This window comes from Mesorhizobium sp. M4B.F.Ca.ET.058.02.1.1 (genome assembly GCF_003952505.1).
GTDB lineage: Bacteria > Pseudomonadota > Alphaproteobacteria > Rhizobiales > Rhizobiaceae > Mesorhizobium.
Map to the genome: position 1 here is coordinate 4853121 of NZ_CP034450.1, position 115343 is coordinate 4968463.

Below are 115343 nucleotides of genomic sequence, written 5' to 3' on the forward strand. Positions count from 1 at the left end.
GCAGCGGGATCGAGGTCGCCTTGCGGTCGAGCCTGACACGAACCACCGTCCCGTCGAGGATCAGGCGCACGATCGGGCTCGTCGGCCAGCGAGCGACCCTTCCAGGCGTCCCAGTCCGTCTTCACCTTGCGCCAGGTGCGGCTGACGACGTCCTTGCCGATCGCGCCGCCGAACAAGGCGGCAAGCGCACGACGGACGCGTCGCGTGTTCGTGCCCGCCAGGTAGCTCGACGCGATCAGTGCGTCGGCGGCCTTCGTGCGCCGCTGATAGGCGCGCAGAGCCTTGCTCCTCCATTCCACCGTCTTGTCCTCGTCGACATCGAGGCGCGCCCGCGGAACCGTGATCTCAGTGGTGCCGAAGATCCCCGTCAGCGTGCGCGTCCGGCTGCCGTGGCGGTGGCCGGCGACACCGGTGGTCTCATCACTGGCGCGCCGCCGGCTGCCGGCCATAACGGGGACGGGCAAGCACCGCTTCCAACTCGGTCTCGAGCATCGTCTCGATGAAGCCGCGCACCCGCTCGCGCAGGCCAGCTTCGATCGGATCAAACCAGTTGTCGAAAAGATAGCTCGTCGCCTCATCCCCCGGATGAACGGCTTCGGCTTTCATGGTAGTCCTTGTCATGGCGTAGTCTCCTGTCCGGCACCGCAAGGCCGGATGATTCGAGGTTGACACCCCGGAGACTACGCCAACTCACAATTCCAACCACTCCCGCGACGGCACCTTGGCAGTCATCTGCTCGGCAACCAAATCGAGCGGGACTTCGCTCTTGCGGGACTTCTCGAAGAGGAGGCGGGTTCCGCGAACCCAAGTCATCACGACCACACGCCGGCGACAAGGATTGAGACCCAGCCGCCGTCGAGCACTTTCATGATATTCGCCGAGAAGAAGCCGACATCGACCACCCGAAGACGAGCGCAAGGCCGAGCGCCGGGAGGAGCGTCCACCTCCAGATACGCCTCATCACGACGTGGAGCAGGATTGTCGTCACAACCATTTCGCCCGTGACCGATATGCCATAGGCTGACGGGAGGGCGCTGGACTCACCAAAGCCGATGACCGCAACATGACCGACCATGCGAGCAGCAGGTTGACGCGCGGCAGGTATATCTGCCCGAATTGCATTTCGGATGTATGCCGGATTTCGAAGCGCGGAAGCATGTTGAGTTGGACGGCCTGTCGCACAAGTGAATAAGCGCCGGAATCACGACCTGGCTGGCGATCACAGTTGCCGCCGTAGCCATCACCACCATCGGCACCAACGTCCAGCCGTGGTCATCTCGAAGAATGGATGTCAGATCGTCCCGCCTCGGGAAAGAACGAACGCGCCCTGCCCGAAATAGCTAAGCAGCAGGCACGGAAATGCGATCGCCAGCCAAGCCAGCACAATCGGCCGGCGGCCAAAATGACCGAGATCAGTGTAGAGCGCTTCAGCCCCGGTTACGGAAAGGCTCCGCGGGCGGCATACTGCCTTGCCGAAGGGGCCATAAATGCTGCGCATCTACACGGGCCAGAACGGCCATCTGACAGCAATTGACGGCTTGCCGGAGGCCGAAGCTCTCGGTGCTCTCTGGCTCGACCTCCTCAACCCGACTGTTGAGGAAGTGAAGCTTGTTAAGGCGCATCTGGCCATTGATATCCCGACGCGCGACGAGATGGCGGAAATCGAGTTGTCGGACCGTCTTTATCATGAAGACGGCGCCGAGTTCATGACGATCACCGCGGTCGCGAATATCGAGGGCGAGGACCCTGTCAAAGCGCCGGTTACCTTCGTTATCAAGGGCCAGACGCTCGTCACTGTCCGCCACGCCGAACCGAAGCCGTTCTTGATCTATGCGGCGAAAGCACAGCGTACTAGCGGCCCTCCCTGCACGTCCGGCGAATTGGTGATGCTGGGTCTGATCGAAGCGATCATCGACCGCGCGGCCGACACGCTTGAGCGCATCGGCGACGAGATTGATGCACTCTCACGCGAAATTTTTCGCAACACGTCTCCGAGCGCCTCGAAGAAAACACGCAACCTTCAATCCCTTGTCGAGCGAATCGGCCGGAAGGGTGAGCTGCTGACGAAAATTCAGGAGAGTCTCGTGAGCATCGCGCGGCTCGTCTCCTACCATAGCGCGAGTGACTCGACCAGCTGGGCAGTCGCGTCGTCCGGTCGCAAGTTGCAGAAGGAAATCCGGCAACGTATCAAGCTCGTCCAGCGCGATGCCACGTTCCTCAGCGACCATGCGACCTTCCTGTCCAACAAGATCAACTTCCTGCTGGACGCGACGCTGGGTCTCATCAATCTGGAGCAGAACCAGATCATCAAGATTTTCTCGGTCGCTGCCGTCGTGTTTTTGCCGCCGACGCTGGTTGCCTCGATCTACGGCATGAACTTCGATGCCATGCCCGAGCTAAAATGGCTTCTGGGCTATCCTTTTGCGCTGGGTCTGATGGTGCTCTCCGCCGTGGTTCCGTATCTCTTTTTCAAGCGGCGCGGTTGGCTGTGAAAGGAAATAGGCTGGTTCGGGGCGCTTACTGAAAGTCCCACGTCCCGGAGCGGTCGCGCAGCTCAGCGAATTCGACATCTTGACTATCGCACGACACGTTGGCCTCGAGGTTGAGCAGCTCAAGCGGGACATGGAAGACCGCGCCATCGAAAACGTCCTCGAGCGCAATTGCGCGCTCGCCAAGGAGCTGTACATCAACGTCACGCCGGCGTTGGTTCTCGGCGGCGAAGTGATTTCAGGTGTGCTCAAGATTCACACGCTGGAACGCTTCATCGCCAAAGAGCGGGAAGAAGCTAAGCGTCGTGCCGGATCACCAACTTCGGCATTTTGACAGCGTGGCGGCCGGTGCGATCCCGTTCTCTGGCCACGAGTGCCGCCTCTCGCGTCGGGCCAAATCTCTTATATGGCCCGGCAACGCGGTAGTGGGCGGACCAAGCCGTTCTATGCAGCGCACCAGACAAAGGGCAATGACCAAAGCCGTCCCGGACATCGCATCGGAGTTCAACGTCTTTGCACCAATGCCCAGCAATGGTCGCCGCGACAAACAACGCCTGCGAACGGGCGCTGTGAGCCGCCATCGTTCAACGAAAGATCACCAACGGATGTCCCGAGGAGGCCCCATGAATCGCTGCACATCAGCATTTGCAATTCTTGCTTTCGGCACGTTCTGCACATCGTCGACCATCGCCATGGCGGCGCATTCGACCACCTATTCAGCGCCCGACAAGAGCGTCGTGTTTCTTGGTGGCGTTGGCTACACCTGGCTAAAGGGCAACGAGCTTTTCTACGACGAAGTGGGCAATCGTATCAGCAAATTGATCTGGGAAACCGGCGCGCCGGTTCTGACCACCGGGCTAAAGGCCGAGGTCTGGAAGAACTGGACCATCTCAGCCAACGGCGTATTGCCGGACAGGATTGGTCGGATCAGTCAATCCACCCCGACACCCGCCTTGACCGCTACATCAACCTTGACATGGCAGCAGGCCCAGACTTCGTGATCAACGATGCCACGGTTATCAACCTTCATGGTGGCTTCAAATACACCAACATGAAGTGGAAGGCCTATGGCGGTTCGTACATATAGAGTGGGGACGGCTTCGGCTTTCGCGAGGATCGCGGCAAGTTCCCGGACGGCGAACCGGTCATCGATTACGAACAGCGCTATTTCGGCCTGTTCCTTGGCGCGAAAGCGACCACGACGCTCGGGAACTTGACGCTCTCGGGTCTGCTCCGCAGCGGCTTCACCGTTGATGCAAGCGCTGTTGACCATCACTGGCTGCGCGAGGAGGGGCGCGGCCTGCGATTTGAGGACGACTTCTTCACGGTGCCGTTCATCTCGGCCGGCGCCAAGATCGATTATCAGATGACCGACCGCGCCAGCGTCTTCCTGGCCGGCAATGTCGACAAATATTTTCGCAACAAAGGCTAGAAAACGGCCTACAGCATCGCGACCGGCGAACAAGGAGCCCACAAGGATAGCGCTGGCATGGACTTCTATGCCTTGACCCTGTCGGCCGGCTTCAAGCTGACGTTTTAAGCGCAGTCGTTTCTGACGCTGAGCACGTAAGACCATGCGTGCATTAAGGACGCACAATGCCTCTGCGCGCAATCCATTCAATCGCGGCTATCCAAGCGGCGCCGACGTTGGCCAGGATCTCAGGATTGTCCGGGCGGTCCGCCAGGCCTGGTATGGCCGGCGTGGAGGTGTTGTCCGCCGGTCATCCCGTCGATTTTAAGGTCCCGACGGCCGTCTGGCACCGGTGCGCGAGCCGCCAGAAAAGCGTGGCCTTCCGCGCGATCCCGAAGCCACAAACCGTGAGAACCCGTGCGACACCGCCGCATCACGTCGTGTCGTGCATCGATGCCAAGCGGCTCGGCGTTGAGCTCGCCGCACGCCAGAATAAACTTGGCGCTCCTCAAGATTGCAGAGTCAGGCTAGTGGGTTGCGTCCCGCGGCGTCGTCTCCCAGCGTCAACCGGATCGTCTCGGCAATCTCCTCATCGGGCGCGCCGGGACGCGGTTCATCGTAAAGGCTATCGAGCCGCTGTTCGGCAAAGCGCCGACGCAATGTGCCCACTGTGTTGGGCGTTGCACCAAGGCGTAAGGCAATTTCCTTGTTCTACATCCTCTCGCTGGCCAGCAGCACTATCCGCGCCCGTCGCGGCAGGCCTTGCGCCGTGCCTCGACGCCGGACCAGACTTTCCAGTTCACTCCGCTCTGCTGCGGAGCCAGCGCCTTGAGCAGCGGCCAACCTGGACTCGTCCCGTCCTCGAAAAGCAAATTGTTACGCAGATGCTTGTCCACCCTGACCCGAGCCATCCTCCTGCACGCTTTCGCCGTTGCGCGCGACGAAGACCGCAACGCTTCATCGCGCTTGGCGTAGTGGCACCAGGGACCGCCCATCGAATGACTCATGCGAGGCATCTCAAGGCTGTCCGCGGTCCAGCGCCAGATCTCCGCCTCGCCCGAGGCGCGCAGAGCTGGCCGGTTGTGCAGGAGCCGTAGGCAATATTCGCCGTCCTTGTTCGGATGGGTAACGCTTGCGTCTCCCGTCGCATTCTACCTCGCTTTCCGAACGTAGCCGTGATGCGAACTCTTGCTGCATATAAAGTCGAATCAGGGGGATTTGGATCATACGATACGGAGGCTTGACTTTGGCAGTCGCTCTGCGACGTTACCTATATAGGTCGAAATGAGGTGATATGGCTCATGGATAGGTCACGGAGACCCGAATGACGGCAACGCATAAACGCACCTATTCGCGCTACGCAATGGAAGCGCTTGGCCTTTTCGGTAAGACCATCCGGCTGGGCCGGATGCAGCACCGGTTAACCGCACAGGAGTTAGCCGAGAGAATCGGTGTTTCACGCAGCACCCTGCAGCGCATCGAGAAGGGCGATCCCAAAGTTGAAATCGGACTGATGTTCGAAGCTGCTGCCATTGTCGGTGTGAAGCTGTTCGATGCGGACGGCAAGGGCATCACAGCCCTCACAGGCCGCATGGACGATCGCATCGCGCTGCTGCCGAAGCACGTCTACAAGGCCGGCAAGCAGATCGTCGATGAGTTCTAAGGTCCCCAAGTACGACGAAGCCTATGTCTGGGTCTGGCTGCCGGGCGAGACCGCGCCGGTTGTCGCCGGGCGGCTATATGCCCATGACGGACTCGTCAGCTTCAACTATGGCAGGAGCTTTCGTGAACTGGGCAGCGCGATCCCGCTTTATCTCCCGGAACTGCCCCTGAAGGCAGGCGAATTGCCTTTGCTTCCTGGCCTAACCATGCCGGGATGCATCCGCGATGCTGCCCCCGATGCCTGGGGACGACGGGTTATCCTAAACCGCAAATTCGGTGTGAAGGGCGATGAAATCGCGCGGCTCGATATTTCAGAACTGACGTTCCTGCTGGAATCAGGCTCGGACCGCATCGGCGCGCTCGATTTTCAGTTTTCGCCCACGAATTACGAGCCGCGCGCACTGGCCAATGCCACTCTCGAAGAGCTTGTCCAATCGGCGGAGCGGGTAGAGAAAGGTATTCCGCTCACCTCCGAATTAGATCAGGCGCTGCATCACGGCAGCTCGATCGGCGGCGCAAGGCCAAAGGCGCTGATCGAGGACGACGCCATCAAGCATGTCGCGAAATTTTCCTCGTCTGCCGACCTTTACAGCGTCGTCAAAGGAGAATTCATAGCCATGCGGCTTGCCGCCTTGTGCGGCATCAGAGCGGCATCCGTCTCGCTCGTTCGCGCCGCAGGCAAGGACGTGTTGCTCGTCGAGCGATTCGACCGGATCAAGGTCACGGGCGGCTGGCAACGCAAATCCATGGTCTCAGCGCTGACGATGCTCGCGCTCGATGAGATGATGGCGCGTTACGCCAGCTACCAGGATTTGGCGGAGATCATTCGCCACCGATTCACCGCGCCGTCGGAAACTCTGCGCGAGTTGTTCGGCCGCATTGTCTTCAACATACTTTGCGGCAACACCGACGATCATGCCCGCAACCATGCGGCATTCTGGGACGGGGCTAAGCTCACCCTCACGCCTGCTTACGATATTTGTCCGCAGGCCCGCAGTGGCCAGGAGGCCAGCCAGGCCATGCTCATCAGCGGCAATAACCGCATGAGCCGGATCGCGTCGTGCCTTGAAGCCGCGCATCACTTCCTGCTCAGCGCGCCGGAAGCTCTTGCGATTGTTGAAGGCCAGCTCCGATGCATTGCGGAGAATTGGCCGCGTGTCAGCGAGGAAGCTGCGCTATCCGGCACAGATCGCAATCTGTTCTGGGGCCGACAGTTCCTCAATCCCTACGCTTTTACGGCGCTGGAAGGGAGCGCCGACGTTCTCCGCGCTCTGGCTGACGAACTACGCAACAGTGTTCACGCCTGATCCGGCGCTGGATTTCGGACAAGCTCGGCAAGCGCAAGACGCCCACAATATGGACAATCCTTGCCGTGCCAGCACGAAGTCATGAACAGACGGCTCTTCGACAGCGACAACGTGCACTGCGGAGAGATGTGGAGCTGACAACGCAAGAGCCCACAGACGCGCGACTTCCCACGATACAACTCCACATAACTGAGCGTCTACAAGCGCTGCAGCCAGCGTAACATCCCGCCATCATAGCGATGATTGTCTGATCTTTTGCCGATGACATCACGTCGGGAAAGACTTGTTCGAGCGCTTGCCGCTTCATATCGATACCGGCCCGGGCGTAGCGCACGTTACGTTCAGCCCCGAGTGGCTAGCCATTGACTGATGGTGGCGATGTCAACACCCGCCTTGACAAGGTGGATGGCCGTCGTGTGCCGCAAAGAGCGGTGATGGATGCTTTTTCCGCCAGGGTGGTTCCTTCCCCCGCAGCCATATCAAAATGTTTGCGCAGCAAGTATCGAACACCGAACCGGGTCAGCGGTGTGCCGCGGTCGTTGAGAAAGCCCCTTTGCTCGGCGGGACAGGGCGATACCAGACGAAGGTCAAAATTCGAAGTTTCAGGATTTCCTGAACTCGTGCATCCGTATTGAACATCAGCGAGAACAGCGCGTAATCCCGCTGTCCAGAGGCGTGCGGCGGTCAATACGCGCCAGGACGCTCTTGATTTTCCGGGCCCTTCGAGATATTCGACAGGTGCCACCCGCGCGCCCTCTTGAAGGGAAGTGTCACCACCAGTTGCAGCGTATCCATATATTCGGGGTCCTCCGAGATCAGGGACCGCGCAAAGGTATGCATCGCCGCCAGCCTTGCATTGCGGGTCGCAACTGCCACGCTCGACCTCAAGTGACGTGAGAAAACTGCCGATCCTGTCGGTATTGATGTCGGAGACCGCTTCTTTCAAGAATATCTTCCCGCTCTCCGCGGCATGAGCCCGTGGCATGCTTCGGCCCAATGCGGTGGATTGATGTTTCTTCATGCCACAACCTCGCTGACGAGACCGCCGAAAGCCCCTTCAAAGCGGTCGGTGGCGATCTCTCTCAGCTTTGGAAGGTAGTGCATTGATTTTTCGTGGATGAGGACCCTGTTTAAGGGGTGATTTTCGTCCAAACGGGACCCCTTAACGATGGGGTCATCAAGATGCCTCCGGTTTGATCGGAGGCGTTTGTGTTTTGGATGTTGGTTTTGGAGACGATTGCAAAGATACGTCGGCTGTCGCTGGTCCAGGGGAAGTCGATCAAAGCGATCTGCCGTGAGCTGAAGATCTCGCGCAAGGTGGTGCGCAAGGTCCTGCGTTCTGAGGAGACGGAGTTCCGCTACGAGCGCAAGCACCAGCCCTATCCCCGCATGGGAGCTTGGCGTGAGACGCTGGACCGGCTGCTGTCGGCGAATGCGGCCAAGCCGCAGCGGGAGCGGCTGACGCTGATCCGTATTTTCGAGGAGCTTCGCGGCCTCGGCTATGACGGCAGCTACAGTTCGGGGTGGCGGCATGCTCAGAGCTGGGCGGCGGAACGCGGCAGCGCCGTGGCCGAGGCCTACATTCCGCTGAGTTTTGCACCTGGCGAGGCCTACCAGTTCGACTGGAGTCACGAGATCGTCCTGCTCGACGGCATGACGGTGACAGTGAAGGTCGCGCACATGCGGCTCTGCCACAGCCGCATGTTCTTCGTGAGGGCCTATCCGCGCGAGACGCAGGAGATGGTGTTCGACGCGCATGACCGGGCGTTCGCCTTCTTCCGTGGCGCCTGCACGCGCGGCATCTACGACAACATGAAGACGGCGGTGGACGCGATCTTCATCGGCAGGGATCGCCGCTACAACCGCCGCTTTGCGCAGATGTGCGGGGCATTACCTTGTCGAGCCGGAGGCCTGCACACCGGCGGCGGGCTGGGAGAAGGGGCAAGTCGAGAACCAGGTCGGGCTGGTGCGCGAGCGCTTCTTCACACCGAGGCTGCGCTTCAAGACGTTGGAGGATCTCAACGGCTGGCTGGCCGACAAATGCGTTGCCCAATGCCAAGGCGCGTCGGCATCCCGAACAGGGTGAGCGCACGATCTGGGACGTATTCGAAGAAGAACGCGCCAGCTTCATTCCCTATGCCGGTCGCTTCGACGGCTACCATTGCATTCCCGCGTCGGTGTCGAAGACCTGCACGCTGCGCTTCGACAACAACAAATACTCGGTGCTGTCGAGCGCCGTCGGTCGGCCGGTCGAGATCCATGCTTATGCCGACCGCATCGTCATCCGCCAGGATGGCGCGGTCGTCGGCGAGCACGCACGCTCTTTCGGCCGCAACGAGGTCGTCTACGATCCCTTGGCACTACGTGCCGGTGCTGGCCCGCAAACCGAACGGCCTGCGCAACGGCGCGCCTTTCCGGGAATGGGTTCTGCCATCAGCCATGGAGAAGGTGCGCCGCAAGCTAGGGGCGGCCGATGACGGCGACCGGCAGATGGTGTCGATCCTCACCTGCGTTCTGACCGACGGATTGAGCGCGGTCGAGAGCGCCTGCCAGGAAGCGCTCGAGCATGGCGTCTGTTCGGCGGCGGTGATCCTCAACATCCTGGCCCGCAGCCGCGATCCGGCGGCGGGCACGATCCTTTCCATTCCCCAGGCCCTGACGCTGGCTCACGAGCCGGTCGCCGACTGCGCCCGCTATGACAGTCTCAGGAGGACAAACAGCCATGGAACGCACCGAGGTACTGGAACTGATGGGAGCGCTGAAGCTCTACGGAATGCGCAGCGCCTATGACGAGATCATGGGCGTCGCCATCAAGCGACAGCACGAGCCGCCCAGGATTGTCGGTGATCTCTTGCAGGCCGAGATATCGGAGAAGCAGGCCCGCTCCATCAAATACCAGTTCGCCGTCGCCAAGTTGCCGCTGGCCAAGGACATCGACGACTTCGACTTCGCCGACACGCCGGTCACCGAACCCCTGATGCGCGATCTCGCCCCGGCGGCGCCTTCGTCGCCGATCAGCGCAACATCGTCCTGGTCGGCCGCCTTCACGGGTCACCCAACTCGCGCGGAAGGTCGACCGCATTGCGACGGGCGCGTGTCGACTTCCCAACCATGTCAGACAGGAGACACAACGCTATCGGAGCGATCGCATTGTCCGAAACGATTTTCCCAGTTGGCACGACGGTTGCGGTCCTATGCAAACTAGACCTGAGAGCCGCACCGCATGAATGTAGCCTCCCAACCTCTCGCGCCTGTGGCGCACCACGAAGCCGGGCACGCGGTGGCCGCCATCGTTTTGATGCGTCAGGTGTTCGACGACGACCGTGAATTCCCTGCTTTCTCAAGTGTTAGTATTTACCCCGACCCCGGTGACGGAGATTACCTTGGTGTTGTCATGAGCAAGTGTTTTTATTCAGCGCAAGGATTCACCTCGAAGCGAAAGCCGATTTTCCAGGACGATTTTGATCGATATTTCGAACGCGATGGTGCGATCCGGCAGATAGTTGCGTATCTGGCAGGTCCTTTTGCAGAATCCGCATTCAAAGGCTATCTGGACCCGTTCGATATGGCGATGAATGCGTCCGACGAGAATGAGGGGAGCGGCGACTACGCGAATGCCGAGCGAATCTATCGTGAGTTGCGGTTCCTGATGCCGCGCCGCCCCGATTGGGGGCGGATCGAAGATCGCACGGCCCGGCTAGTACTCGATCACTGGTCGGCCATCGAAGCATTGGCCGCACATTTGCTGGTCAAGCATGATCTCCAATTCGATGAGGCGCTGACGATTGTTGCGCCGCATCTTCCGCCCATGCCAGCAGCTACGCCGCCAGAGCGTCCATTTCCGCAGCCTGCTTGATCAGCCATTCGATGTGATTTGACCACATCTGCAACGCCTCGCGCTTTTGCTTGACGTAGGTATAGAGATTGTAGATTTCGCTTATGTCTGTCAGGGACGCTGCCTTGTGATTCAGTATGTGCTCGATGACGTGTGGCAATACCTGCCGCCTGCCGAGATTTGTCGCGAGCGTCCTGCGCAGATCGTGAAGGGTCCAGTTCTCCAAAGCCGTTGCCCCTCGCAGGGAAAAGAAACGTGTCATTGGTCTTCGGTACCGACTGGGGGACCGACACCGCCAGTGTGGACAGCGGAATAAGCGTAGGCTCTTCGTTCTTCGTGCGGTCCGCCGATAGGTCCCATGTTCCGGCTTCAAGGTTGAGTTCAGACCAACGCATCGCGGCAACTTCCGTACGCCTCTGTCCGGTCAGCATGAGCAGCTTGACGATGGAGCCGAACGAATAGCCGATATCGCCCGGTTCGGGCTCACAGCCCGTCCATATAGCCGCCAGTTCGGCATCGTTCACCACTCGCTTGCGCTTGACGATCAGGGCCGGATTTTCCAATCCCTCGCGGGGAAACCGCGACGAGCCGTTGCGGCGGTTTGCGACACCGGATAGCCGCCAGTTCGGCATCGTTCATCACTCGCTTGCGCTTGACGATCGGGGCCGGATTTTCCAATTCCTCGCGGGGAAACCGCGATGAGCCGTTGCGGCGGTTTGCGACACCAGTTGAAAATGCCCGCATATACCAGAAGGCCGTGTTAGCCGCTTGCGGGTGACCCCCGGCGACGATCTTCTTGGTGATGTTAGCAATGTCGGTGTCGGTCACATGGGGGATAGAGCGACTCCCGAGGGCAGGCACAAGATACCGGTTCAGGCTGGCCTCGACCAGTTCCCAGAAATCCCATTCTGCCTTGCCGGTCTTTGCAAAGCCCGCTCCCTTGCATTCGCGCCGATCGGCCGACCCCGTTCGAGGAAGGGCGTGATCTGGTCGGCGGCATGCAGAATCCGGGTGGCGCGGCTGGTCCGGTCGGACGCGGTCTGATCGAGGAAGCCAGCCGGAATGCCGGCGGCTCGTGCGGGAAGGGCGTTCATGAGAAGGTCCTGTCGGGCAAGCTGTTTGGGGGCACGATCACCATAGTTGATCAGGCTCCCGAGTGGGGCATTCTCGTAAATGTCGCTTGCGGACGTATGTTTGCTCTTTGTCCAGAAACAGAAAAGGCCCGATGGGACGGCCGGGCCCAGGGCGGTGTTTTGAGGGTCGTTACTCGGCGGCCTGGAGGTGATCGCCGTCGCCGTCCTCGGTATCGTCAGCGCTGATCTGCGCCTGATTGGCAAGGAAGGCTGGCAGTTCCGATGGAGCTATGCTGGAATTTGGGTGACGAGGCTGATCAAGCGGCGCTCTGCGGCTTCGTTTCGATGACCTCGATTCCGTCCAGGAACCTGGCACCTGCGATGAGTTTCGGCAACTGATTTTGTCCTTTCAATCGTCGCCACGTCCTGGCCGCGGCCATGACCAGCTTGAAGACCATCAGCTGGGCGGTTTTCGAGGATAGCGAGCCCTTGGTACGCACCGTGCGGTGGCGAACGGTCGCAAAGACGCTTTCGATGGGATTGGACCTTCGCAGATGATCCCAGTGTTCGGCGGGGAAATCGTAAAACGCCAGGAACGCATTCTGATCCTTCGTCAGGCAGTCGACCGCCTTAGCATACGCCTCGGCTTCCATCTCGATCGCCTGCGCAAGCAATTTGCGCGCGCCGCTGCGAAGTACATCCGTCAGGTATCACCGATTTCGTCGGGCTGACGAAGGCGAACAATGTTGATAGTCTCGTTCATGGCGTATCGCTCTCCTTGAGAGGTACTGGCAGGCTTCATCACCCGCCTCGATACGCCGCTCTCCTCAAACCGTCATCACCCAGTTTCCGCCATAGCTCCCCCCTGATTGGTCCGCTTCACCTGTGCAACTGCACAGGCTGCCATAGCGGGGAGATTGGCCTCCAATGGCGAAAACTTGCCGCAGGAGACCCTCCGATGACCGTGCCTATGGCGCCGCCGCTACGAAAACTTGCCGACAGGCAGCTCCATCCACTGCCGCGCTTCTGCGCCTTCAAGGGACGTCTGGATGGGACGCAGGAGCCGATGACGGTGACGGAATCAATTCCCTCGGCGTGCTCAGGTCGCGCTGGCCGTCACTGTGCGGGTTCAACGGTCTGGTGGCAATTTGCGCACATCTTCTGTCGCCGACAGTGGCGATGGCTGACGCTTCAACAAAAAGGTGCCTTCGACGTCTGCTGCCTTCGCCGGTGCTTTGCGAAGTGGCATAATGTTTCTACGCACGCAGGCGCGGGCAGGGGGTGTCAGTCATGAATCTCCTGACTGGCGCGGATCAGGCCGATTGGCGGGATGAAAGATCATACGACTACACCGCTGGCCTGACGCTGCGGGAGTGGGCTTGGGAGTTCTTACGCCGCAACCCGGCGTTCCAGCGCGATCTGACCGCTGCGCGCCAGCATTGCAAGACTTGGTCTCTCCGACCCTTTCTCGATATGGTCGCGTCGGCCGGCGACCTGTCACGCTGGGGTGTTCTGTTTCGCGGAGTCTTGTGGCCGCGCTTCGGTCGTATTCTGGTGTCCGCTCTGGTGCGTCCATGTGCTGCCGCTCATTGCGGAACGGTTGCCTGCCTCGTCGCCGACACCGCCGTTCGAACTCTCGGCATTGCCCTGTCGTGCAACCGTCCTGCAGGCGCCCGACAAGAGCCAGCATGTTCTTCTTCGCAATGCGGACCACGCGCTGCAGCTCGCCGTCTCGGGCGCGAATATCCTCCACCCTGTTTGCCTGCATACGCAAGCCATCTGGCCCGCGGTGCTTTTAAAGCATCGACTGAGGGGACTGGAGTGCCTCAATGCTCTCAGTCTAGGGCAACATTTGCCCCCCGCTTGTTTGCGCCGGAAAAGCGCGGCGTCCGTTTGTCCTTCGTTCTTCGTGCGCTCGACGGTTCGCTCGCCGGAGCACCACATCGCGAGCTCGCCGAAGTTCTCATCGGTCAACGGCGCGTCCATGCCGACTGGGCGGATCCTCGCGATCATCTGCGCGACCGCATCCGTCGGGCCGTCTCGCGTGGCCGCGCGCTCATGAATGGTGGCTACAGAGATTTCCTAGTTTGAAATGCGACAGTCCGCGCTGTGCGTCAGTGGATGAACGTTCGCTCGCAGCTGACCCGTCACCAACAGTTCGCCCGCCGACAGATCTGCATGGCGCCTTGCGGGTACGCTCTGGTCAGGCGTCGGCCGACGCCACAATGACATCGGTGAAGTTGCCAAGGCGGTGGTTCATTAGGGCCGGCCTCGACCTGAACCCACATCAGTGGTCGGAAAGCGGCGTGCACCGCAATGTCGCCATAGCAGCCAAGATCCTTTGAGTCCGGACCTGCAGTCCTGTTGGACCGGCGGGTGCAACAATATGGAGGGATTTGAGACCTCACACTGTCCCCTGGACCGACAGCTCGGTCAGACATCGCACTCACCGCTTGATTATGGAAATGGTGTGCCTGTAGTACAGCGGGTAGCGCTTGCTGCGCACTGTCCTAAGAATAGCAATCATGACCCGTCTGGGGGTCTGCAACACGACGATCCAACCGCTTGGGCATTGTCGCATATCCCACAATGTAGAGTGCGCAACAGGGCAAAAGCTGATCCATCGGCGGTTTATCAATGCTTTTTGGCTTGGCACGGCACATGCAACGCAATCGGCAAAAGGCGCACGAACTGAGTGGCCCCATCGGCCCTAGGAGCGCTGACTTATGCCCTCCCAAGGCATGTCCGGCCCGGCAGCGAGCTCAGTCTCCTGCCGGGCATCCGTGTTTCAGGTCAACGGCGTTAGGAACTTCAAATTAGGTGGCGGCATTGACCGCAGGCCGCCCCCGGTGGGCGGCCGGTGGGCGGAGAGACAGTGCAGCAGGTTTCAAATCCCGCCCATGCAGAGATATTTCATTTCCAGATAGTCCTCGAGGCCATGGCGGGAACCCTCCCGCCCGATGCCGGATTGCTTCATGCCGCCAAACGGTGCCGCCTCCGAGGACATGCGTCCCGTGTTTATGCCAACCATGCCATATTCCAGAGCCTCTGCCACACGCCAGACCCGCTTCATGTTGGAGGCATAGAAGTATGCGGCGAGGCCGTAAATCGTGTCATTGGCCTCGCGCACGACCTGATCCGCATCGTTGAAGCGAATGATCGGCGCCAGCGGCCCGAATGTCTCCTCTTGCGCGACTGCCATGACGCTGGAAATCTCGGTGAGGACCGTGGGTTTGAAAAACGTGCCATTCTTGCCGATACGTTGGCCCCCGCATCGTATTGTGCCGCCTTTCGCAATGGCATCTGCGATGTGAGACTCTATCTTGGCCAGAGCATGCCTGTCGATGAGCGGTCCGATGTCCACTCCGGCATCGAATCCGTCGCCAACCGACAAGTGCCGGACTTTCTCCACGAATTTCTTGACGAACTCATCGTGAACGCTCGATTGGACGTAAATACGGTTCGCCGAAACGCAGGTCTGGCCGGCATTGCGAAACTTCGCCTGGATCGCACCGTCAACAGCAGCGTCGATGTCGGCATCATCGAAGATGATGAAAGGTGCGTTGCCGCCGAGCTCAAGGCTAACCTTCTTGATCTGGTCAGAGCACTGACGCATCAGCAGCCGCCCGACCTCGGTCGAACCGGTGAAGCTGATCTTGCGGATCTTGGAATTGGTGCAGAGTTCACGGCCGACGCGATCACCTTCGGACGCATAGATCAGGTTGACCACGCCATCGGGAAAGCCGGCCTGATGGGCAAGGGCGAACATTGCGCCAGCCACGAGCGGCGTCTGTTCAGCGGGCTTGAGCACGATCGTGCAGCCCGCAGCCAAGGCCGGCGAGATTTTGCGCGCCACCATGGAGGCCGGGAAATTCCATGGCGTGATCGTGCCAACAACGCCGATGGGCTGCTTGATCACTAGCATTCGGCGGTCTGTCGAGGGTGCCGAGATCGTCTCGCCATAGACGCGATTGGCCTCCTCGGCATACCATTGCAGATACGCCGCCGCATGCGATACCTCTGACATGGCTTCGGCAAGCGGCTTGCCCATTTCCGCAGTCAGAATCGCGGCGAGATCGCCTGCATGGTCGATGATCAGCTGATGCCATCGCCAAAGAACGTCGCTACGCTCTCGGGCAGTCAACGCGGCCCATCCCGACTGCGCAACATAGGCCTTGTCTACCGCAGCACGTGTCTCCTCCACGCCCATATCGGGAAGCTCTGCCAAAACTTCGCCGGTCGACGGATTGACGACCTCGAACGTCTTATTGCCAACCGGTCTGCCGAGTGCCGGCAGGCGGTCGATGGCTCCAAACAGGTGCGGGGATTTCAGACGGCGGATCATCGGCAGGCACAGGGGCAATACCGGATTCCTCCTCAACGCAGCGAACATCCAGGTCGACAGGCCGTCGGTGTGTATTCTGCACCAGCGGGTTCGTCCTAGGGCCTCGGCAAAGCAGCTGGTAGACCAAACATACGACAACAGTTCCGTTAGTTTGAGTGCCCGCGGTTCATCAGTTGATGGATTGAGCAGCCGGATGTTTGCTTCATCCACCCGCTGCCTGCTGGTGGCGTGCGAGTGTATTCTGCAAAAGGCGGCATACATGCTGAGGAGCGCCGTTTCGGCGAGAGGCCCGCCTGGACCGCCAATGCCGCGCAAGGCCCGCGAAACGACTCCGCGGGTCTGCATGATCTGCTTGGCCCACCGGCCTCCATATTCGCTCTTCCCACGAGAAGCCCCAAGGAAGAAGGAAGGCGAGATGAGTTTCTTTACTCATCCTTGCCGCCCAGCGGCGGCCGACCACCAAAATGGCGGGCTCGGCCGAAAGCAGCTTCTTGGCCGCCGCCTTGACCTGTTTGAGCGTCACCCGACCGATGCTGCGGGCGCGACGCTGGTTGTAGTCGACGTCGGCCTTGTGAATCTGCAAATCCAGGAGCCGGTCTGCAATCGAGCTGGTCGAGCCCAGACGGTCAATGGCATAGGTGCCGATCAGGTGCTTCTTCGCCGCCTTGAGCTCGGCCCCGGTCGGTCCTTGCTGCGCCATCTGCTTTACCACATCTCGCACGATGCTCAGCGTTTGGGCGGCGCAGTCCGAGCGTGTCTCTGTCGTAACCAGAAGCTTGTCAAGGGTCAGTTCAGAGCTGACGTGATAGGCAAGGCCGCGTTTTTCGCGCACCTCCTCGAAAAGGCGGGAAGTCATGCCCGAGCCGCCGAGGATGTCATTCATCAGCACGGTGGCGAAGTGATCCGGCGCGCTACGCTTCACGCCAGGCCAGGCCAATCGCAGCGAAGTCTGCGGCAGGTCGCAGTTCTCCTCCACCAGTTGGCCGAGCTTCGGTACGACATCGGCGACGGGGGCGAGGGTTTGTTGCTCAGGCAAGTCACCAAACAGCTGGTCGAGCCTTTCCCTCAGCGTGTTTGCATCAATGTCACCGACCACGGCAATATGGAGCCCGTCGCGAGCGAAAATCGCCTTGTGGAAGGCGAGGAGGTCGGACGGCGTGATGCCGGCCAGGCTCTCTTTTGTGCCTTCTCCCGGCCTCGAAAAAGGATGCGTGCCATAGATCGCGCGCAGCCATTTGCGCTGAGCGATTGCGTCAGGGTCGCGCTCGCTGCCGACGATGTCGGAGACAATCTCGGCGCGGACGCGATCGATCGGCCCCTGGTCGAAGCGCGGCGCGTTGAGTGCGAGCCGAAGCAGGCCGAACGCGGCGTCCTGCTGTTTGGGAAGCATGCACACCGATCCGCAGATGTAGTGTCTTTGCGCCTCCAAACCCATCTCGGCGCCGGCATCGTCGAGCTTCATCTGGAAGGCATCGCTGTCGTAATTACCGGCGCCTTCGATGAACAGGCCGGCCATCAGATTGGCCATCCCCTCCTTCCCGACCGGGTCCTGCGTGATGCCGCCGTTGAAGGCAAAGCCGATGTTGACGATTTCCACTGTGTGGTCCTCCACCAGCCAGGCGATCATGCCCTTTTCGGACTTCACCTCCTGGATGTTCATCGCAGCATGGGGCTGAGCGCCGAGCGTCATCTCTTCATTCTCCGTCTTGGGCAAGAGATAGCCCGTGGTCGAACGGTCGAACGCGAGATAGCGGGCGGCAACTGCTTTGATTTGCGCGGCGGTAACCCTGCGGATGCGAGACGGCCGTTCCTCGACATCTTTCACGGTGCCGCCGGTGGCCAGCGTCGAGCCGTATATGCAGGCGAGGTCGTCCTGGTCGTCTTCGGCAAAGATCATATCGCGCACAAAGCGCTCCTTGGCCTTGCCCAGTTCCTCGCTGCTGACACCATCCTTGGCAATGCGAGCGACTTCGGCAGCGGCCGCCGCTTCGAGATCGGCCAGCTTGGCATCGCCGCGCGGCGCGCCATAGATGGCGAACCTGGTGTCGTCGAGCATGGTGCCCTGGAAATAGGCGCAGGCGCTGGAAGCGATACCTTGCTGGACAGCGAGCGCCTGGTAGAGCCGGCTGCGGTTACCGCCGCCGAGGATTTCGGACAGCAGGTCGAGCGCTTCGGCCTCGCCCGGCTTGGCGGTATGGTAAGACGGCACCACCCACTGCGTCGAAAAACTGGGCACGCTGACGCGGGCGTCGGAGAGCGTGACGGTGCGCCTGGTGTTCTGCTCGGGCTCAACCGGCCGGATGCGCGGCGGCAGGTCGGGCCCGCGCGCCACCTTGCCATAGGTCTTCTCGGCCAGCACCTTCACCGTCTCCGGCTCGACATCGCCGGCCACGATCAGCACGGAGTTGTTGGGCCAGTAGTATTTTTCATAGAAGGCGGTGGCGTCGACGCGGTTCAGCTGCTCGATCTCCTGCATCCAGCCGATGATCGGGATGCGATAGGGCTGGTTCTGCCACAGCGTCGCGTCGATCTCCTCATGGAGCACGTCCTGCGGGTTGGTGTCGGTGCTTGAGCGGCGCTCCTCGATGACCACGTCGCGCTCGGTCTTGACGACATCGTCGGTGAGGATGAGGTTTCGCATTCGGTCGGCCTCGAAGCTCATCATCAGCTCGAGCGCCGACGGCGCCACTGTCTGATAGAAGGCGGTGTAGTCGGAGGAGGTGAAGGCATTTTGCGAGCCGCCGATCTCGAACACTGCGCGGTCGAATTCGCCGGCCGCATGGTTGGTCGTCGCCTTGAACATCAGATGCTCGAAAAAAATGGGCAATGCCGGATTTGCCCGGCGGCTCGTCGGCGCTGCCGATCTTGTACCACACCATGTGGCTGACGATCGGCGCCCGGTGGTTGGGAATGACGACCACCTCCATGCCGTTGTCGAGCACGAAATCCGTCGCCTTGCCGTCCTCCCATGCGACGGGGACCGGAGCCGTCCTCGCGCCGCCCAACTCGGTCGCAACGGACGTCCTGCGAAGCCCGTGAGTGCGGGGCTTGCTTGGTAGTTCTGATAGGGAGAGTGGGATTATGGGCTGGGTTCCTGGCAAAGTGATTTGTTCCTCATTTTGAAGGCTCTATGTCTCCCGACGCCTATTGGGAGAAAGTGGATCGGCACGCGACGCCGAGCCAGATGAGCCGTCAGCGTGTTGCCGGGCCTGACGCGGGCCTCATCTTTGGATGCGTCCGGGGAACGTTCGGCAGTATTTTGGTGGGGCCATGGGAAGTCTGCTCGTTATCCATTGGGTGTTTGCGGATACCTGAGCATGCGCCGTGCCAAGTAAGAAAGCCCCGATTTGCAAGGTTTGATCCAACCTTGATACTTGCGATATCCGACATTGTCGGGCATCCGACAGAAAGCGCCTTTCGCCGGCGCGCCGGCTACGGCGCTCGCCTCCTCCGGCGTGACGACGATCCTTTGGCGGGCGCCGCGCACACCGATCTGCCCGCCTATCAGCACCGCGACATCGAAGGACAACGCGATCGTGACTGATGGGTCTTACGCAAACATGCAGCAGTGCCACCGCCATCAGGACTTCATCCGCCCCTCAAAGCCCCGAGCGCGAGGGGACGACGTGTAAGGCAACATGTCATCCTCGACAATGATGCCGCGCATAAAGAGGTAAGGTCCCTCGTCGTACCGGCGAGCCCCTTCGCTGGGTTCGCCGAGGGTCTGGTTTGCGAACGTCGACCGACAGCATCACGCATGGGCGGCCGGATCGATAGACAAGCATTGACCGTGCCACCAGCGCATTGAGGGCAGCGCAGAGTCCAATTGGCCTGTGCCAGCCGGTATGCTGGAGCTTCAAGTGTGGCCAGCCAAGCGGGCTGGGATATCCTGGACCGTCCAGATTGCAACGCACGACGCCTGGTCATCGCCCGAACGTTCATTGACGCTCAGCGAAGCTTGCGTCATCCGGACGATCTGGGAAAAGCTTGGCCGGGCCGGCGCCTTCCCAGGCGCACGGGACGCGCGACGACCCATGTGGACCTTGGATTTCACTCCGCACCCACGCTGCTTTGGCCTTGTCAGCAGCCTGGGCGGCATAGCTGAGTCCCGCCCTTGCTCAATCTGCCAAACCATCTCGCTCACAAGCGATCGGGTGGTTTGTGCCGTCTGAACGCGCATTGTCAACTTGCCGACAGTCTGGGGTTCCGAACCCGACAGTTGATTCAAACCGACAATGGCCCGCCTCAGAAGCAGGCAACCGCGCTTCGTAGCAGGCCGAAGCTAATCGAGGTTCGCGGGTCTCGGTTTGAGTGTGCAGTGTCGCTGCGCGCCTGATCTTTCGGTCTGATGACAAAAACATCGTCATTTTGGCCGACGATATCGGTCAGGAGCGGGTATTGCGGTCGAGCAGCGACCCAAGCACGTCCACAAGATGTGCCGAGTTTGCAGGGTTGGGTCATTGTTTCTGTCGACGTTTGAGCGACAGCGCACGACGAAACGTCTGGCATACGCCTCGTCTGGCACGCGCCTCGCATGTGTGGCAGGTGCTGCTGGAGATCAGGCGGTCGAGTGGGCCTTGCAATTTTCCGATTTTGCTGCGCCTAAAGTCTCGTGTACAAATCAGGCTGGCGTGAATGGCCTGCCTAAGTTGCGACTTGTTACAAAGGAATGGATATATGGCGACTGGAACGGTGAAGTGGTTCAACAGCACCAAGGGTTTTGGTTTTATTCAGCCCGACAACGGCGGTCAGGATGTCTTTGTCCACATTTCCGCTGTTGAACGAGCGGGCCTGTCGACCCTTAATGAGGGCCAGAAGATAAACTACGAGGTCGAACAGGATCGCCGCACCGGCAAGTCCTCTGCAGGCAGCCTCAGCAAGGCTGGCTAACGCGTGCGGCAAGGATGCGGCATACTCCGAACGCATTGACCGGCTCGAAACCCGGCCGGAGCATGCAACCAGGTAATGCCGCGGCAGCGATTGCTGGAGCCGTCGCGAATTCCTCTGGAATGAGGCTCTTGGACGGGAAAGGCGGGGCTCGTCCCCGCCTTTTGATTCCGCGCAGATTGGGCCTACGGCTGCCGCGCGTCCCGAACGACTGTTGATACGGATTTAGGCTGCGACCTTTTTGCGGGTCCGTTTCGCCGGCGCCGGCACCGGGGCTTCCGGCTCTTTCGGTTTGCGGCCGAGTCCGATGGTCTTGGCCAAGGCGGAGCGCGTAGCGGCGTAATTCGGCGCCACCATCGGATAATCCGACGGCAGACCCCATTTGGCGCGATATTCGTCCGGGGTCAGACCATAGTGCGTCGACAGATGGCGCTTTAGCGATTTGAATTTCTTGCCGTCTTCAAGGCTAATGATGTAGTCCGGTTCGATCGACTTTTTGATCGGGACAGCAGGTTTTTTCACAGGCACAGGCTCTTCTGCCGGTATTAGTCCGGCCGTGCCTTTTAGAGCCCCGTGCACTTGGGCGATCAGGGCAGGAAGCTCCCCCGCCGGGACGGGGTTGTTGGAGACGTAGGCTGATACAACCTCGGCAGTGAGCTCGATGAGGATGTCGGTGTTGTGGGCTTCTTCTGTCATAAACTTCTCCGGGCAGCTTGAAACACAGTCGGGCGAAGTGTCGCTACATAGTGGCGGTTGACGCTGAAAGCAAATGGATCGACGGGTGCGCTGCTCCCCACCATTGAAGTCTCGGGGAAGTATCCCGTCATCGTCCATCGGCCTAGAGGCAGCGTATTGCATTATGGGAGCGGTCGCGCCTGCCCCAAGTTAGAGGCAGGCATTCGCGCGTGAATTAATCAAATCCATCCTGAGCGTATCTCGCGTGGCAACCACGAAGGCGCTCTGGCAACGAAGCGAGGCGGATGGCCTTGCGGGTGGCCGAGAGATGTCATCCGGCTCTCCTGCCGACCTCTGCCGGCCAGATCTGGAGCAACAGCTTTGCGCAGATATGGCTCTCTTCAGAGGCCATCTATGATGGGAGCCGAGCGCGTCTCGAGCCGGGGAATAGGCTGCACATGCGCTGTGCCCACCTATTGCGATCGTGCTAACCTTGGCTGTTCGGACTTGCCGTTAAGGCAAGCGACAGATTGAAGTTATGCTGCACCATCTGATTCCCTGGCTCGGTTTCGAGAGCTCGCCGATACAGGGCCTGTGCCGCGTCATGCCGCCCCTCAATGTCCAAGATCACGCCCTTCGCATTCAATGCACGTACGTTTGCTGGGGCTGCAACCAAGACGCTGTCGAGCACCTCAACCGCTTCGTGCGGGCGCTTCTGGGCCACCAAGGCTTTTGTAAGCCGTATCGCCGCATCAACATTGTCCGGGTGCTGCTTCACCTCATCCCGCAAAGCCCGCTCTTGAACATCCTGACCAACTTCGCGCAAAATGCGTTCGCGCATAGCCGGATCGATTTGATCGGCGCTGAGCAACTCTGGGGAAGATGTCTCCTGCACGGAAAGAGCGGGCTTTTGCCAGCTGGCGCAACCGCCCAAAGGCAGAATGGCGAGTACGGCAAAAAGAAGTGAGCTCCGGCGCAGAAACATAGGCGATGGAGAAACTGTATTTCTAACAAATTTCATATTATCTCTCGGTTATCAGGGAGGCGGGTCGCGTTCAGTTAGGAAAGGTGGAACTACTCTAACAATCCGCTGTTCGATCCGTGCGGGAGTTTGACGGATCCTGCCGGGCGAATTGTAAAGTCGGAGGCGAGGTCTTGATAAGACAGCACGGCGAGATCGATCCCGTTTCGCGTCAGAAAGCCGCGGACGAAACGTCGGACATCCATTGACGTCAACAGAATAGGGCGGGTTTGACCCGGTTCTGTGTTCGAAAGGACCTGACGTATCTGTGATAGCATCGCTTCGCTTTGCCGATCCTCCAGTGCGAGATAGGGGCCTGCATCCGAATCTCGAACCGCGCCACGCATCACATCCTCGCTCTCGCGTTCGACGACCAGGGCGGACACGATGCCCTCGGTGTTGGCATAGCGGTGGCAGATCTGTCGCTTCAAACCAGAACGGACATATTCCGTCAGCAGGGCAACGTTTTGCTCACGCTCGCTCCATTCGGCCAATGCCTCCAACACGAGACGGGTGTGGCGGATTGGGATACCTTCCTCCAGGAGGCGGCGCAGAACATCGGCAATCCGAGGAATCGGCGTCGTGCGCAGCACCTCTTTCACAAGATCAGAATATTCCTGCTCCATTCGGCCCAGGAAATGTCGGGTCTCTTGGATGCCCACCAATCGCGGTGCGTAGCGGGTCAACGTTGCATGGACGCGCAAGGCGAGGAGTTCGCCGGGAGCCCAATGCTCCGTGCCGGCGCCCGTAAGGGCCTGTGCAGGGGTATGTTCGACCGGGAGTCTGTCCGTTTTCGGCTCACGCCTAAGGGGGATACCGCTCGAGTCGACGTGCGCTACATCGGCTCGGAGCGTCATCTGGCTTGGATCTATCGCGTCCTGTTCGACTGGCACGCCCTCGACATCTATCCGGAATTGCGATGTAGGCAGCTGCTCGTCAACCAAGACAGGGATGCGGGGAACGATAATGCCCAGATCGGCTGTGACCAGGAGCGAAACGCGCCCAATATGTTTTTGCAATTCGGCTTGATCGATCGCCTGCATAAGATTTGGCGCTAAAAAAAATGCGATCGGGAATTCCTTCGCAGGCGCGGCTTGCTTAGGCTCCGCTGCAGTTCCATCTTTTGCATCGGCAGTGCCGGCGCCCAGCACATCAGCCTTGACAATGCTTACCGCAGCGAACACTGCGGCCAGCATCAGAAAGACGGGGAGGGGAAACCCAGGAACGAACCCCATCACGACCAGGACGCCGGCCGCCAGCCGCAAGGCTCGAGTACTGGCCGTGAGCTGACTGACCATTTCGGTACCGAGGTTGATCCTCGCCGTCCCAGTCACACGGGTGACGATGGTCGCCGCAGTAATGGAGAGCAGAAGGGCCGGAATCTGCGATATCAATGCATCGCCTATCGTCAGCAGAGTATAGTGATGCAGCACCTCGCCGAAGGACATGCCCTTGGAGAGCAGACCGATCGAAATTCCACCCAGCATGTTGATGCAGATAACCACCAGCCCGGCGATGGAATCGCCCTTCACAAATTTCATCGCGCCGTCCATCGCGCCATATAGTTGGCTTTCCTTCTCCAATTCGGCGCGCCGCCGGCGGGATTCGTTGGCATCGATGTGGCCGTTGCGTAGCTCTGCGTCGACCGCCATTTGCTTGCCCGGCAGAGCATCCAGCGTGAAACGCGCCGCCACTTCTGCCACCCGTTCGGCACCCTTCGCGAGGACCATGAATTGCACCATGGTGACGACCAGAAATATGACGAAACCCACCACGATATTGCCTGAGATGACGAAATCGCCAAAGGTATGAATAATGCTGCCGGCCTCCCCCTCGGCCAGGATCAGTCGCGTCGTTGCGACCGTCAGCGCGAGACGGAATACAGTGGAAATCAAAATAACGCCGGGCAAAGAGGAAAAATCAAGTGGAGTACTGACATACAGGGCAACCATCATCAGCAGTATGGCCAACCCCATATTGAATCCTATCAGTGCGTCGACCACCACGACCGGGATAGGCATGACCATCATCGCGACAGCCAGAAGCAGCATCAACGCAACCATTAAATCCGGGCTGGCCGGCGCACGCTTGATGAAGTCACGCAGGACGTTGGCCATCGAGACACCTTTGCAATCGGTTGAGACTTACTCTGCTGTTACGCCCTGAAACGTAGCTTTCGAACTCCGAAGGCGCCTCGGCCTTGGCCAGCGCGTGACCCTGCATGAGAGCCACAAACAGGCGCGAAATGGCTGGGCAGCAAATGTTTCCAACGCAGCCAGCTTGTCAGCACCGAGCGCCACAGGATGTTTGGCTGGCCATAGAGTGCTGCTTGATGGGGCCTGCGAGCTTTCAATATGGGAGAGCAGCAATGCGGCCATTCCTGCTCAGCAGCACACGGCTGTCCTCAATACGATCGACTACCCATCCATCAGCTAAAATGGCCCCGACAAAATACTTCTCGCTGTCGATGACAAGATACGGTTGGGCCCCATGCCACACAGCTTCGACCGCGATTGCGGATGGCGCCTTCTCCTCTTTGATGAGCACTCCGTTCACCAGTGTTAGAGTACCCTTGGTGCGACGATCGAACGATTGCTGAAGCTTCTGCCAGCTGATGACCGATTCAGACGTGACGGTGCCCTCGGCGGTCACAACACCCTTTGCGGAGCCAATCTTGACGTCGAGAAGACCCGCTCGATCGACTTCCTCCTGCAGCTCTTTGGCCGCTGCCCCCGTAAGTTCATTGTCAGCGCGGTGACTGATCGTTCTGGACGCGACTTCAGCCCGAAGTGAATTGGGGCTCGATCCACTTGCATTGCCAAGATAGGAGAACATGCCCGAAAGCGCGCCGATCCCGAGTGAGCTGATTATGACCATGGCGAGCACACCGATCGGTAGGCGCGGTATGCCGGTCGAACCAGGCGGCTCTGCATCCTGCACGGACCAAGCAATGGACATCTCGCCTACGAGCAGGACGGCAGGAAGGGGCACAACAACGGACTGGCCTGCGGCGATATTCCGGTTGCCCTCGATACTGAGTCCGGGTGCAAGCGCCTCGAGTTCGATCGACTTGCCAAGAAGAGTTACACGAAGATGATGCGGTGCCAGTCCTTGCTCGACAAAGACCAAATCGGCATCGAAGCCGCTGCCGATTAAACACGTTTGAAGATCCGTCTTGCCGGTCAGTCCGCAATAGAGCCCCGAAAGCACTTCGAAACGGAGGGAAACGGCGTCATCCACAGAGCATCTCTCAAACAGGATAGAAGCCGCACGGCAATTGCCATGCGGCTCATTTCGGGACTACGTCGCGTCAATAAGGAGACGCGCTAGGGGCAGTCTAAAAGCCGCTTCCGACATTACGAAACGCGTTCGTCGGCGGCCTTCTTGATGGTCTGGAGATTGGTCGTTAGAGTGCGCAACTGGACACTCCTTTTCGTCGCCTCCAAGCTAACATTGGTTAGTTCTTGCACTTGCGCCTGAAAAGCAGTAGCATCAGCTCCGCTTGTATTGCCGGGAGTGCCACTGTTAGTTTTATCGGTATTGCCGGCGCTACTGGTATTGGTATTGCCTGATTTCTTATTATTATCAACTGCAGCCATGATCATTCCTTTTTCTGTTGGAGTTGTGCCGTCAATAACGGCCTGTATGACCTCACGCCGGATTTTCCCGCGTCAGGCATCTTCTGTGTCATCCAAAGCTTCATCGGCCTCAGCCATCGCATCGTTCGCGAATTGGAACGCGAACGATCGCAGGATACTTTGGAAGGCTTCACTTTGTGCTGCAGACTGTGAGTTGTCTTGAAGTTGATCATTTGAAACGGTCCGGTTATCCGCCCGATCGTTCCCGCCAGCTGGCTTGCCATCATTCCCACCAGCTGGCTTGCCATCATTGCCACCAGCCGGCTTGCCATCACCAGAATGCTCGGATTTCGAATCCCCATGGCCCTTTCGGATCAAGGAAGTCCCGAGGTTGCCAACTCCACTCCCAATTGCTGCTATCATCAGGTACTCCGGCATTTGCCATTGGCGGCGACGTGTTAAAGGTTAACCTCGATCAAGCTAAGGGCGGGAGCTTTCGAGAACCTGACGGCTTTTGACAAAAACCGGCCAGCGCAAAAACGTATGCTCTGCAGGATGTTGCTCTCGCATCGAACAGTCGACCACGATCTCGGCTGTTCGGCCAATCCCGCCGTCCACGCATGCCGCGACCGAATGGCAGCCGCAGCAGCTCGTTTGCATCCTCGATGCTGTGGTGTCGAACAGGAGACACGGTCCACGTGCTGCATGACCGCAATGACCGTATTCTTGCTGGCTCCACGGGCGCACGCAACGAGCAGGAACTCGGTCTTTGCATCACCATTCTCTCGCCTGCACATCACGGCCCGGCGCGGTGAGCTCATTGGCTTCGAGAAGGTCGGCGAGTACGAACATGGGATGGTCTGCCGGCTTTGGGAGGCCGGTGCGGATCCTCTTCTCACCATATCGAAAGCTTGAAGCGGTCGGATTTTCTTGCCCTGTTCGTGAGAACTCCCATCGTCAGCTAATCGTCAGCCAAGCGGTCTATCTAGGCCGGCCGTGCCTGACCTTCGGATCCAAAGGTCCCGTCTCGACACTTTTTGTAACTATAGATCGAAATGGTTTCCCGCGCGATACGCAACGCACACGCTTCTCTGAAGCAAATGTGTGACTTTGTCGGTGGCGAACGAGAGGAGTGACGCCTCAATAAAATCGTCAGGCACGTGTCTAGGAAGGGGAGCTAGCCGAGTTGGTCTGATTTCATTCGCTGTTCCTGGAAATCGGCGGACTGAAGCGCTGATAATCTCAGGACATCGATGGCAACGTTGCGAAAGTCCTGTGAGCTCGGGCCAATCTTGGCCTGCTACTGAGAAGCACTTTGGCGGGAACATTACGCCGTCGCGGGTCTGGCTGACCGTGACGTTAACCGAAAGATGCCGCTGGTCTCGTCAGCCGCCAGCACAATAGCAGCACATTCTCGCCTACTACGGAGACGCAATATGAAGGGCATTGGCCGACCACGGAAATCGCAGGCTGAAACTGGAGCCAGCCGCGCGGGGCGGGCGAGCAGTTCCCTTTCGCAATCAAGTCTTGCTGCGGGAGAAGGTGGACAGTCATTCGATTCCGTTGTGGAGCAGATGCGCTCTGGGGACGCCGATAGGAGGCCCTCCTCCCTTCCAGTTGCGCGCGGTCCAGGCGATGCCCGCGAAAGTCTGCCAGGCGCCTCGATTGGCGAAGATCAAATCCTGAACGCACCGCCACGTGGAGCCGCTGCGCCACCACGCGGAACCGTAGCGCCACGTGGCGCAGCCGCAAGGCGGCGCGGTTCTCCCTCCATGTCTGAGGGCGAAGCCATGGCGCCGGTCGGTAGCCAACTATCAACCGCGCAGGTGGAAGGCACCAGCTCATCGTCAAATGAAGATATCAGTCCGACACAGCTCAGAATGAACAGTCTTGTTCAACAACTGACTGATTGCGAGGCTGCGGCCAGGAAAACCGACGTCCCCGAGGAGGCGGTGGAGCTGATCAGTCGGGTCGTCGATGCAGCCTCAGCAATTCTGGAGTACCGCGCTAGCCTGCCTGCGGCTGAGGCGCAGACAATTATGCCAGACGACAAGGTGCGTAGATGTTGCCAGATCGTGTGCGACGCCGCGAATGAAGTAGACAAACTTGGCCTGTCGACGATCACGAAATTGGACAAAAAGACCAAGAAAGCGGCAGGTATGGTCGATAAACTCTACTCCTACTCCCAGGCGGACCGGCAGGAGCTGTTGATTTTAAATGTGGAGAACCACCATACGGCGGCAATTAAGTGGTGGGAAAAAAAGGCATGGCGCTCCGAACGGCAGCGATCCGCCTGCGCTGCCACCGCTAGCCTATCCAGTGGAACGCCCGTGATGCGGGAAGCCGAGCGGTGCGCACTGCGGCTGCGTGCCGGCTCGGTACTGAGTGTCAGGATCTGGCTGGTCCGTGAGCGGATCGGTCTTGCGCGGGCCAAGATTGAACTGCGGGCGAGCAGGTTCGAGCCAGATTTGAAGGAACTCCTCGTCGGTCGAAATGGAGTGGTGCAGCTGATGGCAAGCGCCGTTCAAGAAGCTCTTCGCGCCCTCTCTTTGGCGAAGGGCATAATGGATGATGGCAAAGCACTCAACGCTCATGATTGCGCGGTTGTAGAAAAAATCATGGAGCGGCTTTCGGATTTTGGATTGGCGTTGCACGAGGTGCATACCAAGCTAAGCCATACCTACCCAGATGCCGGCCTCCCATTGAAACTGTTCGAACGGATCGTGGACGATGCATGGATCACTGCGCACGATGCCATGCACTTGTTGAACCTGCAGTCTCCGCCGTCAGCCATCATGGCGCCACAGGCCCAGGCGGGCGCTGCGATGCCGGCCAGGGCAGGCGCTGCGATACCGGCTGACACTGCTGGTACGGCTGCAGTGTCAGAAGGCACTACAGCGCGAAGGAAAGGGAAGTCAAAGCATAAGTCGGCAGCTCGCGCCGGGACTTCTGCCGCCGGGCAGCCATCAACACCAGTCGCTGCGAACGCCGGCACAGTGCCAGCAGCCAAGGTTCTCGCGCGCTCGGATCAAGTTGCGAGTACACAGGTGAGAGCGCAAGAGGTGGCTGCGAGTTCGTCGGGGGCAGGCTCGACAATCGGGGGCGCCGCGTTGTCAATGGAGGTATTGACGGAGCGGCTCAAACGATTGGACGAACTTTTGCAGTTCGATCTGGCCGGTCAGCAAAGCGTCGTCTCCCAAGTGCGCCAGATGAAGCCTGAGGAGGCCGGTAAGGTCGTGGACGATGTGGCCCAGTACCTGCGAGCCCAGGCCATTGAGATGCAAACCTGTCTCGCCGGGTTGCAGGGGCGTAATGTACGCCTGCTACTCACCTCCACCCAGCTACCCAAAGTGCACGAACGCACAGACCAGCTCAAAGGGTTGCTGAACATGGTGCTGGGACAGGCCAACGCATTGAATGAAGGAAAAGCCGGCATTACGACTGATTGCATGAAGACCTACGCATTTCCGGCGCAAAAATACCTGGAACATTTGTGCAATGCCGACGAATTGATGCCGCCGGAGGCACCGGTCGCGCTGCGTGGCGAGCCAGGAAAGCTGTTTGAGATGAAGCTGCAGCCCAAGATGCTGGTCAATGGTGCGATGCCGAGCCCGATGTGGGTGCACATCCACACGAGTCGCCCCGTCATGGCCAGAAACTTGGAAGGGCTGGCTGATTCCGAATTCACCGCTTGCCACGTTAAATCCAACGAACAGCGCGGCTACAATCGAGAGCGAGAGGAAGCCGATGCTAGGTCCGGTCGCGAGAAGGTCATAATTCATCGCGGCAAACTCACCCCCGCTTTCTGTAAGTCCTTGTTGACCTCGGGGCTTGGCCGCCAACCACGCCATTCGCGTGCCGAGCTCCCGTCGGCGCAGGCTGCATGACAGGGCACGTACTTTGGGGTCTAGGGCAGAATGCGGCCGGCCACGCTGTGAGTCAGCGAGCATTTCTCCTGGCCAAACCGCGAATGCCGCTGCGCGAGTTGCGGTCCGGCGATTGGAGTCGATCGGCTACCGTCAGGGCCGATTTGCGATGTCGCGTTACCTGCTGTTGACGTGGCGGCGTATCTTGCCTCCCATCCAACTTATCGCCGAGATCGCGCCGCCAAGATCGAGGCGGAAGGTCTTCCTGCGAGCGCGGAGCAGGCATAGCCGATCCGATCGGGATCGGCGCATCGCAACGACCCAACGGTGTGGTGGAGAAAATTGGATTCGGGAGAGCTCGTATCCAAGAGGCGGAGTTCCGGCCCGAATACAATCCGCTCGCAAGCACCCACGATGCGCATCCGCAGTTTATTGTCTGGGAGATGGGCTGGATCGCTCGGCGGCGCTGGCGCTAAGGCGGGGCTGTCGCCGGACAATTAGCATTCACTGCCAACAGCCTTGCAACCGTCACCAGTTGCAAGGCTCGGCGGCGGGTCGACAAATCACATGAAATCGTCGTCAGACCCGCTATCGCTGCTGTCGCTGTCCTCGGTTTTGTGGAGATAGAGTGGAGGTTTGCCTGCACGCTGCCACTCACCGGCACTGTTCTTCGTCCATTTGTCGGGATGCTGCGTAGGGTCAAGCACCAGGTCGCCATGATCCACTTCAACAAACCCCATCGTCTGCGCGCGCGCTTGTGCTTCCGGATTAGCCGCACGCCAATTCAGCAACGGTCGGTCGCCGTCTATCCGAAGTTGATGCTCCAGCAGAATATCGCCCGCATTTTCGACGAGCGGATGGGCGACTTGAAGATCCACTATGGAAGTGACCTCAGTTCGACCAGGAAATTGTTCCCGCCAACTTTCCGATTCGAACTCGTTCATGCTGAATCCGCCTTCCATTCTCAGCAGTCCGGCACTCCGGTCTCCCAATTGGTAACTGAAATATCGCGCGTGCTCCGTATCTCGACGGATGCCATATTGCTGAGCAACGTCCGCGGTGCGCCTGGCTCGTGACGATACGAACTCCGAATACTCTTGAGGATTGTCGGCGATGTGCGTGATTTCATCACCATGAAATTGCCTCACCTGTCTCCTGAAGGAAGTCCTGTTGATCTCCACCACAGGAGGTCGGGAATTGAGGGAGTATGCTTGGGGAGCCGCCGATGATGAGGCGCCGCTACCTTCCGATCCGGATAAGTGCATTCGGGCAAATGTGTCCGCGAACCCTTCGCTTCCTGCATCCGATTGCTCGCCGGCATTATGCGCGCGGTAACTATCGGATGAGCCAATTCGACCATACATGACGATTCGTACTCCTATGTTTCGCAACCGAGCTCAAGTTAGCACGGCTGTTCAACATAGGGCGCTTAGTTGACGACTAGCTGACGAGGGCATTCCAACGGCTGCACCAATCAAATCCGCACTGCCGGCCTCAAAACCTCGGACTGCGCCACGCACCGGCCAGCAGAGGCTGAAAGGTCATGCCCGGAGGACTTGCCGTAGTTGCTGGGTGGCAGATCCGAGGGGAGTGATTGCCCCAGGCCCGCGGTTGCGCGGTTGGCCTGACAGAGACACTGGGGCACGGATGGCCAGCCGACATTTGCCACTAGCATGGAACCAGGTCAGTTTTGAACTGGGCAGTCGTGGACTTCCAATGACTAGGCCAAGCCTGCGGCAAAGAATGCTTTCGCGACAGGCTGGAAATATTGCATAGGAACCGCGTGGCCGAGTTTTGTAGTGCTTATCAGCTGACGCGCTAAGACATGGTCATGGACGATCGTCAGGCGTAGTGCCCGCGCCTCACTCAACACATGTGAAACGCGCTCACCTTCGGCACGGCAAACTAAGAACGGCACCCCGGTTTCACCGCGAACGTAACGCAGACCGATCAGGACCGCCCTTCCTGTTAAGACCAGCGTGGCGCGATGCACGCCAAGCGCAGGCTCGTCGGCCGCCTCCTCGCGGATGCGACGCTGTTCACCTTTCAACTCTGGCGCTCCTTGCTGATCCTTCGACTCGCGCGTCACTTCGGTATTGGTCATGCGCATTTCGCGCAGATACAACGCGCGCTGGAGCAGGAGATCGATCAGTCCGCCGACCAGCAGTGCGCCGGCGCCAATTCCCATCAGCAATTTTGTCTCCATAAAGATGAGGCCAACACAGCCCATGCCGCAGATCGGCAGAGGGACCATTGTCTTCCACATCCCGAGAAGGACAATGGAAAAGGTTGCGCTGAGAACCAATACCTTGAACATGGTCTTGCAGACTTCGACCATGGAACGAGCAGACCCCAAGCGCTTCAGCCCTTCAAAGGGGTCAATTTTCTTAAAGCTGAGCTTCATCGGCTCCAGAGAGAAGACAAATCCACCATTGGCTAGCAGGCTGGCCAAAATCACCGCGGCGACGAGGGTTCCAAGCAGCGGGCCAACAGCCGCGACGGTGAGTTGGACGAGCACAACCAATGCCTGCGGCACCGCGGTATCGAAAGGTAGGCTCTGCAACTTGGTGGCTAATAGGAGCGCTTCCCGGCATTTGTCCTCGATCACGCTGCCTCTTAGCCAAAGGTAGCCGAGCCCAGCGCAAGTCCCGACCGCGCGGACGAAATCGGAGCTACGTGGCAGCTGTCCTTTTTTGCGCGCTTCACTTAACTTCTTCGGGCTGGCGGCGTGTGTCTTCTCTTCACTTGTGTCGCTCATGGCAGCAATTTGTCGAACCACTCCAGCGCGCCGTTGGCTTGTGTGACCTCCAGTTTCATGCTCTCCACCAGATAGGCAGCGTAGGTGACCATGAGAACTGGAAAGACAATGTTCTTGATTGCCGGAGACAGTTGGCTCGCCTTAAATTGCGGGGCAAAGCGACGCAGCAGCATCATCGATATATCAATCAGTATCAGGAAGAACACGACAGGCCCCGATACCAATAATGCCGTGCGCATTATGCGGTCGAGAAGCCCCAACAACTCCATTGCTCCTGGCCCGCTCAGTGTCGGGTGAAACTGATACACCGGCCAGATCAAGTAGCTGCGGTACAGGACACTGATCAAAGTTTCCAGGCCTCCTGATCCGACGAATATGGCAATCGCAGTGATCCCCAGAAAAACGCCCATCGCGGAAGCCTGACTGTTCGTCGCGGGATCGGCCGAAGCGGTCGGGCTGCTGATGCCGCGTTGGTTGTCGATAAGCTCCCCGGCAGCCTGAAGGCCCCAAAGCGGAATGCCAAGAAAAGTGCCAAGGAGTACACCGACAAAAACTTCCTTGAATCCGAGCAGGGTTAGCTGGATCAGGCGTGTATCAGAATCCAGCGCCGGCAATCCGCCGCTGACGTGTGCCAGGCATGGTAGTGCGAAGCCAACAGCCAAACAGCCCCGGATCAGCCCACTGATCTGCGAGCGTGTGAATACGGGAAAGATCAGCATGATGCCCATCGCGCGGGCTGCCCCAAGACCTGCCGCAACGACGAGTTCGAGAGCCGTCTGGATCAGAATTTGAATATCGGCCGATGGCGCGTCCATGGGGCGGACTAGTAGCTAAGTGTCATTGCGGGAAACTCGGTGAAGATCTGATCGGCTAGCTCTATGAGCGGGGCGCTTAGCACAGGAGCAAACAGCCCAATCACCGCGACAACGACCAGAAGCTTCACGGTGAGCGGCAAGCTTTCATCCTGGATCTGCGTCGCCGCCTGGAGGATGCCGATGACGAGGCCGACAACCACTGATGCAATGAGCGGCGGTAGAATCCAGATCATGAAAACCACCAGTGATTGGCTCATAAGAGTAATGATGCTGGATTCAGTGATGATCAGCCTCCCGGTAACGTATAACTCAGCACAAGCCCATGCATCAATTTTGACCAACCATCAATGGCAACAAACAAAAAGATCTTGAACGGGACAGATATAACAGTTGGTGAGACCATCGACATACCCATTGCCATCAAGATAGTTGTCACTATCAGATCTATAACAATAAAAGGCAGATAAAGTAGAAATCCTATCTCAAATCCGCGCTTCAATTCTGATAGCAAGAAAGACGGTACAAGTATTGCAAAGTCATCAGGCGTGGCTGCAGCGTGCATTTCCTCTGGCCAGACCTTTTCTGTCGAAGATAGGAAAAATCGCCGCTGCTCTTCATTTGTGAATTTCTTGAGATGCTCGCGCAAGGGCTCACTTCCGGCTTTAGCGGCGCTTACCCAGTCGTCGAATGTCTGATAGTGGAGCTTGGGATCCGACATGCGGTCATAGGTCTGCTCAGCAACGGGCGCACTAACGAACATAGTGAGGATCATCGCCGCGGCGTACAGCACCACATTGGGTGGTATGGTCTGGGTCCCGAGCGCATTGCGGACGAGGAAAAGAACAATTGATACCTTTACAAAGGCCGTTGTCGTGGCAACTGCTAAAACCAGCAGACCGAGTCCGGCGGTAACCGCAAGAAGCGCCAGGATTGTCGGCTGAGCTTCACTCATTGCATGCAAACCCGCCACGGAGCCTGATGCCCAGCTCTTCTCCGATGCGGACAATGTCGCCACGCCCGATACGCTGACCATTGGCCACTATGTCGACCGGGCCGTCGATCGGCCATCCAAGTTCAAAAATATGCCCTTCGCCGGCACTTCTTAATTCCCCAAGAGAAATAGGCCAGCGGCCGCATTCAAAGACAAGCACGATCTCGACATCGTCGAGATCCTTAGTAAGCTCCAGTTGCGATCCGGGTTGTGTCATATGCGCATTCTCCAAAGGACACGGTCGCGGGCGGAAAGGCCCCCGCAAGATTAATTCATCGCCGTCAAGATCCGCCCCGGCGCACAACTGGCCGACAGCTAGGGTGATCTGGCCGCGGCCGAACGGCGCAATATCGGGCAACAATGCATCACCGACACATGCGCTTCGAAGAAGCGCCGCAGGAAGGCGAAGCGTGCCGACCTCTCCTGCAACAATGAGCGGGAGCTCTGGAGGCAGCCCGCCCAGCTGCCGCGGCAACTGGGCAAGCAGTTCGCCTAGCGCGCGAAACGCAGGCGGTACTAAGCCGTCAAGAGGCGTGAACAGGAATAGACGGCCCTTGCCCTTGACCGCGCCGAAAATGATGTCGAGTTCAAGATGAGGAGCCAGCATCGTGGCTTCGCATACGCGCACGAGTTGCACGTTCAGACGCGTCGTCTCCTCCAGTCGAGTGACAAGCGGCTCAAGAGCGAGTTCGAGAATAAGCGAAGCAGTTGGCTCGGAAGGGAAGGCCAAGCCGTTCTGCACTGTCGTGATGAACTCCTCTACGAGCGGGCGCGACAGCGACAAGATGACCGTTTCGGCTCCCACTCTCCAGACGCAGTCAAGCATCGGAATGGCAGCAGGTTCCTGCTGCCAGACAAGCCCTGCCGTTCGCACCGATAGCGGCACCTCGTTGATCCGGCTTTGAAACGGCGTACGGGGCGCTGCTGTATCATTGAGCCACGAGACAACCGTGCGGGACAGTTTCAGAACTGGTTCGAACATGGCGGGTGTGACCGCAGCGGCTATCAAAGACTGCACGGTCGTGTCATTCGGACGACCTCTTGCGACTGTCGGATCCGGTTGCGCGGCATTTAGGCAAGCGACCCCCTCGCATATTTCAGCAGTATCTCGTCGTCGGCCTCGATCTCGGCTGCGGCCTCCGAATGAGTCTCGACGGCGCGCCGCACGTCGTCCTCGATTTGTTGCCATTTGTCCCTTGCCGCCGAACATATGACCCATAGCTCCCTCGTCCTGGACGCCGCCATCTCAGCCTCCTCTTGAGCGATTTGGGCATCATCAAGCATCTGCCGTCTGGAAGTGATCTCAGCGGCAAGCTGTTCAGTGTGAAGGCGGTGACGGTCGAGCGCTGCGCTAGACAAGTTGTCGAGTGACATCAGATGCTGATAGAGCGCTGCTTCTGTTCTTGAACAATGTTGCTGTATCATTGCAAGCTCCCTAGCGGCATTTTGTACGGCTGAGGCGGCCACATCGCGCTGGGCTTCCTTCTTGGACAGCTCGCCAAGGGCACGACGCTCTTGCATTTCCTTCAGAAGCCGTAACCTCGAAGACTGAACCCAGTTCACGCGGTCAGACGCGACATCCATGCGACCGTCTCCTCGAAATCTGACGCGTCATCTTCGCTCTGGCGCAGAAACTCCCTCAGTTCGTCGATTGACGCGACGGCCCGGTCAGTCAGGGGATCTCCACCTGGCTTGTATTCGCCAACATTGATCAAGAACTCGGTCTCGGCATAGCGCGATAGGAGCTCGCGGAAAATGGATGCTGCCTTGCGATGTGTCCCCGAAACGACTGCATCCATGACGCGGCTGCGACTCTGCAGCACATCAATAGCGGGGAAATGCGATCGCGCCGCAATAGCGCGTGAGAGGATGACATGGCCATCGAGAATACCACGCGATTCCTCGGCGATTGGATCACCCGTGCCATCACCCTCTACAAGCACCGTATAGAAGGCCGTGATTGAGCCCCGCTCACCCATGCCGGCGCGCTCGAGCAGGCCTGGCAGCATGCCAAAAACGGAAGGAGGAAAGCCCCGTCGCGTCGGCGGCTCACCCGCAGCAAGGCCTATTTCGCGCATAGCGCGGCAGAAGCGCGTCAGCGAATCCAGCATGAGAGCAACGCGTAGGCCCTGATCGCGAAAATATTCCGCGAGCGCAGTCGCCATTGGAGCGCATTGCGCACGCTCCACCGCCGAGCGGTCGGAGGTTTCAACCACGACGACCGTACGGAGAAGGCCCTCTTCACCAAGATTCCTTTCGATGAATTCACGAACTTCCCGTCCACGTTCGCCTATGAGCGCCACTATGACGACGTCAGCGGCGGCACCCTTTACGATCTGTGACAACAGCGTCGACTTGCCACCACCTGGCTCGCCATAAATCCCGATCCGCTGGCCCTCGCCGCACGTCAGCAGACCATCGAGGACACGGACCCCAAGCGGGAATGGCCGCTCAATCATGCGCCTCGTCATCGGATTGGGGGCTCTGCCATGCAGGGGCCGAGTTTCGACGGTCTTGATTTCGCCTTTGCCGTCCAATGGGCGGCAACGACTGTCGATCACGCGACCGAGCAAATCGCCGCCGACGGGCACCTCACGCATTCGGCCAGTGGCCACGACCTCTGCGCGGCTGGATAGGCCCACCAAGTCCCCGATCGGTGTCAGCAATACACCATCACCCGACAGGCCGATCACCTCGGCCTCGAGCGACAGCCCGGTTCGCGGGTCCTCTAGGAGGCAAAGTTCCCCAATACGAGTATCTGGCAAGACGGCATGAACCAGTGTGCCGATAGCCCGCGTGATCCGACCGCGCACCGCACGCGTGTCAATTCGCTTGGCCGCAGCCCTCAAAGACGAGATTGCTGGAACGAGAGCTCGAGTGTCGGCGTCAGCGTTATGTTCTGGGACGGGCTTTCTCATAGCTCGCCTTTTTCACATAGCGTCCCGAAACCAAGGCGCAGCGCGCGCATCTGGGCGTCAAGTCCCAGGTCGACATTGCCGTACTCGCTCCACAGCACGCACCGTTGCGGCGACAACGTCGGGTCGGGCTCGATCCGCACCCTTGGTCGACCATCCTGGCCGTCGCATCGAGCAAACTCTCGTGCAAGCATGTCGACTTGCATGGGAGAAACATGAAGGCAAACTTCGGCGCCGCTGTATTGACACTCTATGGCGTGACGAACAGCCCTCACCAGTAGCTCGCCCGGATCGAAAGCGCCGATAAGATCGCTCAATATTTCCATCACGAGCTGCGGCAATTCCTGCTCCAGAGCCGCCTTTCGTCGCGCGATTTCGGAGATTGTCTCCGCAATCAGCCCTGCCATCTCCTCGGTGCCTGCATTCGAGCCCTCCATGTGGCCGCGCACCCACGCCCGCTGGTAAACGGCGCGTGCCCAGTTTCGAACGCGCTGCCGATGCCGTTCTGCCGCGGCAAGCGCTTGCGCGGCGCTGTGCCAGGTTTCGAGCTCGCTCGCGGGTATCAGTGGTCCGATTGGACGCATCTGCGGCGCTATTGGCCCCTCGGAAAGTTCGGCTGTCATTTCACCGGGGTCTCTGTCTCAAAATGAGCTAGTACAAGTGAAAGCAATTGGCCGGCGGCGGTCCAATGCTCAGGTGCTGGAGTCTCCGCGGCAGTCCCCTCGGGCAACCGAAGAAGCACGCGGTTACGCTCGGTCGCTGAACTGTCCTGGAGCCAAGCCCCAAGACATGCATGTCCATCGTATTCGATTTGCTGAGCGAGTTTTTCTGGGTCCGCGATCAGTCTGTTCTCAACGGCATGCAGCAGGTGTCGGATTCCGAATGCGTGTGCATCCACGCCGATGCGTTTAACAAGGATGGCAAGCTCAGGCTGAGAGACAAACGCGACCAGCGAACGGGCATGCCAGATACTACCAGCAAGAAGGGCAGCTCGATATGGATCGTGCCCGCGTAGAAGGTCCGGCCTGCAGCCGATGTGGTTCAGATCCACGTCATAGTTGCCCAGCAATTCTGCCAGCCTTGGATGCAGTCTGGAACACTTCTGCAACTTCACTAACGTTTCTGCCGATAACGCTGGATCAAGACGCGCCGCTAGACGGGTCGGATGGGCCGAAGCCGCAAGCTCGCTCGCGCCCGGAAAACGCAATTGGTGCGGACCATCAGGTCGGGCGGTCTGTATAGGCATTGGCAATGAGATGTCACCCACGTCCAATTGCAGGCATTCTTTTGCGAATGGCCTCGACAGCAGAAGCATCCCGGCGCCCCTCGACCTTGGAAACGCCGGTTGATTGCTTGCGCCGACGCGTAGCAACGCTGACCAAGAGATAACAGGCCACTGCGAATACGGCTGCGGCAAAACCTGTCACGGTCGCCAGAATTGGCGCAGGAAGAGGTGTTGATGCTTGTGGCAAAACAGCAGTCGGATCGGGCCGTTGCTCGTGTGCGGACCGTTCTACCGGCACCAAAACCACTTCCACCTTATCGTAGGACAAGCCTTCGATGCTGTCGGCTACCAGCATCTTTATCTTTGGCAGCAGAGCCGCGACATTTGTTTTGGCGTCGTGCCTGATAAACACCGCGGCCGAGGATGGCGTGGCGCCGGCTCGCACAAGGTCGTTATGCGGCAGCACGACGTGAACACGTACAGAAAAAACGCCATCGATATCGCTGATCGTCCGCGACAACTCTTCGCTCAGGGCATACACGTAACGGGCACGCTCCTCGGTCGGCGAGGCAATCAGGCCTGATCCTTGGAATATCTCACCGAGGTTCTTGAAGGATTGGCGCGGCAACCCCTTGGCGTTCAGAAGGTTGATTGAGAAGGCGAGCAGCTTTTCGTCAACCTGGATCGTGCTGGTCCCATCCTTGGCGACCACCCGGATCGCGGCGACCCCGTTGTCTTCAAGAAGTGCGAGCATTTCATTTGCCTCACGCTCTTGCAATTGCGTGTAGAGGTCGGTTTTGCAAGCACTGAGGGCGACGAGAACTAGCAGCATGACAAGTCTAACCGACCGCCACCCTGACAGGCCACGCATGATTTCGCCCTCGGCCAAGCCAATCATGCGCGCGGTTCAGCCTTCCTTCAAAAGTTTATTCACGGATGATGTGACGCCGCTGACGCCTTTGGAGATAAGCGCCACCTGGGTGACGCCGTTGTAAACATCCCGAAGACCAGCCATCATCGTTTCGAAGTCTTGCCCTTGTTGAGGAATGCCCGAGATTCCGGTTCCCGCCTCACCTGCGACGGGAAGCTTCTGCGCCGGTCCCGGTAGAGCGCCCTTCGAAAGGGCTATGTCATGGTCGAGCGCGGGGAAGGAAACAGTGTTGTGTGGATATAGGGAGGAAATCGTCTGCAACACGCGATCGCCCATGCCGCTCGTCGGCGCAGCCGCGCGCTGAACATCCATCGCCGCAGCAACTGGCGCCGCACTCGCTGGCTCCGCGGCGGCATTGTTTTTCAGCGAGTCGGCTGCATGCCCTAAGGCGCGCTCAAACTGGGCCTGCTCGACAATCGACGGTGATCCGACCCTGGGGAGGCCAGCCGTTAGAGTGGCAGAGATCGACGTGACAGGCATCATCATGTAAGGACTCGGTTGCTCTCTCTGACCGGGCGGGCCCCGCCCATTCATCACCCGGTGTCGGCGCAACACTCCTAGGGGGGCAAGCTGACAACAAGCTGACTAACGGCGGCGTCATTTCGACATCTAAAATCTCTTCGGCAATTTAGTCACTTGTGATGATTTCAGCGTTTGGTTTATCAGTGCGACATGCCGAGAACGCTTATCCAACCCGTCACCCTGCATGTTTTGAGACTTCTCTGTGCCGGGTTTTTTCTGTCCACCGGGATTCACCCGGCGCACGCAGTCCCGCTGTCCCTTCCGGCGACACCCTATAGATACACGGTTCTGGATCAGGAACTCGCTGCAGCGTTGCAGGAATTCGGCAACAACCTGAATATCAGGGTCAACATCAGTCCTGCGGTGAAGGGGCGAATTCGCGGACGTATGCCTGATTTGCCACCGCGCGCGTTCCTCGACCGCTTGACGAACCTTTACGGTCTCCAATGGTACTATGACGGCCTTGTGCTCTATGTGTCTGCTGCACAAGAATCGCAAACTCGAATGCTTTTGATGACGTCGATTCGCTTCGATGCGTTCAAGGGGGCTCTCGACAAGCTTGATATCTCCGACGAGCGCTATGTGGTCAAACCCGTGCCAGGCAATGGCCTCGTCTTCGTTTCCGGTCCACCGCGCTTCGTCGCACTCGTGGAGCAGACCTTTAACGGCTTGGTGGCGGAGGCGCAGGCGCAGACTCACATAGCGGCCACGCCAAAGGAATCAGTGCTGATCTTGTTTCGCGGCTCCTCCACTACGGTCGTTCGCGACGGACGACCGGATGCTTCTTATTCTTCTGACATCCCACAACAGGATAGCGTTGGCGGGAAGCCTGAGCTGGGCAAGAAATGAACATTGAGGATTTGCCGCAGCTCTGAAGAACATGACTGCGGCTACCCCTTTGTGAACTCTTCGCAAACTCGTCAGTTTCTCGAAAGCTAATCCGCTCATGATGAGTCCCGGCAGCTCTCGCGGTGACTCCGGCCATTGTGTTGGACCGAACCTTGGAGCCGGCCCGGAACACAGCAATTGAAGGCAGGGCAGGCGCATTCGTGACCTGCCGACGCTTGGAATTGTCGAATTTTGTGAAACGCAAGGGATCTTCTGTCGGGGTCTCTTGTGGGGATTTCAACGTCACGTCTGAGGATGCACAATGTCGGCCAGCAATCTTTCAACTTTCTACCGCTCAAATTCGCTACAGTCCGCAAGGGGTTGGCCGGGCCTGAAAGTTTCCCATTTTGCGACCCAGCATCAGCAAAGTGCATCGTGCTTCGAAGCGATGCTGTCCACTTGTGTGCTGGCAAACAAGCCCGGCTCTTTCGCGCAAGGGGATCTGCCAACGTCGAATCTTGATTCGACAATGGATAAATTGCGGCAGGACCCTTTGGGCCATCTGGCACCGGATGTCGAATCGACATTGAAGGGCTTGGAGCAACACCCACTGGATCTGCTGCCGCCACATATGAGGGCGGCTCTCAAGGAGGACCAATCGCAACGCTCCAAGGCGACTGAAGCCCAACATCTGCTCCGCGTCACCCCGAAGATCGAGCCGGCTCCCAGGCCGAGCCCCGGAATCACGTGGAACGGTGGGTCGCTGACCACGGCTGAGTTGCAGATTGTTGCGGTACTCAACCGTCACAAGGACCAATGCCCGCTTAGTTGGAAGTCGTTGACCGAGAAAGCCAATGATCCCTCTACGCCACCGGATCTGAAAGCGGCGATCAAGGGACTGCAGCAGGATTCGGGACTTTTTTATGCGATTGGCTCGCAGGGCGACGGCCGCTGTGGAGGCAAGATCAACGCCAAGGACTTGGCCGGATTTTCAAACCACCACCCACAAGTTGCTGCATTTCAGGAAGCCCAAGCGCAAAGCTACGAGCAGAACTACATACCATCCGACGGCAGCGGAGGTTTGCAGCCTTCGGTCATGACCTTGAGCGATGCCTTGCGGGAGTTTTACCGGTACTCCGAAAATCTGTCCAAGGACCTGAGTCTGGATGAGTTCAAGAAAATGGTCGGCGGCGAATCGAAAAACGGCAAATTTCCGCCCCAGGTCATTGCGGCGGCGCAATATTTCCTCGATCACCCCGATGCTTGGAACCAGTTGTGCGGTGGCTCGAAAGGGAAGATGCACAAAGAGGATTTCCTGCAAGTCGCCTCATCGTCGATGAGCCTCACGCAAACTGAGCTGAATACGGTCGAGATGATCAAGGACCATCAGGACACGTTCTTTGGAAGCGGTGTTCTGACTCGCGACAAACTGGCGAAAATGAAAGACGACAAGAGCCTTGATCCGAAAGTGCGGGAAGCAGCCTCTCAGCTCCTTTCAGATCCTCTTTTGTTTGGCCTCCTGAACAATTCGATCACGGGCTATAAGACCCATCATAAATTCTTCGACTTTGGCGGCGGGCATACGGTTGATTCCGGCAATATCAGCAAAAAAGACTTTGCCCATTTTTGCACAAACATGTCGTCTGCGAACCGCAACGTTCAGCAGCCAATCACCCACGGCGCCCAAACCGCAGAAGAGCAGAATGCCGTCGCGGACATGAAGATGGGCCTGATGGACCAGCCTGACATTAAGTCAGCCAAAAAGAACGGCGGGGCCGTCATGCACGTCGTCGACTCCGTGCTCAAAATCGAGACGAAAGTGCTCGACTTGGCGGCAACGGCGGTGGGACTGCTCAGCTTCATTCCGGGCCTCGGACAAGTAGCCGATCTTGCCTCGATGGTTCTCGAGGCTGAGTCGCAAGCAGCCAATCTCCTGCGTACGGCCATTAACGGAGGCGATATGAAGCGAGCGCTGGAGGAAGCTGGCCTCAATATGGCCGCGCAGGCGATCGGCCTTATCGCAGGCCCCGAGGTCAAGCTGGCCATTCGAAATGGGCTCGTAAAGCACCTGATGGAAGAGGCCTTGGCGGCAGGCATTGATCTTTCGGTCTCGACGGCGCAGGACTACGCAGAAGGCTATGTGAATAACCTCCAAGCGCGCCTTGCAGGCGGCCCTGAGCAAAACCTAGGCCTTCCGAGCATGCCATCATTCCAGAGTGTGGCAAGCAATGTGCCCTTCGTCGGCATTGCCTTATCCTAGCCGTCGCCTTGCGCGGAAGCTTTGGCTCGCGCGCTGAGATAAGGGTCATTGTGGCACAAGCAGGGGTTCATCCGCATCAACGCAAGCGGTGTTCCTGACGCCATCTTGATCGGACTGTGAGGGAGATGTCCGAAGTCTGTGAAGGCTTCGGTATATGACGACTTCAGAGTTACGCTGAGCCCAGCCATCTCGAGCCGGTGCGCCGGGTCGAGGTTTTCACGGGCGCCGGCCGGCAGCGGGAATGGTCTCCGGAAGGCACGGCGCGGATGGTGGCGGAGCTGGCGCAGCCGAAGGAACGGCTGTCGCGCGCCCAGGGCGGCCTCCCGAACAGCCAGACGATGATCTCCTGCGGCCTATATCCTTGTGCCCACGCTCAAGGCAGTCGGCTGAAAACAGCGCTGATTTAAAACAGCATTATCCTGCACTGCACCCTCGATCCTTGCGCTCACCGATCGCTCGTCGACACGCACGCGGTCAAGTCGTTATCGGCGCTATGCCGATGGGCTTCGAGAGCAAGGTGGACGCTGAGCGGTGCGTCAGCCTCAGGGCGCGGCTGGCCAGCTTTGGGTCTCACGCTCTATGACGGCAACACCCGGCTGATCCACTTGGCCTGTTCGGGGGCTCCCGGCAGCGGCGCGGAAGCCACGGTCCGCCTTCCTCGGCTTCAGGCCAAAGACACCGCAGCATGCTCCAGAGCTATGTCTGCCGCCTTCGCCCCATCGTCGCTGGTCATGTGGAAAGGACAAGCAGGCTACGCACCCCATAATCCCGTCGGGCAGGATTCGACAGTCGACGGCGAGACATTCGCCAAACCTCACCCTTGATTCTCAGCAACGTTAAAAAAAATTCACATAATGTTCGTGAGCGTAGTCTCCTGTCAGGTGGTACATTAGCCCCAATATCTGGCGTCTTAGTCGTAGAAAGGACTGTGATCCATCTTCCATTAGCATCCATACCAGCGGATTTACAGCAAATGACGAGAAGAGATCTCATGCGGATTGATGGGGATAGAAGGGCTAGCGGCTTGCTGCATCCCGTCCGGGTTGATGCCAACCAATGTTGACACTGGTAAATCGCGTAAGGACGGCAGCGCATCTTGATCGCCTTCGAATCCTGGGCCTTTGCGCGCATGCGGATCTAACCGTCGGCGAGCTGGCCGATATTACCAGTCTGCCTCGCGAGCAGGTTCGACGCCACGTCCGGCGGCTGGTCAGAGCCAACTTTCTTTGCTGCAACGAACAACGTCCGCAGTCTTCGTACCATATGCAAGCAGGAGGCAAGGATGGCGGGCTGGCTCAATTGGTGGTCGATCTCCTGCCCCACGATGATGGTCATCATAAAAGAGACCTACAACGCCTGGAAGCAATACAAGACGCGCGGTTGAAGGGACCGCCTGCTTGATCGTGAAATAGATCAGTCCAAATGGAGCGCGACTACCATGGATAACTCCGCCGGCGGCGCCATCGCGCAGCCCGACACTTACGGGCGGCCTCACTTAGCCGCCGTCGACTCCCGCGTTCGCGAACTGCTTCTAAGACAGGAGCGCCAGGAGCGGACAACTCTCAAACTGATCGCCTCCGAGAACTTTGCCTCCTCGGCGGTGTTGGAAGCGACCGGGTCGATTTTCACCAACAAGTATGCCGAGGGATACCCCGGTGCGCGCTACTACGCCGGAAACGAGATCGTCGATGAGCTTGAGACCCTCGCGATCGAGCGCCTGAAAGCGCTATTTGGCAGTGAACACGCCAACGTCCAGCCTTATTCAGGCTCGCCAGCCAACCAGGCTGTCTATCGCGCGCTTTTGAGCCCCCGTGACAAAGTGATGGGCTTGCCTTTACCCGAAGGCGGCCATCTGACTCACGGTTGGTCCGTCAATTTTTCCGGCAGCGATTATCAGCGCGTCCCGTACAGGCTGCACGAAAAGACACAGCAAATTGACTATGACCACTTGCGCGAGACCGCCAAGCGGGAACGCCCGAAGCTAATTTGGGTCGGCGGAACTGCTTATCCGCGTATTTTTGACTACGCGGCAATGGCCGAAATTGCTTCGGAGGTGAACTCGTATCTGGTGGCTGACATCGCCCACATCAGCGGCCTGGTTGTCGCAGGAGTGCATCCGAACCCCGTGCCCCATTGCGATGTGGTCACCAGCACCTCTCACAAGTCGATCCGCGGTCCCCGGGGTGGCTTCATTTTATCAAGGAATGAAGACCGTTATCAGCCCCTCCATCATCCGAAGAGCAAACACAATCTGGCCAAACGTATAGACCGCGCCGTGTTCCCTCTTCTGCAAGGCGGACCGCATATGAATACTATCGCCGCGCTTGCCGTCGCTTTGCAGGAAGCAGCGAACTCGTCCTTTCGTGTCTACGGTCAGCAGATCGTCCACAACGCCAAGGCTCTGGCCCAGGCGCTTCTGGAGCGAGGTTATGAACTCGTCACCGGGGGCACTGACAATCACATGCTGATCCTTGATCTTCGGGACCGGCCGCTGTCAGGCAAAGCCTATGCGGAGCGCTTATCGCGTGCAGGCATCATTGCGAATTTCAATATGGTCCCGGGCGACCGGCGGCATCCGGCGCTGACAAGCGGCATCCGCTTAGGGACGCCAGCGGTGACGTCCATGGGCATGCGCGAAACGGAGATGGTGCAGATCGCCGCTTTCATCGACTCGGTCTGCCGCCAGCCCGATGACCAGGAAGTTCATGCGAGCGTACGAAGAGACGTTGCCGACTTCTGCACTGCGTTCGATGTTCCCGGCATCCCCGACAGATAAGCCACCCCAATCCAGAAACTCCTCACTAACTCCAGCACTTGAAGCGAGGGCATTTTTATGACCAGGCAGTTCGTGTTCTCTTCCGAATCCGTCGGCGCGGGACACCCCGATAAGATGGCAGACAACATCTCCGATGCCATTCTCGATGCGGTCCTGCGCACCGATCCGAAGGCGCGCGTCGCCTGTGAAGTGTTGGTGAAGACGGGGATGGTCGTTGTGGCTGGCGAGATCACCAGCCATGCCCACATCGATTACAGCCAAGTCGCCCGCGATACGATACTCGATATTGGCTACGACGATGATGCGATTGGCTTTGATGGTCGACGTTGCGCCGTCGTTCTGGCCCTCACCGAGCAGTCGCCCGACATAAGCCAGGGCGTTGATGAAGGACGAGGGCAGGATCTCGGGCAGGGGGCAGGGGATCAGGGCATCATGTTTGGATTCGCATGCAACGAGACGGATACATTGATGCCCCTGCCGATCCAACTCGCTCACCATTTGACGAAAAGACAGGCCGAGGTCCGGAAAGCGGGACAGCTTGGCTGGCTGCGTCCGGACGTGAAATCTCAAGTGTCCGTACGCTACGAAGGGCTCCGCCCGGTGGCGCTGGATACCATAGTCCTGTCGACGCAGCATGACGAAGCGGTCTCACAAGCCACGGTCCGCGAAGGCGTCATTGAGGAGATCATAAAACCGGTCCTGCCGGCCCACCTGGATACTTCGGGGATCAGATTTCTGGTCAACCCAACAGGGCGGTTCGTGGTCGGTGGGCCTGCCGGCGACTGCGGCCTCACAGGACGGAAGATCATCGTCGATTCCTACGGTGGGACCGGGCGTCACGGCGGCGGTGCCTTTTCGGGCAAGGACCCATCCAAGGTTGACCGCTCGGCGGCCTATGCCGCCCGGTATGTCGCGAAGAACATCGTTGCCAGCGGCCTTGCGGAGGTCTGCGAGGTTCAGCTTGCCTACGCGATCGGCGTGGCCAGTCCGGTTTCTGTCATGGTCAATACTTTCGGAACCGCAAGGATCGAGGAAAAAAGGATCGAGCGCCTTGTTCTCGAGGTTTTCAATCTCCGACCGAAAGGCATCATCAAGATGCTTGATCTCTTACGCCCGATATACCGCAAGACGGCGACATACGGACACTTCGGGCGTGAAGAGCCTGAGTTCACCTGGGAGAAGACGGACAAAGCTGACGATTTGCTGCGTGAAGCAGGACCGGCAGCTGCGTGAGGGCGGCTGGATCAAGCGCATGCGGCAACCCATTTCAACTCGCGAGACCACGCCCGGCCGGCATGGCAAGAAGCCGGCTCGGGTTTTTGGCGGAGATTTTGATGCGGATTATGACGTGCTCTGCATCGGTAATGCCATTGTCGACATCATCGCCCAGTGCGACGAGGCATTCCTCGAGACCAACGGCATCATCAAGGGAGCGATGAACCTCATCGACACAAGGCGCGCCGAGCTGCTCTACAGCCGCATGGGTCCGGCGATCGAGGCCTCCGGCGGCAGCGCCGGCAACACGGCGGCCGGCGTCGCCAGCTTTGGCGGCCGCGCCGCCTTCTTCGGCAAGGTCTCCAACGATGCGCTGGGCGAAATCTACGCCCACGACATCCATGCGCAAGGCGTCGCCTTCGACACCACGCCGCTCAAGGGTGAACCGCCGACGGCGCGCTCGATGATCTTCGTCACGCCCGACGGCGAGCGCTCGATGAACACCTATCTCGGCGCCTGCGTCGAGCTCGGGCCTGAGGATGTCGAGGCGGACAAGGCCTCTGGCGCCAAGGTCACCTATTTCGAAGGCTATCTGTGGGATCCGCCGCGCGCCAAGGAAGCAATCCGCCAGACGGCGATGCTGGCGCACGCGGCAGGCCGCGAAGTGTCGATGACCCTGTCGGATTCGTTCTGCGTCGACCGCTACCGCGACGAGTTCCTCGAGCTGATGCGTTCGGGTACCGTCGACATCGTCTTTGCCAACAGCCACGAGATCAAATCGCTTTACCAGACGGCGTCGTTCGACGAAGCGCTGGCGCAGATTCGCAAGGATTGCCGCATCGCCGCCGTGACCCGATCGGAAAAAGGCTCGGTGATCGTGCGCGGCGACGAGACCGTGGTGATCAAGGCGACCGCCATCAAGGAGCTGATCGACACGACGGGCGCCGGCGATCTCTATGCCGCCGGCTTCCTGCATGGCTACACGCAAGGCCGTGACTTGCAGACCTGCGGCGACCTTGGCTCACTGGCAGCCGGATTGGTGATCCAGCAGATCGGCCCCAGGCCCCGTCAGAATTTGCGCCGCGAGGCCGAGCAGGCGGGGCTGACCATTCCGGACGTTCAAACGAGTTAGTGGCCTACCTTCCCGTTGTGCAGGCTATCTCGCCAGAAGCGCAATCACGGAATAGGGAAATCCTGATGTCGAACATGATGAAGGCGCTTGTGAAGGCCAAGGCCGAACCGGGCATCTGGATGGAAGAGGTGCCGGTGCCGGAAATCGGCCCCAACGACGTGCTGATCAAGATCAAGAAGACGGCGATCTGCGGCACCGACGTGCACATCTACAATTGGGACCAGTGGGCGCAGAAGACGGTGCCGGTGCCGATGGTGACGGGCCATGAATTCGTCGGCACCGTTGCCGATTTCGGCGCAGCGGTCACCGAATACAAGGTCGGCCAGCGTGTATCGGGCGAAGGCCACATCGTCTGCGGCCATTGCCGCAACTGTCGCGCCGGGCGAGGGCATCTGTGCCGCAACACACTCGGCGTCGGCGTCAACCGTCCGGGCGCGTTCGGCGAGTATCTGGCGATCCCGCAGCACAATGTCGTGCCGATCCCCGACGATGTGCCCGATGAGATTGCCGCGATCTTCGATCCCTTGGGCAATGCCGTCCACACCGCATTGTCCTTCGATCTGGTCGGCGAGGACGTGCTGGTGACTGGCGCCGGGCCGATCGGCATCATGGGCGCGCTCGTCGCCCAATGCGTCGGTGCGCGCAAAGTGGTCATCACTGACATCAACCCGGTGCGGCTGGCACTGGCGAAAAAGCTCGGCGTCCAGCATGTCGTCGACGCCTCGAAGGAAAAGCTGCGCGACGTCATGCCGGCGCTCGGCATGACCGAGGGGTTTGACGTCGGCCTCGAAATGTCGGGCGCAGCCCCCGCCTTCCGCGACATGATCGATACCATGAACAATGGCGGCAAGATCGCCATTCTGGGCATTGCGCGGACCGGCTTCGAGATCGACTGGAACAAGGTCATCTTCAAGATGCTGCATCTCAAGGGCATCTACGGCCGCGAGATGTTCGAGACCTGGTACAAGATGATCGCGCTGGTGCAGGGTCCTCTCGACGTGTCGGGCCTGATCACACACCGCATCGGGGTCGATGACTACCTCGACGGTTTCGAGGCGATGAAGAGCGGCAATTCGGGGAAGGTGGTGATGGATTGGTAGGGATTGCCTTGGCCGCTCTTCAGGAAAAGCTGACGGGACAGCACCCCTCTGGTCCGCCGGACATCTTCCAACGAGGGGAACATGGCTGGGTGGAGAGCTATGGCTCCGCTAGGTGCGCCCCCTAATCATGATACGGCGACGTATCGCGGCCCATCCGATAACGGTCGATGGTGGCAATTCGCCTCAGCCGATGACGGAAATCCGGTGAACGGATGCTCACAGGCCCCCACGCGATCGTCTATTTCCTAAGATCTGCGATTGAGGTCGAGGTGTTGCCGCCGTTTCAGCGGGTAAGATGCGTTAGACGACTTCCGGTACCTTTCCGGTCAGCGAATTAACGAAGGCAACGAGCCGCATTGGACAGGTCGTGCCATTCCGGTTCGGGGGAAGTATGGCGCGGCTCAGCATGGCGACACGGTCGGAACTGAAGCGGCGATCGTGGAGCGTTATCGCGGCGTTGACAAGCGGCGCATTCTGAATGAGTTCGGGGCGGTAATCGGCTATTATCGCAAGCGCGCGCGATCCGTCTTATGAACCGTCGTGAGCAGAGGCCGTCTGCGAGCAAGAGCCGCAGCCGCTGTTACGGCAGCGATGTCCGCGAGGCGCTCATCGTGTTGTGGGAGGCTTCGGAGCGGCTGAGGTCCGCATCGTCGCTCGCGGCGGCCAGCGCCGCCGGGCAGGAATGAGTTCGGCAGTTCGCCGCTCGGTGCAAGCCCGCACCTCGGCGATTGGAAAGATCCGCCGCCCGGCTTTGTTGAGCGCATTCGGGCACGTCTTGGTCGGGGAGCTTCGTGCAGACGATGGTGCTGACCGAAATTGCCACCGGCTGGACCGAATGCATTCCGGTCCGCACGCGCAACAGCGGCAATGTGATCATGGCGATCAAGCAGGCCCGCTCGCGGTTTCCCTGACCCTGTGCTGCTGTTTGCCGGCATCCGCCCGCACAGGAAGAGCTTGGAAAGCGGTCGATCGTCGTGGCCTGAATGCGGAAATCGAGGAGCCGTTGGTCGTCGATCTCCAGCCTGAACGCGGTCGTTTCCTGGTGCCGCAAATCGGCTGTTGCATACACATCCCTGTCAGACGTCAGTTTTCCTCGCCCATTTTGGTGTCGAGATGCGAAGTGCTCTTTTGGACCAGCAAGGCTTTTTGGAAATCTGAGAGCGGCTTTCCGCGGGGCGCTCCATTTTTGAGCATCAAGCTACCACAGCCAATGACGCGCAGGTTCCACCAGACTCGCCAGCCTTGAAGGACAGCGAAATAGCAGAGCACGACAGACACAACAATCCATCAGGAAGCCGCAGTCGTTGAAGATGCGGCGCTGCATCCATACCGTGGATGCATTCGATCCAAATAATCGATTTGTTCAATCAGTTTCTCGAAAGCTAACCCTACCCTCTGTGGGAATCGGGCTCTGGGCCGCGACGCTGCCTTGCGAGCGCAGGGGCTGCACGTAGGAGAGATGATGCAACGAGAAATCGCACGCGGGTTGCTGGCGTCGTGGGTTCGCCGACCGGCGTATTTGAGCCCGTCAGTTGGTCCTCACCCGCGCCTATTGCCACCGAGCGACTTGCATGTCCCTCCAACTCGGACCTGTTCCGAGAGATGCGACGAGTTGTGCGCCGTGTGCTCCGATCAGATGGCCGCCGGTGACGCGTCTCTCTTCGATAGGAGATGAAATGCGAACGCTGCTCGTGGATCATCATGCGGATCTTGCGCGCGCCATGCGACTTGCGCTCGGGGATGGCGGCTTCGTCGTTGATGTCGTTGGTACTCTGGAACTGGCCTCGAGTGCATTTTCTTGCGCCAGCTATGAAATTCTCCTGCTGGAATTGGCTCTGCCAGATGGCGATGGCTTGGGTTGGCTGAGGCAGTTGAGGACCCACGGGCATTCAGTTCCTGCCGTCATTATGAGCAGCCTTAACGATCTCGATAAGCGAATTGCGATCTTCAACGGTGGTGCGGACGACTTTCTGCTCAAACCCGTCTCTACCGATGAGCTTATCGCCAGAATGAGAGCCATTCTGCGCCGGGCGTCACAGATGACCGACCTGAGGCTCGTATTTGGCAATCTCAACTTCGATCCGGTCGCCCGGCAGGTTTTCGTTGCTGGGCACCCAATGATGATCGCACGTCGCGAACTCTGTATTCTAGAGCATCTGCTTAACCGGGCAGGCCGCATCGTGCCCCGTGCGCAGTTGGAAGATCACCTCTATTCGTTCAACGACGACGTGTCTGCCAACGCGCTTGAAGTCGGAATCTATCGTTTACGTGGACATCTGACCAGATCAGGTGCAACGCCACGGATCAAGACCATCCGTGGCATTGGCTACATTCTAGAATTGACTGACGCGTCATCCGCATAGTTTGTCGAATCGAAAGAAGATCTATTTTGCTGATCCTTCAACATCCTTGCCCTGCGCTCAATTGGCGGGCGATCGCCATCAAGGTTCCGAGACCTGCAGTGCCCCGTTACCTGGGCCATCTCCTCTGCGCGCTTATTGTGACTTTCCCACTTGGTGTCGCGGCGCAAAACAAGCAGGACAAAGGCGCGCCGCGTGCGGCTTCGAATAGCATCAATGCCACGCTGACCCTTTCCTCTTCGCTCGGGGAGACCGTTCATCTGCCCGCGCCAGCCACGACCATCTTTGTTGCTGACCCGACGATCGCGGATTTTCAGGCACCATCGAGCAAAACAATCTTCGTCTTTGGCAAGAAATCGGGGCGGACCAGCCTATTCGCCTTGGACGGCAACGGCGAGCCTCTCGCCGAATTGCGTATCGTTGTCACGCAACCGATCGGGGATTTACGCGCCATGTTGCGGGAGCAGGTCGGCGACTATCCCATCCGCGTCAACTATACGCCGCGCGGCGCAATCCTTAGCGGGACGGCGCCCGACGCAGAGGTCGCCGACACCGCAAAAAGAGTCACTGAGCAATATCTGGGCGACGGAGCGCAAGTCGTCAACAACATCAAGGTCGCTGGATCCCTGCAAGTTAACCTCAGCGTGCGCGTAGCCGAAGTCTCACGCAGCGCCATGAAGTCACTTGGCGTCAACCTGTCCGCCTTCGGTCAAATCGGCAATTTCAAAGTGGGCGTTCTAAGCGGAAGCGGTGCAAGCGCTGGATCTGGTTCAACCCAGGGTGGCGGTACAGCAGAAATCGGATTCGACAACGGTGTCGTCAACGTCAGCGCGGTTCTCGACGCGCTCGCCAAGGAGCATATAGCTTCCGTCCTGGCTGAGCCGAACCTCACCGCTATGTCGGGTGAAAAAGCCAGCTTTCTAGCTGGCGGCGAATTTCCCATTCCTGTCCTGCAGGAAAACAGGCAGGTATCGGTTGAATTCCGTCACTTCGGCGTCAGTCTGGAATTTGTGCCGACAGTTCTCAGCAACAATCAAATCAACATTCACGTAACGCCCGAAGTCAGTGAACTGTCGACGCAAGGTGCCGTGCAAATCAACGGAATTTCCGTGCCGGCAGTTTCCACGCGCCGAGCCGATACGGTCGTCGAACTCGCCAGTGGGCAGAGCTTCGCAATCGGCGGTCTAATCAGGCGGAACGTCAACAATGATGTCAGGGCCTTTCCCTGGCTCGGAGAAATGCCGATCCTGGGACCGCTTTTTCGCTCGTCCTCGTTTCAAAAAGAGGAGTCAGAACTGGTCATTCTAGTTACGCCTTACATTGTAAGACCAGGCTCCAACCCAAACCAGATGAGCGCACCTACGGAGCGGGCGGCACCGGCTTTGAACGGAGGGGGCGCTCCGACGAATTCCGTGGCAAGTCCCCCGCGAGACCGCGCTGCTATCCGTGCGGGCGCGCCAAGCGCCCAGGGCGGTCTCGGCTTCATCATCGAATAGTGTCGTCCAATGATGTTGCGTTTTATAGTCCTCTTTGTCGCTCTGGCACCAAGCGTAAGTGGCTGCACAAGCACTACGCCAGTTGATGTCGAACCATCGGCATCAATGCTTGTCCGAGAGGAGACCACCCTCCTGACGTTGCAAAGCCTGCGCGCTTCCGAACGGCAGCGTTTGCGTGATTTCCTAAACAAGGCCAGTCGCGGCCGATTCGATGCCCTCCACCTCCTCATCAGCGGTTCGCCCCAGCTCAGCGCAGGGGTAGCCCATCAGGCCAGGCAGTTGGCAATCGAAGCAGACAACATTCAATTGCTCGATCAACACGACGCCGGCTCAGTGCGAATTGAGGCGATTGTCTATCACGCCCGTCCGCCGGTCTGTCCCTCATATGGTGCCTTACCCAATGAAGAATCCTTCAAACAGCCGCTTGGTTGTTCGACAGGATTTAACCTGGCCGTGATGGTCAACGATCCGCGCGATCTGCTCGACAATCAGGCCGTCAAGTCCGGCGATGGCGATCGTGCTTCTGTACCAGTTGCCACTTACAGAACGTTCGGGACGGATAAAGGTGGCTGATACCGGCCCTTATCTTGGCAGCACTCCTACCGGAGATTGAAAGCTTCCAATCTCGTCCTGATCTAAAATCAAAGGAACCGCTGGATGCAATATAGGCGCGATATCGCGGGCCTTAGGGCTGTTGCTGTACTTCCGGTCGTACTCTTTCATTTCGGAATTTCGGCGATCCCGGGTGGCTTTAGCGGGGTTGATATCTTCTTCGTCATCTCCGGCTACCTTATCAGCGGAAGCCTCTTGGATGACCTTGAACGCGGCCAATTTTCGATCGTCAACTTCTACTGGCGCCGTGCCCGGCGCATTCTGCCGGCTCTCGTCTTTGTGATGCTTCTCACCTGCATTGCCGCATTGTTCATTCTTCTGCCATCGGATCTGCGCGAATTCGGTCTTAGCATCATAGCTGCCTCGACCTTCTGGTCGAACGTTTTTTTCTGGAAAACGTCAAGTTACTTCTCGATCGATGCCGCGCTTCGACCACTGTTGCACACCTGGTCGCTTTCCGTAGAGGAGCAGTACTACATCTTCGCCCCAATCCTGATGTTCCTAATCTATCGCTACATCGGGAAGCGCTGGCTGACGACACTTCTTCCGATAATTCTCTGCAGCTTCGTAATGGCGGTGATGGCGACATCGCTGGCGCCCACCGCCGGATTCTATCTGCTGCCGACCCGAATCTGGGAACTCATGTTGGGCGCCCTGCTCATGCTCAAACGCCCCCCGCCGTTGGGCAACAGATTCCTGATGGAGTCGGTGGGGTTGGCCGGATTTGGCCTTCTCGCCATCGGGTTCTTCGCGCTTTCGGAGAGCGACCCGTTCCCAGGCTACAACGCCTTGTATCCATGCATCGGAACGGCCCTTCTGATCTATGTTGGCCAAAATTCCCCCTCGACGGTCGCCAGCCGCATGCTCGAAGTCCGGCCGCTGGTCTGGATTGGGCTCATCTCGTATTCTTTGTATCTTGTTCACTGGCCGCTCAATGCGTTCGCGCATTATCTTTCGTTCCAAAAACTCGATCCTTTGATGACCGGTGCGATGTTGGTAGCAAGCCTCGCATTGGCTGCATTCTCCTGGAAGTTTGTAGAGCAGCCGTTTCGACAGAAGAGGGCCTTCACCGCCCCGGGGCCTATCTTTGCCTTTTCAGCGCTCGCGATCGTTGTTCTTTGTGCCGGCGGAGCGGCGGGGGCGCTCGGCAACGGCTTTCCGCAACGGTTTCCGGACTATGTCCAGCGGCGCATTTCCGTCGGGGACTGGAGGAATGGCATCTGTTTCAACGAGGGCACCAGCCGGATCGAAAGCTGGAATATGGAGGATTGCACGCGCACTCGCGGTTTTCCAACAACGGTTTTTTTGTGGGGCGACTCCTTCGCCGCGCACTATGTTTCCGGCCTGGGTGCTAACATAAATCGGTTGCAGGCGAACATCGTGGAATATACGTACGCCGGCTGCCCGCCGATACTCTCTTACTACTCTTACGCTCGTCTTGATTGTGTCCGGTTCAATCGCAAGGCCTTGGACATCATCTTGGAAGCGGACATCAAGACGGTTATCCTCAGCGGTAAATGGAGTGACTATGAGGTCAGAGGCTTCGACGGTCTTCAGCAAACAATCGATACGCTTCGTGCCCTGGGCGTGCGCGTGTTTGTCATCGGCCAGTCTCCGCAGTTCCCAACTGACGTCCGGAAAATTGCGTTCTTCGCCAAGCGCCAAAATCTGGACGATACGTCCTGGCCGATGGCGATGGACCCCGGCATCAACGAACGTGTGCGCTCATTTACCAAAGGCGCCACATTCATCGATCCGCTGAAATTCCTGTGCAGCGCAGGACGCTGCCCCTATTCCGACAGAGGAGAGTTTATGTATTTCGACTATGGTCATTTCTCTTCAGCCGGCGCCACACTGGCAATCTCGAAATACTGGCCGGCTTTTGGCAAAGACAATGCTCTTCCTAAGACGAAGTAGCGGGTCAGACGGCTGACAAGCACCAGTGCGGGTCCCTGTGATTGCTCCTGCTTCGGCAGCAGCCGCGACGATGGAGCTGTTCAGGTTTAAGGCCACCCGATAGCGACCTAGGATGGGTGCTGCCACGCGGATCGGACTAAGCGTGCATTATCACGTAAATGTTGAGAGAATGAATGGCGCCGCGAAGGGCAATTCCAGCCATCCACAGCGACAGGCGTGTCGCGGTCCCGACATAGCAGTGGCACTTACCTGACACGGCCTCACACTGCCCTCTAAACGGCCCCGAATTTGAACTGACCACCCCTGGCCGGTTCATTGGGCAGGTCAAGGGCTAGGCTGTATTACACAGGGCTCACCCCTTTCAGTCTCAAGTTGGTACGATGGGCCGTGGACGGTCGATGCAGACTTCAAGGATGGCGAAAGAAGCTCTCTATGCGTGCGTTGTCGAGGCAAGTGCCTTTGCCAGAGATGCTCGCGGCTGGAGAGATTTCAAAATGAGCGTTGGAAGCGGAGAATGCCGCCGACGCTGTTCGGCTTGCTCGTGCCCTTGACGGTGGTAGGGTCGGCAGGGCCGACGCCAAAGTTGCCGTAGCGGTCGTAATCGACCTCGGCTGTGACCGTGAAGCCAGGAACGACCATATAGACGACGTTTGCAGCCAAACCAGAATTCTTGAGCTGATCACTCGAGACCTGAAAGTTGAACGAAGTTTTCTCGTCAAACTCGTAGGTGGCGCCCGCCCAGAAAGCCCACTGGCCGTTCCAGATTTTGTACGAGCCGCGCACATGATTGGCGATTGCGCCGTTTGAGTCCTCGTTGAGACTGCCATTGGAACCGTAGCCGAACAGTCCAAACAGCGACAGCTGGTTTGTGACAGCGACGTCGACACGGATCTTGCCGGCCAAAGCTTCGTAGTTGCTGTCATAAGCCGCGACGCCGGTGATCGAGCCCCAGCCTTGCGTGTATTTCAAGCCGGCGACAACGTGCGGAATATAGCTGTCGATAGTACCGGCTGAGCCCGATCCTTGTTCGAGCGAAATCACGGTCGAAATGCCGTTGCCGGCGTCGAAGTAGTACTGAGCCACGTTGGTGTCGAAGCCGGCCGACCGAACGAGCATACTATCGAGAACGTTGCCAGCGTAGCTTACAAACGTATCGAAGGCCGACCCGTCCTTGCCAACTCGCAGGCCCCCCAGCTCGACCCAGGCAGAAGCCAGTGCGAGGCCGCTGTTGAAACCATAGTTCTGAGGACTGTCACGCGAGTTAGCGCTATTGCCAAAATTCACGTGGGTTTCGGTATAGGTCGTCAACGCGCCGAGCTCGGTCTGCTGGCCGCTCCAAGTTTTGAACGTGAAGCGTGTGTTGTTTCGCCAAGTGCCTTGGTCCTCGCCAGTTCTCACATCCGAGGTTCTTGCGCTGTCATACGATCGGACATCACCCAGGCCGATATCATAACGGACATAGCCGCCGATGCGCAGGCAGGTCTCGGTGTTGGGAATATAGAAATACCCCGAGCCGAGGACGTCGCAGATCTTGATGTACTCGGCCGGTTCCCGCTCGGCGCCAGCTGCTCGAACGACGGAGGCGGCGATCAGAGCAGTTAAGCCGAGAAGACGAATCTTGATGTACATGTCTAGATCTCCATGAAGGAATAAAAAGGATAGAGGCGTAAGAGCAAGCTTTACTCTAAATTTTGTGCGTGTTGTCTCCAATTTGTGGACGTAAAAGCGCTTGACATGGGAGGTTATCCAGCGTAAAAGCCACATGTACTTAGAATAGTGTTTTCTGCTAGGAGATTCATTATCGTTTATATGTGAAACACTCCGGTCAGACCGCTGCAGCCTCGGAATAGAGCAGCAAGCGACATGCCAACCTGAAGCGTAGATGCGGCCGACACCAAAATTGGGCCGACGCGCCTTCGTCTCGCTGGAATCACTTTTTTTGAGGGTCACTGCGAAAAGCAATGTGCGACACGGTTCGCCATGTTCGATATGTGACAGTCTCGTTTAACAGCGACGGCTTCCCGTCTGACCGCAACGGAGGCCGCTTCATGCGCTACCGAGAAGGATTACTGCGCGCGTGCGGTCCGCAAGGGCTGCGCCAGGAACAGAGGGCGTCCACGTCCGATGTGTCGCATGGTGGCCGAAGCACCTTTTCGCCGCTGTAAGTTCGCCGTGCAGGTACATTGCGCGGCCGATAGCGAGAAGGGATCGCACCCTGAAACGGTTGCCTAGGGCTCGCCTCGAGTAATTGGCGATGAACAGCATTCTCGAGAACTTAGTCTCGACGGAAAGAGCAACGAAAGGAAGCCGCTTGGACGAGCACGATCCGAAGGAAGAACTGATCGAGACCATTTTCCGCAACGGCACAATCACTGCCGTGGGTATCCTGCTTGCCTTTTCGCTCGGCTTCCTCACTCATTGGGCGGCGAACCCCTTGCCATGGCAACTCTACGATCTGTTCGCCGTAGTGCCGATCCTGCTCGGCATCGCACTGCAGATGAGAGCGCTGTCCATGCTGCTCGACATGAGTTCCTTGCGCCGCCCCATCTACGAACGCGCCAATCGCATTTTCATGGTCGGCCTCATCCAGACCGCGTGTGGCGTCGGGATGGCGATCTTGGTCGATCTTTTCGGGATATCGGTAGGGGGCACGCTGCCCGGCGCTTGACGACAAGCCACACCGCCGCTCATCGCTCGAAGCGACGTCAAGCTGGGGAGCCTTGTGCACCCCCTAGCGGCGCCTTCCTTTCATCAAATGAGCGGACGTCAGCTTTAGAGCGTCTCGGTGGCTAAAGCCGGTATGGTTTTTCGGCCGGCAGGGAAGGCCGCTGGCTGGACCTGGATGGCGTCTGACCGAGGCTTGACAGGTGCGTTGCGACGTTTGGCGTCGGACATGAATTTCGCATTGCAAAGTTCTTCCGCAGACGCCTCAAGCACACTGCATCGGCGTCACGTACTCAAACGTTGAATGCGGCACCGCACCATCACCTCAGGCGGACCATGGCACGCGCGCTCGGTTGATACCGTCCTGTCCAAGCGAGACTGCGACATCGCCGCCTCCGCCTTGAAAACGCGGAGAAAGCGGGACGCACTGACTTAGGTCAGAGACAGGACGAGCGCGCAACGAAACAATGATGGATCAGCGACGTGGGACGACAGCTCCTTGCACACCTCAATCCTGACAAAGTACCGGGACCCCCGGCCGCCTTGGTATACCATCTATCCGACTGTGCCAGACTTCTCTGCGGCGGTTGGTGCTGACGATTATGAGGAATGGCTGGGGGGCCTCCCGGCCGACGAATCGGTGTCGCTCTATTTCCACATTCCGTTTTGCCGATCCATGTGCTGGTATTGCGGCTTCCCTACCGCCGTCACCCGTCGCAACGGCCCGATCCTTAATTATTTGGCGTGCTGCGTCAGGAGATCAGTTTGGTGTCGGAGCAAGTTCGGCAAGGGCTGCCGGTGAGCGATGTGCATTTCGGCGGCGGAACGCCTCACCTTATCGGGCCAGCCGAGCACTTGGCGCTGATGGAATTTCTACGCCGCCACTTCGCTTTCAGCAAAACTGCTGCGATCGCCGTGGAGATCGATCCCCGAACGTTCACACCGGAAATGGCCGAACCCTTGGCAGCTACCGGTGTCAACCGCGCGAGCATCGGCGTGCAGAGCTTTGATCCCGATGTGCAAAAGGCGATCAATCGGATCCAGAGTAAGGTGCAGACGGCCGCTGCCGTCGAAAATCTCCGCCGGCATGGCGTTGGCCATATCAACTTCGATCTCATCTTCGGTCTCCCGAAACAGACTGTGCAGTCCTGCATCCAGACCGCGATGGCTGCGGTCGCCATGCGCCCCAACCGGTTTGCGGTGTTCGGCTACGCGCATATTCCTTCCGTGATAAAGAATCAGCGCCTAATCGAGCAGGCAGGTCTACCGGACGGCGATGTTCGCGCCGAACAGGCTGCAGCTGTCGCCGAGACACTGGTTGGCGCCGGCTACCGGGAGATCGGGCTCGATCATTTCGCTCTGCCGGACGACGAACTCGCGCTAGCGCAGAAGACCGGGCGCCTGCGGCGTAATTCGCTGGGATACTCGGCCGATACTTGCAAAACCGTGATCGGCTTCGGCGCGTCGGCTATTGGCCGAGTCGGCGAGGGGTACGTTCAGAACGAAGTAACACGGGATTCTTACGCCCGGCACATCGCAAGTGGACGTCTGGCGACATCAAAGGGCCACCGGCTGACCGACGATGACCGGGTGCGCGCAGCAATCATCGAGCGACTGATGTGCGATTTGGAGGCCGACGTGCCGACCATCTGTGCCGCCCACGAAATCGAACCAGCTCGTTTTCTCGATTCAGTTGAGCGTTTGGTGACGCTGGCTGAGGAGGGGATCGTGGACGTCGAAAACGGCTTCATCCGCGTGCGGCCGGAGCACCGCTTTGTTGTTCGCGCCGTTGCTGCTGCATTCGATGCTTTTCTCGCGAATCGATGAGTTGAGGCCACGACTCCGAAGGCATCAGACCTTGTTTGGCGCTCGTCGGCATGGGCTCTCGCAGAAGACTCCGCAAGCGCATGCAGGGGACTCCACTTGACGCCGCGTTCATCATCATCTCGCCTGGGTGCGCTCGATCGCACAACTCGGAGCACGCTGCTCTCGGCGTGAGGCTGTGCTCTGCAAAGCACCGGTGATCCACCCTGTCCCTGGATAGCAGCTTGATGGCGTCATCTTGGAGGACGAGAAAAGATTGTCGAGGTACGGGTACGAATTGCCTCGGTCGTTCGTTCAATCGAAAGCACTGTCTGCGGAGGCACCTCTCCTTCATGCAGTGACAGGAGATGCTGGCCGACTTCCTTATCTGCTGCGGTGAGTCGATGATTTAGGCGGAGAAAGTCCATCCAGGTGGGGGTGCGGAATGTCTCCGTCCAAAGTGACGGTGTTTGCAGATTTCGCTGGAGCGTCCAGTTTCGTGCACCGGCACGGCTCTGGACGTGTCGCCGCGTGCGCATGTAGCCCAGAAAGGCCTCGATATTTTCCTCCGATATCAAATACTCGACCTTGGCCACGATAGGGCCACTTCTGGGTTTCAGATCGAGAGCCACGTCCGGCGGATGAAAAACTGAACTTTCTTGATCCGTTTCTTCCCAGGGACGGACCGGCAACACGATCCCCGCTGCTGCAACCAGCAACAGAGCGCCCGCGGCGCCCTCCAATGCTGAGGTCAAGGAATAGTTTTGCGCGACAGAACCCCAGATCCAGCTGCCAGCAGCCATACCGCCTGCGCTCAAGGCGTAGTAAATGGAGAGCGTGCGGCCTACAACCCACCTTGGGCTTGCCAACTGCACCGACACGTCAATGCCCGTCCAGGTGATAAGCCAACCCGCTCCGCCGAGCGCCAGCGAAATGGCCGCCACAGGAACCGACGATGTCAGGGCAAGGGAGAGGCAACAGACTGCACAAGCCACAGAGGCGAAGGCCACCAGCCTGTTTTGAGACGTGACCTTCCTCAAGAAGCCGTTGCCCATGCCCGCGATGAAAGCACCCATGCCGAAGCCGGCCAATAAGATACCGTAGACAATTGGCCCACTCTTCAACTGATCCCGGACGACGAGAGGGAGCAACGCCAGAATGGAGATGCTTGCCAATCCGAAAAGAGCTGCTCGGGCGGTCGCTGCCCTGATCTCCAAAGACATCGCCGTAAAGCGCACTCCGTCATGAATTGCCGTCGTCATTCTCTCACGAGGGAGAGGCGAAGAGCGGACCTCCCATTTGGTGCGCCATATCGCGCTTATAGGCGCCAGATCACTCACCGCAGCCAAGGCGAAAGCGGCCAGCGGCCCAAAGACGGCCAGGATCACGCCCCCTAAGGCCGGACCAACGCTGCGCACAATGTTGTATCCGACGGACATAAGCGTCACTGCGGCCGGAATGTCGCGTTTGTGAAGGATATCGCCGACCGAAGCGTGCCAGGCCGGATCATTCAAGGCAAAGCCGCAGCCGGCCAGGAAACCTAACCCGAGAATCAGCCAAGGACTGACAAATCCCAGACCCACAGAAATCATCAGCGTCATCGACGCCGATGCTATCAGGCAGTGTCCCGCAAACATCACCCACCGGCGGCTGAAGTTGTCGGCAATGGCTCCGGCGAAAACTGAGAGGAAGAACACCGGCAGTGTGGATGCGGCCTGGACGAGAGCCACCATAAGGTCGGACGCTGAAATCGTTGCCATAAGCCAACTGATGGCGACCGTTTGCACTAGCCAACCGAGGCTGGAAATCTGGGTGGCCGTCCAAATTGAGCGAAACACCTTGTTTCGAAATGGGGCGAGCGTCTTTGAAACGGGCGGTTGAGGATTTTCGCTCTGCATGAGGTTTTGCTGGCCTTCGATGAGCGCTGCGATTTGAGCAAGTGGGTCGATACTTAGACATCGCGGAGCACCGCACGGAACCCAGCTCTATGGAGCTTGCCGGCGACTATTTGCGTATTGAGCCATTCTCATAGTCTCATTCATGAGCAGTCCTATGCGCAAGCGTTGCTTTGCTAAATTCCCACGACAAGCGCGCCGCCGCTGAGACCCGCACCCGCTGCCGCCAAGAGGACTTTCTCGCCAGGCCGAAACGGCTGCGCCCGATGGGCGAGCGACAACGAGAGCGGGATCGTCGCGGCGGAAGAGTTGCCATATTCGGCGATCGTCTTGACCATCGAGTGATCTGTGATGCCGAGGTTCCTGCCGACCGCGTCGAAAATGCGAGCATTGGCCTGATGCGGCACGAAACGATCGAGGTCTTGCGGCCTCAGTCGGGCAGCAGTGAGCGCATCTCTCGAGCAGGCGGTCATCATCTCCACGGCCTTGGCGAACACTTCGCGGCCATCGGTGATCGTCATCCGGGTCTGCTCGAGGTCGAGGCCGCCATGGAACGGATTGTTGCTTCCACCGGCAGGAATCTGGATCAGCCCGTAACGCGAGCCGTCCGAATCCACCGAAGCGCCGAGAATGCCTCGATCCGGGTCATCGCACGGACCGATCACCACCGCGCCGGCGGCATCGGCAAACAGCACGGCGCTGGCGCGCTCGGCCGGATTGATGCGGCGGCTGAGGATGTTGGCGGCAATGACAAGGCTCGCTTTGCCATGCAGGCGAGTGAACCCGTCGGCGAACATCAGCGCATAGATGAAGCCGGCGCAAGCGCCGGTCAGGTCGATCGCGCCGGCGCGACCTAGTCCCAGCCGATGTGCGACCAGGGGCGCGCTTGGCGGCAGAAGATGATCGGGTGTGGAGGTAGCGAGCAACAGCAGGCCGATGTCGCCGCGGTCGATACCGGCATTGGTCAGCGCCATGTCGCCGGCGTGCGCGGCAAGGGCCGACAGCGTGTCTTCGTCCGCTGCCCAGAAGCGCGACCGTATCCCGGTGCGCCGCTCGATCCAGCCGGGTTCAAGCCCGAGACGATCTTCGATTTCCGGATTCTCCACCTTGCGCGCGGGCGCATGATGGCCAAGCCCGAGAATGCGCGATGATCGGCTCATGGCTTTGAGCCGAAGCGTTCGCCGGCCTCCTCGATGGCGTCATAGAGCCCATCCAACTCGTTGCCGGTAATGCAATAGGGCGGCAGAAGGTACAGGACATTGCCGAGCGGGCGCACGAGCAGGCCGCGCTCAAGAAAAAAGCGCGCAGTTTTGGCCCGATCTCGGCCAGATAACCGGCTGAGCCGGTGCGTAGGTCGAGTGCCGCGATGGTGCCGGTTGTCCGGCAATCGGTGAAGCGAGGGTTGTCGCGAAAGCGTCGAAGCCCGGCGGCCTGTCGCTCGCTCAAGGCCGCGATCCGATCGGCCACCGGCTCGTCGTGCCAGATCTCGACATTGGCAAGTGCCGCCGCGCATGCAATCGGATTGGCGGTGTAGGAGCTCGAATGGAAAAACGTCTTCTTGCGATCCTCGGAATAGTGAGCCTGGAAGATGGCATCGGTGGCGATCGTGGCGGCCAGCGGGATGGTACCACCGGTCAGACCTTTCGAGGTGCACAGGATGTCCGGCGAGACGGACGCCTGTTCGCAGGCGAACATGGTTCCGGTGCGCCCCCAGCCGGTCATCACTTCATCGGCGATCAGCAGCGTGCCGGCGGCCTCAGTGATCCTCTTCAATTCGGTCAGAACCCAGGCCGGATACATGAGCATGCCGCCGGCGCCGAGCACGAGCGGCTCGACGATCAGCGCGGCGGCGCGCCGGTCGCGGGAGAGTGCCTCGAACCGATCCAGCGTTTCCTGCTCGCGCCCGGCGGCCGGGAAGGGGATGGTGTCGACCTCGAACAGCAAGGGCTCGTAGGCGGCGTTGAACACGCCACGGGCGCCGACGCTCATCGCCCCGATCGTGTCACCATGATAGCTGTGCTCCATGACGACGATGCGCGAACGCGGCGCGCCGATGTTGCGGAAATAGCCGAGCGCCATCTTCAGCGCGACTTCGATTGAGGTCGAGCCACTGTCGGAATAGAACACCCGGTCAAGGCCGGCGGGTGCGAGGCCGACAAGCGCCTCGGCCAGGCGCTCGGCCGGCTCGTGGGTAAAGCCCGCGAAGATGATCTGGTCGAGGTTCGACGCGGTCGTCTCGATGGCCTTCATGATGCGGGGGTGGCGGTGGCCATGAGTGACGACCCACCAGGAAGAAATCGCATCCAGGATGCGGGAGCCGTCGGCCTTGTGGAGATAGGCGCCTTCAGTCAGCACGATTTCAGGGATCGAGGGCTCTAGCGCGTGCTGCGTGAACGGATGCCAGACTCGAGACTGCGCCATCAGTCGCCTCCGGCAATCATGGCCAGGTCGAAGCCGGAAATCATTGCATCTCTCAACGTTTCACCCGTCAGCGGACCGAGGTGCGGCAGCCTGCCGAGCTGCGGCACGCCGCCGAATTCCACGATTGTCCTTTGCGTATCGGCCACCTCTTCGCCCATGAAGGCAATGCCGATGAGCGGGATGGAGCGGGCTCTCAGGGCCTCGATCGACAACAGCGTATGATTGATGGTGCCGAGCGCGGTGCGGGCGCACAGTATGACCGGCAGCCGCCATTGTTCGAATATGTCAATGAACCTTGTCTGTCGATTGAGCGGCACCATCAGCCCGCCGGCGCCTTCGATGACGAGCGGTGTCGGCAGGACCGGAAATGAAAGATCGTCGGCCTCGATCGCGACGCCGTCGATTTCGGCTGATCGATGCGGCGACAGCGGCATCGTCAGTCGATAGACTTCGGGCAGCACGCGTCCGTCGGGCAAGCCGGAAAGCCGGGCGACGACCTCGCTGTCAGTCTCCTCGTCGAGGCCCGATTGCACCGGCTTCCAGTAGAAGCCGTCGAGCAGCCCGGCAAGTCCGGCCGAAAATACTGTCTTGCCAATTCCGGTGTCTGTTCCGGTGACGACGATGCGTTTGGTCATGCTGTGGCCAACACCTCAACGAGAGCCTCGACCATGGCGGAAATGTCGGTCTCGTCGACGTTGAGCGTCAGCGAAATGCGCAGGCGCGATGTGCCCTCGGGCACCGTCGGCGGACGTATGCCGCGTATGTCGAAGCCGCGTGCCTGCAGGGCCGCCGCCACCGCCATGGTGCGCCCAACGTCGCCGATGACAAATGGCTGGATCTGCGAGCCGCTGGGTACGACGCCGCAGCGCTCGGCCAATTGGCGGCCGGCGCAGGCAACGCGTTCCTGCAGCTGAGCGCGGCGCATGGGCTCGTCGGACAGAATAGTCAGCGCTTCGCGCGCCGCGACCGCCATCAGCGGCGAGGGCGCGGTGGCGTAGATGAACGGCCGGCACCGGTTGACGAGATAATCGCACAGTGTCCTCGGCCCGGTGACGAGTGCACCGGATGCGCCGAGCGCCTTGCCGCATGAGTGGAGCGTGACGATGTTGTCGCGGCCTTGGCACGCGGCGGCCAGTCCCCGGCCGTCCGGTCCCCAGATGCCGGTGGCATGCGCTTCATCGACGACGATGAATGCCTGGTGCCGATCGGCCATCGCGACCAGGCTCTCCATCGGCGCGCGGTCGCCATCCATGCTGTAAAGGCTTTCGACGGCGATCCACACGCGCCCCGTGCCGCCTTCGGCGCGCCAGCGGGTGATTGCGTCCTCGACAGCGTCGACGTCGTTGTGCGCGGCCAGCTTGAACTCGGCGCGCCCGGCCTGCGCGCCCTCATGCATGCTGGCATGGGCGAGTTCGTCGAGGACCAGCAGGTCGCCTTTCTGCGGCAGCGCGGTCAACAGGGCGAAGTTGGCGATGTAGCCGCTGCCAAAGAACAGCGCACGGTCGGCGCCGAAGAATGCCGCGGCGTCCGCCTCCAGTTGCTCATGTTCCGGTGCGTTGCCGCGCAACAGCCGCGACCCGGTGGCGCCAACCGGCGTGCCCCGCGCAATCGCCGCCGCAACCGCTTCGCCAAGTCTTTTGGAGGCGGCAAGTCCGAGATAGTCGTTCGACGAGAAGTCGAGACCGGCGCGCGGTGCGAGCGTCCGCAACCGGTCCTTGCGCGCCAGTCCGCGCAAGGATGCGTCATAGCGGGCAAGAATTGCCTCGTTCATTGCGTGGCGAGTTCCATCGGCTCGATGCCGAGACGCTGGAACAGAAGGCTATCCTTGTCCTCGCCGGGATTGTCCGCCGTCAGCAGCGTGTCGCCGACAAAGATCGAGTTAGCGCCGGCAAAGAAGCACAACGCCTGCGTTTCGTCGCTCATCGCCGTCCTGCCGGCGGACAGCCTTACACAGGATTTCGGCATCATCACCCGCGCGAGCGCAACGATGCGGACGAAATCGATCGGATCGATGGCGTCGGCCGCGGCAAGCGGCGTGCCTTCGATGGGAATAAGCATGTTGATCGGCACGCTTTCCGGCGGCTCGGGCAGGTTCGCGAGCGTGACCAGCATGTCGATGCGATCGGTCTTTTCTTCCCCCATCCCGACGATGCCGCCGCAGCAGACTTTCATCCCAACCGCGCGCACGTGCCCAAGCGTTTCCAGCCGGTCGGCAAAAGTCCTGGTTGAAATAACCTCGCCATAGTAGCGCTCAGAGGTATCGATGTTGTGGTTATAGTAGTCGAGACCGGCCTGCTTCAGGCGAGCAGCTTGCTCAAGATCGAGCATGCCGAGCGTCATGCAGGTCTCCATGCCGAGCGCCTTGACGCCCTCGATCATGGCGACCACAACGTCCATGTCGCGCTCCTTGGGACTTCGCCACGCTGCGCCCATGCAATAGCGCGTTGCGCCGCCATCACGCGCCTTGGCCGCTTCGTCGATGACATGCTTGACGTTCATCAGCTTCGACGCCTTCACCCCGGTTTCGTAATGCGCAGACTGGCTGCAATAGCCGCAATCTTCGGGGCAGCCGCCGGTCTTGATGCTAAGGAGCCGCGACAGCTGCACTCGGTTTCGATCGAAGTTCTGGCGGTGGATCGTCTGAGCTAGGAACAGCAGATCGTTGAATGGCATGCCGTAGATGGCCTCAGCCTCTTTGCGGTTCCATCGCGGAGGCGTTCCATCGACCGATTGCATGGTCTGGTTCACGTCGAACTCCGAGTTCATTCCAACCGTCATCGTCAAACCTTTGTTGCTAGTCCGGTACGCCTTCAGGAGTCTGTCGACCGGCAAGCTCGGTCCGACTTGGCTTTGGAGCGCACTCGCTAAAAGGCGAGCTGCGGCACGTCTTTCCACCGCCTTCCTACGCCTGCCGAGCTGATGTTGCTCCTCATGCCGTAATCCTCAGTTCAAATGCTTGCAGATGTTCTGGTGGTCCGGCATGTCCAGGCCGATGTCGAGGATCGGGGCGCTGTGCGTCAGCCATCCCATGGAGATGAGATCGACACCGGTCGCCGCAATCGCCGCCGCCGTTTTCGGCGTCACCCGACCGGAAGCCTCGGTGATCGTACGGCCACCCACTATAGAAACCGCGCGGGCAAGATCCTCGACCGACATATTGTCGAGCAGCACCGCGTCAACACCAATCGCGAGCGCTGCATCGAGCTGCTTCAGCGTGTCGACCTCAACCTCGACCTTCACCATATGCCCTGCGGCGGCGCGCGCCCGCTCTATTGCTGTGCGGATATCGCCGGCGATCGCGATGTGATTGTCCTTTATGAGCACGCCGTCATCGAGGCCGAAGCGGTGATTGGCACCGCCGCCGACGCGCACGGCGTATTTTTCCAATACCCGCAGGCCGGGCGTCGTCTTTCGCGTCGATACGATCCTCGCCTTGTGACCGCGCACGGCCTCAACCATCGCCGCTGTGGCAGTGGCAATGCCGCTCAGCCGGCATAAGAAATTGAGGGCAGTGCGTTCGGCCGTGAGCAGGCCTCGCGCGGGTCCGGACAATCTTGCAATGGTTTCCCCGGCCCCGACATCGCTGCCATCAGGGCGCCAGATCTGGATGTTGATCGCCGGTTCCACGAGCAGGAAGGCGTACGAGACCAGATCGAGCCCGGCAACGACGCCCGCCTGCCTCGATCTGAGCACCAACGTGGCAGTGCAATCATGCGGGATAACCGCATCGCTGGTCAGGTCGCCGCATCTGCCCAGGTCTTCGAGGAGCGCACCGCGCACAATCGGTTCGATCAGGGTCGCGGGGAGGGGGGAGAATGAAATCACATCAGGTGCTCCGTATGGTAGCCCGGCAATCGAGTGCGGCCGCGGCCCGCATTGCGCTGTGCAGTGTCAGCCGTGATGGGCGCGCGTCGGCATCGTGGAGCGGGAAATCGGACCGACAGTGCGCGCCTCGACTCTCTTCCCGCCCCAGGGCCGCCACGGCGATCATCAGTGAGACCAAAGCCGGACCAGAGGCAGCGACATTGTCAGCTGCGATCGGCAGCAGGGTCGCCACCGCTTCGCGCATTGCCTCGCCGTCGCGGATGATACCCAGGGCGGCGGAGACAATTGGGCGGACCGCGGAAGCGTCTGGTCGTGGAGGGACGAATGTGGAGCATCTGCGCGGTCGCCGGGTATACGACGTGCCGGCAACGCTTTCGGCAACCCAGCTCGCGGTGACCGCCGCTTCGGTGAGCGAGTTGCTGGCCAGGCGGTTGGCGCCGTGCAGGCCGGTACAGGCGACCTCACCGCAGGCCCACAATCCCTCGATGGAGCTGCGGCCGGCGCTGTCTACGGCGACGCCGCCCATGTGATAATGTGCCGCCGGGCGCACCGGGATCGGGTCGGTCGCGGGGTCGACCCCTGCGCTCCGGCACAATTCGGCGATGCCTGGAAAACGCTTGCCAAATCTCGGGCCGAGACTTTGCCGTGCATCCAGGAATACGCGGCGTCCAACGGCAAGCTGGTGCCAAATGGCGCGCGCTACGACGTCGCGAGGCGCAAGTTCACCGCCAGGTGTGTCAGCGAGGAAGCGCTCTCCTCGCTCATCGATGAGCACCGCGCCTTCGCCACGCACGGCTTCGCTCACCAGCGGCATCGGCCGGCGCGGACCGTCGAGCGCAGTTGGATGGAACTGTATGAATTCCAAGTCGGCGAGTTCCGCCCCCGCCCATGCGGCGAGCGCCAGCCCGTGACCCCATGAGCCAGCGGGGTTTGTCGTGTCGCAAAACAGCCCGCCGACGCCGCCGGTCGCCAGCACCGCGCGACGCGTGGGCAGAGCGAGCGCGCCGGCTCGTCCTGCGGCGACCACGGCGATGACCGACCCGTCCTGCACGACCAGCCGGCGGACCTCCACATTTTCGATAGTGGTGATCGAGGCTGTACGCCGAACCGCGGCGATGAGCACGCGCACCAACTCGCGACCGGTGGCGTCGCCGGCTGCATGCACAATCCGCCGTCGCGAGTGTGCCGCCTCGAGCCCAAGTCGCAACGCGCGGTCAGGGTGCTGGTCGAAGGCGACGCCGAACCTTTGGATCGTCCTAATCGCTTCGGGTGCAGCTCGGACCACTCGCCGCACCGTGGCCTCGTCGCAGAGTCCGTCGCCGGCAGCTATCGTGTCGCAAAGGTGAAAATCCGGGCCGTCGTCGCCGCCGAGACTTGCCGCAAGACCGCCCTGGGCAAGCTCACTGCAGGCTCCGGTTCCAAGCGGCGCGTTGGTCAAAAGCACGACCGGTTCCGGCGCCAGATGAAGCGCCGTCATCAGGCCGGCAATGCCGCCACCGATGACGACCGGCGCCCCGGCGATGTCGCGAACCTCCAGGCTCATAGGGAAAGCATGCGCTCGACCGCGCGGCGGGCGGGGCCGGCAATTTCGGGATCAATCCGGACCTCATGCCGGTTCTGCTCGAGCGCGGCGCGAATGTTGGCCAGGTTGATGCGCTTCATGTGCGGGCACAGGTTGCATGGGCGAACGAACTCGACGTCGGGATGCGCGACCGCGACGTTGTCGCTCATCGAACATTCGGTCAGAAGGACGACACGCGTCGGTTTCTCCCGCTCGACATAATCCGACATCGCTGCGGTCGAGCCGGAGAACTCCGCCTCCGCGACAACGTCTGGTGGGCATTCTGGATGGGCCAGCACGATGACGCCTGGATGGGCATCGCGCAGTTCCCGAATGTCTGCTGCGGTGAAGCGCTCATGCACCTCGCAATGGCCTTTCCAGGCGATGATCTCGACGTCTGTATCGGCTGCCACGTTCCTCGCCAGATATTCGTCCGGCAGCATCAGCACACGCGCCACGCCAAGCGATTCCACCACCGCCTTGGCGTTGCCGGACGTGCAGCAGATGTCGGACTCCGCTTTTACGGCGGCCGAAGTGTTGACGTAAGTAACAACGGGGACCCCCGGATACCGCAGCCGCATTAGCCGCACGTCGTCTGCCGTGATCGATTCGGCCAGCGAGCAGCCGGCGCTGAGATCCGGGATGAGCACGGTCTTGTTCGGATTGAGCAGTTTTGCCGTCTCGGCCATGAAATGAACGCCGGCAACCACGATGATGTCGGCGTCGACCGTCACCGCCTTGTGGGCCAACGCCAGGCTGTCGCCGACGATGTCTGCCACGCAATGAAAAATTTCGGGCGTCTGGTAATTGTGCGCCAGCACCACCGCATTGCGCTCACGCTTCAGCGCTAAGATGGCTTCAATATCGCCGGCGAACGCGAGCCATTCAACGGGTGGGATCACCCGCCGGACACGCTCATACAGGGACGCAGCCATAGGTAACGCCCCAGTCATTGGCGCCTCGATTATATTCGGTTTGACAATAAGGGAATATATCTACCTTGACTATAAGTATGTCAAGCCCGCGCCAGCGGTAATTTTGTCCCGGCGATAGCCCTGTCGTCGAGGACGGCATGCCGGAAGCGATAAAGCTTCGCCGGTCGGCCGCCCGTGTCGAGGGAGGTCTCCCCGGTCTCCTCAACAAGTTCCTGCTGCTCGACCAATCTCCGGAAGTTCGGCTTGTTGATCAGCCTGCCAGCCAAAGCTTCCACGGTTCGCTGCAGTTGCAGCAGCGTGAAGGAAGGCCGCATAAGCTCGAACACGACCGGCCGGTATTTGATCTTCGAACGCAGCCGCGCGATCCCGGTTGCCAGAATACGACGGTGGTCAGCGACCATTGGTTTGCCAGCCGCGGCCGCAATCGCGTCCCTGCCGCCACCGGCCTCCTCAATCAGACCAGCTTCATAGAGCAACTCGTAGCGTTGGAGCGTGAGTTCCTCGTTCCAATGGCGGTCGTCGAAGCCGAAGGCTATCGCAGCGCGCTGCCGGCGCTCGCGTTGAGTGGTCGGCTCGCTGGCGCCGCCGGCCCACTCAATCAGGCGGGGCCGCAATCTATCGAGCAGCACAGGCGGCGTGCCGAAGCGGTGGTCCTCCCAGGGAAAATATTCGTACCAACTTTGCCAGCCGCACGCGGCCGAGTTCGTTGCCTGTTCCTTCCTGGTCAATGCGAGATAGCTGATTGAGATGACGCGCTGGTGGCGCTCAGTGCCGATGCGATCGCGATCGGCGAAGGTGTAGAGTTGCTCGATGTATCCCAGTGCATGGCCGGTCTGCTGCTCCACCCACCCCCTCAAACCCGACTGCAGCGATCGATGCTCAAGCGCAAAAGGTCCAGAAGGGAGGGTGTCCGCATGACCGACGGTGAGGACACAGGACTCACTGTCGTTTACGGCGACCACGACGGCAGTCAGGTCCACTTTGGCTTCGTCAGCTTTGACGGCGGCTTTGCCTTTCTTGGTTCTTCTTGTCTGAGGATCCATGTTTGCGAAAGTGGGTTGGCCCAACGGAGCGCCTTAATCGATTGAATGTAACCTTGGCAGCCAGCACGTCAACACCGTACTACTCAAGCACTGTTTTTAGCTCTTCGCAGTCGCACAAAAATATGCCAAACGCGACACCCGCTGTTGGTAACGTAAGGGAAGGGGGCGTCGGTTGAGCGCGGCTGGTGAGATAAAAGGGATTAACCCTCCAGATATTCGATTGCGAAAAGGCCAAACGCCACTTGTATGCTTGACGGCCTACACCACGCCGGTCGCGAGGCTACTCGATCGCCACTGCGACATCGTTCTTGTCGGCGACAGCGTCGGCATGGTGGGCACGGCCTGTCGTCGACGCTGGGCGTCACGCTCGACATGATGATCATGCACGGACAGGCCGTTCGCCGCGGCCTTGAACACGCGCTGATGGTCGTCGACCTGCCCTTCGGTTCCTACGAGGAAAGCCCAGAGCACGCTTTCGGCAACGCTGCGCGCGTGATGGGTGAGACCGGTTGTTCAGCGGTGAAGCTCGAGGGCGGCGAGACCATCGCGGAAACCATCCGCTTCCTTACCGCGCGCGGCGTACCTGTCATGGCCCATGTGGGGCTGACGCCGCAGGCGGTAAACACGTTCGGAGGCTATCGTGTGCAGGGCCGGGGAGCCGATGCAGAGCGGATCAGGCGCGACGCCAGGGCGGTAACCGAGGCGGGCGCCTTCTCCTTGGTGCTCGAAAAGATACCGGAGCAGCTTGCACGGCAGATAACCGCCGATATCGACATACCCACCATCGGCATCGGTGCCTCGCCAGCTTGCGACGGCCAGATTCTGGTGAGCGACGATATGCTCGGGCTCTTCACCTCATTTCGGCCGAAGTTCGTCAAACGCTATGCCGAGCTCGGTGAGCAGGCTGAGGCGGCAATCGCCGCTTACGCCACCGATGTGCGGAACCGGCACTTTCCGGCGGTCGAACATCTCTATGTCAACGCCTTGAAGGCCGGAGACTTCACATGAGCGTGCCGATCGCTCGAACTGTGAGCGAGCTGCGCGGCGTCGTTGCGCAATGGCGTCGCTCGGGTGCCACGATCGGTATTGTGCCGACCATGGGAGCCTTGCACGACGGGCATCTGAGCCTTGTGCGGAAGGCGCTTGAAAGGGCCGAGCGGGTGATCGTGACGCTGTTCGTAAACCCCAAGCAGTTCAACAGCCCCGCCGACCTGATTGCCTATCCTCGGACGGAAAGCGAAGATGCTGCCAAGCTCGCGCCGCTGGGCACGCATCTGCTCTATGTGCCGGACGCAGAGGAAATGTACCCGGCGGGCTTCGCCACGGTCGTTTCAGTGTCCGGCATCAGCGAATGCCTGTGCGGCGCATTCCGGCCCGGCCATTTCAATGGCGTGGCGACGGTCGTGGCCAAGCTCTTCCTGCAGGCCGGCGCTGACTTCGCCTTTTTTGGCGAAAAGGATTTTCAGCAACTTCAGCTTGTCAGGCGCTTGGTCCGGGACCTCGACATTCCGATCACTATTGTGCCCTGTCCGACAGTCCGCGAAGCCGATGGTCTTGCGCTATCGTCGCGTAACGTGCGGCTCTCCCCAGCCCAACGCGCCATTGCCCCAAAACTAGCATCGGTCCTGCTCGATACGGCCGAGCGGCTTGCACGCGGCTCTCCCATCCTGCCTACGCTTGATGAAGCGCGTGCAACAATTCTGGCTGCCGGCTATCGCGAGCTCGAATACCTGGAGCTTCGCGGAGAAACAGACCTGCAATCGTTAGCAAGCCTTGACCGACCGGCACGCTTGCTTGCTGCGGCTTGGCTTGGCGACACGCGGCTCATCGATAACGTCGCAATATCACCCATCGGTAGTTGGTCAGGTGCGCGGAGCTCTCTCCAATCGGAAGCAGCACAGCAATTGCGGTGATGACGGCGGCGCGTCGTACGCCCTGCAGGGACAGGCCATCATTTAGAACCACGTCTCCGCCCGGCTTCCAGCAACCTCCGCGAGGTAGGCAAAGCGCAGATGCATCGCGTATTTGAAACCTTGGTCGAGCAACTCTCTGCAAGCGTCGATGCCGTCGATCTCCATGAGGCAATGGCGTCCGCCGCAGCCGGGTTCGACTTTCCGCTCTTCGCTTATTTCACCTACCCATCCGCTTCCGGCGACAGGCCGCGATTGATCTCGAATTATCCATCATCATGGACATCACATTACCTGCAACAGCGCTACCACAGCGTGGATCCCGTGATCCTGCGGGGACTGCGGGGCTGGGATACCTTCGACTGGGGTGTGGACCGCGATCACCGTTATTTGCCGACCTCTCAGCAGGAAGTCCTGGAAAAAGCAGCTGAGTTCGGCATTCGCGGCGGACTGACCATGTCGATGCATGATCATCGCGGCCGGTTCGCCGCACTGACCTTCGCCTCCAACGAGGCGCATCCGCCATTTCTGAGGTCGCTGACGCGCTACGAAAAAGCAATGCAACTGGTTGCGATCAACGTTCATATCCATGCCCGGCGCAGGCTCGCCGAAGATTGCGTGGTAGATGGCATAACGCTCACCCGGCGGGAGTTCGAGTGCCTGAAATGGGCGGCGTGCGGCAAGTCGGCCTGGGATATCAGCCAGATTCTCGGTGTCTCGAAACGCACCGTGACCTTCCATCAGGAAAACGCCAAGGCGAAGCTTGGCGTGCGAACCATCAACCAGGCCGTAGTGCGGATGGCTGCTCGGGCGAGATCCTGATCCTCTCCAAGTCTAGCTGTAAAGGTCTACAGGCTGCATTCATGACGGCTTTGCCCTTCGATTGCGTGGACACATCCCGCACGGAGACGACAATGATGCAGCTGATAACACCCGACTGCTACGCCGAGTTTGCGAGCGAACTCAAGGAAATGCACGGACTTAGGTATCGGGTTTTCAAGAAGCGGCTCGATTGGGAAGTGCAGACCGAAGGCGAAATGGAAACGGACCCGTTTGACAGCCTGAACCCCGTCTACCTGCTTCTCAAGGGGTCCGATTGGCGAACTTGCGGCTGCGTCCGCCTTTTGCCGACCACCGGACCGACAATGTTGCGCGATACGTTTCCGACGCTGCTGGATGAGATGGTGGTCCCTGCGAGTGCCGATATCTGGGAGAGTAGTCGTTTCGCGCTCGATCTCCCTGCGACAGCGCCGAAGGCAGCTGGCGGCCTGGCCCAAGCAACCTACGAGCTCTTCGCGGGGATCATCGAATTCGGCTTGGCCAACAATCTCTCCGGGATCGTAACGGTGACAGATACGCGCATCGAAAGGATCCTTCGTCTCGCCACCTGGCCGTTGTCACGTATCGGACAGCCCAAGCAGGTCGGCAACACCGAGGCAGTCGCCGGCTTCCTCGATATTTCCTACGCCAGTCTCTTGCGCATCCGCTGGAGGGGACGCCTCAACGGGCCGGTGTTGTGGCAACCAGTTCTCATCCAATCGGCATAGCGCCTGCGGATGCTCAGCCGTGACTTGAGTTAAGTCTGCTCACGGCCGCCACCGCCGCCGTGAGGGTGAGCGGACCCGCCCCCACGAGCTTTCGACTGTTCCGGTCGATTGGCTCGCGCGGCCGGACTTTGGATTTCCGTAGGCGCAACCCGCAGTCCAGCGTGAGCACGCCAAAATGGCGCCCCTCCGCTTCGTCCAAAGAAGCCAACGTGGCTTCTGAGGTCGTCTTAGAATATTGGACCGGCCGCCGTGAGCGATCGCAACCTCAAACCTTTGCCGGTATGCCGGTTTGGCCGGACCGTCGGCCAGTCGGAGCAGTCCCCCGATAAGGACCCGAGCTGACGCGCGATCCAACAGCGCCCAAGCCTATGCTATGTGCATTACCGTTCGGTTGGCCATATCGTCCAAGACCGCATGAAGAAGCCTTCCAACCTCCTGCGCAGCGAACTCTGGCGCAATTCCTACATCGGACAATTGAATGAGCATTTTCTTGGCAGCACAGCGCCAGAACGCACTCGCCGCCTCGCCGTTCTTGGTCTCGAGGGCCTGGGCGATACTTTCGACCAATGTGCGTCGCCGATGCAGCGGAAATACGCAAATGTTTGAGTCATGCATCAATCACCTCACAGTTTCAGTTCCACAAAGAAAACACCGGCGTCTTCAAAAGCGCCGCTTAGCGCGGTGACGGTTCGCGGCGACATGACGAGTTCCACTTCCCCTCGACAAGCCATTGGGCGATGAGCCGCCGGACCGCACATCCGGACCGCACATAAGGTGAACCACCATTGCTGATCCGGCTGCGTTTCCTGTGCCGTTCCGCGACGAGGCGTTCCAGCCCGAATTGACGTCCAATGACTTGATTTCTGAAAGGGCAGGGCGGCACGAATCACCCGACTGTTCCGCCGCTTACATTCCTGCGAGCTTGTGTATGAATGATTAAAGCGTGCCCGAGCCGTTCTTGGTGGCCGCCGCAGAAGGGAATCATGTCATCCGCTGCCTATCGTAGGCGGCGCGACTTCTAGCATGACTGCACTGCCCCGACAGGGCTTTGCAATCGCGCGTTTCGAAGCCTATGCTTTGGCATCGGCCGGCATTTACTTCGGTGCAGCCGACAGTAAGACGTACGCGCTCTTGCCCCGTTGGAAGAGAGCCTTGCCCGATCCCTCTTTCGCGACCAGGTGCTGAAGCCCTCACCCCGCAGGACTTCGCGCTTTTGCGACCATCGCTGCATCACGTCGAACCGGGCATCAAGGACCAGTTGGAGGTCGCGCATCAGCCGATCAAGAACGTATATTTTCCCGAGAGGGGCATCGCGTCGGTGGTCGCCACCATGACCGGCGGGCGGCAAGGTGAAGTCGGCATTGTCGGCTATGACGGGATGAAAGGAATTGCCGTCATTCTCGGAAAGGAAAGCACTACCTGGCGCCTGCCGGTTGAAAACCTTCGCCCTGCGATTAGCCCGTCGCTTCGCACCTCAGTGCTGGATTATGCCCACGCGTTCCTCGTCCAATCATGCCGGACGGCACTGGTCAATGGCCACTCCAAGATCGAAGAACGGCTGGCCCGCTGGCAGCTGATGGTCCACGACCGTGCGGAAGGAGATAAGATCCTCCCGACGCATGAATTTCTGGCGACCATGCTCGCGCCCACCGCCCGGGGTCACCACGGCCCTGCAAATGCTTGAGTATCGAGGACTGGTGCACGCCAAGCGCGGCGAGATCACGATCATCGACCGTGCCGGATTGATAAAGCTCACACATGGCGCTTATGACAAGGAGGAGCAGCGTTATTTCGGCCTGGCCGCTGCCTGAAGCATGTCGGTTGAAACGGGTTCAGCCGACGTCTCCTTGCCCCTCACCAGGTCGCCCAAAAGCATCAGCGGTTTTGAACGAATCGCAGCTATTGTCCGCAATCGGACATAGGCTTGAAGGCGGTCGAATTCGTGCCATAAGTCGGGTTGGTCAGGGTTCAGGGAGGAATTCGTCATGACCAATTCGTTTCACACCGTCACCGTCGAAAAAGCCGCAGAAGCCTATGTCCTTTCCAGGGGAAGGGTCCGCTTTCTCTCCATGGCGCAGGCGATCCGCGCCATCCGAACACTAATGCCGGCATGCAAGGCCACCGACCGCGAGTTGGAGGAACTGTTGGCGGCCGCTTCCTTCGTTCATGGCGTGCCCGTCGCCTTCGACACAAAAACAGCCGATGGTGTAGAACCACGGCTGCATTCCTAAGAGGGCATGCCGCGCCATGCAGACTGTCAGAGGGCATTCGTCAGATGGTAGTCCGCTAACTTAACTGCAGAGTCTAAAGGACGTGTTCCAGCATTGCGAACTCACCGATCGCTTTGTTGCCAAAGCTGCCAGCAAGCGATCGCCTCATCCAGCCGTTTGCACCATCTCATCACAGACATCATCGCGATGCTACCTGTCCAGCATATGTCCAGCATTTCGCAAGGCGGCCAGAAGGAGCCTCGCATAGCCTGTGACATCGATCTGGGCCTGCATCGAAAGGGGCATGCTGGTCCAGTTCTCCAACGGTGCAATGAAAGGTGAGAAGGTGCCATTGACTAGGCAACAACAGCTAACAAGGCCCTCTCGGTCCAATGCCACCACACCGATCTTGTCGCCTGGATATCCAATGGCTGCGACTCGCTGGACCTCCAGGTCACCGTCCACCCGCACGTCAAAAAGAAGGCTACCACGGCTCCTCGTGGCTATCTCAGCCGCCTTCTCATCAAAGCTTGAAGAGAGCAAGCGGACGCTTTCCACCGCCATCTGGAAAATCACCAAATCCAGTTCATTCACGGCCATATGGGCATTTCCGCGCAACGGGTGGTGATTGCAATGACACATACTGCTTGTTCACAGATGTCGGTCACGAACGATCATTCGTCGGGTTCCGGTTCCGACCAACGGTGTCGCCACCTGATCGTGCTGCGGTTCGAACCTTCCGAACGCGAGCCGAGCGCGCTATGAGGTTGGAGTCTAGGTCTCGGACCCTGCCTCGCGGCCTTCTCATCTTTGGCAGACCCGTTGCAACGCCGCCGCGATGGCGCAAACGCCAGATGACGCTGATCCATCGCTTGATCGTGAACTGAGCTTCTGAACACCATTGGGACAGCAGGGTGGAAGGGCTTGACCAACGCTGCCCCCGTTTTCCAAGAGGACCCGTCCTCGATTGAATCTTTCGAGCCCCGTGCGGCGCGCAGCCAAATGATGACGATCTGGACTCAGCTCGCAGACCGCAAGGCAAAGAGGGAACCTTCCAGGCAGCCAAGCTGCTCGACGCAAAGAGCGGCCTTTGGAGTTCCCAAGAATCGACCCTTCCATAGTTGCGACAGGCAACCACTGCACGAGTGTGGGAGAGCGAATCGCAAGCATTGCGTGAGGTCCTGCGCGTTTTCCCCTCTTTGCTATTTGGCACATCGTTTGCGCCGAAGTGGGCGCAGCGTTCGACCGGAGCACTGCATGGGAGAGGGAGGAGCCCCACCCCGATCCGGTCAAGGAGAGAGACGGTGTTGGTTCCAAGAGTTCCCCGCGCGATCGCAGCGCCCCGCAAGCGCCATTTTGCCCGGACCTACGTGCAGGTACTTGCCGCCATAATCCTGGGTGCCGCAATCGGCTATTTCCATTTGGAGACCGGCCACAGCCTGAAGCCGCTCGGCGATGCCTTCGTCGATGTCGTCAAGATAATCACCGTACCTGTCATCTTCCTGACAATGGCGACCGGCATTGCCGGCATGAGCGATCTGCAGAAGGTCGGCCGAGTTGCCGCCAAGGCGATGGTCTATTTTCTCACCTTTTCGACGCTCGCTTTTGTTGTCGGGCTGATTGTCGCGAATATCGTTCAGCCTGGCGCCGGCCTCAACATCGATCCGGCCTCGCTCGATGTCCAAGCCGTTAAGGGCTATGTGGCCACGGCTCACGAGCAGTCCGTGACCAGCTTCCTGATGAACATCATCCCGTCAACGATTGCCAATGCCTTCGCGGAAGGCGACATCCTGCAAGTCTTGTTCCTCTCGGTCCTGTTCGGCGCGGTCTGCCGCTACAACGGCCGCTCGCTCTTCTCTCTCGTCCGATACATCAAGGACGAGCTGCTGCTCGCAATGTCCTCCTCAGAGGCCGCGCTGGCCTCGCTCATGGAGAAGATGGAAAGGGCCGGCGCCACGCATTCGGTCGTGGGTCTCATTCCATTCAATCTGGACGGCACGAATATGATGCTCGCCGCCCTTTTCATCGCCCAAGCGACGAAAACTGATCTCCCGATCGGCTGCCGGATCCTCATGCTGTTTGTCGCATTGTTCCCTTCGAACGGAACAACCCGCATTACCGGTGCAGGCCTCGTCACAATGGCTGCAACGCTCTTTCTTGTTCCGGCCGCACCGGTCACCTCCGTGGGGCTTATTCTTGGCGTCGATCAGCTTATGTCCGAATGCCACGCGCTGACGGTTTTTCTCCGCAGCGTAGCGGCAACGCTGGCTGTCACCCGGTCCGGGGCGAGCGGGATAAACGACGATTCGGGGAGCGCCTCACTAGCGGACCGTTCAGCGCTCCGGCGGTGGACGGTCAAGTCGCCCGGCGTGGTGAACACAATTCCCCGTGCGAACGACGCTCAGCTATTGGGGTGGACCCGATGGCGCAAAGCCGTATTTGAGAAACCGCCAGATCGCACCGGCACCTGTGCGCCTGTAGCAACTGCGGGGCACGATCAAAACTGACCCATTTTACACCAAAAAGGCGGCCGTTGCTGCCACGCCGTCCATGGATTGGAGACTCATGTCTAAGCCGACTGCCATCACTGTCGCAGCTCTTCTTTTACTCCTCGCCTTGCTGGCGAGCCAATATAGCGCGAACCTGCACCGGCAGGCGTGGTCGACCGACAGGCAAAAGTGGAGCGGCGCATTCGACAACGATCTCCTTCGCCAATCGCCGGCAACCCGCAAGGCGATGCCGTTCTGGTCATATTCAATGACTACCACAACTGTCCGCATTGCAGACTGGCTGATATCAACTACCAAAAAGCCTTCAAGCATGAACCCAATCTGAAGCTTGTGATCAAACAGTTCCCGGTCCTGGGACCGGATTCCCAATTCCCAGCCTTCGCCGCACTCGCCTCGAGAAAACAGGGAAAGTTCGACGAATTCCACCGCGCCCTTATGATTTCCCCCAGTTGAAGGGTCACTCTCAAGATCGCAGCGCGTGTAGGCCTTGACGTTGAGCAGCTCAAGCGGGAATGCAAGATCCGGCCATCGCAGATGAAATGCGCGGTCCGCGCACTCGCGAAAGGTCTGCACTTAGACGGTACGCCCGCGTTGGTGGTCGGCGATATAGTGGTCGCCGACCTTGTGGACATGGCCAGCTTGCAACGCTTGCATCGCCGATGCGCGCTCAAAGCGTGCTGGCTCTCGTGCGGGGCAGCATCTGTAGACCGGCCACGCTGTTGTTGCCGGAGCGTGCCGTTTGTGGCAGCTGGCTTTGCTGTCGCTCCTCGTAATCTTGTTGCGGTCATCCAGCTGCCGTGGGCGCCAACAACAATCCTGAGCGCCCGCGCCTGAAGTCGCTGGCCGGGTGCTCGTGAACCGAGCCCGCTTTTCTTCGGCAAGCTCAGGCGGTCTTGGCCCTGCGGCATCGCCCCCTGGCGCGGGGCAGCCTTCGGCTGCTGACGGTCGCCGGCCTGTCGGCCGGCGTCTTTCTATTGTGGCCTTCCCCCTGGCGCAGGGTGGGCAGCACTCCCTTCTAGGCCCGCCGCGGCGTCCCGCAACCCTTCGCTTGTCGCTTTCGGGTCCTCCACTCCGTTCCGGTCCTGCTGATGCAGTCCGCCTCCGACGGCGGGCCTTTCCGGTCGCTTTTGCCGCCCACCCCGCTTCCGGGGAGGGCGCGCGATTGTAGAGCGGAGGACATCACGATGCGTGCAAACAACAAACGTTGCGGCAGCCGACAGGCTGGCGCAGACAGTGGCGGGCGCACCGGCGCCAGCCTTTATCAGGAAATCACCGACCGCATCATTGCCGAACTGGAGCGCGGCACCGTGCCATGGGTCAAGCCGTGGGGCAGGGCAAGGACAGGCCTCGGCCTGCCGCGGAATGCGGCCACCCAGCGCCGATATTCCGGCATCAATATCCTGATCCTGTGGGGCGCGGTCATCGAGCGCGGTTTCCCCAGCCAGAACTGGCTCACCTTCCGGCAGGCGCTTTCGCTTGGCGGCAATGTCAGGAAGGGCGAGCACGGCACCACCATCGTTCACGCTGACCGCTTTGTTCCCAAGAACGAAAAGCAACGCGCCGACACCGATGGCGACGAACCGCAGGCGGTGCCCTTCCTGAAGCGCTTCACCGTCTTCGATGTCGCGCAGTGCGATAATCTGCCCGAACATCTTTACGCCGCCGGCGAGCCTCTGCCTGAGCGCGAGATGGTCCCGCAGGCCGAGGCGCTCATTCATGCAACCGGCGCTGATTTTCGCATCGGCGGCGAGCGCGCCTTCTACATGCCCGGCAGCGACACCATACAGGTGCCGCCGCAGCCGGCTTTCTTCCACCAGATCGACTATTACCGGACCTGCTTTCACGAGCTTGGACACTGGACCGGCCACCCGAGGCGACTCGCGCGCGACCTGTCCGGCTCCTTCGGGTCCAACACCTATGCGCGCGAGGAACTGGTCGCCGAAATCGCATCAGCCTTCATCTGCAGCAGTCTCGGCATCGAGCCGAGCGTGCGCCATGCCGACTACATCGGCTCATGGCTGACGGTTTTGCGCGAGGACAACCGCGCCATCTTCCGCGCCGCAAGCCATGCCTCGAAAGCCGCCGATTTCCTGCTTGGCCGCAATGTCGATGTCGAAGGCGAGGCACATGCCGAAACCGCCTATGGGAGCGCGCAATCCTCACACGCGACCGCCTTGCGCCTCTGATGACGCAAAGCCGCGCGCAACCAACTCGACAGTTCTTTTGAGGTTGCCCTAACGCCGATGGCCGGCGTTGGCGTCGATCGTTCATCGGACCGAGGTTCGCAAAAAAAGAGGGCGGCATTGATGCCGCCCTCTCGTTGCGAAAGCTGCCAGAGCTGGATTAGAAATCCATGCCGCCCATGCCGCCCATGCCGCCGCCGCCCATGCCGCCAGGCATGCCGCCGCCAGCCGACTCCTTCTTCGGAGCCTCCGCGATCATGGCTTCGGTGGTGACCAGCAGGCCGGCGACCGAGGCCGCGTCCTGAAGAGCCGTACGGACAACCTTGACCGGATCGACGATACCCATGGCGATCATGTCGCCATACTCGCCGGTCTGGGCGTTGTAGCCGAAGGTCGCGCCCTTGTTCTCAAGGATCTTGCCGGCAACGATCGATGCTTCCGCACCGGCGTTGGCCGCGATCTGGCGGGCCGGAGCCTGAAGCGCACGACGCACGATGTTGATGCCGGCGGCCTGGTCGGCATTGACGCCGGTGGCCTTGATGTTGGCCGAAGCGCGCAGCAGCGCGACGCCACCACCAGCAACGATGCCTTCTTCGACGGCCGCGCGGGTCGCGTTGAGGGCGTCATCGACGCGGTCCTTCTTTTCCTTGACTTCGACTTCCGTCGCACCGCCGACGCGGATCACCGCAACGCCGCCGGCGAGCTTCGCCAGACGTTCCTGCAGCTTCTCCTTGTCGTAGTCCGAAGTGGTCTCTTCGATCTGCTGCTTGATCTGGGCAACGCGGCCCTGGATCTCGGCCTTCTTGCCGGCGCCGTCGACGATGGTGGTGTTCTCCTTGGAGATCGACACCTTCTTGGCGCGGCCGAGCATGTTGAGGCCGACGTTCTCGAGCTTGATGCCGAGGTCTTCCGAGATGACCTGGCCACCGGTGAGGATGGCGATGTCTTCCAGCATGGCCTTGCGGCGATCACCGAAGCCCGGCGCCTTGACGGCGGCGATCTTCAGGCCGCCACGCAGCTTGTTGACGACCAGCGTGGCCAGAGCCTCGCCTTCGACGTCTTCCGAGATGATGAGCAGCGGCTTCGAGGTCTGCACGACGGCTTCGAGAACCGGCAGCATGGCCTGGAGGTTGGACAGCTTCTTCTCGTGCAGGAGGATGTAGACGTCCTCGAGCTCGGCAACCATCTTGTCGGCGTTGGTGACGAAGTAGGGCGAGAGGTAGCCGCGGTCGAACTGCATGCCTTCGACGACTTCGAGTTCGGTCTCGGCGGTCTTGGCTTCCTCAACCGTGATGACGCCTTCGTTGCCGACCTTCTGCATCGCTTCGGCGATCATCTTGCCGACCGAAGCATCGCCGTTGCCGGCGATGGTGCCGACCTGGGCAACCTCTTCGGAGGTCTTGATCTTCTTGGCGTTCTTGATCAGGGTCGCAACGACGTCGGTTACCGCGAGGTCGATGCCGCGCTTCAGGTCCATCGGGTTCATGCCGGCGGCAACGGCCTTGTGGCCTTCCTGGACGATCGACTGCGCCAGAACGGTCGCGGTCGTGGTGCCGTCGCCAGCGATGTCGTTGGTCTTCGAAGCAACTTCGCGGACCATCTGCGCGCCCATGTTTTCGAACTTGTCCTCAAGCTCGATTTCCTTGGCGACGGTGACGCCGTCCTTGGTGATGCGCGGGGCGCCGAACGACTTGTCGATGACCACGTTGCGGCCCTTGGGGCCGAGCGTGACCTTCACCGCGTCAGCGAGGATGTTGACACCGCGCAGCATGCGCTCGCGGGCATCGCGGGAGAATTTTACGTCTTTGGCAGCCATTTTTAGCTCCTGGCAGGGGCTTCAATCGAGCCCGGGAATTCAGTTGACGAAAGGGCCTGATATGAGCCGATGATGCCCATGATGTCGGATTCCTTCATGATCAGAAGGTCTTCGCCATTGAGCTTGACTTCCGTGCCCGACCACTTGCTGAACAGGATGCGGTCGCCGGCCTTGACGTCCAGCGGGACCAGCTTGCCAGCTTCGTCACGAGCGCCGAAGCCGACAGCGATGATCTCGCCTTCCTGCGGCTTTTCCTTTGCCGTGTCGGGGATGATGATCCCGCCAGCGGTCTTGGATTCGGATTCGACCCGGCGAACGACCACGCGGTCATGCAGCGGGCGGAACTTCGACTTTGCCATTTTCGGATTTTTCCCTGGTGCGCTGTTGAGGGGTTTTTGTTAGCACTCGCGATGGACGAGTGCTAACGCGATAGTGAGGTAGGCTGTAAGCGGGCACTCGTCAAGACGGACGAGGGCAGGCGAGGAGCTCTGGCCCCTCCCCGGTGGAACCCAACGCATACGCGGCATCCGCGTTGATGGCTGCGAGCCCCACATTTCCATTGAATTCGGCGTCATGACGCCAACTTGCTCGCGCCGCTTCCAAGTCGTCAGTCGTGCTGCCGTCAGCACGAACATAGGGCTGCGCTTCACTTCCCGTCGAAGCCGCGGCAAGCAGCGTCGCCGTCAGCACGCTCCTTTGCAGATGCTTGCCAAAGGTGGACAGTGAGCGCACCTGCGCCGGGCTGTTGGTGCGAACGTAAGACGTCATTGACAACTCCTTTTTGCAAGTCGAGCCCCTTCTCCACCTTCGGCCGCCGTCGACGCGAAGAAGTCCGCATCGCGTTGAAGACGAGCTGCGAAAAAGAGAAAGATGTGTTTGATGGCTGCGGCCCCAACGGTGCCTTCAGATTTGAGATCACTTCCGCCGCGAGCGGCTGAAGCTCCTCGCAACGTCAAATCGAATCTGCTGCCAAGCCTCCAGGAAAGGAGAGCATTGCTCATCTCGCGCTTGTGCATGCAGTCAACCTTCGATCCGTGTTGCCACATCAAGAGCAAATGCCGTGCCAAAGCTCACTGGGAAGTGAACGCATGGCTCTCCCTGAAAACCTCACAAATCCAGCATGGTCAATTGTGCGGAACCCGACATGCGTCTTCTGCCACTGTCAGCTTTCGGACAGGCATGACGCGTTTCGCGCCGACCACCGGTCGATCGGTTTTGGGGCCGGTCTGTTCGCCTCATAAGAGCGCGTTACATTGCGTAGCGGTTTCCCGAGCGCCGCCACATGACACTGGACCTGCAGGTAGCACCGGCTTCTCATCCAGCCTTACTTTGGCCCCCTCGCGTATCAAATTCCCGCTGGCGAGCCCTGCTTTCATAGATCGCACCATGCCGGATGTCTGCTCTGGCGCCCGACCCGCTGGCACGATCTCGATCCGGCATAAGGGCGCAGCATCTTTGCAGGCCGTTTCATCCCGGCGTCCTGCTTGGCTGACAGACCGCACTTGGCGAGCGGTCTCCATGCTCTCTCCAAGGACCATCCCTGCGGCTGGCTTGTCGACCTATGGGCGGGTCCGGCCGCCCGAAACCCTCGCGCCATCAGCTTTTTTCCCCGCCGCCTGCGGCGGCTTCCTCGCGCCGCTTCGCTCACAAAAAAGCTGCCCGCTCGGGTCCTTCACTGTCGCTGCGGCCCTGTCGGATTCAGGCGGTCCTGACGCGCCCATTACGGTGCGCCATCGCAGGGGATGGTCCCCGGCGAAACCACAAAAGGAGACTTCGAAATGACCGCGATCGGTTACGTCAACAAGCAGGAAAACGGCGCCTACAAGGGCCAGTTCAAGACGCTCAGCGTCCGCGCCGACATCGATATCGTCCCCAACCAGGCCAAGAGCGCCGATAACCATCCCGACTTCCGGGTGCTTACGCAAGGGGTCGAAGTCGGCGCTGGCTGGATCCGCACCGGCGAGACTTCCGGCAAGGATTATGTGAGCCTGTCGATTGCAGCGCCGGAGTTCGGACCGCGCAAGCTCTACGCCAATCTCGGCCGAGCCGCCGGCCAGGACGATCACGACACCTACGCCATCATCTGGAACCCGGCCGACTGACCGGCCGAGATAAGAGCCTCGCGCCGCAGCCCCGGCGCGGGGCTCATTCCCAGGAGTTCCACCCAAACCCCGTCCGCCCTAAAGGGCGGCGAAAACTCTCCCCCGACTCTTCGCCCGTCCCCGAGACGATCTCCCTCGCCCATCCTCGCCCTCGCTTGTCCGAAGCGAAACGAGGATCATCATGGACGACGAAAACGAACGCGCGGCCCGCGCGAAAAAGGGCAACCCGTTTCTCAGCACAGCCCAAGCCGCCTTCTATATCGGGCTCTCCCAGCGCACGCTCGAAAAGATGCGGCTCAAGGGCGGCGGCCCGAAATTCCGCAAGCACGGCCGCTATGTCCGCTATCACATCGACGAACTCGACCATTGGTCGAAAGGACACCCGCAGCACTCCATCGCCGGCGATGGCAAGGCCGGTTCCGGCCAGGGCGGCACGGGAGGCCGTTCATGAGGCGGCGCCCTTCCATCCATCTGATCGGCAGCCGCCTGAGGCGTGTTCGAGCCCGTAAGACGGTCGCCTTGGCCGCGGCCGGTCTCGGTCTTTTGGGCTTCACGGCGCTGGGAAAGCCCGCCCCTTGGCTGGTCTGGAACGCCTCGGCCAGCGCGCCGATCGGCCTTTACCGCATCGCTGCGGGAGCGCTGGCGCGTGGCGATCTCGTGCTCGTGCGCCCGCCTGAATACGCGGCGTATCTCGCCGCCGAGCGCAGCTATCTGCCTCGCAATGTGCCGCTGGCAAAACGTCTTGCAGCGCTGCCGGACGATAATGTCTGCGCCTTCAATGACGCCATCATCATCGGCGGCGACATCGTCGCGCGCCGGCTCAAAATCGACGCCGAAGGCCGACCTTTGCCATGGTGGAACGGCTGCCGAGCGCTCGGGGATAACGAGGTTTTCCTGCTCGGCAGCGACAAAAACCGCTCCTTCGACAGCCGCTATTTCGGGCCTGTTCCCACTCAAAATGTCATCGGGAGGCTCGTACCACTATGGACCGAGTGACCCTCCTCTTGTTGGGCATGATCGCCATTGCGCCATGCGCCTGTTCCGCCTCGACCGGCGCTGAGCCGGTCGCCATCTCCCAAAGTCCGCAGCTGCGAAAGTGGCAGACGTTGGTATCGGAAGCAAGCCGGCGCTTCCATATTCCCCAAGCCTGGATCTATGCCGTCATGGCTGCCGAAAGCGGCGGCAAGACAATGCGCGGCGGCCGCCCCATCACCTCCCCCGCTGGCGCCATGGGCCTCATGCAGGTGATGCCCGGCACCTATGAAGAGATGCGGGTCGAACACGGCCTTGGGCCTAACCCCCACGATCCGCGCGACAATATCCTGGCCGGCACGGCCTATCTCAGTGCCATGTATGACCGCTTCGGATTTCCTGGCCTGTTTGGCGCCTACAATGCCGGTCCCGAGCGCTACGACGAGCATTTGAAGCGTGGCAAACCGCTGCCAGAAGAGACCGTCGAGTACCTCGACCAACTCAAGGCGGCCGGAGTTTCGGCGGCCGACATCGAGGCGTTCGAAAGCCAATCTGTCGCTCCAAAGGCGCAAATCGCTCCTCTCGGACGGTCGCTGTTCTTCATTCATGACGGTGTTCACTCAGGCGTGCGAAACGGCGATCTCTTCGTGCCGCTCGGCAAGGACGGCGCGCAGCCGAAGGAGCCGGTGCGTTAGCCATGGCGGACGGGGGCGCGTCTGGCGGGGCTGGGCGCGGAAGGCAAGATAAAGGTACCGCCTCCAGGAGGCGGTTAAATCTTTGTCTGCACATCGTTTTTCCGGGAGGCTGCCGCCGGTGCCAAGAGGGTTTGACGTGTAAGTGTCTGATTTTGCTTGATATGTCTGGGAGGCTCGCATTAAGGATGACGAGTTCAGGCCGAAGCTCGGCAAAATCGGGTCGCGCGGCTCGAAGGCCGGCAAACGCTATGCCGGCCAGGTTCGTGCGGCGATCAACCGGGCTGGCGGCCGGCCGCAACGCGGTGGTCGCTTCACAGGAAGCCGGACAGGGCGCGGCGGGGCGGCCGCCGCACTGCTGAAATCGCGCGACCGGTATGCCGCCTTCCGCCAGCGCCGGGTGATCGTCAAGGCGCGGGTCGTCAAGCTCGCCGGCAAGGGCGCGGACGGGGCGCGTGCCCATCTACGCTATCTTCAGCGCGACGGGGTCACCCGCGAAGGTGAACCTGGCGAGCTCTACGGCGCCGACAGCGGCCGCGTCGACGGCAAGGCGTTCATCGATCGCGCGGACGGCGACCGCCATCAGTTCCGCTTCATCGTCGCTGCCGAAGACGGCATCGAGTACGACGACCTCAAGGCGCTGACGCGGCGGCTCATGGCGCAGATGCAGGAAGACCTCGGCACGAAGCTCGACTGGGTCGCGGTCGATCATTTCAACACCGGCCACCCGCACAGCCACATCATCGTCCGTGGCAGGGACGACCGTGGCGAGAACCTGGTCATCGCGCGCGAATATATCTCATCTGGCATCCGCGAGCGGGCGGCCGAGCTGGTCAGCCTCGATCTCGGTCCGCGAACCGACCGCGAGATTGAGCTTCGCCTGCGCCGGGAAATGGAGCAGGAACGCTTCACCAGCATCGACCGTCGGCTGCTCAGCATGCGTGATGATGACGGCCTGGTCTCGCCGGGCGGTCCCGACGCCATTCGCCAGACGCTGCACCAGGGACGGCTGCGCAAGCTCGAGCGGATGGGTCTGGCCGCGGAGGTCGGCGCTGGCTCCTGGCGCCTCGACGATGAGCTCGAAGCCACGCTGCGCCGCACCGGCGAACGCGGCGACATCATCAAGACCATGCACCGCGAACTGACCGGCAAGGGGCTTGCCCGCAGGGCCGCCGACTGGGTGATCCACGATCGATCCGGCGAGCCCGTCCAGTCTCTCGTCGGTCGCGTTGTCGCGCGTGGACTGGCCGACGAGATCAATGACCGCCATTACATGATCGTCGACGCCGTCGACGGTAAGAGCCATTGGATCAACATCGGTAGAGGCGAGGCGATGGAAACGATGCCTAATGGCTGCATCGTGCGTGTCGCGCCAAGGAACACCGAGCCGAGGCAGGTCGATCGTACCATCGCCGAAATCGCCGCCGCGCATGGCGGCCGTTACGACGTCGATATGCACCTGAAGCATGACCCATCCGCCACCGAGAGCTTTGCGCGAACGCATGTGCGGCGGCTGGAGGCGATCCGCCGCGCGACCGGCGGCGTCGAGCGAGAGCCGAACGGCACCTGGCTCATCGCGCCGGACCATCTCGATCGCGTCGCGAATTATGAGGGCCAGCGGGCCAGGGCCGAGCCTGTCGTTGCCGACAAGCTCTCCTCAATGGCGCTGGAGCGACAGGTCAGCTTCAACGGCGCCACCTGGCTCGACCGGGAGCTGGTTGCCGATAGACCCGAGCCTTTGCACGGATCCGGCTTCGGCCGCGACGTGAGAGAGGCGCAAGCTCGCCGGCGGCAGTGGCTGATCGCGCAAGGCCTCGCGCATAAAGAACAGGATGGGATCGTCTATCGAGCCAACATGCTTTCGATCCTGCGCCAGCGAGAACTGAACCGTGTTGCTGGCCAACTGTCGGAGGAACTTGGCCTGCCCTATGCCGAAGCGCGATCCGGAGGACGAGTAGAGGGTACGCTCCGCCGCTCCGTCGAGCTTGCCAGCGGAAAATATGCCGTCGTTGAAAAGTCGCGCGAGTTCACGCTGGTGCCATGGCGGCCGGTGCTTGAGCGCCATGTGGGCAAGGAGGTCTCCGGTGTCGTAAGTGGGGAGGGGATTTCATGGACCGTCGGCCGGCAAAGGAGCGGACCTGGTGTTTCGTGAGATGGTGTACAGCTTTTTAGCCAGCGGCGCGGGCAGCCATGCGAGCCCGCGTAGACCTTATGGCCGCACGCCCGCAATCGGTCGCATGGACCTGCCAGGCGGGGCGGCTTTGGAGCGTTCGGACCCGACACGCTGCGTGAGTGGCCAGACTTCGAGCGCTCGAAGATGCGGACTGTTGTCTGCTGGCCGGCGTTATTCCGGCTGGCCTATGACCGCGGCGCAACAGTTCACCGCTGAAGTTGCCACGGGCGAACATCGACAAGAGAAAAAACACCATTGCGCGATACAAATCGCCGTTGAAAGCGTTTAGGTTGCATGCGCTTCGCCAAGTAAACGGATACCCCAGAAGAGAGCCATGACCACGGCCCGCCATATCGTGACGCTGCTTAAAAGCCACATTGCCGGCGACGAGGATCGTTTCCTCTCTATCGCGATGCAGCTTGCTGCGCATGAGGCACGTCAAGGCCATGGTAAGCTTGCTCAGGAGCTCAAGGATCTGGTCGACGCAGCCAAGAGCAGGGACGCCCGGATTGTCAAGAGCAGTCGGCCGGTTCCCCTTTTTCAGCCAAAGGGCGAGCTCGCAGGGCTCCTGCATGTGCGCTATCCGGACCTGCGACTGACCGACATGATTTTGCCGGACAGTCTGCGCTCGCGCCTGCACCGCGTGCTGGGAGAGCAGCGCCAACAAGCAAGCTTGCGCGAGCACGGGCTTGTTCCCCGTCGCAAACTGCTTCTGGTCGGCCCGCCAGGATCAGGCAAGACGATGACCGCATCGGCATTGGCCGGGGAGCTTCATCTGCCCCTTTTCACGATCGTCCTCGATGGTTTGATCACCAAGTTCATGGGAGAGACTGCCGGAAAGCTGCGGCTTGTTTTTGATGCAATGCAGGCGACGCGGGGCGTCTACTTCTTTGACGAATTCGATGCCATCGGCGCGCGTCGAGGCGAACGCCAGGATGTTGGCGAGATTCGGCGCGTGCTGAATTCGTTTCTGCAGTTTCTCGAGCAAGACGACAGCCACAGCCTGATTATTGCGGCAACAAATCATCCCGAGCTGCTCGACAGAGCTTTGTTCCGCCGTTTCGACGATGTCATCGAATACGCCGTGCCCGATCGGCCGATTATAGAGGCGCTGCTTCGGGCTCGACTCGACCGCTTCGACACCAGAGGGCTTGCCTGGAACGAGGCGATCTCTCAGGCAGAGAGACTGTCGCAGGCCGAGATCACGCGCGCGGCCGACGACGCTGCAAAAACCATCATATTGCGGGGGGGGAAGCGGATCACCTCGGAAGCGCTCATCGACGCTCTGAAGGAACGCCGGCAGGCGTCGCTGTTTGAGTAGCGACAGCACAGATCATAATGGCAGACGATTTTCCGCGCGACCGCGCCCATATCCACCTTCGCAACAACGGCATTCGGGAAGCCTATCGGCGGCCCAACCAACTTATACATGCACCGCCGCTGCCGGCGCGTGATCGGGCGTCGCATGCTGCGGCCTTGACGCAATCCATCGAACAAGCGGTCGAAAGTGCACGCCAGCAGATTGCGGCGCGTGACCCCCAGCTGTCGGTCGGCACGCCTGGCTTTTACCTCGCGATCGATCTGCCCATGTCCGGACGGGCGGCCCTCGACCAGTTGGCCGATCGTCGCCAGCACATGGAGCTGGTCGCCGTCCATGAGCCAACTCAACCCGGTGCTCCCATCACAGCGTCGGTGTTCCTGCCGCAAAGCGCGCAAGCCTATTATTTGCGGAAAGTCGAGGCGTATCGAGACGTTGATACTGACCGCGGCAGACCGCGCAACGAGCCGCTCGTCTCCCGCATGGAGACAGTCAGGCTGGCGACTGCACGATCGTTGTTTACCGACCACGACGACCTCTTCCCCCAGGCCGCTGACGAGCAGGTGTGGTGGGAAGTCTGGCTGCGCGACGGTCGCCGCGAGAACTTCGAGCACATTGCCGAAGCCCTGAACATCACTTTGCGCACGCATGCGGTTAGGTTTCCGGAGCGGGTGGTCATGCTGGCCCTCGCCAGCACGGCAATGCTCGACCGCATGATTGCGCACAGCGATGTCGTCGCCGAGCTGCGGCGCGCGAAGGATACGCCGTCCTTCTTCCTGGGCCTTGGCGGCGCGGAGCAAAGGGACTGGAGCGACGAGCTTCTCGGGCGCGTCAGACCGCCTCAATCCGATATTGCGGTCTGCATTCTCGACAGCGGCGTGCGTCGCACCCACCCGTTGATCGAACCCGCACTTGCCGTTTAAGACTGGCACACCGTCAAACCGGCATGGGGCAGCGACGACACACCTGCGTGGAGCGGCCACGGGACGCGAATGGCAGGTGTCGGCCTGTACGGTGATCTGGTCCCGCTCCTGGTCGGAGGCGATCCAGTTCCATTGCCCTTTCGGCTGGAGAGTGTTCGTATCCTTCCGCCAGAAGACGAGGCAAACGATCCAGAACTCTATGGCGCGATCACCGCGGAAGCGATCGCCCGCGCCGAGGTGCAGGCGCCGGAGCGCCGCCGCGCGATCGCAATGGCTGTGACAAGCGCCAGTCCGGCGCGTGGAAGGCCCACATCGTGGTCTGCCGCTATCGACCAACTCTGTTTCGAAGAGGAACAGCGACGCTTGATCGTTCTCTCTGCCGGCAACATCGGCGATGACCTCATGCCGGCCGAGCATTTGACGCGCAACGATCTGGAAGCAGTCGATGATCCTTCTCAGGCCTGGAATGCGCTGACGGTCGGCGCTTTCACAGAAAAGGTCGATATCATTGACACCGACTTTTCGGGCTACGCTCCGATCGCGCCGGTCGGCGAGCTCTCGCCGCGCAGTCGCACTTCGGTCGTTTGGGACAGGCAGTGGCCGGTGAAGCCCGAGGTCGTCTTCGAAGGCGGCAATCTCGCCCATGACGGTGTGTTGCCCGGCGAGCCGATCGACGATCTGCAGATATTGACCACTTTCTGTCGACCCGAACTGCGCCACTTCACCACCCTCGGAGATACGAGCGCGGCAACGGCCCATGCCGCACGGATGGCGGGACTAATTCTATCAGCGCGCCCCGAGCTGTGGCCTGAATCGGTTCGCGCCCTGATCGTCCACTCGGCCGAATGGACTCCGGCGATGCGCGCACGCATCGATGCGTGCAACGGAGCGAAGGGCGAGATCCAGGCGCTCGTGCGGCGCTATGGTTACGGCGTGCCAGATCTTGGGCGCGCGCTTCTGTCAACGGTGAACGACCTCACGCTTATCGTTGAAGATGAGCTTCAGCCTTTCCAGCGCGAGGGCGGCGCGGCTGCCAAAACGCGTGACATGAAGCTGCATCGCCTGCCTTGGCCGAAGGAGCAGCTCGCGGCGCTCGGCGCTGCCCAGGTCGAGCTCCGCGTCACGCTGTCCTATTTCATCGAACCCAACCCCGGTGAACGCGGATGGACCCGCCGGCATCGTTACGCGTCCCATGGTCTTCGGTTCAGAGTAAAGTCAGCGACCGAGACAGTCGACGAATTCCGAGCCCGCATCAATCAGGCCGCTCGGGACGAGGAGGAAGGGGCGCCTGCTGGAGGCGGAGAAGAGTGGCTGCTCGGCACCTTCCGCGATCGCGGCTCGTTGCACGCCGATTTCTGGTCGGGCAGCGCCGCCGATCTCGCCGAGCGTGACGCGATCGGCGTGTTCCCGGTCGGGGGCTGGTGGAAGGAGAAGCCTTACCTGGAACGCGTCGACGCTCTGGCTCGGTACGCCCTGATTGTGACGATTCGGGCGCCTGGGGTCGATGTTGACATCTTCACACCCGTCGAAGCAGCCCTGACTGTCGAGACGTCGGTCGAGACCTGATGCAGCACTGTCCAAACCGGCCAACAACGGAGGTTTGACCAGCCTCTGGTGCCATGGCGGCTGGTGCTGGATCATCACGTCGGCACGGGATCATGCGCGGAGGACGATAGGCCGGCAAAGGAGCGGGCCAAGCGTGTCATAATGGCGCCCATGGTCACGCCCACAAGCCGCGCCCCCTGCGTCTACGGAGAGGTGCGCGTCTGCTTAGGCGGCCGAGACATCGCTTACCTGATCAACGCGCTCCGTATTTGCGCCTGTAAGCGGCAATGAAATCGTCGTCGCTACAGATGCAGCGGCCGCTGGAGTCCTTGGCCTTCGGATCGTGCAAGTGAGAGCCAAGGGGGCGCAGAAGATTCACCCGAGTGCTCGTCGTCGGGCTCATGGGAAACCCCGCACTATGCTTGACCAAATCCGCGGCAAGCATAATCCCGGCAAGCACCGACTGAAAGGCCATCGGAACCACAGTTCGAACGCGGCGACTTCCTTCGCTAAGCTGGAACACCAGACCGCCGCAGATAGCCTGCTGATAAAAGGAGCGCAGGGGCTGGCCGACAAACGGGGCTAGCGGTTCAAACGGCACAGCCATCGCTGTAGCCACGCGAACTACAAAGTCGTTGGGAACTCCGGCATTTGTCTGCAGGAGCGTTTTCACCTGCTCGTGTGCTTCCGGTATTCCGAGTTCCTCGGCAATCAGCTGGTGCTCGTCCTTGGATTTTCCGGATGGCAGGTACATGCAACAAAGGCAAGCCTGGCCGTCATCGAAACCATGCCGGGAGATACCGAGATCGTGCTCCTGCATCCAAGCGTTTGCGATCCATCGCGGCAGTGCACCTTGGACAGCCAGACGGTCGGCGGCGGTGTCAAGCGCCACACCCACTTGGTCTAAGACCCAATTGCCCCGGCGCGCAACATATTCTGCCCACGTCAGAGGGTGCGCCTCGACCTCAAGGCCAGTCGATCTAAGGGCGGTGGCTGCAAGAACCGCCTTGGACATACCAATCTCCGCCTGGCCGGCCAATGCGTAGCGCTGCAGGTTTGAGAGTTCGATCGCTTCGTGATCGATTACATGCAGACGACCCTTGAGATCGGGTTGTCTCGCTAGCGCCCAAAGCGAGCCATGGCCTATCGCACCGAGCCCAACGAGGTGGGTTTCGCCAAGGTCGACTGGGAAGTCGATCGGGCCAGCCTCCCCGGCTTTGGTCTTGTCGTAGCTGCATAGCGAGAGGTCGATGGTTTCGTCCAACTCGGCGCCGGTCAACTGGGCGGCGAAGATAGTTCGAAAGACGTTGGCGGCGCCGAAGCAACTGGCGGCGCCAGCTCCAAAAGGCAGCAGACTTGGGCCAGAGCCCACCGGGTCCGTACGCGACAGCTTTGCCGCCCAACCGTCCGATCCCACGAAAAAGATCGGGCACCGGAGTGATGGGCGCGTTACCCCTGCAACGACGCAGACGGTGGCAGACTTGCCGGAACGCCGGATGCCGACTTTTGGATTGATCGACTTTGCCAAGCGCTCCAGCGCTTGGGCTTGAGAGCTCGCCGCGCTGTCCAGCGGGAGTATCGCCAGAACCGGGTAGAGCCTAGCGAGCAATCTCACCGCAAGATCTAGTGTCGCCTGGCCTTCGGCGCAGGAAGCGGCCTGATGGTCGAAGGCGACTGCCACGACCTGCTTTTCAAGAGCTGCTTTGAAGTCTCCCAGATGAAAATCGGCCAGGACCTGAGATGCCGCCGTGGCGGCACGATCGATGAAGTTAGCGAATGCCATTGTTCAACTCGATATCATGATCATTCGCGACAGTGCCGCGGGAGGGAGCGCATTCCATTTGGCCTTTTCGTCAAGCCGATAGGCGGCGACCCGAGCAAAATCGAAAGGCTCGCGGGCGAAATTCGGCACTACCAGCGACAGACACCCAACCGTGGTAGCAACCGCATAAGCGTCGTCCGTCGTCGAATGGTAGGCGCGGCCCGGATGGCTGTGAATCTGGGCCAAGAGTTTCAGGCCGCTTTTGTAGAGCCAGACATTGAGCCGGTGCAGTTCTTCGGCCGCAACGATCACGCAAACGCCATCGTTTGTCCGAATGTGACGCTGCGCCGGGATAACCGTCTCTGTTACGGCAAAGTGCCGGTCTTGCTGAACGCCGACCCAGAGCGCCATCCCCTCATTGCCTTCGCGACCAACTGAGCGCAGATGCCCATGCGTGGTCGAGATGCAGCCGCGCGGGAGAGTCACGATCGTTACATCTCTCAAACCAGTCATTCTTGTATCGCCTGAGGGGATACCACCATTCCTACGATTGCCGGTGGGAGTTGAATCTGCAACTGCTCTATAGGAATGATTCCGTACTTGATGATCTTGTCCAGGATGAAGGCCAAACAGCCTTCGCCAGAACCCCGATGAAGTAGCCATGGATCACCTGAATGGGCTGGATTGTCGTGGTATTCCCGGACGCCCGCCATGCACAGGAATGGTTCGTCCTCGGGACTGTTGGCCTGGATGAAGTCCGTCAGCGGCACGGCGTTCTGCTGGATGAGAGCTCCTATCATCTCCGGCGGCGTTCCGGGCAGCGGCGGACGTCTAAGCATTTTCAGGTATAGATCTTTCCGGGCAATCGGATGACGCGTAAACGGATCGACGAAGACCACGGACGGTGGTCTTAAGTCGTAGTCGGTGAAGTCGACCTCGCTCGCTGCGCTGATCACCCGTGGTTTTAACTTGAGGCTTGCGAAAATGAAGAAAGCGCGCGGAAAGGTCGCCTCGATCAAGAAGCAGCCCTGAGCCCGATAGACATCAGCATATGGCCGGAACCGGCCGATCTCCCGATCAAACTTCGCTCGGGAGACCTCCGGATCCACACTTTGGGGTTTAGGCACCTGCGACGCCCGCCTTCAGGCTGAGGAACAGGGTCACAGTATTCGGGAAACCGAAATCGCCAAGCTTCTTGTCGACGTCGAGCAAGTTGCCGGCCTCATCCTTCAATTCCCAATTCTCGGCTGGTTGGGCGACATTCTGCGTGTTCTCAAGGGCTTTGGTACGAATGACGTGAAGCGGCTGGTTGGGATTGGCTTCGACCTGCGTGGGCTGGCCGTTCACCACCATCGTGATCTCGATCTTGCCCGGCCCGCCGCCGTGATTATCGCCCTTACCCGAATCCTTCGACATTGTCCTACTCCTGTGGCTTGCCAACCGTCCCACGCCCTGGCGCCCACCTGCGAGTGAGACCGGCGGTCTTCAATCGTTCACCCGGCGCCACGGCCGCGAGTACGCGAAAGACAGGGGATAAGCTACCGAATCGGTGCTTGCCTTCTTTTATGGGTGACTTGAGCCGCAAGTAAATGGTCTCAAATTGCTCCTCACAACTATAATCGATTATAGCAATGCGAAAATATTGGCGACACGCCTATTCATCTGCTCTCTCACTCGCCTGCTCCGTGCTTGGCAAGGGGAGCTTTGACTGCGTCACGCGTCCCCCAATCCTGCAACGCATTCACCCGAGCCTGCGCGACACCAGCGCCCGCACCGGCCGTGATCCGCAGAACGAAACGCTGATCGTGGCGTTCTATCGCGAACTGGCGCTGCTGTTCTGGCTAGACGATTGCAACGACGTTGGCCTGATCGCGCCGGAGCAGCTCGCCGCCGTGGAGCAGGCGCTGGGGCACGGCGTACCGTGCGTTCTCTCCGGATTCGAGGGCTGCGCTCAGCTGCGCGCTTCGCTGGTGCTGGATCGGCGAACGGCGCCGGCCACGGTGGCCGCTGGCTGGGAGTACATCCATTTCGAACACTGCGCACTGCCCGAGTTGGACCTGACGCAGATCGACCTGCGCGCCTCGCTGCTGGGCAAGGCTATGCGCGCGCCGCTGCTGATCAGCTCTATGGCCGGCGGCATGCCACGGGCCGAGGCCATCAACCGGCATTTGAGCGAGGCAGCGCAAGCCTTGCGGATCGCCATGTGCGGTTCGCAGCGTGTGAGCCTGCAATCCCGTAACTCCCAGGGGCTAACGCGCGCGCTGCGCCGCCTGGCGCCAGACATTCCCTTGCTGGCCAATATCGGCGCCGCGCAACTGCGGGAGGCCGACGGCCTGGACCTGGCGCGTCGCGCGGTGGACGCGCTGGAGGCCGATGGGCTCATCGTCCATCTCAATCCGCTGCAGGAAGCGGTACAGCCGGGAGGGCGACCGCGACTGGCGCGGCGTCCTGGCGCTGATCGCTGGCGCCGCGCGCATCGTGGGCGTGCCGATCGTGGCCAAGGAAGTGGGGGCGGCCTGTCCGCCTCGGTGGCCTGTGCGCTCGTCGAGGCGGGCGTGGCGGTAATCGATGTCGCCGGCGCCGGCGGCACCAGTTGGGCCGCAGTGGAGGGCGAGCGCGCCCGCAATGCCGCCGACCGTGCAGTGGCGATGTCATTCGCCAATTGGGGGATTCCCACCCTGACCAGCGTGCAGGCGGTGCGTCGGGCGCTGCCAACGGTGAAGCTGATCGCGTCGGGCGGGATCCGCGATGGCGTCGACGTGGCCAAGGCCATCCGCCTGGGCGCGGACATCGCCGGGCAGGCGGCCAGCGTGCTGGGCGCGGCGACAGTGTCCACCGAGGCCGTTGTCGCGCATTTCGAGATCGTCATCCGCCAGTTGTTGGGTCACCATCAAACCAATTTGACGCCCCGGGACAATATCGTCCGGCATTGTCCGGTGTGCGACGATGTTGGGGATGCGACATAGGCGGATTGCCGTGTATTAAACCGCTTTTCCTTTGGCACGCATATTGCGCCCTATCGGTAAACCTCGTCATGGGCCGGCGGCAATCGCTCGGAGATTGTCGAAATAGCACAATCTGCCGGGGTGACATCCGGCCCGACTAGAGCAGGACCTTTCAGATGATGCAGAAAAGCAAGCGGCCATACTCGCGGGGAAATAGTCGCGTCAGGGCTGCATGGACGCTCTTTCCTGGTTGTTTCGGCGACGGACGCCAACTCTTCAATCGGCACCCGAACCAGTGCCTGGATGTCCAAGGAGCGCCCCTGTTGCGCGTGCCTGGCTGCACCCGCGTGCTGGCTCTCCTCCAAGGCGACGCTCGGCGCTGCTGCAGACCGGCGACGAGAACCCAACTTCAAAATTAGCATTCCGAAAACCGAAAGAAGTGAACAGGTATGTCCAGGATCGGCGCTTTGACGCGCGCGGCATGGCGATCGGCAACTCAGACGCTGGCCAAGGGTTCGAAAAGTTTACACCCGACGCTAGCGCCGGCCGATTTCAAGCGCGCACTTACGATCAACGATCGATATGGCGGGCTCACTGTCAATGTCCCCAAAATGCCTTTCTGGCTGACCGGGGGTGAAGCCTTCGTCTACCGCCGGACTAGCCACGGCGAGCAGCAGTTCATGCAGGTCGATGCTGCCACGGGTTTCAAGCGGCCCGCTTTCGATCAGGCGCGTCTGGCGGCAGCGCTAAACAAGGTGAGCCATGAGAGCTATCAAGCCGGCAATCTTCCGTTCGACCGTTTCGAACTGAGTGAGGATGGTCGCAGGCTCGACTTCCAGATTGAAGACACCCGGTGGAGCTGCGACCTTGCAAGCTATGACTGTACCAGCACCACATTCGATGCAAGGAAAGGGGACCGTAGGGAGCTCAGCCACCGCTACACGCCGCCAGCGGAGAACAACCCCGACAAGAGCAACGCGTCGCCCGACGGCAAATGGATCGCGGATATCAAGAACTGCAACGTTTTCCTGCGCAGCGAGGACGGATTGCAGGATGTTCCTCTGAGCCGGGACGGAGCCGAAGGCAATTGCTACGTCTTTTCGACGCTGAGCTGGTCGCCGGACTCGCGCCACCTCGCCGCTTACCTTGTTCGCCCCGGCTATAGGCGAGAGGTCCGCTACCTCAATTCATCGACGGACCAGTTGGAGCGGGAATATTCAACAATATTCTATCCCAGGCCGGGCGATGTCCTTCCGCTGCCCCAACCAGTCCTGTTCGACATTGCCGGCCGGCGCCAGATCGTGATTGACGGTGCCCTCTTCTCGAACGTCTTCGAACTTTCCCCTCTCCGGTGGTGGGCGGACAGCCGCGGCTTCACTTTCGAATATAACCAGCGCGGGCATCAGCTCTATCGCTTGGTCGAGGTAGACGCCGCCTCGGGCCGCGGGCGCTCCCTGATCGATGAGACCAGCGAGACATTCGTGGATTATTTGCCGCTGGGGCATGGCCAGGAGGATGCCGGAAAAATCTTCCGTTACGATGTCGATGACGGGAAGGAGATCATCTGGGCATCAGAGCGCGACGGGTATGAGCATTTGTATCTTTTCAACGGCCGGACAGGCGCGCTCGAAAACCAGATCACCCGAGGTGAGTGGGTCGTCCGGAGGGTCAACCATGTCGATCCGGTGAAGCGTCAGATCTGGTTCGAGGCGAGCGGGATGAACTCGCAGGAGGACCCCTATTGGGTCCATGCTTACCGCATCGGCTTTGACGGCAAGGGACTGACTGCACTGACGCCCGAACCGGCCAACCACCATATCGAGTTCTCGCCTGACAGGCGCTATTATGTCGATCTCTGGTCACGCATCGATCTGCCCCCGCGCATGGCACTCTACCGCGCCAGCGACAATGCCAAGCTCCAGCAGATCGAGACGGCCGACATTTCCGAGCTCGTCGCCGCAGGCTGGCAGCCGCCGCTCAGTTTCCATTCCAAGGGGCGCGACGGCAAAACTGACATCTGGGGTGTGCTCCACCTGCCAGCCAACTTCGACCCGACGAAGAAATACCCGGTTGTGGAGAATATCTATGCTGGACCCCACGGCTCCTTCGTCCCAAAATCCTTCTCGCGGTGGACAGAGCCGCTCACGCAGCTGGGCTTCGTCGTTGCTCAGATCGACGGCATGGGCACCAACAACCGCTCCCGCGCCTTCCATGATGTTGCTTGGAAGAATCTGAAGGACGCAGGATTTCCCGATCGCATTCTGTGGCACAAGGCGGCGGCCGCGCAATATCCATGGTACGACATATCCAACGTCGGCATTTTTGGCGCATCCGCCGGCGGCCAGAGTGCAGTCAGCGCGCTGCTCTTTCACCCCGATTTCTACAAGGTCGCCGTCGCCAAAAACGGCTGCTTCGACAACAGGATAGACAAGACCTGGTGGAATGAACTGTGGATGGGGTGGCCGGTCGGCATTGAATATTCGCAATCCTCCGCCGTTGACAATGCTCACAGGCTGCAGGGCAAGCTGATGATCGCGGTCGGCGAAATGGATGATAATGTCGATCCGTTTTGCTCGTTCCAGCTTGCCGATCGACTCATCAAGGCAGGAAAAGATTTTGACATTGTCTACGTTCCTGGTGCCAATCACCATACTCTAGGCACCTACACCGAGCGCAAACTCCTAGACTTCTTCGTTCGCAACATTCTCGGTCAGACCCCGCCCGACTGGAACAGCAAACCGATCGAGCTGGAGTAGCTTGTGGCTCTTGCAATTGTTAGCTCGCCTTATCGGCTGTAATCAGGGCGAGGCGCGAGCAAATCTGCACCGAAGGACGATCGTGGAGTCTAGGACTTGCGCTGCGTATTGAGGATAGGCTCGCCGCGACGTTGGTCTGAGCAAACTGCTTGATAGGCACGCCTGCAGACCGCGTGTGTGCGATTGCAAGATCCCCTATCAGCCTGGTGTGAAGCGTTCAGGGGAAAAGCCGCACCCAACGCCGCTTCCGCTCGCCGTAACGCTACGGCGGTGCGGCCCACCCGATCCGCTCGACGAGCATAGGAACACATAGGTCCCCGAACGGACGATTACCTTGGCAATAGAAGACCCTCGTCGGTCATCGCCGCTGTGGGTGGCAGCCCGTCGGTCTGGAGCTGCCACGATTCTCATCCTCGCGTCACATATGAGCTGAAGCTTTCCGGATCGGGTATCCAATCGGCATCCAGTTGCTCGGCGATATGGTTGAATTCTACCTCAGGACAAGAGTGAGTAGAGCAGCCCCGCTACGAAAATCCTATCCTGGTTCGTTTGACGCATCGACTATTCAGATTGATTGGCGTGATACCCGGCGCGGCCGCAACACGCTAGGCCGTCAACCGCTGAGCAGAAAACCAGCCTTCGCCTTCCGCGGCGGCGGACCTCGTCAGCCTTTCGAAAGCTTGCCTGAGTAGGTTGCTCATGTGATCTGTGGAAGTGAGGCTAGCGTGCACCCGTACAAACTGGACATTCATCGTAGCAGCTTGGCTGCAGGTGCAGCACGCCGTACCGCACGAGCAAGCGGACAAGCCGGCCAAGCCGGTTTTGAGCAGCACTTGGGCGAATTGCAGGCGGCGGATGAGTTGATGAGTGCACCAGGCGAGGATGTCCTCGTCAATGGCTCGCATGGCAAAGGTGAGTTGAGACCAACGAAGAGGCAGAGGATCCAAAGCAATCTGCAGCATGCTGTCACTGAGCGGCAACCAGGTCAGGTTGGTGACTCAGGCGCTCGCGCGATGATGCAACTCCCTGCCCATCAGGTGGGTACATCGGAACGGGAGGCGCAGCTCGCGATGCAGGGGGATGAGCACGAATACACCCCAGCGCCGCATCTCGATGGGTCGATGCCCTCGACAGTGCAGCCGGATCGTCCAATTGTGGCCCCCGACGGTGCCGACAAGCGTCCTGTTTATTCCAACGATGCCACCGCCATCGAAGGGCTGAAGTCTGCACTCCTTGCGGGTAAAGCCAGGCCGGACACGGTCACTCGCAGCGCAAATTCTCTTTTCGGCTTTAGTCGTTGGCTCTTTCAAAACAAAAAGCCAGGGTTTGCTGCTCGGCTTTACCATCCGTCGCTGAGCCAGGATCTCGAGGAGTACGAGAGTAGGGGTGGTTCCTCCACAGTGGCTGGCGCACTGCGTCAACTGATGAAGCCGATAGGCGGAGCCGCCCCGATTGTGGGTCGCGCTGTCCTGAACCCCCATCCTGACGACGCCGCGCTCACTAGACATTTCAGATCCGCGAGCGGCTACGCAACTGCTCTTAACCATTTCAGTCATTACCTACGTCAAAATGACAAGCTCGGGATTGCGGGCCGGATTTACGATGAATCGCTGGATAAAGATGTTGAGAGCTACAAGGCCGCCTCCTCTACTCGTGGAGCTCCGATCGAATCTGCACTGGTTTATATCCGCAAGCACCCGCCGCGCGTTATACTCGGGAGTCATCTGGAAAACGCGGTCAGCATGGAGGCTCGTCCCCGTGGCGACGCTGCTCAGCATACCGCACCACAGCAGGGATTCGATTGGCCAGAGGAGCTCCTGCCGGTAGGTTATAAGGAGGGCACCGATCTACCATTGTCTCTCGCCCCAACCGCGCACCAACACCAAGCACCCGACTTTGGAGAGGCCGTCCCTCACTTGAACTGGCGCCACGGCGACCAGGGCGCCCCGGAGGGGCTGGTAGCTGCACGGGACAGGAGCAGCCCGCTGCCAAGCGAGGCGGTGCCACATAAATCTGGACGGGGACTCGCTACGCAGCCCAGATTGTGGGCGGAGAAATCCGCCTCGCCAGAGCTCTTTCGACGGCGGGCGGAGCAGGCTCTGCCGGCGTCCGCCAGAGGTGTGGAGACATCCTCCGCGGTTGATGAAGCCGCCGCTCGCCAAGCTTTGGCTTGGTTGCAGCAGGAGATGGAGGGGATCGAACCGATGCAGGATCCTCATAAGGTGGCTACACCGGAATCTGAGGCGCAGCTCGTCAGGCAGAGGGATGAACACGAATCCACCCCAGCACCGCATCCCGGAGGTGGTGGTTCGATGTCCTCGACAGTGCAGCCGGATCGTCCAATTGTAGTCCCCAACGGTTCCGACAAGCGTCCTGTCTATTCCAACGATGCGACCGCTATCGAAGGGCTGAGGGCAGCATTCCACGCGGGTAAGGCCAGCGCGAACACGGTCACTTTCAATGTAAATTCTCTTTTCGGCTTTAGTCGGTGGCTCCTTCAAAACAACAAGCCAGGGTTTGCTGCTCGGCTTTACCATTCGTCGCTGGATCAGGATCTCAAGGAGTACGAGAGTACGGGTGGTTCCTCCACCGTGGCTGGCGCACTGCGTTACCTCAAGAAGTCGACAAGCGGAGCCCCGATTATGGGTCGCCCTCTCGTGATCCCCTATCCTGACGATGCCGAGCTCATTAGAGATTACAGAGCCGCTTCGACCAAGGAGTACCTGGCAGCGCCTGCGACCGGACGGAATCCAGATACCGTGGGCGGCTATACAAATTTTCTTAGACATTTTAGCCAGTATCTGCGTCAAAATAACAAGCCTGGGATTGCCGCTCGGATTCACGACAAATCGCTGGATAAAGATGTTGAGAGCTTCAAGGCTGTCTCCTATGGTAATAGACTAAGTATCGGTTCTGCATTGGCTCACCTCCGGGATATCCTGCCGCGCATTGTGCTCGGGCGCGAAACTGTCCTTGCTGCTCATCCGGCAGACGCAGTCACCAGGCGCGTTGGGGCCGCTGCTGAAGCTGGGCCAGCGGCACCGGCAAGAGCTCCCCAACCCGCCTCGCCAGCAACCGCTAAGCTGCCAGGCACCTACCGCGGCCTTCCACTGGTTGATGTGACCACACTGACGACCAGTTCCTCTGGGGCTCAGATCGGGGCGCTCGATCCGACAGCCCCGTCCAACGTTGCAACGGGGCGGGTGCTCGGCGCCGCCGAATGGCTGAGCGACGCCCATGTCCAGAGAGATTACAATTTGCTGGAGCGGCAACTGCAGGGGATCAATCCGGCGCTCGCTGCCCGGACTCGGCTGGTGGATCCTTCCGTATCCCATCTACTGCGACACACGTCGCCGCAAGACGCTCGAGGCATATTGCAGTCCATCTATAATCAAAACAACGCCACAGCCGACTTCCTGTTCTTGCCAGTGAATAATGGCACGGCTACTAGCCCCGGCACCCATTGGTCGCTGCTGCTCGTTGATCGCCGCGACCCCGAAAGGCGGTTCGCCTATCACTACGACTCCCTCCAGCGAGAGGGATATAACGACGTGCCTGCAAAACAGCTCGCAGGACTGCTGAATGCTACCTTGGCGCCAGCCCCCATGGCCAGACAGACGAACCATTATGATTGCGGCGTATTTGTCCTGGAGGGCACGTGGGCGCTGGTTGAACGATTGGTGAAAGGGCAGCGGCCAGACCACGAGCCGCTGCCCCTCGACAACCTCGTTGCCGATCGGCAGGCGCTGCAAGACCGGCTAAGGAGGCGCTTGCCGCACGAGGAAGAGCCGCGGCAGCTGCTGGAGGATGAACCCGCCTCCCCACCGATGATGGCATTCGAGCCAGGGGAACTGCGGCAACTGTTGGAAGACGAGCCTGACTCCCCACCAATGATGGCGTTCGAGTCAGGGGAACTGCGGCAACTGTTGGAAGACGAGCCTGCCTCCCCACCAATGATGGCGTTCGAGTCAGGGGAACTGCGGCAACTGTTGGAGGACGAGCCTGCCTCCCCACCAATGATGGCGTTCGAGCCAGGGGAACTGCGGCAGCTGTTGGAGGATGAACCCGCTTCCCCACCGATGATGGCGTTCGAGCCAGGGGAACTGCGGCAGCTGTTGGAGGATGAACCCGCTTCCCCACCGATGATGGCGTTCGAGCCAGGGGAACTGCGGCAACTGTTGGAAGACGAGCCTGCCTCCCCACCAATGATGGCGTTCGAGCCAGGGGAACTGCGGCAACTGTTGAATGATGAGCCTGCCTCCACTTGGGCACAAATCAATTCGACCCCACATGCGCGAGCGGACGGTGTTCATCAGCCAGCCCAGGCGCCCTGGCTCCCTGAACGCAGAAGATAACTTTGCGGAGGAGCGGTCACGCAACTGTCGGCGGCGCCGGGCCTCAGGGTGAATGGAGAGGATGGTGTCGCGTGAAGGCGCAACACGCGTGCTGACCGACCTGCATAGTAGGAAGTCGTTCATTGCTCCCAAATCGTATGTGAGGAACATTCCTGTCCCGGCTGCACCGCGCGATGCTAGGTCGCGTTGTTCAGCGGGCCAAGCCGATGACACCTACGAAGCTACTGATCGGGCAGATCGCCGTTGTGTGCGCAATTGTCATTATCGGCGTATGGACGGCAACCCAATGGTGCGCTCAAATGCTGACCTACCAGACGCCTCTCGGCGCACCATGGTTTCTCTTCGCCGGCTGGCCAATCTACAAGCCGTGGAAGCTGTTTGAATGGTGGTTCCACTTCGATGCTTATGCGCCGGAGGTCTTCGACAAAGCCGGTACGCTTGCAGGCGCCAGCGGATTCCTGGGCTGTGCCGCCGCAATCGCAGGCTCGCTTTTGCGCGCGCGACAGCGCGGGTCGGTTACGACCTATGGGTCTTCACGGTGGGCCACGACTCATGAGGTCGAGACGGCAGGGTTGTTACGGCCGGCGGGCGTTTTCCTCGGTAGGCTGAACGATCGCTATCTGCGCCATGACGGCCCGGAGCACGTCATGGCATTTGCGCCGACGCGTTCGGGCAAGGGCGTGGGGCTGGTTGTTCCAACGCTACTTTCCTGGACCGGGTCTGCCATCATTCATGATATAAAAGGCGAAAATTGGCAGTTGACCTCCGGCTGGCGGTCGAAATTCTCGTACTGCCTTCTGTTCAATCCGACCGACCCGAGATCGGCACGCTACAACCCGCTGCTGGAGGTGCGCAAAGGCCCAGATGAGATCCGGGACGTTCAAAACATCGCCGACATCCTCGTCGATCCCGAGGGCGCGCTGGAGCGACGGAATCACTGGGAGAAGACCAGCCATTCACTCCTAGTTGGCGCCATTTTGCACGTGCTCTACGCTGAAGAGGACAAGACGCTAGCCCGCGTCGCCACCTTCCTGTCGGACCCGCAACGCTCGTTTGCCGCAACGCTACGGCGGATGATGACGACAAACCATCTCGGGACGGGGCATAACCCTCAGGTCCATCCCGTAGTGGCCTCGGCGGCTCGCGAACTCCTGAACAAGTCGGAAAACGAGCGCTCAGGCGTCCTCTCGACCGCCATGTCCTTTCTTGGGCTTTATCGTGATCCAACGGTCGCGGCGGCCACTTCGTCCTGCGACTGGCGCATCGCTGACCTAGTGGATGGAGAGCGACCGCTGTCGCTCTATCTGGTCGTGCCGCCTTCGGATATCTCGCGCACCAAGCCTTTGGTGCGACTGATCTTGAACCAGATCGGCAGGCGGTTGACGGAGCGTCTGGAGGGGGACCCGAAGAAGAGCCGTAAGCATCAGCTGCTCATGATGCTGGACGAGTTTCCGGCGCTCGGTCGCCTCGACTTCTTCGAAACGGCGCTCGCCTTCATGGCAGGTTATGGCATTCGCTCCTATCTGATCGCACAATCTTTGAACCAGGTTTCAAAGGCCTATGGCGAGAACAATGCTATTCTCGACAATTGCCACGTGCGAATTGCCTTTTCCTCCAATGACGAACGCACGGCCAAGCGCATCTCGGATGCCCTCGGCACCGCAACCGAACTTAGGTCGATGCGCAACTATGCGGGCCATCGGCTTGCGCCCTGGCTTTCACATGTCATGGTGAGCCGCCAGGAAACCGCGCGCCCGCTCCTGACGCCAGGCGAGGTGATGCAATTGCCGCCGTCAGACGAATTGGTCCTGGTTTCTGGGTTGCCGCCGATCCGCGCCAAGAAGCTGCGCTATTATCAGGATCAGAATTTCACAGATCGGGTGCTGCCTGCGCCGGTGCTGCACGACGGACCCTATGCGGACTGCCCTGCATCACGCCCGGACGGCTGGACTGGACAAGTGTGCAGCGTCGATAGCCGACTTGCTGCGGACGAGGAAAGCGCCGACGCGCCAGTTGAAGACGAGGGAGGCGTTCAGCAGCAACGCCATCCAAGCCTGCCCGAAGAAGACGTTGTTGTCTCTCAAGAGCCCGATCAGGCCGATCTGTACAAGCCCGCAGACGATGACAGCGAAGCGCTCGCGGACAAGCGTGTCATGGATCGGATTTCCACTGCGGCCCGCGCCTACGGTATCAACGAGGGCAGGGGCGACGATGTCATTCCCGGCTTCTGAAGTCCGCTGAGTTGCAGAGCGCACCTCAGCGTAGATAACGGCCATAAGCAATTTTGAGCGTCTGGCCGATGCTTCTCCCGTCGCCGGCGCAACGCCGGGCCGTCGGAACGAGCCGCATGAAGCCGCACCGCATTCGCCATCAGTTTCTGCTTGAGCCGGAGCTCAGCGAGAAACTGGACAACCTCAGTCGCGATCCGTCAACGACCAAATCAGCGATCGTGGCGAAGGCGATCGAGGCGTTCATCGAGCGGCGTGGCGAGAGCGAGTTCGATCGGCGCTACGGCGTAAGGCTTGACCGGCTCTCCCGCGATCTTGCCCACGTCAGGCGCGATTCCGAGGTGATCCTGGAGAGCCTGGCGCTCTTCATCCGCTTTTCGATCACCCTTCACGCCCACACGCCGGTCCCGGATCGGGCAACGCAGGCTATTGCCCAAGAGCGTTTCGAGAAATTCGTTGAGAAGGTCGGCCGCCAGATCGCTTCCGGCAAAAAGTCGCTTAGCAAAGACAATGGTGGGGGAGGGGAAGGATGAGCTCTCATCCCGAGGCCGACCACCGGCGGCGTGTCATGCTGCGCACCGCCATGGGTCCGGCAATCACCGAAGCCCTGGCCGATCCGTCCGTCATCGAGGTGATGGTCAATCCCGACGGCGCGCTGCGACTCGACCGGTTAGGCGAAGGTCGGGTCGATACCGACGTTCACATGCACCCGTCCGAGGCAGAACGTATCATCCGCCTGGTTGCTTCGCACGTGCGCGCCGAGGCGCACGCCGACAACCCGATCGTCAGTGCCGAATTGCCGTCTGGCGAACGCTTCGAAGGCCTGCTGCCACCTGTGGTGTTGGCGCCATGTTTTGCCATCCGCAAGCCCGCCGCGAAAGTCTACACCCTGGCCGACTATGTTGCCGAACGCATCATGCTGCCGCTGCAGGCCGATGCGCTGAAAAAGGCCGTCCGCGAGCGGCGCAACATGCTGATCGCCGGCGGCACTTCCTCGGGGAAGACAACACTCGCCAACGCTCTGCTGGCTGAAGTCGCCGAATGCGACGATCGGGTGATCCTGATCGAGGACACACGCGAACTGCAGTGCGCGGCCAGGGACTGCGTTGCCCTGAGAACAAGGCGGGGCTCGGTCACCCTTGCCGATCTCGTGCGCTCGACGCTGAGGCTCAGGCCGGACCGCATCATCGTGGGCGAGGTGAGGGGCGCGGAAGCGCTCGACATGCTGAAGGCATGGAACACCGGGCACCCAGGCGGCATCGCTACCGTACACGCCAATTCCGCGCGCTCGGCTCTCTATCGCATTGAGCAACTCGCCCAGGAAGCGGTGGTCACCGTTCCCCGCCGGCTCATCGCTGAGGCGATAGATCTGATCGTCTTCATAGCGGGACGCGGCTCGTCGCGCCACATCGACGCAATCGCCGAGGTCACCGGTCTCGACGGCAGCGGCGATTACGCCGTTGCCCCGCTCACGCTTTCGCAACTCCAGCAGCTTTGAAAGGCCTTCCTCATGCGCAAGAAGCTTCGCTTTCTTTCGTCCACAGCGCTCGCGTTTCTTAACACGGCCCCGGTTTATGCCGCCGGCTCCGGCATGCCGTGGGAGCAGCCGCTGCAGCAGATCCTGGAGTCCGTGCAGGGACCGGTCGCCAAGATCGTTGCGGTGATCATCATTATCACCACCGGCCTGACGCTTGCCTTCGGCGACACCGCCGGTGGTTTTCGGCGCCTGATTCAGATCGTCTTCGGTCTGTCAATCGCCTTCGCGGCATCGAGCTTCTTCCTCTCCTTCTTCTCCTTCGGTGGTGGGGCGCTCGTCTGATGGCCGCCGGGGAGCAGCATATCGAGGGCTTCGCAGTACCGGTCCACCGGGCGCTGACCGAGCCGATCCTGCTCGGCGGGGCTCCGCGCGCGGTGGCGATCCTCAACGGTACAGTGGCCGCGGCCATTGGCTTCGGCTTGCAGCAATGGATTGCTGGTCTGGTGCTTTGGATCGCAGGCCACTCGTTAGCGGTGTTTGCCGCAAGACGCGATCCGGACTTCGCCAGCGTGCTTGTGCGCCACCTACGTCTGAAGGGGTGGCTTGCATGCTGAACCTTTCGGAATATCGAAGCAAAGCCGACCGGCTTGCCGACCATCTACCCTGGGCTGCCTTGGTGGCGCCCGGCATCGTGCTCAACAAGGACGGCAGCTTTCAGCGGACGTTGCGGTTCCGCGGCCCGGATCTCGAAAGTGCGACGGAGGCTGAACTCGTCGGCATTTGCGCCCGGGCGAACAATGCTCTCAGACGCCTTGGCTCTGGCTGGGCATTGTTCTTTGAGGCCGAGCGCACAGAAGCGCTGGGCTATCCGAACTCGCATTTTCCTGACGCCGCGTCGTGGCTGGTCGACGAAGAACGCCGCGCTGCTTTCGAGGGGAAGGTAGCGCACTACGAGAGCCGCTATCATCTGACCTTGGTGTTTATGCCACCGCCGGACGCCCAGGCGCGCGCAGAAAGCGCGCTCGTCGACTCTCATTATTCCCGAGGAGAAAGAGACTGGCGCCAGGATCTGGCGAGGTTCCGTGACGAGACCAACCGCGTGCTCGATCTCTTCTCGGGTTTCATGTCCGAAGTACGCGTCCTCGATGATGCTCAGACGTTGACCTACCTCCACGGCACGATTTCGCCTCGTCGCCATCCTATCATGGCCCCGGAAACGCCGATATATCTGGATGCAATCCTGGTCGATGCGCCGCTTACCGGTGGCCTGGAGCCGATGCTGGGTGAGCAGCATCTTCGCACACTGACCATCCTCGGCTTTCCGAACCTCACCCGGCCCGGAATCCTCGATACCCTCAATCATCAGGATTTCGCCTATCGCTGGATGACGCGCTTCATTCCGCTCGAGAAAACGGAAGCCACGAAGACGCTGACGCGATTGCGCCGGCAGTGGTTTGCCAAGCGCAAATCGATCGTGGCAATCCTACGCGAGGTCATTACCAACGAGCCGGTCCCGCTTGTCGATAACGATGCCGACAACAAGGCGCTCGATGCCGACGAAGCCCTTCAGGCATTGGGCGGTGATCATGTGAGTTTCGGCTATCTCACCACCACCGTGACGGTGTGGGGCGAGGATCGCCAAGCCGCTGCAGAGAAGCTTCGCGCGGTCGAGCGCATCATCAATGGGCTCGGCTTCACCACGATCCGAGAAGGCGTCAATGCGGTCGAGGCTTGGCTCGGCTCATTGCCTGGCCATGTCTACGCTAACGTTCGCCAACCGCTCGTTCATACATTGAACCTTGCCCATCTCATGCCGCTGTCGTCGGTTTGGGCCGGTCCTGCGACAAACGAGCATCTCGCGAAAGTCACCCAAACCGAAGCGCCACCGCTTTTCGTTGCCGAGACCAGTGGGTCGACACCGTTTCGGCTTTCCACCCACGTCGAAGATGTCGGCCACATGCTGGTTGTTGGTCCGACCGGCGCCGGCAAGTCGGTTCTGCTTGCTCTGATTGCTCTGCAGTTCAGGCGCTATGCCGGCGCCCAGGTTTATGTCTTCGACAAAGGCAATTCGGCCCGTGCTGCAACACTTGCCATGGGTGGAGAACACCACGCGCTAGGAGCGGACGGTTCCCTTGCCTTTCAGCCACTGCGCAGCATCAACGACCAGGCTAGCCGAAGCTGGGCGGCCGAATGGATCGCCAGCCTTGTTGCCCACGAGAACGTCACCGTCACGCCGGAGGTGAAGGAGGCTATTTGGTCAGCGCTGGCCAGCCTTGCCACCGCGCCGGCGCAGGAACGCACACTGACCGGTCTTTCGGTCCTGCTTCAATCCAATGCGCTGAAGACCGCATTGATGCCCTACACGCTCGACGGTCCCTTCGGCCGCCTGCTCGATGCCGATCATGATGGGCTGGCCTTGTCGGATGTGCAGTGTTTCGAGACCGAGGAGTTAATGCACAGCCAAGGCGCTTTGCTGCCGGTGCTTACCTATCTGTTCCAGCGACTTGAGGAACGGTTCGACGGACGGCCCACGCTGATCATGCTCGACGAGGCGTGGGTCTATCTCGACAATCCGCTGTTCGCCGCCCGCATCCGCGAATGGCTGAAGGTGCTGCGAAAGAAGAACGTGTCGGTTGTCTTCGCTACGCAGTCGCTGGCTGATATCGCGGGCTCTGGCATAGCGCCGGCAATCATCGAAAGCTGCCCGCAGCGCATTTTCCTTCCCAATGATCGTGCCGTGGAACCCCAGGCGCGCACAGCCTACGAGCGCTTCGGTTTAAGCGAGCGGCAGATCGAATTGATCGCCCGCGCCACGCCGAAGCGTCAGTATTATCTGCAATCGCGCCGCGGCAACCGTCTGTTCGAGCTCGAGCTTGGCCCCATCGCTCTTGCGCTTTGCGGTGCTTCCGATCCGGCCACGCAGACTCTGATCGACAGGATCATGTCCGAAGACGGGCAAGGCAGCTTTGCCTCGCAGTTCCTGATCGCGCGCGGCCTCGATTGGGCCGGCGAACTTCTCAAGCAATTCCCTCAACCAGACAAGGAGCAATTCTCATGATGCGGCGACGCCTTCTCTCCGGCCTGATCACCGTTTCCCTGATCGCCAAGCCTATGGCCGACTATGTGCAGCCCGCGTACGCCCTTATCGTGTTCGATCCGTCCAATTATGCGCAGAACGTGCTGACGGCCGCGCGCGCATTGGAGCAGATCAACAACCAAATCCAGTCGCTGCAGAATCAGGCGACCATGCTGCAGAACATGGCGCGCAATCTTCAGCGTCTGGATTTCTCTTCCGTTGGCCAACTCACCGGTTCGCTCCATCGCATCGACGGCTTGATGGACCAGGCGAGTGGCCTCAGCTTTGATCTGGGCAAGCTTCAAGACCAGTGGCGCAGCCAATATCCGGAAAGCTACGACGCCACGATCAAAGTCAGCGATGTGGCGAGTGCTGCGCGGGAGCGTTGGCAAACCGCCATGCAGGCGTTCCGCCAGACCATGGGTGTCCAGTCGCAAATCGTCGAGAACGTCCGCGCCGACGGCGATCTGCTCGCCGATCTCGTCAACCGCAGCCAAGGGGCGGCCGGTGCGCTTCAGGCAAGCCAGGCCACCAACCAGCTGATGGCGCTTTCGACAAAACAGCAGATGCAGATCCAGACGCTGCTCGCAACGCAGTTTCGAGCTGAGGCCGAGGATGCCGCCCGCAAGGCCCAGTCAGACGAAGCCGCCCGCGAGATGACGAAGCGGTTCTTGGGTACCGGCTCGGCTTATCCCGGCAATTAATCACGAGTTCATCACGACGAGAAAGGCAGCGGCATGAACGACCTTGGCGTCATCGATCGCTTCATGGAGACCTTCATCCGCTACATCGACAGCGGGTTCGGTCTGCTATCGGGCGACCTCGCCTTCCTCACTACCATTCTGATCGGCATTGACATCACACTTGCCGGCCTGGCGTGGGCGCTCGGCGACGAAACCAGCGTTCTCGGCCGGCTTGTCCGCAAGGTGCTCTATGTTGGCGTCTTCGCCTTCATTCTGAACAATTTCAAGAACCTCGCCGATATCGTTTATCGTTCTTTTGCCGGTCTCGGGATTAAGGCGTCGGCCGGCAATCTGTCGGCAGACAATCTCTTGCGCCCGGGCCGCATTGCCGCGACCGGTTTCGAAGGTGCTTGGCCAATGCTTGACCAAGCCAGTCAGCTCCTGGGCTTCCCGGAAATCTTCGGCAACGCACTGACCATCTTCGTGCTGCTGATGGCCTGGTTCCTGGTTATCATCGCCTTCTTCATCCTTTCCATCCAGCTTTTCATCACCATCCTAGAGTTCAAGCTCACCACGCTGGCAGGTTTTGTTTTGGTTCCATTCGCACTTTGGAACCGTTCAGCGTTCCTGGCCGAACGCGTGCTCGGCCATGTTATCTCGTCAGGCATCAAGGTGATGGTGCTCGCCGTCATTGTCGGTATCGGCTCCACGCTCTTCGGGGAGTTCGCTTCCGCATTGCAAGGCAAGGAGCCGGATCTTGCCGGTGCCATGTCCCAGGTACTGGGCGCACTGGCACTGCTTGGCCTTGGCATTTTTGGGCCGGGGATCGCGTCGGGTCTTGTCTCAGGCGCACCGCAGCTTGGGGCGGGCGCCGCCCTCGGCACGACCGCGGCGGCAGCGGGTGTATCACTCGTTGCTGGAGGCACAGCATTTGCTGGCGCGCGTATGGCAACCAGCGGCGGTCTCGCCGCCATCCGAGCCGGCACAACAATGGGATCGGCTGCTTCCACGTCATGGCAGATCGGGCGCGCAACCTCGCCCGACGCTGGCCTCTCCGGTGTGGCTGCTGGAATGCATGGTGTAACCAGTGCAGCTGGCGGCGCCGCTATACGCATAGCGCGATCCGCCACTGCAAGTGTTGGGCGCAACGCCGATGCCGGGCGCGATGCCGCGTGGACCGCGACCGGCGGCGCGCCGACAGCGTCAATGACCGAACGCTCTGCCGGTTCGGCCACTGTTTCGGCGCCGACGTGGGCAAGGCGCCTACGTTCTGAACAGACCGCCCGGGCAAATCGCCACGCTGCCATGCAAGCTGTCCGAGACGGAGACCGGCCGGGAGGCAGCGCCAACCCCTCTCTCAACGACAAGGATGACTAGATGCTCTTCAAGCGACCCGTGCACCGTTACGGCAAAACACCCGAACCGGTCACGCCGTATCAAAAAGCCGCCCAACTGTGGGACGAGCGCATCGGCTCATCTCGACTGCAGGCCAGGAACTGGCGGATCATGGCCCTTGGCTGCCTGGCCTTGGCGACCGGGCTTTCCGGCGGACTCGTATGGCAGTCGATGCAAAGCCGTGTCGTGCCTTATGTCGTCGAGGTCGATGGCTTCGGCGAGACGCGCGCCGTCGCGCCGGCGGTCCGGAATTATGAGCCCTCGGATGCTCAGATCGCCTGGCATCTCGGCCGCTTCATCCAGAATGTCCGTTCCGTTTCCACCGATCCGGTTTTGGTTCGGCAGAACTGGTTGGCAGCGTACGACTTTGCTAGCGATCGCGCAGCGCTCTTCCTCAACGAATACGCCAAGGCGAACGACCCCTTCGGTCAGATCGGAACGCGCAGTGTTTCGGTACAGGTCACCAGCGTGGTCAGAGCCTCCGAAAGTTCATTCCAGGTCAAATGGACCGAGCAGGTGTTTGAGCGCGGAAGCCTTGCCAGCACGATGCGCTGGACTGCGATCCTCACGATCGTGATCCGCTCGCCAAGCAATACGGATCAGCTGCGCAAGAATC

General features: G+C 60.1%; 89 protein-coding genes and 14 pseudogenes (1 of these 103 only partly in view). 53 read left to right on the plus strand and 50 right to left on the minus strand.

Going from position 1 to position 115343, the window contains the following annotated elements; genetic code table 11:
* A pseudogene (locus EJ073_RS23590) lies at positions 1-606 on the minus strand (IS256 family transposase); it reaches 649 nt to the left of the window's first position.
* A gap of 132 nt (positions 607-738) precedes the next feature.
* Positions 739-1447: pseudogene (locus EJ073_RS23595) on the minus strand (KUP/HAK/KT family potassium transporter); the annotation flags it as partial.
* A gap of 40 nt (positions 1448-1487) precedes the next feature.
* Here EJ073_RS23595 and EJ073_RS23600 point away from each other — a divergent pair.
* The 3 genes from EJ073_RS23600 (at position 1488) to EJ073_RS32525 (ending at position 3490) form a co-directional block, all read left to right on the plus strand.
* The gene (locus tag EJ073_RS23600; protein ID WP_091595874.1) at positions 1488-2492 is read left to right on the plus strand and encodes a magnesium transporter CorA family protein; all 1005 of its coding nucleotides are present in this window, start codon (positions 1488-1490) and stop codon (positions 2490-2492) included.
* Between the two features lie 79 nt (positions 2493-2571).
* A complete protein-coding gene (locus tag EJ073_RS23605) occupies positions 2572-2823 on the plus strand; it encodes a DsbA family protein (RefSeq protein ID WP_236473686.1) in 252 nt (83 codons plus the stop codon).
* 136 nt (positions 2824-2959) lie between these two features.
* Positions 2960-3490 carry a hypothetical protein gene (locus tag EJ073_RS32525; RefSeq protein ID WP_236473727.1) on the plus strand — a complete coding sequence of 177 codons (531 nt, stop codon included), beginning with the start codon at positions 2960-2962 and terminating at the stop codon, positions 3488-3490.
* Here the strand turns inward: EJ073_RS32525 and EJ073_RS32820 are convergent.
* On the minus strand, positions 3421-4110 hold the full coding sequence (locus tag EJ073_RS32820) for a hypothetical protein (protein ID WP_280141194.1): 690 nt from the start codon (positions 4108-4110) through the stop codon (positions 3421-3423). The two genes, EJ073_RS32525 and EJ073_RS32820, sit on opposite strands and share 70 nt — an antisense overlap.
* 1114 nt (positions 4111-5224) lie before the next feature.
* On the opposite strand from EJ073_RS32820, the gene EJ073_RS23615 reads away from it, so the two are divergent.
* Entirely contained in the window at positions 5225-5563 is a 339-nt protein-coding gene (locus tag EJ073_RS23615) for a helix-turn-helix transcriptional regulator (RefSeq protein ID WP_029354813.1), read from the plus strand.
* Positions 5553-6869, plus strand: a complete 1317-nt coding sequence (locus EJ073_RS23620; RefSeq protein ID WP_091595870.1) for a HipA domain-containing protein — start codon at positions 5553-5555, stop codon at positions 6867-6869. The genes EJ073_RS23615 and EJ073_RS23620 overlap by 11 nt, the downstream gene beginning before the upstream one ends.
* A gap of 355 nt (positions 6870-7224) precedes the next feature.
* Here EJ073_RS23620 and EJ073_RS23625 read toward each other — a convergent pair whose 3' ends face one another.
* Positions 7225-7815, minus strand: coding sequence for a hypothetical protein (locus EJ073_RS23625; protein ID WP_126057761.1), 591 nt, complete (start codon positions 7813-7815; stop codon positions 7225-7227).
* 272 nt (positions 7816-8087) lie between these two features.
* On the opposite strand from EJ073_RS23625, the pseudogene istA reads away from it, so the two are divergent.
* From istA to EJ073_RS23640, 3 genes and pseudogenes are all read left to right on the plus strand, one after another.
* Positions 8088-9659 (plus strand): annotated as a pseudogene (istA, locus tag EJ073_RS23630) (IS21 family transposase).
* A pseudogene (locus tag EJ073_RS23635) lies at positions 9592-9908 on the plus strand (ATP-binding protein); the annotation flags it as partial. The pseudogenes istA and EJ073_RS23635, both read left to right, overlap by 68 nt.
* A gap of 184 nt (positions 9909-10092) precedes the next feature.
* Positions 10093-10725 carry a hypothetical protein gene (locus EJ073_RS23640; protein WP_164747218.1) on the plus strand — a complete coding sequence of 211 codons (633 nt, stop codon included), beginning with the start codon at positions 10093-10095 and terminating at the stop codon, positions 10723-10725.
* Here the strand turns inward: EJ073_RS23640 and EJ073_RS23645 are convergent.
* The 3 genes and pseudogenes from EJ073_RS23645 to EJ073_RS23655 form a co-directional block, all read right to left on the minus strand.
* Positions 10688-10966 carry a tyrosine-type recombinase/integrase gene (locus EJ073_RS23645; protein ID WP_126057763.1) on the minus strand — a complete coding sequence of 93 codons (279 nt, stop codon included), beginning with the start codon at positions 10964-10966 and terminating at the stop codon, positions 10688-10690. The two genes, EJ073_RS23640 and EJ073_RS23645, sit on opposite strands and share 38 nt — an antisense overlap.
* Positions 10967-11187: 221 nt before the next feature.
* On the minus strand, positions 11188-11532 hold the full coding sequence (locus EJ073_RS32535) for a hypothetical protein (RefSeq protein ID WP_236473687.1): 345 nt from the start codon (positions 11530-11532) through the stop codon (positions 11188-11190).
* A 562-nt stretch (positions 11533-12094) separates the two neighbouring features.
* Positions 12095-12409, minus strand: a pseudogene (locus EJ073_RS23655) (transposase); the annotation flags it as partial.
* Positions 12410-13250: 841 nt separating this feature from the next.
* Between EJ073_RS23655 and EJ073_RS23660 the strand changes: the two are divergent.
* Positions 13251-13868, plus strand: coding sequence for a DUF2285 domain-containing protein (locus EJ073_RS23660; protein ID WP_245455769.1), 618 nt, complete (start codon positions 13251-13253; stop codon positions 13866-13868).
* A 796-nt stretch (positions 13869-14664) separates the two neighbouring features.
* Here the strand turns inward: EJ073_RS23660 and EJ073_RS23665 are convergent.
* From EJ073_RS23665 to EJ073_RS23675, 3 genes and pseudogenes are all read right to left on the minus strand, one after another.
* Positions 14665-16140, minus strand: coding sequence for an NAD-dependent succinate-semialdehyde dehydrogenase (locus EJ073_RS23665; RefSeq protein ID WP_091595859.1), 1476 nt, complete (start codon positions 16138-16140; stop codon positions 14665-14667).
* 184 nt (positions 16141-16324) lie between these two features.
* A complete protein-coding gene (locus tag EJ073_RS23670) occupies positions 16325-17812 on the minus strand; it encodes a pitrilysin family protein (RefSeq protein ID WP_329608815.1) in 1488 nt (495 codons plus the stop codon).
* Between the two features lie 9 nt (positions 17813-17821).
* Positions 17822-19127 (minus strand): annotated as a pseudogene (locus EJ073_RS23675) (pitrilysin family protein); the annotation flags it as partial.
* 1672 nt (positions 19128-20799) lie between these two features.
* On the opposite strand from EJ073_RS23675, the gene EJ073_RS23680 reads away from it, so the two are divergent.
* Positions 20800-21012, plus strand: coding sequence for a cold-shock protein (locus tag EJ073_RS23680; RefSeq protein ID WP_008874821.1), 213 nt, complete (start codon positions 20800-20802; stop codon positions 21010-21012).
* 222 nt (positions 21013-21234) lie between these two features.
* Here the strand turns inward: EJ073_RS23680 and EJ073_RS23685 are convergent, their stop codons facing one another.
* The 6 genes from EJ073_RS23685 to EJ073_RS31720 all read right to left on the minus strand — a co-directional run bounded on the left by EJ073_RS23685 (position 21235) and on the right by EJ073_RS31720 (position 26706).
* A complete protein-coding gene (locus EJ073_RS23685; RefSeq protein ID WP_091595855.1) occupies positions 21235-21705 on the minus strand; it encodes a MucR family transcriptional regulator in 471 nt (156 codons plus the stop codon).
* Positions 21706-22171: 466 nt separating this feature from the next.
* Positions 22172-22705: a tetratricopeptide repeat protein gene (locus EJ073_RS23690; RefSeq protein ID WP_101918715.1), complete on the minus strand. Its 534-nt coding sequence runs from the start codon at positions 22703-22705 to the stop codon at positions 22172-22174.
* A 53-nt stretch (positions 22706-22758) separates the two neighbouring features.
* On the minus strand, positions 22759-24822 hold the full coding sequence (sctV, locus tag EJ073_RS23695; RefSeq protein ID WP_029354834.1) for a type III secretion system export apparatus subunit SctV: 2064 nt from the start codon (positions 24820-24822) through the stop codon (positions 22759-22761).
* Positions 24823-25054: 232 nt separating this feature from the next.
* Positions 25055-25945 carry an EscD/YscD/HrpQ family type III secretion system periplasmic domain-containing protein gene (locus tag EJ073_RS23700; protein ID WP_029354836.1) on the minus strand — a complete coding sequence of 297 codons (891 nt, stop codon included), beginning with the start codon at positions 25943-25945 and terminating at the stop codon, positions 25055-25057.
* Between the two features lie 116 nt (positions 25946-26061).
* Positions 26062-26304 carry a nodulation protein NopA gene (locus EJ073_RS32540; RefSeq protein ID WP_224570034.1) on the minus strand — a complete coding sequence of 81 codons (243 nt, stop codon included), beginning with the start codon at positions 26302-26304 and terminating at the stop codon, positions 26062-26064.
* Between the two features lie 72 nt (positions 26305-26376).
* On the minus strand, positions 26377-26706 hold the full coding sequence (locus tag EJ073_RS31720; protein ID WP_091595908.1) for a hypothetical protein: 330 nt from the start codon (positions 26704-26706) through the stop codon (positions 26377-26379).
* 1349 nt (positions 26707-28055) lie between these two features.
* Between EJ073_RS31720 and EJ073_RS23715 the strand changes: the two genes are divergently transcribed.
* A complete protein-coding gene (locus EJ073_RS23715) occupies positions 28056-30170 on the plus strand; it encodes a hypothetical protein (protein ID WP_029354840.1) in 2115 nt (704 codons plus the stop codon).
* Between the two features lie 542 nt (positions 30171-30712).
* Here the strand turns inward: EJ073_RS23715 and EJ073_RS23720 are convergent.
* The 12 genes from EJ073_RS23720 to EJ073_RS23775 form a co-directional block, all read right to left on the minus strand.
* Positions 30713-31513 carry an Effector protein NopP gene (locus EJ073_RS23720; protein ID WP_091595847.1) on the minus strand — a complete coding sequence of 267 codons (801 nt, stop codon included), beginning with the start codon at positions 31511-31513 and terminating at the stop codon, positions 30713-30715.
* Between the two features lie 356 nt (positions 31514-31869).
* The gene (locus EJ073_RS23725; RefSeq protein WP_029354843.1) at positions 31870-32907 is read right to left on the minus strand and encodes an EscU/YscU/HrcU family type III secretion system export apparatus switch protein; all 1038 of its coding nucleotides are present in this window, start codon (positions 32905-32907) and stop codon (positions 31870-31872) included.
* Positions 32904-33722 (minus strand): type III secretion system export apparatus subunit SctT, encoded by an 819-nt coding sequence (sctT, locus tag EJ073_RS23730; RefSeq protein ID WP_091595845.1) that lies wholly within the window; start codon positions 33720-33722, stop codon positions 32904-32906. The genes EJ073_RS23725 and sctT overlap by 4 nt, the downstream gene beginning before the upstream one ends.
* Before the next feature lie 8 nt (positions 33723-33730).
* Positions 33731-34006 carry an EscS/YscS/HrcS family type III secretion system export apparatus protein gene (locus tag EJ073_RS23735; RefSeq protein WP_024505375.1) on the minus strand — a complete coding sequence of 92 codons (276 nt, stop codon included), beginning with the start codon at positions 34004-34006 and terminating at the stop codon, positions 33731-33733.
* Between the two features lie 2 nt (positions 34007-34008).
* Positions 34009-34674 (minus strand): type III secretion system export apparatus subunit SctR, encoded by a 666-nt coding sequence (gene sctR, locus EJ073_RS23740; RefSeq protein WP_029354851.1) that lies wholly within the window; start codon positions 34672-34674, stop codon positions 34009-34011.
* Positions 34667-35695, minus strand: a complete 1029-nt coding sequence (sctQ, locus tag EJ073_RS23745) for a type III secretion system cytoplasmic ring protein SctQ (protein ID WP_187331393.1) — start codon at positions 35693-35695, stop codon at positions 34667-34669. The genes sctR and sctQ overlap by 8 nt, the downstream gene beginning before the upstream one ends.
* Positions 35696-35784: 89 nt before the next feature.
* Positions 35785-36297 (minus strand): hypothetical protein, encoded by a 513-nt coding sequence (locus EJ073_RS23750; protein WP_091595843.1) that lies wholly within the window; start codon positions 36295-36297, stop codon positions 35785-35787.
* Positions 36273-37631: a type III secretion system ATPase SctN gene (gene sctN, locus EJ073_RS23755; RefSeq protein WP_024505372.1), complete on the minus strand. Its 1359-nt coding sequence runs from the start codon at positions 37629-37631 to the stop codon at positions 36273-36275. Before sctN ends, EJ073_RS23750 begins: the two co-directional genes overlap by 25 nt.
* Entirely contained in the window at positions 37628-38251 is a 624-nt protein-coding gene (gene sctL / locus EJ073_RS23760) for a type III secretion system stator protein SctL (RefSeq protein ID WP_091595841.1), read from the minus strand. Before sctL ends, sctN begins: the two co-directional genes overlap by 4 nt.
* Positions 38248-38943, minus strand: coding sequence for a nodulation protein NolU (locus tag EJ073_RS23765; protein ID WP_268931536.1), 696 nt, complete (start codon positions 38941-38943; stop codon positions 38248-38250). Before EJ073_RS23765 ends, sctL begins: the two co-directional genes overlap by 4 nt.
* On the minus strand, positions 38888-39724 hold the full coding sequence (gene sctJ / locus EJ073_RS23770; RefSeq protein WP_281033078.1) for a type III secretion inner membrane ring lipoprotein SctJ: 837 nt from the start codon (positions 39722-39724) through the stop codon (positions 38888-38890). The genes EJ073_RS23765 and sctJ overlap by 56 nt, the downstream gene beginning before the upstream one ends.
* 36 nt (positions 39725-39760) lie before the next feature.
* Positions 39761-40270 carry a nodulation protein NolB gene (locus EJ073_RS23775; protein WP_029354864.1) on the minus strand — a complete coding sequence of 170 codons (510 nt, stop codon included), beginning with the start codon at positions 40268-40270 and terminating at the stop codon, positions 39761-39763.
* Between the two features lie 186 nt (positions 40271-40456).
* Between EJ073_RS23775 and EJ073_RS23780 the strand changes: the two genes are divergently transcribed.
* The 7 genes from EJ073_RS23780 to tdh all read left to right on the plus strand — a co-directional run bounded on the left by EJ073_RS23780 (position 40457) and on the right by tdh (position 49617).
* Positions 40457-41155 carry a secretin N-terminal domain-containing protein gene (locus tag EJ073_RS23780; RefSeq protein WP_091595837.1) on the plus strand — a complete coding sequence of 233 codons (699 nt, stop codon included), beginning with the start codon at positions 40457-40459 and terminating at the stop codon, positions 41153-41155.
* 427 nt (positions 41156-41582) lie between these two features.
* Complete coding sequence (locus EJ073_RS23785) at positions 41583-43394, plus strand: HrpF/NolX family T3SS translocon protein (protein WP_236370748.1); 1812 nt, start codon at positions 41583-41585, stop codon at positions 43392-43394.
* A 1056-nt stretch (positions 43395-44450) separates the two neighbouring features.
* Positions 44451-44795, plus strand: a complete 345-nt coding sequence (locus EJ073_RS23795) for a helix-turn-helix domain-containing protein (RefSeq protein ID WP_091595831.1) — start codon at positions 44451-44453, stop codon at positions 44793-44795.
* A gap of 37 nt (positions 44796-44832) precedes the next feature.
* Positions 44833-46170 carry a serine hydroxymethyltransferase gene (gene glyA / locus EJ073_RS23800; RefSeq protein WP_091595829.1) on the plus strand — a complete coding sequence of 446 codons (1338 nt, stop codon included), beginning with the start codon at positions 44833-44835 and terminating at the stop codon, positions 46168-46170.
* A gap of 57 nt (positions 46171-46227) precedes the next feature.
* Positions 46228-47403, plus strand: a complete 1176-nt coding sequence (gene metK, locus EJ073_RS23805; RefSeq protein ID WP_063169265.1) for a methionine adenosyltransferase — start codon at positions 46228-46230, stop codon at positions 47401-47403.
* 19 nt (positions 47404-47422) lie between these two features.
* Entirely contained in the window at positions 47423-48517 is a 1095-nt protein-coding gene (locus EJ073_RS23810) for an adenosine kinase (protein ID WP_245316490.1), read from the plus strand.
* A gap of 65 nt (positions 48518-48582) precedes the next feature.
* Complete coding sequence (tdh, locus tag EJ073_RS23815; protein ID WP_126057764.1) at positions 48583-49617, plus strand: L-threonine 3-dehydrogenase; 1035 nt, start codon at positions 48583-48585, stop codon at positions 49615-49617.
* 580 nt (positions 49618-50197) lie between these two features.
* Here the strand turns inward: tdh and EJ073_RS31725 are convergent.
* Positions 50198-50686, minus strand: coding sequence for a hypothetical protein (locus EJ073_RS31725; protein ID WP_164747350.1), 489 nt, complete (start codon positions 50684-50686; stop codon positions 50198-50200).
* A 607-nt stretch (positions 50687-51293) separates the two neighbouring features.
* On the opposite strand from EJ073_RS31725, the gene EJ073_RS23825 reads away from it, so the two are divergent.
* The 4 genes from EJ073_RS23825 (at position 51294) to EJ073_RS23840 (ending at position 56002) form a co-directional block, all read left to right on the plus strand.
* Entirely contained in the window at positions 51294-51980 is a 687-nt protein-coding gene (locus EJ073_RS23825; RefSeq protein WP_029354874.1) for a response regulator transcription factor, read from the plus strand.
* A 71-nt stretch (positions 51981-52051) separates the two neighbouring features.
* Complete coding sequence (locus tag EJ073_RS23830) at positions 52052-53473, plus strand: type II and III secretion system protein family protein (RefSeq protein ID WP_051695798.1); 1422 nt, start codon at positions 52052-52054, stop codon at positions 53471-53473.
* A 12-nt stretch (positions 53474-53485) separates the two neighbouring features.
* Positions 53486-54046, plus strand: coding sequence for a CpaD family pilus assembly lipoprotein (locus EJ073_RS23835; RefSeq protein ID WP_236473720.1), 561 nt, complete (start codon positions 53486-53488; stop codon positions 54044-54046).
* An 84-nt stretch (positions 54047-54130) separates the two neighbouring features.
* On the plus strand, positions 54131-56002 hold the full coding sequence (locus EJ073_RS23840) for an acyltransferase family protein (RefSeq protein ID WP_091595825.1): 1872 nt from the start codon (positions 54131-54133) through the stop codon (positions 56000-56002).
* A gap of 489 nt (positions 56003-56491) precedes the next feature.
* Here the strand turns inward: EJ073_RS23840 and EJ073_RS23845 are convergent, their stop codons facing one another.
* Positions 56492-57631, minus strand: a complete 1140-nt coding sequence (locus tag EJ073_RS23845; RefSeq protein ID WP_091595823.1) for a porin — start codon at positions 57629-57631, stop codon at positions 56492-56494.
* Between the two features lie 682 nt (positions 57632-58313).
* Here EJ073_RS23845 and EJ073_RS23850 point away from each other — a divergent pair.
* Entirely contained in the window at positions 58314-58670 is a 357-nt protein-coding gene (locus EJ073_RS23850; protein WP_091595902.1) for a hypothetical protein, read from the plus strand.
* A gap of 495 nt (positions 58671-59165) precedes the next feature.
* Positions 59166-60493: pseudogene (gene hemN, locus EJ073_RS23855) on the plus strand (oxygen-independent coproporphyrinogen III oxidase).
* A 230-nt stretch (positions 60494-60723) separates the two neighbouring features.
* On the opposite strand, the gene EJ073_RS23860 reads toward hemN, so the two are convergent.
* From EJ073_RS23860 to EJ073_RS23905, 10 genes and pseudogenes are all read right to left on the minus strand, one after another.
* Positions 60724-62367, minus strand: coding sequence for an MFS transporter (locus EJ073_RS23860; RefSeq protein WP_029354881.1), 1644 nt, complete (start codon positions 62365-62367; stop codon positions 60724-60726).
* Between the two features lie 173 nt (positions 62368-62540).
* Positions 62541-63524, minus strand: a complete 984-nt coding sequence (locus EJ073_RS23865) for a beta-ketoacyl-ACP synthase III (RefSeq protein ID WP_091595821.1) — start codon at positions 63522-63524, stop codon at positions 62541-62543.
* Positions 63521-64785 (minus strand): annotated as a pseudogene (locus tag EJ073_RS23870) (adenosylmethionine--8-amino-7-oxononanoate transaminase). Before EJ073_RS23870 ends, EJ073_RS23865 begins: the two are co-directional and overlap by 4 nt.
* A complete protein-coding gene (gene bioD, locus EJ073_RS23875; RefSeq protein WP_029354884.1) occupies positions 64785-65420 on the minus strand; it encodes a dethiobiotin synthase in 636 nt (211 codons plus the stop codon). Before bioD ends, EJ073_RS23870 begins: the two are co-directional and overlap by 1 nt.
* Positions 65417-66556, minus strand: a complete 1140-nt coding sequence (locus tag EJ073_RS23880; protein ID WP_091595817.1) for an 8-amino-7-oxononanoate synthase — start codon at positions 66554-66556, stop codon at positions 65417-65419. The genes bioD and EJ073_RS23880 overlap by 4 nt, the downstream gene beginning before the upstream one ends.
* Positions 66553-67521, minus strand: a complete 969-nt coding sequence (bioB, locus tag EJ073_RS23885) for a biotin synthase BioB (RefSeq protein ID WP_236370746.1) — start codon at positions 67519-67521, stop codon at positions 66553-66555. The genes EJ073_RS23880 and bioB overlap by 4 nt, the downstream gene beginning before the upstream one ends.
* A 207-nt stretch (positions 67522-67728) precedes the next feature.
* A complete protein-coding gene (gene nadC, locus EJ073_RS23890) occupies positions 67729-68607 on the minus strand; it encodes a carboxylating nicotinate-nucleotide diphosphorylase (protein WP_091595900.1) in 879 nt (292 codons plus the stop codon).
* Positions 68608-68611: 4 nt separating this feature from the next.
* A complete protein-coding gene (locus EJ073_RS23895) occupies positions 68612-70153 on the minus strand; it encodes an L-aspartate oxidase (RefSeq protein ID WP_029354892.1) in 1542 nt (513 codons plus the stop codon).
* Positions 70150-71124 carry a quinolinate synthase NadA gene (gene nadA, locus EJ073_RS23900; RefSeq protein WP_126057765.1) on the minus strand — a complete coding sequence of 325 codons (975 nt, stop codon included), beginning with the start codon at positions 71122-71124 and terminating at the stop codon, positions 70150-70152. The genes EJ073_RS23895 and nadA overlap by 4 nt, the downstream gene beginning before the upstream one ends.
* 62 nt (positions 71125-71186) lie before the next feature.
* Positions 71187-72149: a hypothetical protein gene (locus EJ073_RS23905; protein ID WP_126057766.1), complete on the minus strand. Its 963-nt coding sequence runs from the start codon at positions 72147-72149 to the stop codon at positions 71187-71189.
* Positions 72150-72321: 172 nt separating this feature from the next.
* Between EJ073_RS23905 and panB the strand changes: the two are divergent.
* From panB to EJ073_RS23925, 4 genes and pseudogenes are all read left to right on the plus strand, one after another.
* Positions 72322-73157: pseudogene (panB, locus tag EJ073_RS23910) on the plus strand (3-methyl-2-oxobutanoate hydroxymethyltransferase).
* Complete coding sequence (gene panC, locus EJ073_RS23915; RefSeq protein ID WP_126057767.1) at positions 73154-74062, plus strand: pantoate--beta-alanine ligase; 909 nt, start codon at positions 73154-73156, stop codon at positions 74060-74062. The pseudogene panB and the gene panC overlap by 4 nt, the downstream one beginning before the upstream one ends.
* A gap of 99 nt (positions 74063-74161) precedes the next feature.
* Positions 74162-74881 carry a LuxR family transcriptional regulator gene (locus EJ073_RS23920; protein WP_126057768.1) on the plus strand — a complete coding sequence of 240 codons (720 nt, stop codon included), beginning with the start codon at positions 74162-74164 and terminating at the stop codon, positions 74879-74881.
* A 92-nt stretch (positions 74882-74973) separates the two neighbouring features.
* On the plus strand, positions 74974-75606 hold the full coding sequence (locus tag EJ073_RS23925; RefSeq protein WP_126057769.1) for an acyl-homoserine-lactone synthase: 633 nt from the start codon (positions 74974-74976) through the stop codon (positions 75604-75606).
* A 366-nt stretch (positions 75607-75972) separates the two neighbouring features.
* Here the strand turns inward: EJ073_RS23925 and EJ073_RS32545 are convergent, their stop codons facing one another.
* Positions 75973-76221: a DUF6074 family protein gene (locus EJ073_RS32545; protein ID WP_029354901.1), complete on the minus strand. Its 249-nt coding sequence runs from the start codon at positions 76219-76221 to the stop codon at positions 75973-75975.
* A 598-nt stretch (positions 76222-76819) separates the two neighbouring features.
* Between EJ073_RS32545 and EJ073_RS23935 the strand changes: the two genes are divergently transcribed.
* The 3 genes from EJ073_RS23935 (at position 76820) to EJ073_RS23940 (ending at position 77837) form a co-directional block, all read left to right on the plus strand.
* Positions 76820-77290: a hypothetical protein gene (locus EJ073_RS23935; protein ID WP_245454734.1), complete on the plus strand. Its 471-nt coding sequence runs from the start codon at positions 76820-76822 to the stop codon at positions 77288-77290.
* Complete coding sequence (locus EJ073_RS32825) at positions 77283-77417, plus strand: hypothetical protein (protein ID WP_256754986.1); 135 nt, start codon at positions 77283-77285, stop codon at positions 77415-77417. The genes EJ073_RS23935 and EJ073_RS32825 overlap by 8 nt, the downstream gene beginning before the upstream one ends.
* Before the next feature lie 174 nt (positions 77418-77591).
* Positions 77592-77837: a hypothetical protein gene (locus EJ073_RS23940; RefSeq protein ID WP_063169243.1), complete on the plus strand. Its 246-nt coding sequence runs from the start codon at positions 77592-77594 to the stop codon at positions 77835-77837.
* 189 nt (positions 77838-78026) lie between these two features.
* Here EJ073_RS23940 and EJ073_RS23945 read toward each other — a convergent pair whose 3' ends face one another.
* On the minus strand, positions 78027-78416 hold the full coding sequence (locus EJ073_RS23945) for a hypothetical protein (protein WP_024505560.1): 390 nt from the start codon (positions 78414-78416) through the stop codon (positions 78027-78029).
* Positions 78417-79123: 707 nt separating this feature from the next.
* On the opposite strand from EJ073_RS23945, the gene EJ073_RS23950 reads away from it, so the two are divergent.
* Positions 79124-80323: a cation:dicarboxylase symporter family transporter gene (locus EJ073_RS23950; protein WP_306462679.1), complete on the plus strand. Its 1200-nt coding sequence runs from the start codon at positions 79124-79126 to the stop codon at positions 80321-80323.
* A 6-nt stretch (positions 80324-80329) separates the two neighbouring features.
* Here EJ073_RS23950 and EJ073_RS32550 read toward each other — a convergent pair whose 3' ends face one another.
* The gene (locus EJ073_RS32550) at positions 80330-80899 is read right to left on the minus strand and encodes a hypothetical protein (protein ID WP_245454735.1); all 570 of its coding nucleotides are present in this window, start codon (positions 80897-80899) and stop codon (positions 80330-80332) included.
* Positions 80900-81510: 611 nt separating this feature from the next.
* Here EJ073_RS32550 and EJ073_RS23960 point away from each other — a divergent pair.
* Positions 81511-82512, plus strand: a complete 1002-nt coding sequence (locus EJ073_RS23960) for a zincin-like metallopeptidase domain-containing protein (RefSeq protein ID WP_126059319.1) — start codon at positions 81511-81513, stop codon at positions 82510-82512.
* 157 nt (positions 82513-82669) lie between these two features.
* Here EJ073_RS23960 and groL read toward each other — a convergent pair whose 3' ends face one another.
* From groL to EJ073_RS23975, 3 genes and pseudogenes are all read right to left on the minus strand, one after another.
* Entirely contained in the window at positions 82670-84325 is a 1656-nt protein-coding gene (groL, locus tag EJ073_RS23965) for a chaperonin GroEL (protein ID WP_126057772.1), read from the minus strand.
* 65 nt (positions 84326-84390) lie between these two features.
* A pseudogene (gene groES / locus EJ073_RS23970) lies at positions 84391-84684 on the minus strand (co-chaperone GroES); the annotation flags it as partial.
* Between the two features lie 100 nt (positions 84685-84784).
* A complete protein-coding gene (locus tag EJ073_RS23975; protein ID WP_126057773.1) occupies positions 84785-85093 on the minus strand; it encodes a hypothetical protein in 309 nt (102 codons plus the stop codon).
* A 1010-nt stretch (positions 85094-86103) separates the two neighbouring features.
* On the opposite strand from EJ073_RS23975, the gene EJ073_RS23980 reads away from it, so the two are divergent.
* The 7 genes and pseudogenes from EJ073_RS23980 to EJ073_RS24010 all read left to right on the plus strand — a co-directional run bounded on the left by EJ073_RS23980 (position 86104) and on the right by EJ073_RS24010 (position 94071).
* Positions 86104-86427 carry a DUF736 domain-containing protein gene (locus tag EJ073_RS23980; RefSeq protein WP_024505644.1) on the plus strand — a complete coding sequence of 108 codons (324 nt, stop codon included), beginning with the start codon at positions 86104-86106 and terminating at the stop codon, positions 86425-86427.
* Between the two features lie 181 nt (positions 86428-86608).
* The gene (locus EJ073_RS23985; protein ID WP_126057774.1) at positions 86609-86878 is read left to right on the plus strand and encodes a helix-turn-helix domain-containing protein; all 270 of its coding nucleotides are present in this window, start codon (positions 86609-86611) and stop codon (positions 86876-86878) included.
* Positions 86879-86946: 68 nt separating this feature from the next.
* On the plus strand, positions 86947-87423 hold the full coding sequence (locus EJ073_RS23990) for a S26 family signal peptidase (RefSeq protein WP_245455338.1): 477 nt from the start codon (positions 86947-86949) through the stop codon (positions 87421-87423).
* Complete coding sequence (locus tag EJ073_RS23995; RefSeq protein WP_024505647.1) at positions 87411-88094, plus strand: lytic transglycosylase domain-containing protein; 684 nt, start codon at positions 87411-87413, stop codon at positions 88092-88094. Before EJ073_RS23990 ends, EJ073_RS23995 begins: the two co-directional genes overlap by 13 nt.
* A gap of 178 nt (positions 88095-88272) precedes the next feature.
* Entirely contained in the window at positions 88273-90243 is a 1971-nt protein-coding gene (gene rlxS / locus EJ073_RS24000; RefSeq protein ID WP_024505648.1) for a relaxase/mobilization nuclease RlxS, read from the plus strand.
* A gap of 355 nt (positions 90244-90598) precedes the next feature.
* Complete coding sequence (locus tag EJ073_RS24005; RefSeq protein ID WP_126057775.1) at positions 90599-91585, plus strand: ATP-binding protein; 987 nt, start codon at positions 90599-90601, stop codon at positions 91583-91585.
* Positions 91586-91602: 17 nt separating this feature from the next.
* A pseudogene (locus tag EJ073_RS24010) lies at positions 91603-94071 on the plus strand (S8 family peptidase).
* 232 nt (positions 94072-94303) lie between these two features.
* On the opposite strand, the gene EJ073_RS24015 reads toward EJ073_RS24010, so the two are convergent.
* From EJ073_RS24015 to EJ073_RS24030, 4 genes are read right to left on the minus strand one after another with little or no spacing between them, the layout of a single operon-like run.
* A complete protein-coding gene (locus tag EJ073_RS24015; RefSeq protein WP_126057776.1) occupies positions 94304-95833 on the minus strand; it encodes an E2 ligase fold family C protein in 1530 nt (509 codons plus the stop codon).
* 3 nt (positions 95834-95836) lie between these two features.
* Positions 95837-96325, minus strand: coding sequence for a Mov34/MPN/PAD-1 family protein (locus EJ073_RS24020; protein WP_126057777.1), 489 nt, complete (start codon positions 96323-96325; stop codon positions 95837-95839).
* Positions 96322-96939: a putative metal-binding protein gene (locus EJ073_RS24025; RefSeq protein WP_126057778.1), complete on the minus strand. Its 618-nt coding sequence runs from the start codon at positions 96937-96939 to the stop codon at positions 96322-96324. The genes EJ073_RS24020 and EJ073_RS24025 overlap by 4 nt, the downstream gene beginning before the upstream one ends.
* The gene (locus tag EJ073_RS24030) at positions 96932-97228 is read right to left on the minus strand and encodes a DUF2604 domain-containing protein (protein WP_126057779.1); all 297 of its coding nucleotides are present in this window, start codon (positions 97226-97228) and stop codon (positions 96932-96934) included. Before EJ073_RS24030 ends, EJ073_RS24025 begins: the two co-directional genes overlap by 8 nt.
* Positions 97229-97539: 311 nt before the next feature.
* Between EJ073_RS24030 and EJ073_RS31895 the strand changes: the two are divergent.
* The 13 genes and pseudogenes from EJ073_RS31895 to trbF form a co-directional block, all read left to right on the plus strand.
* A pseudogene (locus tag EJ073_RS31895) lies at positions 97540-97779 on the plus strand (hypothetical protein); the annotation flags it as partial.
* A pseudogene (gene fni, locus EJ073_RS24035) lies at positions 97768-98691 on the plus strand (type 2 isopentenyl-diphosphate Delta-isomerase); the annotation flags it as partial. The pseudogenes EJ073_RS31895 and fni, both read left to right, overlap by 12 nt.
* A 515-nt stretch (positions 98692-99206) precedes the next feature.
* A complete protein-coding gene (locus EJ073_RS24040; protein WP_126057780.1) occupies positions 99207-101513 on the plus strand; it encodes a S9 family peptidase in 2307 nt (768 codons plus the stop codon).
* Positions 101514-102346: 833 nt separating this feature from the next.
* Positions 102347-105868: a Ulp1 family isopeptidase gene (locus EJ073_RS24045; protein WP_245454737.1), complete on the plus strand. Its 3522-nt coding sequence runs from the start codon at positions 102347-102349 to the stop codon at positions 105866-105868.
* A gap of 206 nt (positions 105869-106074) precedes the next feature.
* On the plus strand, positions 106075-108099 hold the full coding sequence (locus EJ073_RS24050) for a conjugal transfer protein TraG (protein WP_024502848.1): 2025 nt from the start codon (positions 106075-106077) through the stop codon (positions 108097-108099).
* A gap of 116 nt (positions 108100-108215) precedes the next feature.
* Entirely contained in the window at positions 108216-108629 is a 414-nt protein-coding gene (locus tag EJ073_RS24055; RefSeq protein ID WP_095488561.1) for a CopG family transcriptional regulator, read from the plus strand.
* Positions 108626-109594, plus strand: coding sequence for a P-type conjugative transfer ATPase TrbB (trbB, locus tag EJ073_RS24060; RefSeq protein ID WP_024502850.1), 969 nt, complete (start codon positions 108626-108628; stop codon positions 109592-109594). Before EJ073_RS24055 ends, trbB begins: the two co-directional genes overlap by 4 nt.
* Positions 109595-109606: 12 nt before the next feature.
* Positions 109607-109915 (plus strand): TrbC/VirB2 family protein, encoded by a 309-nt coding sequence (locus EJ073_RS24065; protein ID WP_126057781.1) that lies wholly within the window; start codon positions 109607-109609, stop codon positions 109913-109915.
* Positions 109915-110187 (plus strand): VirB3 family type IV secretion system protein, encoded by a 273-nt coding sequence (locus EJ073_RS24070; protein WP_024502852.1) that lies wholly within the window; start codon positions 109915-109917, stop codon positions 110185-110187. The genes EJ073_RS24065 and EJ073_RS24070 overlap by 1 nt, the downstream gene beginning before the upstream one ends.
* Positions 110181-112631, plus strand: coding sequence for a conjugal transfer protein TrbE (trbE, locus tag EJ073_RS24075; RefSeq protein WP_126057782.1), 2451 nt, complete (start codon positions 110181-110183; stop codon positions 112629-112631). The genes EJ073_RS24070 and trbE overlap by 7 nt, the downstream gene beginning before the upstream one ends.
* Positions 112628-113353: a P-type conjugative transfer protein TrbJ gene (trbJ, locus tag EJ073_RS24080; RefSeq protein ID WP_024502854.1), complete on the plus strand. Its 726-nt coding sequence runs from the start codon at positions 112628-112630 to the stop codon at positions 113351-113353. Before trbE ends, trbJ begins: the two co-directional genes overlap by 4 nt.
* Positions 113354-113386: 33 nt before the next feature.
* Positions 113387-114709: a P-type conjugative transfer protein TrbL gene (gene trbL, locus EJ073_RS24085; RefSeq protein WP_126057783.1), complete on the plus strand. Its 1323-nt coding sequence runs from the start codon at positions 113387-113389 to the stop codon at positions 114707-114709.
* Positions 114710-115330, plus strand: a pseudogene (gene trbF, locus EJ073_RS31735) (conjugal transfer protein TrbF); the annotation flags it as partial.
* Positions 115331-115343: the final 13 nt, after the last annotated feature.

What these genes read in the sequence shown, in the direction of transcription:
- EJ073_RS32525 (WP_236473727.1), top strand. Translation starts at nt 2,960, where the DNA reads ATGACCAAAGCCGTCCCGGACATCGCATCGGAGTTCAACGTCTTTGCA.
- EJ073_RS23880 (WP_091595817.1), bottom strand. Translation starts at nt 66,556, where the DNA reads ATGAACGAGGCAATTCTTGCCCGCTATGACGCATCCTTGCGCGGACTG.
- EJ073_RS23980 (WP_024505644.1), top strand. Translation starts at nt 86,104, where the DNA reads ATGACCGCGATCGGTTACGTCAACAAGCAGGAAAACGGCGCCTACAAG.
- metK (WP_063169265.1), top strand. Translation starts at nt 46,228, where the DNA reads ATGACCAGGCAGTTCGTGTTCTCTTCCGAATCCGTCGGCGCGGGACAC.
- EJ073_RS24005 (WP_126057775.1), top strand. Translation starts at nt 90,599, where the DNA reads ATGACCACGGCCCGCCATATCGTGACGCTGCTTAAAAGCCACATTGCC.
- EJ073_RS23725 (WP_029354843.1), bottom strand. Translation starts at nt 32,907, where the DNA reads ATGAGCGACACAAGTGAAGAGAAGACACACGCCGCCAGCCCGAAGAAG.
- EJ073_RS24040 (WP_126057780.1), top strand. Translation starts at nt 99,207, where the DNA reads ATGTCCAGGATCGGCGCTTTGACGCGCGCGGCATGGCGATCGGCAACT.
- EJ073_RS24065 (WP_126057781.1), top strand. Translation starts at nt 109,607, where the DNA reads ATGCGCAAGAAGCTTCGCTTTCTTTCGTCCACAGCGCTCGCGTTTCTT.
- panC (WP_126057767.1), top strand. Translation starts at nt 73,154, where the DNA reads ATGAGCGTGCCGATCGCTCGAACTGTGAGCGAGCTGCGCGGCGTCGTT.
- EJ073_RS23715 (WP_029354840.1), top strand. Translation starts at nt 28,056, where the DNA reads ATGTCTGAGGGCGAAGCCATGGCGCCGGTCGGTAGCCAACTATCAACC.
- EJ073_RS24015 (WP_126057776.1), bottom strand. Translation starts at nt 95,833, where the DNA reads ATGGCATTCGCTAACTTCATCGATCGTGCCGCCACGGCGGCATCTCAG.
- EJ073_RS23940 (WP_063169243.1), top strand. Translation starts at nt 77,592, where the DNA reads ATGACCAATTCGTTTCACACCGTCACCGTCGAAAAAGCCGCAGAAGCC.
- EJ073_RS24030 (WP_126057779.1), bottom strand. Translation starts at nt 97,228, where the DNA reads ATGTCGAAGGATTCGGGTAAGGGCGATAATCACGGCGGCGGGCCGGGC.
- EJ073_RS23680 (WP_008874821.1), top strand. Translation starts at nt 20,800, where the DNA reads ATGGCGACTGGAACGGTGAAGTGGTTCAACAGCACCAAGGGTTTTGGT.
- EJ073_RS23920 (WP_126057768.1), top strand. Translation starts at nt 74,162, where the DNA reads ATGCATCGCGTATTTGAAACCTTGGTCGAGCAACTCTCTGCAAGCGTC.
- EJ073_RS23615 (WP_029354813.1), top strand. Translation starts at nt 5,225, where the DNA reads ATGACGGCAACGCATAAACGCACCTATTCGCGCTACGCAATGGAAGCG.
- EJ073_RS23670 (WP_329608815.1), bottom strand. Translation starts at nt 17,812, where the DNA reads ATGACGCTCGGCGCTCAGCCCCATGCTGCGATGAACATCCAGGAGGTG.
- EJ073_RS23945 (WP_024505560.1), bottom strand. Translation starts at nt 78,416, where the DNA reads ATGGCCGTGAATGAACTGGATTTGGTGATTTTCCAGATGGCGGTGGAA.
- EJ073_RS23795 (WP_091595831.1), top strand. Translation starts at nt 44,451, where the DNA reads ATGTTGACACTGGTAAATCGCGTAAGGACGGCAGCGCATCTTGATCGC.
- bioB (WP_236370746.1), bottom strand. Translation starts at nt 67,521, where the DNA reads ATGCAATCGGTCGATGGAACGCCTCCGCGATGGAACCGCAAAGAGGCT.
- EJ073_RS23895 (WP_029354892.1), bottom strand. Translation starts at nt 70,153, where the DNA reads ATGAGCCTGGAGGTTCGCGACATCGCCGGGGCGCCGGTCGTCATCGGT.
- EJ073_RS23765 (WP_268931536.1), bottom strand. Translation starts at nt 38,943, where the DNA reads ATGCTTCTGCTGTCGAGGCCATTCGCAAAAGAATGCCTGCAATTGGAC.
- tdh (WP_126057764.1), top strand. Translation starts at nt 48,583, where the DNA reads ATGTCGAACATGATGAAGGCGCTTGTGAAGGCCAAGGCCGAACCGGGC.
- EJ073_RS23750 (WP_091595843.1), bottom strand. Translation starts at nt 36,297, where the DNA reads ATGGATGTCGCGTCTGACCGCGTGAACTGGGTTCAGTCTTCGAGGTTA.
- EJ073_RS23860 (WP_029354881.1), bottom strand. Translation starts at nt 62,367, where the DNA reads ATGCAGAGCGAAAATCCTCAACCGCCCGTTTCAAAGACGCTCGCCCCA.
- EJ073_RS23825 (WP_029354874.1), top strand. Translation starts at nt 51,294, where the DNA reads ATGCGAACGCTGCTCGTGGATCATCATGCGGATCTTGCGCGCGCCATG.
- EJ073_RS23925 (WP_126057769.1), top strand. Translation starts at nt 74,974, where the DNA reads ATGATGCAGCTGATAACACCCGACTGCTACGCCGAGTTTGCGAGCGAA.
- EJ073_RS23775 (WP_029354864.1), bottom strand. Translation starts at nt 40,270, where the DNA reads ATGATGATGCCTGTCACGTCGATCTCTGCCACTCTAACGGCTGGCCTC.
- EJ073_RS32540 (WP_224570034.1), bottom strand. Translation starts at nt 26,304, where the DNA reads ATGGCTGCAGTTGATAATAATAAGAAATCAGGCAATACCAATACCAGT.
- EJ073_RS23720 (WP_091595847.1), bottom strand. Translation starts at nt 31,513, where the DNA reads ATGTATGGTCGAATTGGCTCATCCGATAGTTACCGCGCGCATAATGCC.
- sctT (WP_091595845.1), bottom strand. Translation starts at nt 33,722, where the DNA reads ATGGACGCGCCATCGGCCGATATTCAAATTCTGATCCAGACGGCTCTC.
- EJ073_RS24055 (WP_095488561.1), top strand. Translation starts at nt 108,216, where the DNA reads ATGAAGCCGCACCGCATTCGCCATCAGTTTCTGCTTGAGCCGGAGCTC.
- sctQ (WP_187331393.1), bottom strand. Translation starts at nt 35,695, where the DNA reads ATGTTCGAACCAGTTCTGAAACTGTCCCGCACGGTTGTCTCGTGGCTC.
- EJ073_RS32545 (WP_029354901.1), bottom strand. Translation starts at nt 76,221, where the DNA reads ATGCATGACTCAAACATTTGCGTATTTCCGCTGCATCGGCGACGCACA.
- EJ073_RS23690 (WP_101918715.1), bottom strand. Translation starts at nt 22,705, where the DNA reads ATGAAATTTGTTAGAAATACAGTTTCTCCATCGCCTATGTTTCTGCGC.
- EJ073_RS24020 (WP_126057777.1), bottom strand. Translation starts at nt 96,325, where the DNA reads ATGACTGGTTTGAGAGATGTAACGATCGTGACTCTCCCGCGCGGCTGC.
- EJ073_RS23840 (WP_091595825.1), top strand. Translation starts at nt 54,131, where the DNA reads ATGCAATATAGGCGCGATATCGCGGGCCTTAGGGCTGTTGCTGTACTT.
- EJ073_RS23835 (WP_236473720.1), top strand. Translation starts at nt 53,486, where the DNA reads ATGTTGCGTTTTATAGTCCTCTTTGTCGCTCTGGCACCAAGCGTAAGT.
- groL (WP_126057772.1), bottom strand. Translation starts at nt 84,325, where the DNA reads ATGGCTGCCAAAGACGTAAAATTCTCCCGCGATGCCCGCGAGCGCATG.
- sctJ (WP_281033078.1), bottom strand. Translation starts at nt 39,724, where the DNA reads ATGCGTGGCCTGTCAGGGTGGCGGTCGGTTAGACTTGTCATGCTGCTA.
- EJ073_RS23975 (WP_126057773.1), bottom strand. Translation starts at nt 85,093, where the DNA reads ATGACGTCTTACGTTCGCACCAACAGCCCGGCGCAGGTGCGCTCACTG.
- EJ073_RS23600 (WP_091595874.1), top strand. Translation starts at nt 1,488, where the DNA reads ATGCTGCGCATCTACACGGGCCAGAACGGCCATCTGACAGCAATTGAC.
- EJ073_RS23985 (WP_126057774.1), top strand. Translation starts at nt 86,609, where the DNA reads ATGGACGACGAAAACGAACGCGCGGCCCGCGCGAAAAAGGGCAACCCG.
- EJ073_RS23845 (WP_091595823.1), bottom strand. Translation starts at nt 57,631, where the DNA reads ATGTACATCAAGATTCGTCTTCTCGGCTTAACTGCTCTGATCGCCGCC.
- EJ073_RS24070 (WP_024502852.1), top strand. Translation starts at nt 109,915, where the DNA reads ATGGCCGCCGGGGAGCAGCATATCGAGGGCTTCGCAGTACCGGTCCAC.
- EJ073_RS23960 (WP_126059319.1), top strand. Translation starts at nt 81,511, where the DNA reads ATGCGTGCAAACAACAAACGTTGCGGCAGCCGACAGGCTGGCGCAGAC.
- sctL (WP_091595841.1), bottom strand. Translation starts at nt 38,251, where the DNA reads ATGACAGCCGAACTTTCCGAGGGGCCAATAGCGCCGCAGATGCGTCCA.
- EJ073_RS23810 (WP_245316490.1), top strand. Translation starts at nt 47,423, where the DNA reads ATGCGGCAACCCATTTCAACTCGCGAGACCACGCCCGGCCGGCATGGC.
- sctN (WP_024505372.1), bottom strand. Translation starts at nt 37,631, where the DNA reads ATGAGAAAGCCCGTCCCAGAACATAACGCTGACGCCGACACTCGAGCT.
- EJ073_RS23685 (WP_091595855.1), bottom strand. Translation starts at nt 21,705, where the DNA reads ATGACAGAAGAAGCCCACAACACCGACATCCTCATCGAGCTCACTGCC.
- EJ073_RS23640 (WP_164747218.1), top strand. Translation starts at nt 10,093, where the DNA reads ATGAATGTAGCCTCCCAACCTCTCGCGCCTGTGGCGCACCACGAAGCC.
- EJ073_RS23645 (WP_126057763.1), bottom strand. Translation starts at nt 10,966, where the DNA reads ATGACACGTTTCTTTTCCCTGCGAGGGGCAACGGCTTTGGAGAACTGG.
- trbJ (WP_024502854.1), top strand. Translation starts at nt 112,628, where the DNA reads ATGATGCGGCGACGCCTTCTCTCCGGCCTGATCACCGTTTCCCTGATC.
- sctR (WP_029354851.1), bottom strand. Translation starts at nt 34,674, where the DNA reads ATGAGTGAAGCTCAGCCGACAATCCTGGCGCTTCTTGCGGTTACCGCC.
- EJ073_RS23660 (WP_245455769.1), top strand. Translation starts at nt 13,251, where the DNA reads ATGGTCGCGTCGGCCGGCGACCTGTCACGCTGGGGTGTTCTGTTTCGC.
- EJ073_RS23620 (WP_091595870.1), top strand. Translation starts at nt 5,553, where the DNA reads ATGAGTTCTAAGGTCCCCAAGTACGACGAAGCCTATGTCTGGGTCTGG.
- trbB (WP_024502850.1), top strand. Translation starts at nt 108,626, where the DNA reads ATGAGCTCTCATCCCGAGGCCGACCACCGGCGGCGTGTCATGCTGCGC.
- EJ073_RS23995 (WP_024505647.1), top strand. Translation starts at nt 87,411, where the DNA reads ATGGACCGAGTGACCCTCCTCTTGTTGGGCATGATCGCCATTGCGCCA.
- EJ073_RS24050 (WP_024502848.1), top strand. Translation starts at nt 106,075, where the DNA reads ATGACACCTACGAAGCTACTGATCGGGCAGATCGCCGTTGTGTGCGCA.
- EJ073_RS23780 (WP_091595837.1), top strand. Translation starts at nt 40,457, where the DNA reads ATGCCGAGAACGCTTATCCAACCCGTCACCCTGCATGTTTTGAGACTT.
- nadA (WP_126057765.1), bottom strand. Translation starts at nt 71,124, where the DNA reads ATGACTGGGGCGTTACCTATGGCTGCGTCCCTGTATGAGCGTGTCCGG.
- EJ073_RS31720 (WP_091595908.1), bottom strand. Translation starts at nt 26,706, where the DNA reads ATGATAGCAGCAATTGGGAGTGGAGTTGGCAACCTCGGGACTTCCTTG.
- trbE (WP_126057782.1), top strand. Translation starts at nt 110,181, where the DNA reads ATGCTGAACCTTTCGGAATATCGAAGCAAAGCCGACCGGCTTGCCGAC.
- EJ073_RS23905 (WP_126057766.1), bottom strand. Translation starts at nt 72,149, where the DNA reads ATGGATCCTCAGACAAGAAGAACCAAGAAAGGCAAAGCCGCCGTCAAA.
- sctV (WP_029354834.1), bottom strand. Translation starts at nt 24,822, where the DNA reads ATGGCCAACGTCCTGCGTGACTTCATCAAGCGTGCGCCGGCCAGCCCG.
- trbL (WP_126057783.1), top strand. Translation starts at nt 113,387, where the DNA reads ATGAACGACCTTGGCGTCATCGATCGCTTCATGGAGACCTTCATCCGC.
- bioD (WP_029354884.1), bottom strand. Translation starts at nt 65,420, where the DNA reads ATGACCAAACGCATCGTCGTCACCGGAACAGACACCGGAATTGGCAAG.
- EJ073_RS32825 (WP_256754986.1), top strand. Translation starts at nt 77,283, where the DNA reads ATGCTTGAGTATCGAGGACTGGTGCACGCCAAGCGCGGCGAGATCACG.
- EJ073_RS23785 (WP_236370748.1), top strand. Translation starts at nt 41,583, where the DNA reads ATGCTGTCCACTTGTGTGCTGGCAAACAAGCCCGGCTCTTTCGCGCAA.
- glyA (WP_091595829.1), top strand. Translation starts at nt 44,833, where the DNA reads ATGGATAACTCCGCCGGCGGCGCCATCGCGCAGCCCGACACTTACGGG.
- EJ073_RS23865 (WP_091595821.1), bottom strand. Translation starts at nt 63,524, where the DNA reads ATGAGCCGATCATCGCGCATTCTCGGGCTTGGCCATCATGCGCCCGCG.